This is a genomic window from Acidovorax sp. FG42 (assembly GCF_057809195.1).
In genome coordinates, this window is the sequence record NZ_JBMDJM010000017.1 from 1 (window position 1) to 113,327 (window position 113,327).

Below are 113,327 nucleotides of genomic sequence, written 5' to 3' on the forward strand. Positions count from 1 at the left end.
TTCGGCTCATCGATGGGATGAACTGTACGCCGGTGGGGTGCAGAGAAAAACCACCTAGTCGCGAACTAACTGTTCCAGTATTGTGAACAATCGGCACGGAACTTTTCAGGGTTTACCCAAGACTGACTGCCTGAGAGCGCCAAAAAATGGGCTTTTGGCGACATTGCCTCATGGAAACCCTGATTTCCATTTGGGACAATGACATTGGGGTGACAAAGGGCTTTTCCACCCCGGAAAGCCTGGGTGGAACCAGGTCTTGCACAGGGGAATATGGGCGTGCAATGCGTTCTATGCGGCCAAAACAAGTGCAGGTAGCAGGGCCTGTCACTTGATGTGCATCAAGATTGCGTGTCTGTATCGCGCCATGCGAGTCAGTGCCTTGCAAGAGAACCCCATATAGTGCGAAGTAACGATTTGTGTTGCTTGCATGACCGATATTCTTCTTTCAGCGGATGCCGAGGACGCTGACAGCCCCCATTACTTGCGTGCGCTGACCGACATGGCCGACCGGCGTACGGTGGTCGCAGGTGCTGCCATCTACACCGACAACGGCATCAAGCTGGTGGAGAAGGGGGCACGCATCGACAGCCGTCTGTACGACCGCCTGGTGCAGCACAAGCTGCGTGAACCCATTGATCGCCATCTGTCCATCGAAAACCCGGTGGACGTACCGGCCCTGCTGGCCCTGGGCCAGACGCTCATCGAGCAGGAAACCCTGCCCGCCATGCTGGCCGAGGCATTGGGCTCAGGCGCCCGGTTGTTGGCACCCCTGCGTTCCCTGCCATTGCCTTCTGCCATGGCCTGCAAGCTCACGGTGATGCGTGACCAGCGGCCCACGCTGTTCCAGCACAGTCTGGTGATGACCACCGTGGCGGTGTTTCTGGCGCTCAAAAGCGGGCTGAGTGAGCGCGACTGCAGCACGGTGGCGGCCGCTGCGTTGCTGCATGACCTGGGGGTGCTGCACATGGACCCGGCCTGGGACGACCCGGACCACAAGGTGGTGGGGGTAGGGCGCAAGCACCTGGTGGCCCATCCCATCTCGGCCATGCTCATGATCCGCGACACGCAAGCCTATCCACGCGCCGCCGAGGTCGCTGTGCTGGAGCACCACGAGCGTATGGACGGCAGTGGTTACCCGCGCGCCTTGCTGGGGGCCGACATCACGCCCATGGGCCGCATCCTGCTGTTGGCCGAGGTGGTGGCCGCCTTCTACGAAAAATACGACGACATGCCCGCACAGCGGCTGTCGCTGGTGCTGCGGCTCAACCACCGCAAGTTTCCTTCGGCCTTGGTGGCATTCATCCTGCCGCTGCTGCAGGAAGAAGTGGCCCGCGAATCGGCCCTGATGCCCCTGGGTAACGACGCCCCGCGCCAGATCGAGTTGCTGGCCGAAGCCTTTGCCTACTGGGACCAGCTCAAGGCGGCGTTGCCCCCAGACGCGGTGGCCAAGTCTCCTGCGGGCAGCGCCTTTGCGTTTGCCGATTCCCGCCTCATGGCATTGCAAAAGGCCCTGATCGAAGCGGGCTCACACCCCCGGCACCAGGGGGAATTGCTGGCGCAGCTGCAAGGCGACGCTATTGGCATGGCCGAGGTCGCCCTGGTGGGGCGCGAGGCCTTGTGGCAGCTGCAAAGCATCCTGAACGCCAGCCACCGCCGCTGGCCCCAGCTCTCGGACCGCGCCACGCCTGCCGATGCGGCAGTGGCTGACTGGTGCGACTGGGCGATGCGTACGCTGTAAACCGACTCTCGGATTGACACCACCAACCCGGGGGCTCTTTAAGAGAACTCCCTAGTTGGCGGCGTTTGCTAGCTCCCCCTCAGCGCCGCCCTGAACGCGTGGGCGGTGGGCCGACTTGCGGCGGCTTTCGCATACCGGCGTCCTGGGTGGGGCTTCGCCTTCCGGTCCACCCAAGCTGCAAAATACTGGTTATATTTACAGTATTCTTGTTGCCTGAACCCCCCTACGACCATGCCTGCGCCACGCCCTTCCTTGCGGCTTGCGTCCCCTTTGCCCGCCTCCATTGCTGGGGTGTGGCATGCCGACGCGCTGGGGGCCGGCACGCCGCGTGTGCTGCCCACAGGGTATGCCGCGCTGGATGCCGAGCTGCCGGGCGGTGGCTGGCCTGTGGGAGCCCTGAGCGAGGTGCTGCAGCCCCTGGCGGGCTTGCATGAATGGCAACTGGTGATGCCTGCGCTGGTGCAGGCCACGGCAAAACAAAGTGGTGCCATCGTGCTGGTGGCGCCGCCCTGTGAGCCTTTTGGCCCGGCCTTGCAATCGCAGGGCTTGCGCGCAGAGCGGGTGTGTGTGGTGCGCGCCGACTCCCCCGTGGCCGCCTTGTGGGCGGTCGAGCAGGCGCTGCGCTGCCAGGGCGTGCTGGCCGTCATGGCCTGGTTGCCCCAGGCGCAGCCTGCGGCACTGCGGCGGTTGCAACTGGCGGCTGCCCAGCAGCAGCAATTGTTGTGGGTGTTTCGTTCGGTGGCCGCCTCGCTGCAGGCGCTGCAAATGCCGCATGCGTCGCCCGCCCCGTTGCGGCTGCAAGTGCAGGGGCTGGCCCTGCCAGGGGATGCCGCCGCTGCCCCTGGCATGCAGGTGCAGATCCTCAAGCGCCGGGGGCCTCCGCTGGCGCAGGCACTCCACCTGCCGGGCTGTCATCCGCAGCTGGCGCAGGTGCTGGTGGCGCAGGCTGAGCGGCGCCGTGCGGCGCAAGAAGCCGCCAGGGCTCTACTGGCAGGGCGTCAGGCCGCATCCGTCCGTGTAGCCGGGGCCTTGGCGGGGGCGCTGGCGCGCCACGTGCCTCCAGTCCAGCCCCCAGGCCAGCCCGGAGAGCAGCCAGGAGGCCGACCCGGAGGCCGGCCAGAAGGGAGCAGGCATGCACTGGATCGCTCTGCCATTGCCCTGGTCCGATGAGCCTGCCGCCTTGCCAGGTACGGGTATGGGCACGGACAAAAGTGCTGGCGCACTCCAGGCCGCCGCTGGCTGGTGGGCCTTGCGTTTCACGCCGCGTGTGGCACTGGCCGATGGCGAGGCGGTGTTGCTGGAGGTGTCCACCACCGAACGCCTGTGGGGCGGGCGCGAGGCGCTGCAGGCCCTGGTGCTGCAAGCCTGGGCCGAGGCTGCTGCCCGGTGCGAAGGGGAGGGCGCTGCGCCTCCACGCGTCCGCAGCGCGGAAGGGCTTGCCCCTTCCTGTGGACAGACCCCGGCTTTGCCGCTTCATGCGCCGACGGTGTGGGGCACAGGCCCCACCGCCCTGGTGGCCCATGCCAGGCTGCGCATGGCACTGGCAGGGCGCCCCTGCCCACTGCAGGGCGGGGTAGAGAGCTTGCCCTTGCACACGCTGACAGCACTGCGCCCCCATGTGGCCAGCCTGGAGCGCATGGGCTGCCGCACCTGGGGCGCGCTGCGGGCCTTGCCGCGTGCGGGCGTTGCGCGGCGCCTGGGCGCGGGCGTGCTGCAGGTGCTGGACCAGGCCCTGGGCGATGCCCCCGAGGCCCATGCCTGGCTGCAACTGCCCGAGCAGTTTGTGTTGACCACCGAGCTGCCTGCCCTGGCCGCGTCGGCCGACGCACTGCTGTGGAGCGCCAGCCGCAGCCTGACGGCCCTGCAGGCCTGGCTGCAGGCACGCCAGCAGGGCGTGCTGGCGCTGGAGCTGGCCTGGCGCCACGACCTGCGGCGCCTGGATGGCGTGGCGCTGCCCCCCACCCAGGCGCTGCAGGTGCGCACCGCCCAGGCCACCCACGACCTGGTGCACCTGCGGCGCCTGCTGGCCGAAAACCTGGCGCGCACCTCGCTGGCCGCGCCGGTCAACCAGATCACGCTGCGGCTGCTCGAATCGGCACCGTTGCCGCACCGCAGTGCCAGCCTGCTGCCCCCGGGGGATGTGGGCGGGCGTGACCCCACAAGCCATGGCAGCACCGACCCGGCCGGTACCCCCGGCGAGGCCCTGCACCAGCTGCTGGAGCGCCTGTCGGCCCGCCTGGGGGCCGACCACGTGGTGGCCCCGGTGCTGCTGGCCGACCATCGGCCCGAACGCATGCAGCAATGGAGACCGGCCGCTGAAGTGCTGGGCATGCCCTCGGCTGCGACGCGCAATGCAGCCACGCGGACACCCACCGGTCCTGTGTCCACGCGTGCGGACGGTGCTTCGCAGGGCATCGTCCCGGATGCCCCCTTGTTGCCCACCTGGCTGCTGAACCCGCCCCGGCAGCTGGCCGTGCAGGGCAACCGCCCCTGCCACCACGGCCTGCTGCGCCTGCTGGCCGGACCCCACCGGTTGGAGGCGGGCTGGTGGTCTGCCATGGACGACGCTGTGGACCCAGCACGCCCCTGCGCAGACCTGGCCTTGCGCGACTACTTTGTGGCCCACAACGACGTTGCGGGACTGGTGTGGGTGTTTCGCGAGCGCCTGGCACCTGCGCTGGATGGCACGCCAGCGGTGGCTCGCCCACACCGCTGGTTCTTGCACGGAATCTTTGGGTGAGCGGGCAGGGTGGTTGTCCATGGGTTTGACGCACCGACATCCTCCGCAGGCTTCGGTTGTGCCTGCAGCCGCTGCATCTGCCGCAGGCATGGCCGAGCTGCCGGGCTATGCCGAGCTGCACTGCCTGTCCAACTTCAGCTTTCAGCGCGGCGCATCGCACCCGCAAGAGCTGGTCACGCGTGCTGCCCAACTCGGCTACCAGGCGCTGGCGCTGACGGACGAATGCTCCGTGGCCGGAGTGGTGCGTGCCTGGGGGGCGGCCAAGAAATGTGGCCTGCACCTCATCGTGGGCAGCGAGTTTTTGTGGGGTGACCTGCGGCTGGTAGCACTGGCACGCGATGCCGAGGGCTGGGGCAACCTGTGCGAGTTCATCACCGCCGCCCGTGCCGCTGCGCCCAAGGGGCAATACCGCGTGGGTGTGGACAGCCCCTGGCACTTGCTGCAGGGGTGCGAGCTGCTGCTGGCACCATGCCGGCAGCGCTTTGATGCTTCTGATTTTGTAGCAATCAGCGCATGTATCACTAGCGCTACCAGCCAATTGGGCTCTCAAAAGGCTCCGCATGTGTGGCTGGCGGTCGAATTGCACCAGGCGGCCGATGACAGCCTGTGGCTGGCCACGCTGCAGCGCGTGGGGGCCGCGCTGCAGCTGCCGTTGGTGGCTGCGGGCGACGTGCACATGCACGCCCGCTCGCGCAAGCCGCTGCAGGACGTGATCACCGCCGTCCAACTCGGCTGCACCGTAGCCGAGTGCGGCTTTGCGCTGCAGCCCAATGCCGAGCGCCACCTGCGCCAGCGCGTGCGGCTGGCGGGCATCTATCCGCCCGAGTTGCTGGCGGCCACGCTCACCGTGGCCGGGCGCTGCACTTTCAGCCTGAGTGAGATCCAGTACCGCTACCCGCTGGAGACCGTGCCCGAGGGCATGACACCTGCCCAGGCACTGGCCTGGCTGGTAGAGCTGGGGGTGCGAAGCCATTACCCTTTGGGCGCGCCCGAGGGCGTGCAGGCGCAGATCCGCAAAGAGCTCGATCTGATCGCGCACTGCGGGTACGAGATGTATTTCCTGACCGTGCATGACATCGTGCGGTTTGCGCGCAGCGTGGGCATCCTGTGCCAGGGGCGCGGCTCGGCGGCCAACTCAGTGGTCTGCTACGTGCTGGGCATCACGGCAGTGGCCCCCGAGCAGTCCCACCTGCTGTTCGAGCGCTTCATCAGCAAGGAGCGCAGCGAGCCGCCCGACATCGACGTGGACTTCGAACACGACCGGCGCGAAGAGGTCATCCAGTACATCTACGACAAATACGGCCGCGACCGCGCCGCCATTGCCGCCGTGGTCACCTGCTACCGCACGCGCAGCGCCCTGCGCGACGTGGGCAAAGCCCTGGGCGTGGCGCCCGCCCTGGTCGATGCGTTTGCCAAAGACCACCACTGGTTTGACGAGACCTTTGCCACCGACCGCCTCCAGGAGCTGGCCCAGGCGGTGGGCGTGTCGCTGCACCGGCATACCGCTCGGCTGTGGCTGGAGCTGGCTGCCGACCTGAAGGATTTTCCGCGCCACCTCAGCCAGCATGTGGGTGGCTTTGTGCTGACCCAGGGCAAGCTCACGCGGCTGGTGCCGGTGGAGCCCGCCAGCATGAAGGACCGCTCCGTCATCCAGTGGGACAAGGACGACCTCGATGACATGGGCCTGCTCAAGGTCGATGTGCTGGCCCTGGGCATGCTCAGCGCACTGCGCCGCTGCCTCAACCTGCGCGCAGCCCTGCGCGGCGAGCGCTGGGGTCTCAAAGACATCCCGCACGAAGACCCCGCCACCTACGACATGATCTGCGCCGCCGACACCGTGGGCGTGTTCCAGATCGAAAGCCGCGCGCAGATGAGCATGCTGCCCCGCCTGCAGCCGCGCGAGTTCTACGACCTGGTGGTCGAGGTCGCCATCGTGCGCCCCGGCCCCATCCAGGGCGGCATGGTGCACCCCTACCTGCAGGCGCGCGAGCGCAGACGCAGGGGCGAGTCGCTGGAGCTGGAAAAGCCCGAACTGGAGGCCGCCCTTGCGCGCACACTGGGTGTGCCCATCTTTCAGGAACAGGTGATGCAGATCGCCATGATCGCGGCGGGCTTCACGCCCGGCATGGCCGACGACCTGCGCCGCTCCATGGCCGCCTGGAAGCGCAAGGGCGGCGTGCACCGCTTTGAAGAGCCTCTCAAACAAGGCATGAAAGACCGGGGCTACCCCGCCGAATTTGCCGACCGCATCTTCCAGCAGATGCTGGGTTTTGGTGAATACGGCTTTCCTGAAAGCCATGCCCACAGCTTTGCGCTGCTGGCCTATGCCAGCAGCTGGCTCAAGTGCCACGAGCCCGCCTGCTTTTTGGCGGCGCTGCTCAACTCCTTGCCCATGGGTTTTTACAGCGCCTCGCAACTCGTGCAGGACGCCCGCCGCCACGGCGTGCGCGTGCTGCCCATCGACGTGACCGTGAGCGACATCGACTGCACGCTGGAGGGCAACCCCGAGCCGCTTCGCCCCGCACGCGGCCTGGGCGCGCCGCCGCTGCCCCAGCCCGCTGTACGCCTGGGCCTGCGGATGGTCAGCAGCCTGCACGGAGATGCCGCCAAGCGCCTGCTGCAAGCCCGCGCCACAGGCCCCGACTTTGCCAGCACCGAAGACCTGGCCCTGCGTGCCCAACTGAGTCAGCAAGACCTGCAGGCCCTGGCAGCTGCCGACGCCCTGGCCAGCCTGTCCGGCCACCGGCGCCAGCAGATGTGGGACGCCGCTGCCCAGCACAGCGCGCCGCCCCTGTGGCGCGACGTGCCCGTGCACGAGGTCCCGCTGCAACTGCCCGAGGCGCCCGAGGGCGAAGAAATCCTGTTCGACTACGCCGCCACCGGCCTGACGCTGCGCCGCCACCCCCTGGCCCTGCTGCGCCCCCGCCTGGCCCGCTGGCGCTTGCAAACCGCCCTGCAATTGCACAGCGTCGCCCACGGCCGCAAGGTGCGCGCCTGCGGCATCGTCACCGTGCGCCAGCGCCCCGGCACCGCCAAGGGCACCATGTTCGTCACGCTGGAAGACGAAACCGGCCCCGTCAACGTCATCGTCTGGCCCGCCCTGGTCGATGTGTGGCGCAATGCGCTGCTGCGGTCACAGCTGCTGGCGGTGGAAGGGGTGTGGCAATGCAGCCCCGGCGCGCTTGGTAGCAAGGCCATGGTGCGCCACCTGGTGGCCCAGCGCTTCAAGGACCTGACACCCCTACTGGGCCGCATGGCACAGGCGCTGCAGGGGAGCCGGGATTTCCATTGATGCAAAGTATCTGGCGTGGGGGTGTTGCCAATCACGCAACAGGACGGGTTTCGTTGCACGGGGCGGGAGCGATGTGTCATGCCCGTCATGACATACTTGGTTACATGCGACTGAATTTCTCATTTGGCAATCTGAGCGGAGTGTCCAACTACGTCCGGTTCAAGGGGTTGTTCACTGTGGTTCTGTGTTCGGCCATGCTGAGCCCCTTGGTTGCGCACAGCCTTGCCATCAATGACACCGAGGGTGTCTGGCGGGGCGTTGTCACTTGCGGTGAATTGCAAGTGGCGTCCAGCCGATCAGGCAAAGCGTTTGTCAGCCCCGTGGAGGTCGGTGTGTCCCTGGGCGCCATGACTGGCAAATATGAAAATGCCCAGGTCATCGAGCAGTTTGCTGGATCGATTGACCGGATGGGCCGCGCCAGTGTGGAAGGCAACGGCCACTGGAAGTCCGACCCCAAGCGCTCCTGGCGATACCGTCTGCAGGGCACGTTGAACGGCGCGCAGATGACGCTCAACGGGCCCATGGAGTCGCAGGACGGCAAAACCAAGCTCAGGGACTGTCAATTGAAACTGGCCTATGCAACCCCGGAGCGCAAACAACCGCCAGCCCTCCCCAAGCCGACCACTGCCCGTAGCAACACCGCCGTAAACCCTGTACCTACAACAGAGTCCACGGCCCGTACCCATGAGAAGTTGAACAAAGACAAGGAGCTGTCAGCGCTGCAAGCTGAGCAGAAGCAGTTGGAAGCGGAGCGCGCGGCTGCAACGAAGCGGCGCTCCGGCGAAGAGGCTGCCGCTGCGGCCAAAGCACACGCCGCCGAGATGAATGCGCTGCGGGCCAAGAACCTGCAATTGGAATCAGAAAGGGTGGCTGCAGAGAAGGCTGCGGCGGAAAAAGCCGCCGCTGAAAGGTCTGCAGCCGAGAAAGCGGCCACCGATAAAGCCAGCGCGCAGAAGGCCCCCGCCGACACAAAGAAGGCTCCGATCAAAGTCAGATCGGCCATGGATTTATAGCAATCGACGGGGAGAAAAAATGGCCATACAGACCAAGCAGACCGAAGAATTTTTACTGAAGATCGTCAAAATCATCGTCCTCGCAGGCATGGCGCTCGCATTGCTGATAGTCCTGATTTTGGGTGTCAACGTGGCGTATCAAAGTACCAAGACGCCCAAAGAACCCGCTCCGGCCCAGAAGGCGCCAGAGAAAGAGGTCAGCATGGAGGAACTCAAGAAATTCCTCCTGAACGGGGATAAGGCCGATGAGGCGCAATCCCCAGCCAGTTCCCCAAAGTCAATAGCCCCCTCCTTGCGCTACCTTGAAGAGGTCACCCGTCTGTATCGGTGTTCTTTCGAGTTCGGCAAAAAGGTGGGGGCTGAGATTGAACAAGAAGACAACTCTGCTGCTGCGCAACGCGTTGAGGAGTTGCGTTCCCAGATAGAGCGATTGGCGCAGGACAAGCGGCGGGGGGACCGGTGGGTCATGGCTGCGACAGAATTCACCTGTGCTGTGCTCGTAGACCCCACCATCATCGCCATGCGCAAAGAAGGCAAGGTCAAGAGCGTTTTCATTCCGGTGCTGAACTTTCACATCAAGGCCTGGGACAAAATTCAGGACGAAAAGGCTGAATTTGTGCAAGCTGAACAGGACCGGGTTGACAAGCAGCGTGCTGAAGAAGCCGTGCGCATAGCACAGGCGCAGGCCAATGCGCTGACCAGTGCCATTGCCGCAGGCGTTGCTTTTGGCGTCTTCATGCTGCTGGCCATTTACCTGCTGGGGGCCAAGATAGAGACCAACCTGCGCGATATCGACGAAGCAATTCGCTCCCTCAAGTCGTGATGGTTGCCACGGTGTGTGGCTGTCGTGGGGCGATGCGCTGCTCGTTCCTTTGATTGGAGCGAGCGGCCTTCAGGGCCTCAGCAACCCCTGCAGCAGCTCCAGCGTCGGATACCCGTCGGCCACCACGCCCAGGCTGCGCTGGTAGCCGCGCAAGCCTGCGCGGGTGACGGGGCCCATCACGCCATCGGGAGTTCCAGCGGCAAAGCCCCTGCGGTTCAGGGCCTCTTGCAGGGCTTGCAGTTGTGCGCGCGACAGCGGCTCGATGTCGCGGGGCCACGGGGTGGCCACCGGGCCGCCGCCGTCGATCTGGCGCGCGAGCAGGGCCACGCCCAGCGCGTAGTTGACCGAGTTGTTGTAGCGCAGGATGGTGCGAAAGTTGTTGCCCACCAGAAACGCCGGGCCCCGCGCGCCCGCTGGGGTGATGACGGAGGCCCCGGCCAGGTCGGGCAAAGGCGCCCCGTCGATGGACCGCACCCCTTCGGCCTCCCACTGGGCTGTGGTCTGGCGCACGGCGGGGTCGGCGCGGGCGTGGTCGAAGGTGGGGGGCAACTGCACTTCCACCCCCCATGGCTCGCCCGACTTCCAGCCGGACCGGGCGAGGAAATGCGCGGTGGACGCCGTCACATCCGGCACGCTGCCCCAGATGTCGCGGTGCCCGTCGCCGTCGGCATCTACCGCGTAGGCCAGAAACACCGAGGGCAGGAACTGGGTGTGCCCCATGGCCCCGGCCCACGATCCGATCATGCGGTCGGCGGCGATGTCGCCCTGGTCGATGATGCGCAGCGCGGCCAGCAGCTCGGTCTGCGCCCAGGCGCGGCGGCGGCCTTCGTACGCCAAGGTGGCCAGCGCGTCCACCGTGCGGAAGGTGCCAAAGTTGCTGCCGTAGTTGCTCTCCATGCCCCAGATGGCGGTGACGATGCTGGCCGGCACGCCATAGCGGGCGGCTGCGGCCTGCAGGGCGGTGCCGTGCGCTGCCAGCTGGGCCTGGCCCAGGGCAATGCGCTGGGGGGAGACGGCGCTGTCCAAGTACGCCCACGGGGTGCGGGTGAACTCGGGCTGGGCGCGGTCCAGCTCGACCACGCGGGGCAGCCACTGTGCCTTGCCGAGCACGTCGCGCACGGTGGCCGGGCGAATGCCGGCCTCCAGCGCTTGGGCCGAAAAGGTGGTCAGCCATTGGGCAAAGTCGGCGGCATGGTCGGCATAGGGGCTGGCCTGCGGCTGAGTGGCGGCTGGGGCGGGCGGCGCGTTGGGCGAAGCTGTCTGTGCTGGGGCCGCCGCCACAGGTTTGGCTGCAGGCGTAGGGGTGGCGCTGGGGGCTGACGCGCAGCCCGCAAGGGCGAGGGCGGCTGCCAGAGCCACTCCGGCAACGCCTGCAGGGGCGTGGGCGCGCTGGGCAGCGCGGGGCAGGGCGGAGGCGCGCCCCACGGGGCGAGGGTAAGCAATGAAACTGGGCATGCGCCATTGTCCCGCGTGCCAGCCTGCGTACCGGGTGCGAATGTGCATCAGTCCGTACGGTGAATATGCTTACTATGTTTTTGATAGCTGCTTGCGCATGTTCCACTAGCGCTTGCGGCCAAAAACACTGAAAAATGCGGTTACAGTGGCGGCTTGATCGCCTTGCGCCCCGCCCGCCGTGCGCAAGCCGCCGCCTGCAGCCTCCTGTTAGCCTACCGACCATGGCGCCCCACACCTTTCTCTGGCACGACTACGAAACCTTTGGCGCCAACACGCGCCGCGACCGGCCCGCGCAGTTCGCGGCCATCCGCACCGATGCCGAGCTGAACGAAATCGGCGAGCCGCTGATGCTGTACTGCCAGCCCGCCAACGACTATCTGCCCGACCCGGTGTCGTGCCTCATCACCGGCATCACGCCCCAGCAGTGCCTGGAGCAGGGCGTGCCCGAGCACCAGTTTGCCGCGCGCATCGAGTCCGAGTTTGCGCAGCCCGGCACGATTGGCGTGGGCTATAACACCATCCGGTTTGACGACGAGATCACGCGCTTCATGTTCTGGCGCAACCTCATCGACCCCTATGCGCGCGAGTGGCAAAACCAGTGCGGCCGCTGGGACCTGCTGGACGTGGTGCGCATGACCTATGCGCTGCGGCCCGACGGCATCACCTGGCCCAAAAAGGAAGACGGCGTGACCCCCAGCTTCAAGCTGGAGCACCTGTCCAAGGCCAACGGCCTGCAGCACGATGCCGCGCACGATGCGCTGTCGGACGTGCGCGCCACCATTGCGCTGGCGCGGCTGATTCGCCAGCACAACACCAAGCTGTTCGACTTTGCCCTCAGCCTTCACAAGAAAGACCGTGTGGCCGCCGAGCTGCGGCTGCCCGCCACCACGGCCACGGCGCGGGCGTTTTTGCATGTGTCGGGCATGTTCCCCACCGAACGCGGCTGCCTGGCGGTGATGTGGCCGCTGGCCAGCCACCCCACCAACAAGAACGAGCTGATCGCCTGGGACCTGGCCCATGACCCGCGCGAGCTGGCCACGCTGAATGTGGAGGACATCCGCCTGCGCATGTTCAGCAAGGCCGACGCGCTGCCCGAGGGCGTCACGCGCCTGCCCATCAAGACCATCCACCTGAACAAGTCGCCCATGGTGGTGGGCAATGTGAACACGCTCACGCCCGCGCTGGCCCAGCGCTGGGGCATCGACCTGGCACAGGCCGCACGGCACGCCGAGGTGGCGCGCGCGCTGCCCGACATGAGCGGCATCTGGCCGGCGGTGTTTGCCCGCCCGCAAGAGCCCGCGCCCGATGTGGACCAGGACCTGTACGGCGGGTTTGTGGGCAACAACGATCGGCGCCTGCTGAACGACCTGCGCACCCTGAGTGGCGACAAGCTGGCCAAGGCGCGCGCGAACTTTGACGACCCGCGTCTGGCCGAGCTGTTGTGGCGCTACCGGGCGCGCAACTTTCCGCAGACGCTGTCACCCGAGGAGCAGGAGCGCTGGGAGGCCCACCGCGCTGCCTGCCTGTTCGACGGGCAGGGCGGTGCGCGCACGGTGGAGCAGCTGTTCACCGAAATCGACGAACTCTCGGAGACGGCCGACGACGAGCGGACGCAGGATATTTTGGGCGCCTTGTACGATTACGCAGAACACATCGCACCTGAACGGTAACTCCTGAGGCGCTGCGCGCCTTCCCCCGGAGGGGGACGCACCCGGTGGCCTGGCAAAGCCAGTTCCACGGGTGCACTGGCATTAGGGCGCGCCAGTAGTGATCGCCCCGTCTTGTAAGTAGCCACGCAGAAACAGCGCAGATTTTTATGACGACACCGCAGAACCACAGTTTCACCACCCAGATCGTGCATGCCGACCGCCTGGGCGGCGCCGAGCAAGGGGCCATCCACAAGCCCATCCACACCTCGGTGCAGTACGGCTACGAGAAGGTCGAGGACCTGATCGCCGTCTTCCAGGGCACGGCCAAGGGCGGCTTCAACTACGCGCGCCAGGGCACGCCCACCACGGCGGCGCTGGAGGCCAAGATCACGCAGATGGAGCGCGGGTACGGCTCCATCGTGTTTTCCACCGGCATGGCGGGCATCTGCGCGGCGTTCCTCACGTTGCTCAAGGCGGGCGACCATCTGGTGGCCAGCCAGTTTGTGTTTGGCAACACCAACAGCGTGTTCGGCACGTTGGCCGACCTGGGCATTGAAGTGACCACGGTGGACGTGACCGACGCGGCCAATGTGGCTGCCGCGCTGCGCCCCAACACCCGCATGGTGTTTGTCGAAACCATTGCCAACCCCGGCACGCAGATCCCCGACCTGGAAGGCATTGGCGCACTGTGCCAGCAGCGGGGCGTGCTGTACGTGGTGGACAACACCGTGGCTTCGCCCTACCTGTTCCGCGCGGCCACGGTGGGCGCGGGCCTGGTGGTCAACTCGCTCACCAAGAGCATTGGCGGGCAGGGCGATGCACTGGGCGGCGCCATCACCGACACGGGCCTGTACGACTGGTCGGGCTACCCCAACATCTTTGCGGCCTACCGCAAGGGGGACGCCAAGGGCTGGGGCCTGCAGCAGCTGCGCAAAAAGGGCCTGCGCGACATGGGCGGCACGCTGTCGTCCCACGCCGCCCACCAGCTGGCCTTGGGCGCGGAGACCCTGTCACTGCGCATGGACCGCACCAGTGCCACGGCCCTGGCGTTGGCGCAGTGGCTGGAGGCGCATCCGGCCGTCTCGCGCGTGCTGTACCCCATGCTGCCCTCGCACCCGCAGCACGCGTTTGCGCGCAAGCACCTCAAGGCGGGCTCGTGGCTGCTGTCGTTCGAGCTGCGCAACCCTGACCAGTGCCTCGCCGTGTGCAACCGCCTGCAGTTGCCCATCAAGGCCACGGGGCTGGCCGACACGCGCACGCTCATCATCCCGGTGGCGCACACCATCTTCTGGGAGGCCGGCCCCGCCGTGCGGGCCACCATGGGCATTGCCGACAGCATGATCCGCCTGTCGGTGGGCCTGGAAGAGGTGGTAGACCTGCTGGCCGACTTTGAGCAGGCGCTGGCCGGAGCCTGACCCCACCTGACTTGCCCACCCTGACACGGGAGCCCCGCCATGGCCACTGCCACCTCTGCACCGCCCGCCAACATCGGCAAGTACCGCATCGAGCGTGAACTGGGGCGGGGCGCCAGTGGCATCGTGTACCTGGGGCTGGACGGCTTCCGGGGCCGCAAGGTGGCCATCAAGCAGACCCACGCGCACCTGCTGAAGGTGCCCGAGCAGGCCGAGCGCTACCGCAAGCTGCTGCGCAACGAGGCCGCGCTGTCGGGCCGCCTGCGCCACCCCAACATCGTGCGCCTGCTGGATGCGGACGAAGAGGCGCTGCCGCCGTACCTAGTGCTCGAATACGTGGACGGCCAGCCGCTGTCCGACTTTGCGACGCCCGACACCCTGCTGCCCGTGCCCCAGGTGCTGGATATTGCCTTCAAGTGCTGCAACGCGCTCGAATACGCTTACCGCGAAGGTCTGGTGCACCGCGACATCAAGCCCGCCAACCTCATGCTGGCGCGCGGCGGCGATGTGAAGCTGACCGACTTTGGCGCCGCCCTATCGCTGCGCAGCGATGCCACCCAGCTGTCTGGCCTGGTGGGGTCGCCCTCGTACATGTCGCCCGAGCAGGTGCGCGAGCAGGACCTCACCCACCACAGCGACATGTTCTCGCTGGCCGTGGTGGTGTACGAGCTGCTCACGGGCCGTCGCCCGTTTGATGGCGACACCGACTTCGCCACGCTCTACAAGATCAGCAACGAGACGCCCACGCGGCCCAGCCTGCTGCGCGCGTCGCTGCCAGCGCATGTGGACGAGGTGCTGCTGCGTGCGCTGGCCAAGCAGCCCGCCGACCGCTTTGCCACCTGGGCCGACTTTGCCCAGGCGCTGCTGGCCGCGCACCGGGGCCTGCCCCGCCAGAAGTCGCAAGACACCGAGGCCGAGCGCTTTGCGCGCCTGCGAGCACTGCCGTTTTTTGCCGACTTTCACGACGTGGCCCTGTGGGAGCTGATGCGCCTGGGCAGCTGGCGCCGGCTGGAGCAGGGCACGGTGCTGATGCGCGAGAACACGCCCGGCGACTCGTTCTGCATCCTCATCGAGGGCCAGGTGGCCGTCAGCCGCCAGGGCTGGAACCTCAGCACGCTGGGCCCCGGCGTGACCCTGGGCGAGATGACCTACTTGCGCCCCGACAACCGCATCCGCACCGCCACCGCCGTGGCCGAAACCGAGGTGCTGGTGCTCAAGGTGCGCAACCCCGCGCTGCGCGAGGCGTCGGAAGATCTGCAGTCGCGCTTTGACAAGGCCTTCATCAAGCTGCTGGTGGGGCGGCTGATCGCCACCAACGAGCAACTGGCCGAGTGGGAGCTGGTGGCTGCTCCTGGGCCGGCTGGCGGTTGATATCCTGTTTGCTATCTAATTGATAGCTGCTTGGGCATATAGCACTAGCGCTACCAGCCAAAATTACCCAAAAAACCGGTAGCACACAACAATGGCAGCCACCACGCCCGCCAGCTCAGCCAGCAGCGCGCAGCCCACGGCGTGCCGCGCGCGCTGGATGCCCACTGCGCCAAAGTACACCGCCAGCACGTAAAAGGTGGTTTCGGTGCTGCCCTGGATGGTGGCGGCGGCCAGGGCGGCAAAGCTGTCCACGCCCTGGGTCTGCATGGTCTCGATGAGCATGGCGCGCGCCGCGCTGCCCGAGAACGGCTTGACCAGAGCGGTAGGCAAAGCGTCCACAAACCGGGCATCAGCGCCCAGCGTGGTCACGCACCAGCGGATGCCGTCCAGCACATAGCCCAGCGCCCCCGAGGCGCGGAACACGCCCACCGCGCACAGCATGGCCACCAGGTAGGGCAGCAGGCCTTTGGCCACGTCAAAGCCTTCGCGCGCGCCCTCGATGAACGCCTCATACACTGGCACCTTGCGCCATGCGCCCAAGGCCACAAACAGCACCACCAGCGCGAACAGCGTGAGGTTGCCCAGCAGCGACGACAGCGAGGCCAGCGCCGCAGCGCTGAGCGTGGTCAGCAGCGCCATAAAGCCGCCCAGCACCAGCGCTACGGGCAGCAGGTAGGCCAGCACCACGGGGCTCCACAGTGGCAGGCGCTGCACCACGGCCACGCTCAGCAGGCCCACCAGGGTGGACGCGGAGGTCGCCAGCAGGATGGGCAAAAAGACCAGCGTTGGGTCGGGCGCGCCCTGCTGCATGCGGTACATGAAGATGGTGACCGGCAGCAGCGTGAGGGACGAGGCATTGAGCACCAGAAACAGGATCTGCGCGTTGGTGGCGGTGTCGGGCTGCGGGTTCAGCTCCTGCAGCGACTTCATGGCCTTCAGCCCCATGGGCGTGGCCGCGTTGTCCAGCCCCAGCGCGTTGGCCGCAAAGTTCAGCGTGATCAGCCCCAGCGAAGGGTGGCCGTGCGGCACCCCAGGCATGAGCCTGGCAAACAGCGGCGCCAGCCAGCGCGCCAGCGCGTCCACCAGGCCCGCCTTCTCGGCAATGCGCAAGAACCCCAGCCACAGCGTGAGCGTGCCAAACAGCAGCACCATCACCTCGACCGAGAGCTTGGCCATCTGGAACAGGGCCTGCACCATGGCCGAGAAGATGTCGGCATTGCCGCCCACCAGCCACTGGGCCAGCGCAGCCACCGCCGCTGTCAGGAAGAAGCCGAGCCACAGGGTGTTGAGCATGGGAGAGGGGGCGCTGAGGGGAGGGTGGTTGTTTGGCCGAGATTACACGCTGCTGAGGGCAGGGCGGGGCCGTTGGCAGCCGGTTTGGCGCCGCCACGACAGCGCCGGGGTTGTGTGCATGGGGTGATTCTGGGGTGCCGGGTAAACTATAGGGTTTTTGCCGCGCGGGGCGACCCACGGCAAATACCCCCAACCCACACACAAAGGTAACCCCCATGGGCGCGCAGTGGAAAGCAAAAGGCAAGGCTCTGGTGGCCGATGCCAAGGGCAAGCTGTTTGGCAAGCTGGTCAAGGAAATCACCGTGGCCGCACGCGGCGGCGCCGACCCGGCCAGCAACTCGCGCCTGCGCCTGGTGGTCGAGCAGGCCCGCAAGGCATCGATGCCCAAGGACACGCTGGAGCGCGCCATCAAGAAGGGCTCCGGTACCGGCGCCGACGCCGTCAGCTACGAACGCGTGATCTACGAAGGCTTTGCCCCCCACCAGGTGGCCGTGATGGTCGAATGCCTGACCGACAACGTGAACCGCACTGCCCCCGAGATGCGCGTGCTGTTCCGCAAGGGCCAGTTGGGCACATCTGGCTCGGTGGCGTGGGACTTCAACCACGTGGGCATCATCGAAGCCGAGCGTGCCAACGCCGATGCCGACCCCGAGCTGGCCGCCATCGAAGCCGGTGCGCAGGACTTTGAAGCTGGCGACGAAGAAGGCACCACCGTCTTCTGGACGGACCCCACCGACCTGGATCTGGTCAGCCGCGCGCTGCCAGCCCACGGCTTCACGGTGCTGACTGCCAAGCTGGGCTACAAGCCCAAGAATCCGGTGAACCCTGCCAACCTCACGGCCGAACAGCTGGAGGAGGTGGAGAACTTCCTGGCCGCCATCGATTCGAACGACGACGTACAAAACGTGTTTGTGAGCCTGGGAGGCTGATGCCAGCGGGCTGGTGCTGGAGCAGGTACCGCATACGGTGCCGCGCAGCATTCCGCCCACTCCATCCGTTGGCTGGCCACCTCTTGTTTTGACGGACCCATCCACTGTTTCATGACTGCTGACCACTACGCAGCCCTCGGGCTGGCGGCCAACGCGTCGCTGGCGGACATCAAGAAGGCCTTTCGCCAGAAGGCCTCGTTCTACCACCCCGACCGCAATACCGACCCCGACGCGGCCCAACGCTTTGCTGAAGTGCAAAAGGCCTACCAGGTGCTGTCGGACGACGACGCCCGCCAGGCCTACGACGACAACCGCCGCCGCAACCTGCTGGACGACCCGCTGCAGACCGCCCAGGAGATCTGGCAGGCCTACAGCGCGCGCATCCTTTCTCACCCTTCTGCCCTGTGAAACTTTCTCCCTATTTTTATGACCTGCGCTCGGCCTACCAGGCCGAGCTGGATGACCTGGTGTCGGACTCCGAGGGCAACGACGTGCTGCGCAAGCGCCTGGCCGAAAAGCGCAACGAGATGGCGTTTTTGGTGCAGATGATGGAACTGGCCCCCGAAATGGTGGCCGTGGTGTTCCACCGGGGCTTTCGCTTCACCCAACCGGCGGCGCTGGAGCACCTGCTGAGCCTGCCCGTGAATGAGTTGCCCGACTGGCACAGCCTGGGCCACGCCGTGGCGCTGGAGCCCTGGGCGCAGAGCCTGGCGCAGACGGTGCTGCGCGAGCCCCAGGGCGCACGCTTTCTGACCGTGGCTGCTGGCCTGGAATACCTGCAGCAGCACGCCCACATGGCCCCCGCTGCCGCCGCACATGGCGACAGCGATGCCGAAGAGGACAGTGAAGACGCCGCCGAGCACGACGACGACTACAGCGCCCTGAGTGCCGACGACGCGGTGGACCCACACAACAGCCGTACGCGCGAAGAGGCCAGCGCCAACTGGCTGGCCGACGTGGGCTTTGAGCGCAAGGAATGACGACCATGAGCAGCAGCAACCAACACCTGGCCCTGATCACCAAAACCACCAGCCTCATCGCAGCCGGTGACATCGTGGGCGCCGAATCGGCGCTGGCAGAGCTGGCCGATGCCGAAGGCGACAACGCCCTGATGGTAGTGCTGGACCAGCTCGCCCCCAAGGACATCCTGGCCGTGATGCGCGAGTACGACGACTCCAAGACGTCCGTGGTCAACATGCTGGTCACGCCTGAGCAGTTTGCCCGCGCCATGGTGCTGGAGAAGCAGTACAAGGACCTCACCCACACCCACCTGCGCAACATGGTCAACGCCGTGGTCTTCCGCGACGATGCCGACCCGGTGGAATTCCTCACCGCCATAGGCGACCTCGAAGGCGGCGCCGAGGCCCTGGCCAACTACTTTGCGGAAAAGTGGAGCCGCATCGAAGCCTTTGCCCGCACTGGCACGTTTGACGCGACCGAAGACTACGGTGTCACGCTGAGCGATGACGAACTGCTGGCCTCGGGCTATGTGCAGCCGCGCGTGGACCTGGACGAGGTGGCCGACCGCGACTGGATGCAGATGGCCTGGCTGCTGCGCTACGAGTGCCGCGACCTGTTCATCGAAATGCTGCTGGTGCTGCGCGCCAAAGCCCGTGCTTTTGATATGGGCCTGGAAGAGGGCGATGAGACTCCCGCCGAGGAAGACGACGGCAAGTTCGAGACCAGCGAGACGGACCGTGGCAAGGCCACGCCCGCTGCCCGCGCCTCTGACGAAGAATCCGCGATTTGATGATGTCCCAAAGCTCGGCACTGCAACTGCACGACGCCCGTCCTTTCTTTGAAAAGGCGCTGGTCTACGGCGTTCAGCATGGCATCCTCGACGCGGACCGGCTTGCGGCCATCCATACCGATGCGCCCAAGGGCATGGTGCAGATTGCGCGCTACTTTGGCAGTGAGTTTTTGCGGCCCGAGCTGGAAAAAGCGCGGGACCGCATGGTCAACCTCATCAGCCTGTACCTGCTGGAGACCACGGACGGTGATCTGGCCAAGGCGGCGGTCTCGTTGCGCGACAACTCCTTTTTGTCGCGCTCCAAGGGCGGGTCGGACATGCTCAAGCGGCTGATCGCCATGCCCGAGAGCAGCAACTTTGGCATGGCCGGTTATGCCGATGCCGAAACCCCGCTGCTGGCTGCCTGGTCGTTGCGCAGCCATGCCGACTACCGCGCGGAGCTGGCCCGCCGCAGCCAGATCGCCCAGGCCATCGCCGCCGCCGAATGGCTTGCCGCGCAGTACGACCTGGACACCGACGAGCTGGAAACCGCTGGCGCTGACGCAGAGGCTGTGATCCGCACAGGGCTGCTCATGCAGGCGCTGAACCCCAAGGCCATGGCAGCGGGTGAGTGGCCCAGCGCCCCGGCGTTTGAAAAGCTGGTGACGGCACTGCGCAAAAAGAAGGCACCCGTGCCGACGGCGCTGCGCTTGCCCGCTGGTGTGCCCGCAGAGCTGCGCGATGTGCTACAGGCCCAATGCGCTGCGGTGCTGGCGGACTTGCCCAAGCTGCTGCAGTCCACTGCGCCCCTGCGCACCCTGTTGCGCCCCATGGGCGCCTTTCGGGCGCGGTACTTCCTGCTGGACGACCCGCTGGCCGAAGTGGACAGCTTTCACCGCAGCCTGGACGCCCTGGAGGAAGACGACGAGCCTCCGCAGCCCGCCAGCAAGACCTGGACGAAGGCGACCGCAGGCAACGAGGACGAGCACTCCCTGCTCACGCTGTTCCTGTGCCTGGCCGCTGGCGCGCCCAAGAAGACGCTGCTGACCGAGAAAACCGCCGCCAGCCTGGTGCGCAAGATCCGCAAGTCCGGCCTGCAGCCCGAGCTGGCGGCCGACTTCATCCGCACCCATGCGGCGGCCGCCTTCCAGCAAGACTACCTGGCGCTGTGGTCCGGTTTTGTGCAAGACGCGCAGGCCACGCTGACCAGCGACCGTGACTACCAGATGCACGACGCTCTGGCGCTGCTGCGGCGCGAATGCCACGTGGTGGGCTGACAGGTGCGCCCATAGGCCGAGCGAGGGGGCGGCCTGAGAGGCTCCAGGCGCTAGCTCAAGCACTGCATGGATGCCCGCAAAAGAGTCGCGGGGCAGTCAAGGCTCTCGGTTACCATTGTTAACGTTGACAGTCATCGCATAGCCTGCAAGCCATAGCAGCCGGGCGTTGGGCGATGGCGTCGCGTTGTGAGCCTCATTGCCATCGCCTGTCTGTACCCTCTGTGCACAGCCCCACCCTCCTTATCGTCGCGGCCATTCTTGCAGCGCTGGTCACTGGCGTTTTGTCCGCGGTGTGGCTCTTCAACAGACGCATTCCCGGGCTTCGCTTCTGGGCGCAGGCACTGTTTTGCGCCACCGTCTTCTGCATCAACCTGCTGCTGCGCGACCATGTGCCGCTGCCGTTGTCTGTAGTGCTGGCGCAGTCTTCCGTAGCGTTGGCTGCATACCTATGCCTGCTGGGCGCACGCGAGTACATGGGACGGGCGCCCTTGGGGCACGGTGTTGCCGCACTGGCCTTGGCGCTTCTGCTGGGTACGGCCTTGTTTTTTACCCTGGTCAAGCCGAACGTACAGGTGCGCATCGTGCTGACGGGTCTGGTGCCTGGGGTGTTGTTCATTGCGGCCGCGCACACACTGGCCCGTGGCGGCGTTCACAAGGTGCCCGCACGGTACCTGTTTGCGGCCACGGTGGGCGTGCATGGAGCGTTCTTGCTGGTGCGGCCTTTGTTGTTCAAGCTGGCCGCGCCCGCCGATGGGGCGCAGCCCGAGACGGGCATGGTGGCTGCGCTGTCGCAGTTTGTGGTGCTGGAGTCCACCCTGGCGCTGGTGCTGGTGGCGTTTGGTGCGCTCATGCTCACCAATGAGTTCATCACCAACGAACTGCGTCACTTGGCCGAGGTGGACCCCCTGACCAATGTGTTCAACCGCCGCGCGTTTCTGACCCTGCTGGACAAAGCCATCAGCAACGCCCAGCGCACGCAGACGACGTTGCCCGTGCTGGTGATGGACCTGGACCATTTCAAGAAGGTCAACGACAGCTGGGGTCACCGCGCGGGTGACGATGTGCTGCGCCATTTTGTGATGCTGGCCCAGCGCTGCCTGCGCAAGGAGGACGTGATGGGTCGACTGGGGGGGGAAGAGTTCGCCATCTTCTTGCCCAACGCAGGGGCCGGTGGCGCCGTTGCAGTGGCCGAGCGGCTGCGCGCCATGGTGGAGGCCCACCCGGTGGTGACCGAGCAGCGCAGCATTGCGCTCACGGTGAGTGTCGGCGTCACCGTGTGCACGGGCAGCGAGTCTGCAGGCACGGCCCTGCAGCGTGCGGATGAGGCCATGTACCTGGCCAAGGAACGGGGGCGCAACCGGGTGGAGATGACAGTGGCCGCCGCAGCGCCCCTGGCCGCCGCTACCACCACCAACCAGCCTGCCGCGCGGACCACCCTGGCGGCATAGGAGCTGCCTTGCGTCGTGGCGGGCTGTGTCGGCTGCCCGACCCTGGCGGTGGCGGCATGGGTCCCAAAGTCGGTGTCGCCCGTCACAATCGCCTTTTTCACCCCGCCTTCGGTGATGCGAGCAGACAACCCCATGGCAGTCCCCACCCCTCCTGGCGCTCCCAGCGACGCCCACGCTGCAGCCCCCCAATCCGCTGGCACACAGCCCGCGCCCTCTTCGTCGCCCGTAGCGCCCGGCCGCAGGGCATTTCTGGCCACCGGGGCCGGGGCGGCGCTCGCAGCCGCTGGCGCTGCGGGCTATTTTCTGCACCAACCGGGCAACGACCGACGGCTGGTCTTCGCCACCCTGCACGATGCCATGGGCGAGGCCGAGCGACTGAATGCTGCCTCTGTCCACGCGCTGGAACCCGCCACGGCCTGGACCTGGGCGCAGACGCTGGTGCATTGCGCGCAGAGCATTGAATACTCGTTGCAAGGCTTTCCGTCGCCCAAGTCGGCGCTGTTTCAGAACACCCTGGGGGCCGCCGCTTTCAAGGTGTTTACTCTGCGGGGCCGCATGAGCCACAACCTGGCCGAGCCCATTCCGGGCGCCCCGGCCCTCGATGCGCAGACCACGGACGCATCGGCCGCCATCGCACGCCTGCGCCAGGCGGTGCAGGACTTTGCCATCCACACCGGTGCACTGCAGCCTCACTTTGCCTATGGCGCATTAACCCGGGCGCAGTACGAGCAGGCGCACGCCATGCACCTGGCCAACCATCTGTCGGCCTTTGATGGGCGCGGCTAGTTCAGGCGCTGAAGACTAAAGCTGCGCTCGTCTGAAGCTGCTGGACCAGCTCCGCAGCCCAGGCGTAAGACCCACGCAATTGCAGCCAAATTGATGCAAGTCAAGGGAGGCGGCCGACTGCGCGCAGCCCATGAGGGCCCTGCGCTTACGATACTTTTTGAGGTGAGGCGCCTTCGCTGATGTGACTGCCAATGCGCTCTGCCTCCGCACCAAAGAGGATCAGAGCCATGGGCAGCAAGTGGAAAATTTATGCGGCCGTCGCAGCGCTGTTGCTGCTGGGCACCGTATTGGTCGTGCGGTGGGCGCCCTGGCAGTCCAAGGGGCCAGGCCCGGGCTTTGTGAGCGGCAACGGCCGCATCGAGGCCACCGAGATCGCCGTGGCCACCAAGCTCGCGGGCCGGGTGCAGGACATACTGGTGGCCGAGGGCGATTTCGTGAAGGCGGGGCAGCCCGTGGCCCGTATGCAGATCGACGGCTTGCAAGCCCAGCGCGAAGAGGCCGTAGCCCGGCTGCAGCAGGCGCAGCTGGCCATCAGCAGCGCGCAGGTGCAGGTGGCCCAGCGCGAAAGCGACTACCAGGCTGCACTGGCGGTCGTGGCCCAGCGCGAAAGCGACCTCGACACCGCCCGCCGCCGCCTGCCACGCTCTGAGCAGCTGGCGCGCGAAGGTTTTTTCTCCAGCCAGTTGCTGGACGACGACCGCGCCAAGGTGCGCAGCCAGCAGGCCGCCGTGACCGCTGCCAAAGCCCAGGCCAAGGCCGCACAGGCGGGCATTGGCGCGTCGCGCACGCAGGTGACCAGTGCCGAGGCCAATGTGCGCGCTCTGGAGGCCACGCTGGCCCGCATCGATGTGGAGCTGACCGACAGCGAGCTCAAGGCCCCGCGCGACGGGCGGGTGCAGTTCCGCGTGGTGCAGCCCGGCGAGGTGGTGGGCGCAGGCGCGCGCGTGCTGCAGCTGGTGGACCTGACCGATGTGTACATGACCTTCTTTCTGCCCGAGACCGTGGCGGGCCGTGTGGCGCTGGGCAGCGATGTGCGCATCGTGCTCGATGCCGCGCCGGGCTTCGTGATCCCGGCCACCGTGTCGTTTGTGGCCAGCACCGCGCAGTTCACGCCCAAGACGGTGGAGACCGCCAGCGAGCGCCAGAAGCTCATGTTCCGCGTGCGCGCGCAGATTGACAAGGCGCTGCTGCTGCGCCACCAGGAGCAGGTCAAGACCGGTCTGCCTGGTGTGGCCTGGCTGCGGGTGGACCCCGCCGTGGAATGGCCCGCCAACCTTGCCATCAAGGCGGACCAGTGAGCCTCCCCGGCAGCGTGGCACCCGTGGCCCGCCTGCGTGGCGTGGGCCAGCGATATGGGCGCACGGTGGCGCTCGCAGACATCGATTTGGAAGTGGCCGCGGGCCGCATGGTGGGCCTGATCGGACCGGATGGCGTGGGCAAGTCCAGCCTGCTCGCGCTGGTGGCGGGCGCCCGTGCAGTGCAGCAGGGCACGGTGGAGGTGCTGGGCGGCGACATGGCCCAAAGCCGCCACCGCAGCCGCGTGTGCCCCCGCATCGCCTATATGCCGCAGGGTCTGGGCAAGAACCTGTATCCCACGCTGTCGGTGGAAGAGAACCTTCAGTTCTTTGGCCGCCTGTTCGGGCACGACGCGGCCGAGCGTCGCCGGCGCATCGATGAGCTCACGCGCAGCACCGGCCTGCACCCGTTCCTGGCGCGGCCTGCGGGCAAGCTCTCGGGCGGCATGAAGCAGAAGCTGGCGCTGTGCTGCGCGCTCATCCACGACCCCGACCTGCTCATCCTGGACGAGCCCACCACCGGCGTGGACCCTTTGGCGCGCGCGCAGTTCTGGGACCTGATCGGCCGCATCCGCGCCGCGCGGCCCGGCATGAGCGTCATCGTGGCCACCGCCTACATGGAAGAGGCCCAGCGTTTTGAATGGCTGGTGGCGATGGACGAGGGGCGCATCCTGGCCACGGGTACGCCTGCCGAGCTGATGGCCCGCACCGGGCACGATGCGCTGGAGCAGGCTTTTGTGGCCCTGCTGCCCGAGGCCAAGCGCCGGGGCCACCAGGCGGTGCAGATTCCGCCGCTGGACCGGTCGCAGGCAGACGACGCAGCCAACGTTGCCATCGAGGCGCGCGACCTCACCATGCGCTTTGGCGACTTTGTGGCGGTGGACCATGTGAGCTTTCGCATCCAGCGGGGCGAGATCTTTGGTTTTCTGGGCAGCAACGGCTGCGGCAAGTCCACCACCATGAAGATGCTCACCGGCCTGCTGCCCGCCAGCGACGGGCAGGCCTGGCTGTTCGGCCAGCCGGTGGACCCCAAGGACATGGCCACGCGGCGGCGCGTGGGCTACATGTCGCAGGCGTTTTCGCTGTACAGCGAGCTGTCGGTCGAGCAGAACCTGGTACTGCATGCCCGCCTGTTCCACGTGCCCGAGGCCGAGGTGCCCGCGCGCGTGACGGCCATGCTGGAGCGCTTTGACCTGCAGGCCGTGCGCAGTTCGTTGCCCATGAAGCTGCCACTGGGCATGCGCCAGCGCCTGTCGCTGGCCGTGGCCATGGTGCACCAGCCCGAGCTGCTGATTCTGGACGAGCCCACCTCGGGCGTGGACCCGATGGCACGCGACAACTTCTGGCGCCTGATGGCGGAGCTGGCGCGGCGCGACAAGGTCACCATCTTCATCTCCACCCACTTCATGAACGAGGCCGAGCGCTGCGACCGCATCTCTCTGATGCACGCGGGGCGCGTGCTGGAGAGCGCTGCGCCGCAGGACATTGTGGCCAAACGCGGCGCCACCACGCTGGAAGAAGCCTTCATCGGCTACCTGGAAGATGCTGCGGGAACGGCACCAGACCCTGTGCCTTTGCAGGCTTCGGACCCCGCTGCGCTATCGCCGGTGTCCGCATCCAGCGCTACCACCTCGCGCTCCCGTCTTCGCCAGAGCCTGGCCCGCATCCACAGCACCCAGTGGCGCGAATCGCTGGAGCTGCGCCGCGACCCGGTGCGCGGTGCCATGGCGCTGCTGGGCTCGCTGATCCTGATGTTCGTGATGGGCTATGGCATCAGCATGGACGTGGAGAACCTGCGCTTTGCCGTGCTGGACCGCGACCAGACCGCGCTGAGCCGCGCTTACACGCTGAACCTGGCGGGCTCGCGCTACTTCACCGAGCGGCCGCCCATCACCACCTACACCGAGCTGGACGCGCGCATGCGATCCGCCGAGATATCGCTGGCGCTGGAGATCCCGCCCGGCTTTGCACGCGATGTGGCACGCGGCCAGACGGTGCAGATCGGAGCGTGGGTGGACGGCGCCATGCCCCAGCGTGCCGAAACCGTCATCGGCTACGCCCAGGGCCTGCACCAGCAGTGGCTGGTGGAGCAAAGCCGCAGCCGCACGGGCACCGTGCCCCGAGGCCTGCTGGAGGTGGAGCCGCGCTACCGCTACAACCCCGATGTGCGCAGCCTGCCGTCCATGGTGCCTGCCGTGATTCCGCTGCTGCTGCTGATGCTGCCCGCCATGCTCACGGCCCTGGCGGTGGTGCGCGAGAAAGAGCTGGGCTCCATCATCAACCTGTATGTGACGCCCACCACGCGCACCGAATTCATGTTGGGCAAGCAACTGCCCTATGTGCTGCTGGCGCTGTTCAACTTTGGCCTCATGTGTCTGGCGGCCGTGACGGTGTTTGGCGTGCCCATCACCGGCAGCTTTGCCACGCTCACGCTGGGGGCTGTGCTGTTCAGCCTGTGCTCCACGGGCATGGGGCTGCTGGCCTCCACCGTCACGCGCAGCCAGATTGCCGCCATGTTTTTTGCCATGGTGGGCACGCTCATCCCGGCGGTGCAGTTTGCGGGGCTCATCAACCCGGTGTCGTCCATGACCGGATTCGCGCGCTGGGTGGGCGAGGTCTATCCGGCCAGCCACATGTTCACCATCAGCCGGGGCGTGTTCAACAAGGCCCTCACGCTGCAGGACTTGCAGGCCGAGTTCTGGCCCATGCTGGTGGCGGTGCCGGTCATCATCGGCGCGGCGATCTTGCTGTTACGCAAGCAGGAGACCTGACATGGCACTGCGTGGACGGTGGTCGAACATTTTTCGCCTCGGCATCAAGGAGCTGTGGAGCCTGTGGCGCGACCCGGCCATGCTGTTCCTCATCGTCTACACCACCACGCTGGCGGTGTACTCGGCAGGCATGGCGCAGCCCGAGACGCTCTACCACGTGCCGATTGCCATCGTGGATGAGGACGACTCGGCCTTGTCCCAGCGCATCGCCACCGCGTTCTACGCACCCCAGTTCACACGCCCGGCCATGATCAGCATGCGCGAGGTGGACCCGGGCCTGGACGCGGGCCGCTTCACGCTGGTGCTGCACATCCCCGTCCATTTCCAGCGCGATGTGCTGGCAGGCCGGGTGCCGCAGGTTCAGCTCAACATCGACGCCACCCGCATGGGGCAGGCGTTTGCGGCCAACGGGGCGGTGCAGCAGATCGTGCAGCTGGAGGCGGCAGAGTTTGTGCAGCGCGACCGCGCCGTGGCCGCGCAGCCCATCGAGCTGACGGTGCGCTCGCGCTTCAACCCGGCGCTGAGCCCTGCGTGGTTTGGTTCGCTCATGGAGCTGATCAACATCGTGACCATGCTGTCCATCATCCTCACGGGCGCCGCGCTGATCCGCGAACGCGAGCATGGCACGGTGGAGCATCTGCTGGTGATGCCTGTGACGCCCGGCGAGATCATGCTGGCCAAGGTCTGGGCCATGGCGCTGGTGGTGCTGGTCGCCACGTGGATTTCGCTCACGGCGGTGATCCGCTGGGCGATTGGCGTACCCATCGAGGGCTCGGTGCCGCTGTTTCTGCTGGGGGCCACGCTGCACCTGTTTGCCACCACGTCCATGGGCATCTTCATGGCCACGGCGGCGCGCAGCATGCCGCAGTTTGGCTTGCTGATGGTGCTGGTGATGATGCCGCTGCAGATGCTGTCGGGCGGCGTCACCCCGCGCGAGAGCATGCCGCTGTGGGTGCAGTACGGCATGGCGCTGGCGCCCACCACACACTTCACCGAGCTGGCCCAGGCCATCCTCTACCGGGGTGCGGGCTGGGCGGTGGTGTGGCCGTCGCTGGTGTGGCTGCTGGGCATTGGGGCCGTGCTGTTCAGCCTGGCGCTGGCGCGGTTTCGCAAGACGATTGCGCGCATGGCGTGATGATCTTTTTTGCTATTTAATGTATAGCTATCAAGGCATGATTCACTGGCGCTTGGGGCTATTTGGACGCAAAATCTACGCTATCGGGCCGACCGGGCAGCTGTAATTGCGCCACAGGCGCCGGGCTGCTGGCCACCCGTTGGCCGCGTCGCCACACACCCAGGCGCGTGGCCCGCAGGCGGATGGCGTCCACCGGGTTGCGCGCATGCAGCAGCACCAGGTCGGCGTGGCAGCCGGGGGCAATGCCATAGCCCTCCAGGCCCAGCAGGCGCGCTGGGTTCACCGTCACCGCATCAAAACACTGCCGCATCGCAGCCTGGCTGGTCATCTGCCCCACATGCAGGCCCATGTGCGCAGCCTCCAGCATGTCGGCGCTGCCGCCGCTGTACCACGGGTCCAGCACACAGTCATGGCCAAACGCCACCGTCAGGCCTGCGGCCATCAGCTCGGGCACGCGGGTCATGCCCCGGCGCTTGGGGTAGGTGTCGTGGCGGCCTTGCAGCGTGATGTTGATGAGTGGGTTGGCCACCACGCCAAGGTCGGCCTCTGCCATCAGGGGGATGAGCTTGCTCACGTAGTAGTTGTCCATGCTGTGCATGGAGGTGAGGTGCGAGCCCGTCACACGGCCGTGCAGACCCAGGCGCTGGGTTTCGAACGCCAGGGTTTCGACGTGGCGCGAGTGCGGGTCGTCGGATTCGTCGCAGTGCATGTCCACGCGCTTGCCGTGCTCGGCGGCCAGCTCGCAGAGGATCTTCACGCTTTCGGCCCCTTGGGCCATGGTGCGCTCGAAGTGCGGAATGCCGCCCACCACGTCCACACCCATATCCAGCGCACGTTTGATGTTGTCGAGCCCCCCGGGTGCACGCAGCACACCGTCTTGCGGAAAGGCCACCAGTTGCAAATCCAGGTAGGGCGCCACACGCTGCTTCACATCCAGCAGCGCCTCCACTGGCAGCAAGCTGGGGTGGCTGGTGTCCACATGGCTGCGGATGGCCAGCAGGCCGCGCGCCACGGCCATGTCGCAATACTGCAGGGCGCGTTCAACGATGGCGTTGTGGGTGAGCGTGGGCTTGAGCTCGCCCCACAGCGCAATGCCCTCCAGCAGCGTACCGCTCTCGTTTACGCGCGGCTGGCCGTAGCTCAGGGTCGAGTCCATGTGGAAATGCGCGTCCACAAACGGCGGGCTGACCAGCAGGCCGCCTGCATCCACCGTCTCATGTGCGGGGGCTTGCAGGCCTTCGGTCACTTCGGTGATGCGACCGCCTTGCACGGCAATCGACATGTTCTGGCGGCCGTCGGGCAGGGTGGCGTGGGTGATGAGCAGATCGAGCATGGTGGGAGAGTTTAGAGATTCGTCTGGGCGTGCAGGCACACTGCGGGTCTCAAGAACAAAGGGTCATCCGATGAACGAACATGAAAAGCTGAACTACGTCGAATTTGCCGCGCGCGACTTGCCCGCCACGAAGTCGTTCTTTGAAAAGGCCTTTGCATGGGCCTTTGTGGACTACGGCCCGGAGTACACGGCCTTCACGGGCCAGGGGCTGGACGGTGGCTTCTTTCAGGCCAGCCTGTGTTCCACCCCGGCCACTGGCGGCGCCTTGCTGGTGTTCTACAGCGCAGACCTCGAAGCCACCTTGGCCAAGGTGGAGCAGGCGGGTGGCTGCATCGTCAAGCCGGTGTTCGACTTTCCGGGCGGGCGGCGCTTTCATTTCACCGAGCCCAGCGGCAACGAGTTTGCGGTGTGGTCCGACCAGACGGTGTGAATGAATCGGGCGTGGTGGGTTCATTCGCACCTTCTCATCGCTCGCCCTTGCGGTAAGGCTTCATCAACGCCTGCGGATAAGCCGCCTTGCGCGCCACCAATACCAGCGCCAGGATGGAGAGCAGGTAGGGCAGCATCAAATACACCTGGTACGGCAGCCACGCATCACCCGCCTGCTGCAGGCGCAGTTGCAGCGCGTCAAAAAAGGCAAACAGCAGCGCACCCAGCAGCGCCTTGCCGGGCCGCCACGATGCAAAGACCACCAGCGCCACGCAGATCCAGCCGCGCCCGTTGATCATGTTGAAGAAGAAGGCGTTGAACGCTGACAGGGTGAGGAACGACCCTGCCACCCCCATGAGCGCTGAGCCCGCCACGATGGAGCCCGTGCGTGTAGCCGCCACCGAAATGCCCTGGCCCTCGGCGGCCTGCGGGTTCTCGCCAACCATGCGCACGGCCAGGCCCAGCGGCGTGCGCATCAGCAACCAGGCCATGAGCGGCACCAGCAGCAGGGCCAGCAGCGTGAGCGGCGTCTGTGCCGACAGGATAGGAATGCCCAGCCACTCCATCGGAGCAAAGGGCTCAATGGTGGGCGGCGTGTTCACTTTGGGAAAGCTCACCCGGTAGCCGTAGTAGCTCAGCGCCGTGGCCAGCAGCGTGATGCCCAGGCCCGACACGTGCTGCGACAGCGCCAGCCCCACGGTGAGCCACGCGTGCAGCAGCCCAAACACCGCACCGGTGAGCGCTGCCACCAGCACCCCGGTCCACAGTCCATGCACCGCATACACCGTGAGCCAACCTGTGAAAGCCCCGGCCACCATGATCCCTTCAATGCCCAGGTTCAGCACCCCGGCGCGCTCGCACAGCAGCACGCCCAATGTGCCCAGGATGAGCGGGGTGGCCACGCGCAGGGTGGCAATCCAGAACGCGGGGTTGGCGAGGATGTCGAGCAGTTCGGTCATGCGGCTGCTCCGTGGAAATTTGCTTTCATTTCGATAGCATCTAGCGCATGATTCACTAGCGCCAGAGGCCTATTTGGCTTGAAATTGTGGTGTGTATGGGTTGTCATGGCTGCTTCACTTCCACCGCACGCGGTACTGCGTCAGCAGCCCGGCCACCAGCACCGCAATCAGCGAAGTCGCCACGATCACATCCGCAATGTAGGTAGGCACGCCCACCGCGCGGCTCATGCTGTCAGCCCCCACCAGCACGCCCGCCACAAAGGTGCCCGCCGCAATCACGCCCAGCGGGTGCAGTCCGGCCAGCATGGCGATCACGATGCCGCTGTAGCCGTAGCCGGGCGACATGTCGAGCGTTACATAGCCAGTGCGACCGGCCACTTCGATGGCGCCAGCCAAGCCTGCGAGCCCGCCGGAGAGCAAGGCGACCAGCACCACCGTGCGGGTGATGGGCACGCCCGCAAAGGCAGCAGCGCGTGCATTGGCTCCCGCAGCACGAATGTCAAACCCCGGCACAGTGCGTGCCAGCAGCGCCCACAGCATCACGGCCAGCGACACGGCCCACAGCAGCCCCGTGTGCAGCCGCGTCTGAGGCACCAGCTTGGAGAGTTCCAGGTCGCCCTGTAATGCCACACTCTGCGGCCAGCCCATGGAGAGCGGGTCTTTCATCGGCCCATCGAGCAGGGCTGACACCAGCAGCAGCATGATGAAGTTGAGCAGGAGTGTGGTGACCACCTCGTCCACGCCCAGCCGCGCCTTCATCAGCGCCGGGCCCAGCAGCAGCGCCGCGCCCGCCAGCGCGGCCGCCAGCATCATGAGTGGGAAGAGCAGATAGGGCGACCACTCCAGCCCCGTGCCCCCATGCATGCCGCCCACGGCCACGGCGGCCAGCGCCCCGGCGTAAAGCTGCCCCTCGGCCCCGATGTTGAACAGCCGCGAGCGGAAGGCCACGGCCGCTGCCAGCCCAGTGAGGATCAGCGGCGTGGCGCGGGTGAGGGTTTCGGTCAGCGCAAACACCGAGCCGAACGCGCCTTGCAGCAGCAGGGCATAGGTTTGGCCCACGGGCGCACCGGCCCAGAGCACCAGCAGGGCGCTGACGATCAATGTGAACACCACGGCGCCCACCGGCGCCAGCACGTAGGCGGCGGGGGAGGTGTGGTTGCGTTTTTCGAGTCTCATGTGGGTTGTTCTTGTTTTTGTCGCTCAATGTGCAGCGCCTGCCATCGCCAGGCCGATGGCTTCGCGTGTCCAGTCTTCTGCGGGCCGGGCCTCGCTCAGGTGCCCGTCATGCATCACTGCCACGCGGTCGCCCAGCGCCAGCACTTCGTCCAAGTCGTCAGAAATCAGCAGCACGGCTGCCCCTGCGTCGCGCGCATTGATGAGCTGCTGCTGCACAAACATCACCGCGCCAATGTCCAGCCCCCAAGTAGGCTGGTGGGCCACGATGAGCTGGGGCGCAGGCGCGGTGAAGCCTGCTGCGTCCTTCGGCGGCATCAGCGCCCGGCCGAGGATGAGCTTTTGCATGTTGCCGCCGGACAGCGACCGGGCAGGAGTGTCCGGCCCGCCGCCGCGCACGTCAAAGGTCTCGGCCACGCGCTGTGCATGCTGGCGCGCAGCGCGGCGTTTGACCCAGAAGGCGCGGAACCACGGGTGCGCAAACCAGGGCCCGCGCAAGCGTTCGGCCACCGCGTTCTCCCACACGGGCAGGTCGCCCACCACGCCCACTGCGTGGCGGTCTTCGGGGATGCGGGCCACGCCCTGGCTGACCAGCCATGCGGGCCTGGCTTGTAGCGCCGCGCCGCGTAGCGTGACCTGGCCGGTGGTGGCGTTGCGCACGCCGCACAGCACATCGGCCAGCGCCACCTGGCCGTTGCCGCTGACGCCTGCAATGGCGAAGATCTCGCCTGCGCGCAGGGTGAGGGAGACATCGTTCAGCCGGTCGCGCCCAGCGGGTGCGGTGCTGACGTTGGTCAGGGTGCAGATGGGATCGCCCACATTCTTGGCGGGGCGGCGCTCGGCCGCCTCGATCGCATGGCCCACCATCCATTGCGCCAGCTGCCCTTGCGTGGTGCCCTGCGCAGGTGCCTCGGCCACCAGCTTGCCCTGGCGCAGTACGGCCACACGGTGCGATACGCGCAGCACCTCGCCCAGCTTGTGGCTGATGAAGATGATGGACAGGCCCTGCGCCACCATCTGCGCCAGGGTGTCGAACAGCGCCTCGCTCTCCTGCGGGGTGAGCACGGCGGTGGGTTCGTCCAGGATGAGGATGCGCGCGCCCCGGTAGAGGGCTTTCAAGATTTCAACGCGCTGGCGTTCGCCCACCGAGAGGCTGCCGACCTTCACATCGGGGCTGACGGGCAGGCCAAATTGCTGTGACACCGCCAGCAGCTTGGCGCGTGCCTCGCTGCGGCGCGAGAAGGGCTGCCACAGCGGCTCGCTGCCCAGCAGCACGTTGTCCAGCACCGTGAGGTTGTCGGCCAGCGTGAAGTGCTGGTGCACCATGCCAATGCCAGCCGCCAGCGCCGCGCGCGGCTGGCCGGGCGGCAGGGGTTTGCCGAAGACTTCGATGCTGCCTTCGTCGGCCATGTAGTGCCCGAACAGGATGGACATCAGCGTGGACTTGCCTGCGCCGTTTTCGCCCAGCAGGGCCAGCACCTCGCCGCGTGCCAGGGTCAGGCTGATGCTGTCGTTGGCGACGAGCTTGCCGAAGCGTTTGGTGATGCCCGACAGGCGCAGGACGGGTTCCATGTCAGGCCTCCGCAGTGCTGCGCGCTGGCTGCGGTGGGCTGTCACTCCCTCTCCCCTCGCGGGAGAGGGCTGGGGAGAGGGGGCTCCGCGCTAAAGCCAGGCAGAGCGCGTGCTTCCACGCGCCCCCTCTCCCCAACCCCTCCCCCGCGAGGGGGGAGGGGCTACCGGCGCATCGCGAAGGCCGTTGTGGGTTCATTGCGCTCATTTCCAGGCCGACAGAAACGCCCGCAGCACCTTGGCCGAATTGGCGGCCGCCAGGCCCATGAACGTGCCCATCTCGTTCTCGCCTTCGCCGCCACCGGCCAGGTCGCTCAGCGAGCGGAACGCGATGTAGGGAACGCCGTTGCTGTGGGCCACCATGGCGGTAGCGGCGGTTTCCATGTCGAGCACGTTGGCCTCGAAGGTCTTGAAGGCGTATTCGCGGAAGGCCTTGTTGTCTACAAACGCCTGGCCCGACACGCCATTGCCGCCCACCACCAGCTGCGGGCGCTGCTTGAGACAGGTGGCGGCCAGGCAGTGCTCCAGGCCCACGTTCTGCAGGCTGCGGGCAGTGGCCAGCATCTGGGGGTCGGCTTCAAACCAGAACTTTTTCGAGAGCTGGGGCTGGGCGGCCGAGCGCACTTCGACGGGGCGCGGGTGCATCATGCCGAAGGCGGGCATCGTCAGCTCGCTTTTCATCCAGGCGGGGGCGCTGTACTGGCCGGGCTGGTCTTCGCGCGCCATCAGCCATTCCATGTATTGGCCCCACTGTGCAGGCACCGTGACATCGCCAATGTGCAGGCTGGGGTTGACGCCGCCCGCAATGCCGCTGAACACCACATGGCTCACGTTGAAGCGGTCCAGCACCAGCTGGGTGTTCATGGCCGCGTTGGTCATGCTGATGCCGGAGAGGAACATCACCACAGGTTTGCCTTCGAGCGTGCCGGTGGTGAACTCCACGCCGTTGATGCTGTGCTTGGCAGGCTGTTGCACCTGGGGCAGCAGTACGGTCAGCTCGGGCGCAAAGGCGGAGATGACGGCGATGCGGGGCGTATCGTCCAGCCGCACTGCCGTCTTGCCGGGCGCGGGGGCAGCGCAGCCTGAGACCATGGCGGCCAGTGTCACAGCGCCCATAAGACGTGAACAACGGGTAGCCAGCGAGGCTTTTGCGGCGGAGAGTGAGGACATGAGGGCCTTGTCAGCGGTTCATTGCGGGGGGGTCTAACAAACAGGCCACCGCGTTGTGAGGGTGGCCTGCTCACGCAATAGAGAGAGGGCAAGCGGGCAGGGCGCCCGCCGCCCGCCGTGCTTACTTGGCCGTCGATTTGGGCTGGCTGTCGTCCACCTTGACGGTGAACTTGCCAGCCAGGATGTCGGCCTCCTTGGCCTTGACCTTAGCGACGATGTCGGCAGGCACCTTCTTCTCGAACGTGCCCAAGGGCGCTAGTTCAGAGCCCTTGTGCTTCATCATCGAATACGGGCCGTAGTCCTCGGCGGTGAACTTGCCTTCCTTGACCAGCTTGAGTGCGCGGTCGATGCTGGGCTCCATGTGCCACAGGGCCGATGCGACCACGGTGTCGGGGTACTGCTCTTGCGTGTTGATCACGTTGCCGATGGCGAGCTTGCCTTTTTCCTTCGCAGCGTCGCTCACGCCAAAGCGCTCGGCATATAGCACGTCGGCGCCTTTGTCGATCATGGCAAAGGTGGCTTCCTTGGCCTTGGGTGGGTCGAACCAGCTGTTGATGAAGGTGATGGTGAACTCGACCCTGGGGTTGGTCTCCTTGGCGCCCGCCATGAAGGCGTGCATCAGGCGATTGACCTCGGGGATGGGGAAGCCGCCCACCATGCCGATCTTGTTGGTCTTGGTCATGCCGCCAGCCACCATGCCGCTGAGGTACGCTGGCTCCTGGATGTAGTTGTCGAACACACTGAAGTTGGGCGCCTGCGGCTTGCCGGAGGAGCCCAGCAGGAAGGACGTCTTGGGGAAGTCCTTGGCCACCTTGCGGGCGGCGGCTTCCACCGCAAAGGCTTCGCCCACGATGAGCTGGTTGCCGCCGGTGGCGTACTCGCGCATCACGCGCTCGTAGTCAGCGTTGCTGACGTTTTCGCTGGCCTTGTATTCGATCTCGCCACGTGCCTCGGCGGCCTTGAGGGCCTTGTGGATGCGGCTGACCCATTGCTGTTCAAAAGGCACCGTGTAGATCGCCGCGACCTTGATCTTGGACTGCGCGAAGGCCAGAGAGGGCGCCATCGCCATGGCGGCCGAGAGGGCCATGGAGGTGCAGAGCAGGCGTCCGGTGAAGATGCGGCGAGTGGTCATGGTGGGGTTCCTTCAGACAAGCAAACAAGGAGGTTGGGTGTGCTGCTACCAAGCAAGGAGCGCGCCAGTCGGTGGCTGTGTAACTGCAAACCAGCGGCAAGTCTGCCAGAGGAAAGCCACCAGTTGGTAAAAAAATGGTGCATGCGTGCAGCGCATCCGGAAACCAGGCTGGGGCACCCCACCAGAGTAGGGCTCCCAATGGGCTGTTACGCAACGCAGGGAGGCCCGGTGATGAAAAAAAAGCCACCGCTGGGCGGCAGGCCCTGCGGTGGCTGGTGCACGGGCGCTGCCGTTGTGCGCTTATTTGGTGCCAAAAATGCGGTCACCCGCATCGCCCAGGCCCGGCAGGATGTAGCCGTGGTCGTTCAGTTCGCGGTCGATGGCGGCGGTGAAGATGGGCACGTCGGGGTGGGCCTTTTGCAGCGTGGCCACCCCTTCGGGGGCGGCCAGCAGGCAGACGAACTTGATGGAGCGGGGGTTGAGCTTTTTCAGGCGGTCCACGCAGGCTGCGGCCGAGTTGCCGGTGGCCAGCATCGGGTCCACCACGATGATGTCGCGCTCGTCCATCTCGGACGGCATCTTGAAGTAGTACTCCACGGGCTGCAGCGTGGCGGGGTCGCGGTACAGGCCGATGTGGCCCACGCGGGCGCCGGGCACCACGTTGAGCATGCCGTCCAGAAAGCCGTTGCCCGCCCGCAGGATGGAGACCAGCACCAGCTTCTTGCCGTCGATCATCTTGCCGGTCATGGTTTCCAGCGGGGTTTCGATCTGCACGTCCTGCAGCGGCATGTCGCGGGTCACTTCATACGCCATCAGTGTGGACAGCTCGCCCAGCAGGCGGCGAAAGCTGTTGGTGCTGGCGTCTTTCTTGCGCATCAGCGTGAGCTTGTGCTGGACGAGGGGGTGGGTGATGACGGTGACGTTGCTCATGGGGAACCTGAAAGGAGAAGGGCAGAGGCCTCGGTGCCGATGCACCGGCGCGCTCTGCCGCGCGGTGAGTAAAAAAGTGGGGGCTAGTCTGCCAGAAACCGTGCCAGTCGCGACAAATCGACGTTGCCGCCGCTGATGAGGATGCCGACGCGCGCGCCATGGATGTCCACGTTGCCGTGCTGGGCCCCAGCGAAGGCCAGGGCGCCTGTGGGCTCGACCACGATCTTCATGCGCTCGGCAAAAAAGCGCAGGGATTCCACCAACTGCTCGTCGGTGGCGGTGACCATGTCGTCGGCCAGGCGCTGGATGATGGGGAAGGTGAGCTGGCCCAGCGCCTGGGTTTGTGCGCCGTCGGCAATGGTGTGGGGCGTGGGGATCTGCACCACATGCCCGGCTTTGAACGACTGCTGGCCGTCGTTGCCCGCTGCAGGCTCTACCCCTACCACCCGGCATTGCGGCGCCAGCGCCTCGGCGGCCAGCAGGCTGCCCGCCAGCAGACCGCCGCCACCGACGCAGACGAACAGGTAGTCCAGGTCGGGCACTTCTTCAAAAAGCTCTTTGGCCGCGGTGCCCTGGCCGGCAATGACATGGGGGTGGTCGAACGGGGGCACCAGCGTCATGCCGCGCTCCAGCGCCAGGCGGCGGCTGATGGCCTCGCGGTCTTCGGTGTAGCGGTTGTAAGTGACGACCTGGGCGCCGTAGTCGCGCGTGGCGGCCATCTTGGAGGCGGGGGCATCCTCGGGCATGACGATGGCGGCGGGCATGTCCAGCAGCCGTGCCGACAGCGCAATGGCCTGCGCGTGGTTGCCCGCCGAGAAGGCGAGCACGCCGCGTTCGCGCTGCTCGTCGGTGAACTGGGCCAGGGTGTTGAATGCGCCCCGGAACTTGAAGGCGCCGGTGCGCTGCAGGTTCTCGCACTTGAAGAACAGCTGCGCGCCCAGCCGCTCGTCGGCAGTGCTGGAGCGCAGCACGGGCGTGCGGTGCGCCATGCCCTTGAGCCGGTGCGCGGCAGCGGCCACATCGTCGTAGGTGGGTGGGGGAGCAGTGTGCTCGGTCATAGCGGTGTCCTCGCTGCGGGGCGCAGCCTGCCCCTGGTGGGTACATGATAGACCGTCAAGCAGATTGTTGGCATAAGAATGGCCGCTACCGCTTGATGGTTGGGTGATATTTGCTATCAAATGCGTAGTGACGGCAGAGCTGCGCAGCCCTGCCAGCGACGGTAGGTAACGGCACGGCATGTGTGGGGCTTGGCCATCGCGCTACTTGTTGCGCCAGCTTTTGAGCATCCGGATCAGCATGGCGGGTATTTGCTCGCGCCGGTGCACCACGCCCAACGGGGGGAGGGGGCTGCTCAGCTGCACATCCAGCTGGCACAGCTGCGCGCCCGACGGCAGCACGGGCGCAATGCTCTGGGGGACCAGCGCCACGGCATCGGGCTGGTTCAGCAGGCTGGCGAACACGGGGAGCGAGACGGTCGACACCGGGAACTGCAGCGCATCGGGCAGGGCCGCCAGCACTTCACGCTCGAAGATCTCGCGCACGGCGATAGTGGCGGTGGGCAGCACCCAGCGTGAATCCTTGAGCGCCGAGAGCGCGATGCCCCGGCGCTTGGCCAGGGGATGACGGGTGCTGGCCATGATCACCGGCTCATCGGGCTGCAGCGGCTTGAAAACGTACGACGCTGGCAGCAGCACCGGCTCGCGGCAGAACACCGCGTCGAGCCCGCCGTTGAGCAAGAGCGGCAGCAGCCGTTGGCTTGAGTCCTCCTGGACGTCGATGTGCACCCGGGGCTGGGTTTTGTAGAACTCTGCGAGCAAGGGCGACAGGATGGCCTGCGTGGCCGCGGGGGTGGCGCCCAGGCGCAGTGCAGCGGCAGCGCCGCGCCGGATGGCGGCCAGCGACTCCGCCGCTTCCTCCAGCGCGGCGAGCACTCCGCGGGCTGTGTCTACCAGCGTCTGGCCCGCCAGCGTGGGCCGGATGCCCCGCGCATGGCGCTCGAAGAGGCGCACGCCCAGGATGCGCTCCATCTCTGCCAGCGCCTGCGTGGCGGCGGACTGGCTCATGTGCAGTGAAGCGGCGGCCTGCAGGACGGAGCCGCACTGCTGCAGCGCCACCAGCAGCTGCAACTGGCGCAGGCGCGCGTGGCGGGCCAGGCGGGCATAGAGCACCTGCCCTTGCGGGGGCGCGGGGTCGTCCAGGTTGTCGGAATCGGTGGGTAGGGTTGAGAGGGCCATGGGGCTCCTGTCCAGACTGGCAAATAAGGAGAAGCGATAGAGATCCGGCAGCAGCGTGATTCGCCACTGCGATGGTTGCTATCCCGTCGGAGCTATCGACAAGGCTTATACCTTTCGAAGAATACCGCGACCTGCAGAGAGTCTGAAATTCCTATAGTCGATATCAGTAGCAGGCATGCCCGGTGGCCCTGCGCACCGTGCCCTTCCCGCTGATCCAGACCCATCCATCCATTCACGAAAGCGCTACCCATGTCCACAATGACTTCGTTTCTGGCACGGCGGACCGTTGTGTCCACACTGTGCGCCGCAGCTGCCTCCGCCCTGCTGGTGGCAGCCCCGGCAGCGCAGGCTGCAGACAACTACCCGAGCAAGCCTGTGAAGCTGATCGTGCCGTTTGCCCCAGGTGGCTCCACCGACATCGTGGCCCGCGTGGTGGCCGAGGGCATGCGCGCCAGCCTGGGGCAATCGGTGGTGGTGGACAACAAGGCGGGTGCTGGCGGCCTGCTGGGCACCGAGACCATCGCCCAGTCTGCGCCCGACGGCTACACCATCGGCATGGCCACGGTGAGCACGGCCACGGTCAACCCTTCCATCTTCACCCGCGCGGCCAAGCTGGAGGGCAAGCTGGTACCGGTGGTCAAGCTCGTGACCGTGCCCTCGGTCTACATGGTGCACCCTAGCATGGGCGTCAAGGACTTCCAGGGCTTCATGGCCAAGGTTAAAGCCAAGCCCGGCGACTACAGCGTGGGCGTGCCCGGCCTCGGAACGCTGGGCCACCTCATGATGGCGTCGTTCAACGAGACCTTGAAGACCGATATCCAGATCGTTCCCTACCGTGGCAACGGCCCCGCGCTCAACGATGCCCTGGCAGGCATGGTGCAGGTGATGGCAGACCAGCTGCCCTCGGCCATGCCGCACATCAAGGGCGGCAAGCTGGTGCCCATGGTGCTGGCCGCCGACCGCCGCGTGTCCGAGCTGCCGGATGTGCCCACCTTCAAGGAGCTGGGCCACGCCGACCTCAATGAGCTGGGGATGAGCTGGTTCGGGTTGGTTGTGCCTGCGGGTACGCCTGCGCCCATCATCAAGCGGCTGCAGGACGCGGCCGTCAGCGCCTTGCGTTCGCCCGATGTGCAAGGCCGCCTCAAGACCATGGGTGCGACAGCGGTGGAGATGGACCAGAGCAAATTTGCATCGCAGATCGCCGCTGACCTCCAGCGCAACAAGGTGTTGCTGGACAAGCTGGGCGTGAAGCCTGAATAAGGGGCGGTGCGATGACTGCTGCCGTGCAATCGATTCAGGATCTGCAGGATTTTTTTGACCGTGAGAGGCCCCGGATGGCGGGGCTGGCCGACAGCGTGTGGTCCCTGGCCGAGCTGCGCTACGCCGAGCGCGGGTCTGCCCAGCTGCACATCGACGGGCTGGCCGCAGCGGGCTTTCGGATCACGCGCGACGTGGCCGGTATCTCCACCGCGTTCATGGCGGAGTGGGGCGACGAAGGCCCGGTGCTGGCCTTTCTGGGCGAGTACGACGCGCTCTCGGGCCTCAACCAGCAAAGCGGTGCGCTGGTGTGCCAGCCGTCCGTGGACAGCCCCGGCCTGGCCGGGCACGGCTGCGGCCACCATCTGCTGGGCACCTCGGCACACTTTGCCGCCATTGCGTTGCAAGAGCACCTGCGCCGCTCGGGCCAGCAGGCGCGCGTGCGGTTCTACGGCTGCCCGGCCGAAGAAGGTGGCTCGGGCAAGACCTTCATGGCACGCGCAGGGGTCTTCGATGATGTGGACACGGCGCTGACGTGGCACCCGGGCAGCTTTACCGGGGTGCTGAGCCAGGCCACGCTGGCCAATGTGCAGGCGCGTTTCGTCTTTCACGGGCGCGCCTCGCACGCGGCCCACTCGCCGCACCTGGGCCGCAGTGCCCTGGATGCAGTGGAGTTGATGAATGTCGGTGTGAACTACATGCGCGAGCACATGCCTGCGGATGCGCGGGTCCACTATGCGGTCACCGACTCGGGCGGGTTATCACCCAACGTGGTGCAGGCGCGCGCCGAGGTGCTGTACCTGATCCGCGCACGCAACAACCGCGATGCCGCCGAGCTGTATGAGCGTGTGCAGAACGTGGCGCGTGGTGCTGCCTTGATGACGGATTGCCGTGTCGAAATCGTGTTCGACAAGGCCTGCTCCAACCTGCTGCAAAACCGCACGCTGAACCAGGTGATGTACGCGCAGATGCAGGCACTGGGGCAGCTGAAGGTCGATGCCGCGCAGCACAAGCTGGCGGGGGATTTTCAGGCGACGCTGGACGCTGCCGATGTCGAGCAGGTCAGCCGCCCGCTGGCCAGTGTGCTGCGGGGCAAGATGCCGGCGATCTTCGAAGGCATCGCGCCCTACGACCCTGCCGTCGAGGAAACCCTGTTCGGCTCAACCGACGTGGCGGACGTGAGCTGGATCACCCCCACCGTGCAGGCCTGGGTGGCCTGCTACGCCTTCGGCACGCCGTTGCATTCATGGCAGATGGTGTCGCAAGGGCAGTCCGAGCTGGCACACGCGGGCATGGTGCACGCAGCGCAAATCCTGGCCGCCACGGCGATTGTGTTGCTGGAGCAGCCGGAGCTGATCGAGCAGGCCAAGGCCGAATTGCTGGAGCGCCGAGGTGGCCAGCCTTATGTCTGCCCCATCCCGGCAGATGCTCCGTTGCCGAGCCAGCCGCGCGCTGCGGGTTGATGGGACCACCGTGATTCGCCTGCGGCGGCGCCTGCCAGTGCTTGTTCAGCGCATCAACCCAGTTCGCTGAACCGCTGCAGCGGTGTGAGTGCCGGGAACTCGCCCGCGCGTTTTTGCTTCATGGCCGTGACCGATTCGCGCACATGCTGGTTGCTCCAGATGGCGCCCTGCAGCCAGCCCATCTGGCGCAGGCTGTCTTCCACGCTGTGGTCGCGCGCGTAGTTCACGGCCTGCTTGGTGCCCCAGATGGCCACCGGGGGTTTGGACGCGATCTCCTTGGCGCACTGCAGTGCGGCGGCCACGCAGGCCTCCTGTGTGTCGAACACCTCGTTGACCAGGCCGTAGTCCAAGGCCTTGGCCGCGCTCAGGCGGCGGCCGGTGTAGGCCAGCTCCTTGACCACACCCAGCGGGATGAGCTTGGGCAGGCGCTGCAGCGTGCCCACGTCGGCCACCATGCCGATGTTGATTTCCTGGATGCAGAAGAACGCATCCTGCGTGGCGTAGCGGATGCAGCCTGCCGTGACCATGTCTACCGCACCGCCGATGCAGCCGCCGTGGATGGCCATGATCACCGGGATGCGCAGGTTGTCGATGCGGGTGAAGGTGGCCTGCATGTCGGTCAGCAGGTCGAAGATGGCGGCCCGGCCCTCGGGGCTCTGGTCGTCCATGGTGATGGCGCCGCCAAAGGTCTCCAGCGCCATGCCCGCGCTGAAATGTTTGCCGGTGCTGCTGATGACCAGCGCCCGCGCCTCGCCCGCCTGGTGCAGCCGGGCCAGCACCGCGTCCAGCTCGCGCCAGAAGGTGGGGTGCATGGTGTTCATGGCCTCGGGTTTGTTCAGAACCAGATGGGCCACGTGGTCAGTGATGCTGAGGGAAAAGCAGGTGAGGGTGTTCATGGGGTGCCACTGTAGACCGGTGGGCACAGGCGCAGTCGTCGCCTGGGTGACTGGGCGTGATTTCAGGTAATTTTGGCTGTTGGCGCTAGTGCATCAAGCCTCGTTAGCTATCAAAAAGAGAGTGATTGGGGCTGGCTTTGTGCCGCCAGCGGGGGCGATTGGGTCGGGTGGAGCAGGCGCTCAGTCCCCGCCGCCGCCACAACCGCCGCCATCGCCTCCGCCATCCCCGCCGCCGTCACTGCCTGCATCCGAACTCTCGGCGCCGCCAAAGTCGCCCGAACTGCCGCTGTAGCTGCCGTCCGAAAAACTGGTGCCGCAGTAGCTGTCGCCGCCGCTGCCGCCGGCGTCGCTCTTGCGCGCGATGTCGGAGCAATCGGGCACGTAGCTGAAGCCCCCGGCAATCGCGAACTTGGCGTCCAGCGCAAACAGCAGGGGCAGGCGGCTGGGCGTCTTGGGGTCGATGGATTCTTCCTTGCACACCCAGTACCAGCAGCGGCGCAGGCCGTCGTTGTGGCGCGCCTTGTGGCCCAGCGCCTCGGCGGGTGTGTGGTGCAAAAAGAAACCCAGCGCGTTCTGGCACCACAGCTTGTACGCCTGCGTGTGCAGGATGAATTCGTGCCACAGCGCATCAACCGCCTTGGAAGGCATGGCCACAAACTGCTGGTTGCTGCGCAGGCAGGCCATGAAGAACTGGCGCAGGCCGCGTTCGACCAGCTCACAGTCGCGGGTGCTCAGGTGGGGATAGGTCTCGCGCAGCTTGCGCTGCAGAAAGCGGGGCAGGGGAGCCTCGCGGATGTAGCGCTGGCGCACCGCGTTGGTCCACTGGATCACCAGCGCCGTGAAGATCACGGTGGCAATGAAGCACAGGACCCAGGGCCAGCGCAGGCGCCAGGCACCGGCGAAGATGCCGAGGATGGCTGCCACCCACACCCCAATGGCCAGCAGCATGACCTTGCCGCCCAGCGCAGCAGAACGTTTTCGATCCGTGTCATCGTCCCTCCTTCTTTTTGTTGTTGTGTATGGCGATTTCACGGCAGCTATGTGACTGATTTGTGACGACTTGCGGGGTGTCGTCAAACCGTCACAGGCGCCATGTGATGCGCTTTTGCAAGAGAGGCAAGCCGCAGGGGGAGAGGCGCCGGTTGATGAAGCCGGGCGCCATACCAACGGAGTTAACGGCGCTTGCTGCCGCCGCCAAAGATGCCGCCCAGCACACCCCGCAAAATCTCCTTGCCAATCGTGGTGCCCATGGTGCGCACAGCGGACTTGGCCATGGTCTGCGCCAAGCCATCGCGTTTGCCGCCGCGTGGGCCGGTGCTGCCAAACAGCACATCGTTCAGCCCGCCCAGCAGGCCGCCGCCTTCTTCAGCGGGCGTGCCGGCGGTCACCTTGCCGTTGCCACCGCCCGCTGCATTGCCTGCCTGCGTGCCGGCTTCAGCTGCGCGGCCCTTGAGCTTTTCATAGGCCGACTCGCGGTCCACCATTTTTTCGTACACACCCGCCACCAGCGAGCTGGCCATCAGCGCCTGACGCTGCTGCGGCGTGATGGGGCCCAGCTGGCTGCCCGGGGGCAGCACAAACACACGCTCGGTCACACTGGGGCGGCCTTTGGCGTCCAGAAAGCTCACCAGCGCCTCGCCCACGGCCAGCTCGGTGATGGCGGTTTCGATGTCCAGCCCCGGCTTTTGCCGCATGGTGGTCGCGGTGGCTTTGACGGCCTTCTGGTCGCGCGGGGTGAAGGCGCGCAGCGCGTGCTGCACGCGGTTGCCCAGTTGGGCCAGCACGCTGTCGGGGATGTCGAGCGGATTCTGCGTGACGAAGTACACGCCCACGCCCTTGGAACGCACCAGGCGCACCACCAACTCAATGCGCTCGATGAGCACCTTGGGCGCCTCGTTGAACAGGAGGTGGGCCTCGTCGAAGAAGAACACCAGCTTGGGCTGCTCGGGGTCGCCGATCTCGGGCAGTTGCTCGAACAGCTCGGACAGCATCCACAAGAGGAATGTGGCGTACAGGCGCGGTGAGTTCATGAGCTTGTCCGCCGCCAGGATGTTGACCACGCCGTGGCCGTCCACGGTCTGCATGAAGTCCTGGATGTTGAGCATGGGCTCGCCAAAGAACTTGTCGCCGCCTTGCTGCTCGATCTGCAGCAGGCCGCGCTGGATGGCGCCCACGCTGGCGGCGCTGACGTTGCCGTACTCGGTGGTGAACTCCTTGCTGTTGTCACCCACGTACTGCAGCATGGCGCGCAGGTCTTTCAGGTCCAGCAGCAGCAGGCCGTTGTCGTCGGCTATCTTGAACACCAGATTGAGCACGCCCAGCTGCGTCTCGTTCAGGTTGAGCATGCGTCCCAGCAGCAGCGGGCCCATGTCGGACACCGTGGCGCGCACCGGGTGGCCCTGTTCGCCAAACACGTCCCACAGCGTGGTGGGGCAGGCCAGGGGCTCTGGCAGGTCCAGGCCGCGCTCCTTGAGCACCCCCGCCAGCTTGTCGCCGATCTTGCCGGGCTGGCTGGCGCCAGTCAGGTCGCCCTTCACGTCGGCCATAAACACCGGCACGCCGATGCGCGAGAAGTTTTCGGCCAGGGTTTGCAGGGTCACGGTCTTGCCGGTGCCGGTGGCGCCGGTGATAAGCCCGTGCCGGTTGGCCAGGCCGGGCAACAGGTGGCATTCGATGGTGTCGTGCTTGGCAATCAGGAGGGGTTCAGCCATTTCGGGTTTCCTCGGGGTGAGGGAACCTCTGCACGCGTCGCGCGCCGTGTGCATCTGCGGTCTAGGGCGGTCTGCTGCGTTACAAATGCTCGCAATAGCTGCGGCTATTGCTGCGCTTTGTGCCTGGCAGCCCATCCCGACCCGCAGCGCACACTTTCCGCGCGACGCTTGCAGAGGTTCCCTGGGTTCAGCAAAAAGTAAAATCTGCCAACTAGATTAAATCAATACAAAAGGACTTCTCGTGGCAGGACACAGTAAATGGGCGAATATCCAGCACCGCAAAGGGCGCCAGGATGAAAAACGCGGCAAGATCTGGACCCGCATCATTCGTGAAATCACTGTAGCCGCCCGTGCCGGTGGCGGTGACCTGTCTGCCAACCCCCGTCTGCGTCTGGCGGTGGACAAGGCCAAGGCGGCCAACATGCCCGCCGACCGCATCAAGTACAACATCGACAAAGCCACGGGCAATGCCGAAGGCCTGACCTACGAAGAAATCCGCTACGAAGGTTACGGCATTGGTGGCGCCGCCATCATGATCGACACCATGACCGACAACCGCGTCCGCACCGTGGCTGAAGTGCGCCACGCGTTCAGCAAGCATGGCGGCAACATGGGCACCGAAGGCTCGGTGGTGTTCCAGTTCAAGCACTGCGGCCAGCTGATTTTTGCCCCCGGCACCAGCGAAGACAAGGTGATGGAAGTGGCGCTGGAGGCCGGCGCCGAAGACGTGGTGACCGACGAAGACGGCGCGGTGGAGGTGCTGACTGCCCCGGCCGACTTTGAGGCCGTGAAGAACGCGCTGGAGGCCGCTGGCCTGACGGCCGAAGTGGCGGGAGTGACCATGCGGCCTGAAAACACGATCGAGCTGACCGGCGAAGACGCCGCCAAGATGCAAAAGCTGCTGGACGTACTGGAAGACCTGGACGACACCCAGGAGGTCTACCACAACGCGGCGCTGTGACTTCGCACCCGTAGATCACCGCTTTTTTCTTGCCCTGACCTGTTTTCCGACTGATATTCCCCCGAACCCCACCCAGCAGCGCAGCGCTCTGGGCCGGGTTCACCAAAGGTTCCTATGAAAGTACTTGTGATTGGTGGCGGCGGCCGTGAACACGCGATGGCGTGGAAACTGAGCCAGTCCCCCAAGGTGACCAAGGTGTATGTGGCACCCGGCAACGGTGGCACGGCCCTGAACCCCAAGCTCGAAAACGTGGCGATCTCCGACGTGCGCGAACTGCGCACCTGGGCACAGGCCGAGAAGATCGCGCTGACCGTGGTGGGCCCCGAGGCGCCCCTGGCCGCCGGTGTGGTCGATGAGTTCCGCGTCCATGGCCTGCGCATCTTCGGCCCCACCAAGGCGGCTGCGCAGCTGGAAAGCTCCAAGGCGTTCAGCAAGGCCTTCATGCGCCGCCATGGCATTCCCACGGCCGACTACGACACCTTCACCGACCCGGCAGCCGCCCACGCGTTTGTGGACCGCCTGGGCGCGCCCATCGTCATCAAGGCCGACGGCCTGGCGGCTGGCAAGGGCGTGGTCGTGGCCATGACGCTGCAGGAAGCCCACGATGCCGTGGACTTCATGCTGGTGGACAACAAATACGGCGTGACCCACAACGAAGGCGGCGCGCGCGTGGTGATCGAGGAGTTCCTGGAAGGCGAGGAAGCCTCCTTCATCGTGCTGTGCGACGGCAAGAACGTGCTGGCTCTGGCCACCAGCCAGGATCACAAGCGCCTGAAGGACGGCGACGAAGGCCCCAACACCGGCGGCATGGGCGCCTACTCCCCCGCGCCCGTGGTCACGGCCGATGTACATGCCCGCGCCATGCGCGAGATCATCCTGCCCACGATCCGCGGCATGGAAAAGGACGGCATTCCTTACACCGGCTTCCTGTACGCAGGGCTGATGATCGATGCCAAGGGCCAGCCCAAGACGCTCGAATTCAACTGCCGCATGGGCGACCCCGAAACACAGCCCATCCTGATGCGCCTGAAGAGCGACTTCAGCGACGTGATGGCCGCTGCCGCCGACGGCAAGCTCGACCAGATGGAACTGCAATGGGACCGCCGCACCGCGCTGGGCGTGGTCATGGCAGCCCATGGCTACCCGGAAAATCCGCGCAAGGGTGACCCCATCACCGGCCTGCCGGCTGAGGCGGACGATGCCGTGGTGTTCCATGCGGGTACGCAGCTGAAAGACGGCGTGGTCAGCGTGACGGGTGGCCGGGTGCTGTGCGTGACGGTGCTGGCCGACAGCGTTAAGCAGGCGCAGCAACGTGCGTACGACGTGGCACGTGGCATCCAGTTTGATGGCGCGCAGTACCGCCGCGACATCGGCTTCCGTGCCCTGAAAAGCTGATGGCAGACGCGCAAAGCCTTAACGCCGCCGACACGGTGGCCCGCGTGCGCGCTTACTTGGTGGGCCTGCAGGCGCGCATCACCGATGCGCTGGAATCCGTGGAAGGCGAGGGCGGCGCACGCTTTCTGGCCGATGCCTGGAGCAAGCCGCCCGGCGAGCCGCTGCAGGGCGACGGCATCACCAAGATCATGGAAGGCGGCCGCGTGTTCGAGCGTGCCGGTTGTGGCTTCAGCCATGTCCGCGGCCCCCAACTGCCGCCTTCGGCCACGCAGCATCGGCCCGAGCTGGCGGGTGCACCGTTCGAGGCCATGGGCGTGTCGCTGGTGTTCCACCCGCGCAACCCCTATGTGCCCACGGTGCACATGAACGTACGCATGATCGCCGCCGGTCATCCGGGGCAGGCGCCGACCTGCTGGTTTGGCGGCGGCATGGACCTCACGCCGTACTACGGGTTTGAAGAGGATGCGGTGCACTTTCACCGTACCTGCCGCGACGCGCTGGCGCCGTTTGGCGACGACAAGTACCCGCGCTTCAAACAATGGTGCGACGAATACTTTTACCTGAAGCACCGCAGCGAGCAGCGCGGCGTGGGGGGCGTGTTCTATGACGATTTCTCGGAACTGGGCTTTGAGCAGAGCCTGGCCATGACGCAGTCGGTGGGCGACGCATTCCTGAGCGCCTACCTGCCCATCGTCGAGACGCGCCAGGGCATGGCCTATGGCGAGCGCGAACGCGACTTCCAGCTGTACCGCCGGGGCCGCTATGTCGAGTTCAACCTGGTCTGGGATCGGGGCACGCACTTTGGCCTGCAGTCGGGCGGGCGCACCGAGTCCATCCTGTTGTCGATGCCGCCGCTGGTGTCGTGGTCCTACCAGCGCTCTGACGCGGCCGATTCGACTGAAGCTGAGCTCACGCGGCGTTTTTTGGTGCGGCGCGACTGGCTTGCGGAGGGCGCTGTCCCTGCGTCCTGAAAGCCTTGAAAAGCGCAAAAGCTATAATTTCAATAGCTGCCCGCGCTTTTCACATGAGCGCAAGAGGCCAAAAACACCTCACACTGCTGCAGCGCCCCAGCACAACACCCGCGCAACACCCAAGGCTCAGCCCGCTGGCTGTGCGCTGCGTTGCACGCTATATTGATTCCATTCCCTCTCAAATCACCGCCTGATGACCACCTCCACCAAATCGGAAACCGCCGCCAAGAAAGACGTCACCAAACTCCAGCGCGCCATCGTTGATGGCCTGGAAGACGTCAAGGCGCAAGACATCCAGGTTTTCAACACCGAGCATCTCTCGCCGCTGTTTGAACGGGTGATCGTGGCATCGGGCACCTCCAACCGCCAGACCAAGGCACTTGCCGCCAGCGTGCGCGATGCGGTGAAGGAAGCCGGTTTCAGCAAGCCCCGCATCGAAGGCGAGGACAACGGCGAATGGATCATTGTGGACTGCGGCCCGGCCGTGGCGCACATCATGCAGCCCGCCATCCGCCAGTACTACCGTCTGGAAGAGCTGTGGGGCGACACACCCGTGCGCCTGAAGCTGGGCGCCGCCAAGCCCCAGTCCAGCGCCGCCACCGAACTGGCCGAGAAGAAGTCGGCCCAGAAGGCTGCCAAGGCCGCAGGCAAGGCGCCCGCCAAGAAGGCCGCCACCTCCACGGTGGCCGCCCGTTCTGGCAAGGCCACCGTCAAGGCGGTCGCCAAGACCGCTGCGAAGACTGCAGCCAAAACAGCACCGAAGCCTGCAGCAAAAACTGCGCCCAAGGCCGCACCCGCAAAGTCTGCCGCCAAGACCAGCGCCACCAAGCCAGCCAGCAAGACCCCGGGCGCAGTAGCCGCCAAGAAGCCCGCCACCAAGACCCCCGTCAAGACCGTTGTGGTCAAGCCCGCTGGCGCCAAGAAGCCTGCTGCCAAGAAGTCGCCGGCAGCCAAGTCCCCTGCACGGGCAGCCGCCAAGCCAGCTTCCGCATCGGGCTCCAAGCCGGCGGCCAAGAAGGCACCTGCGCGCAGCAAGGGCTGATCCCGCTCCGCTGCCGTGCGCTCACTGTGCGCACTATGGGCGTTCTGCAGCGGCCTCTCCCTCACGCATCCAGGTTGATCCATGAAGCTGCTCATTGTGGCGGTCGGGCAGCGGGTGCCCGACTGGGCGCAGACCGCGTACGACGACTACGCCAAACGTTTCCCGCCCGAACTCAAGGTTGAACTCAAGGCCGTCAAGACCGAGCCTCGCGGCTCCAAGACGCTGGAGACGCTCTACGCCGCGGAGCGCGAGCGCATCGAGGCCGCCATTCCGCGCGGCACGCGTGTGGTGGCACTGGACGAGCGCGGCACCAACCTCACCACCAAGGCCCTGGCCGAACGGCTCAAGGGCTGGCAGCTGGGTGGCGACGATGTGGCACTGGTCATCGGCGGCCCCGACGGGCTGGACCCCGCCTTTCGGCAGGCGGCGCACGAGCGGATTCGCCTGTCGGACCTGACCCTGCCGCACGCCATGGTGCGCGTGCTGCTGATCGAGCAGCTGTACCGTGCTTGGTCGGTGAATGCCGGGCATCCCTACCATCGTGAATGAAGCAGGCCCTTTGTGATGCTGGTCTGTGTTACTCCTGTTTTCATAGCTGCTAGCGCTTGATGAATAAGCGTATGGGATGTCCTACATCACTCCCTGCGGTCTGTGATAACACGGCCTCGGGCAGTCCGCTGCGTTGCTTTTCTTGCCAATAGCGGGGCTATTGGCTGCAAAAAGACGCCTTGCGGTCTATCCCGATCCGCGCCACCACCGACTTGCGAGGGTGATGCAAGACATCCCTAGCCGATTTTTATTCAAAATCCCTTCATGCCCGACTTCATCTACCTCGCCTCCCAAAGCCCACGCCGTCGCCAGTTGCTTGAACAGCTGGGCGTGCGGCACGAGCTGCTGCTGCCCAATGTGGAGGGTGACGAGGCGGAGGACGCCGAAGCCATCGAGGTGGTGCTGCCCGGCGAGGCGCCCACGGCCTATGTGGAACGCGTGACCGCTCTCAAGCTTGACGCGGCCGTAGCCCGGCGCGCGCGGCGCCAGTTGCCCGATGCGCCCATCCTGTGCTCCGACACCACTGTGGCGCTGGGCCGTACCATCTACGGCAAGCCGGACGATGCCGCCCATGCGGCGCACATGCTGGCCGAGTTGGCGGGCCACGAGCACCGCGTGCTCACCGCCGTGGCGCTGCAGGTGGGGGCCAAGCGGCTGACGGCCCTGTCGGTGTCGCGCGTCACCTTCGCTGCCATGACCTCGGCGCAGATCGATGCGTATGTGGCCACGGGCGAGCCGCTGGGCAAGGCGGGCGCCTACGGCATCCAGGGCAGGGCGGCGGCGTATGTGGAACACCTGGCGGGCAGCTATTCGGGCATCATGGGGCTGCCGATGTACGAGACCGCACAGCTGCTCCGTGCTGCAGGCTTCCCGCTATAAGCAAGAACAACAGGTTCCAGAGCCATGCAACAAGACATCCTGATCAACTGGTCGCCCCAGGAAACCCGTGTGGCCATCGTCGAGCACGGCGCCGTGCAGGAGCTGCATGTGGAGCGTACGCTGGAGCGTGGCCTGGTGGGCAACGTCTACCTGGGCAAGGTCTCCCGCGTGCTGCCAGGCATGCAGTCCGCGTTCATCGACATCGGCCTGGAGCGAGCGGCCTTTTTGCACGTGGCCGATGTGTGGCAGCGCCAGCCCGATGGCGAGCCGCCCGCATTCGCCCGCAAGAACGAGCCGCAGGTGCCGATTGAAAAGCAGGTATTCGAAGGCCAGGCGCTCATGGTGCAGGTCATCAAGGACCCCATCGGCACCAAGGGCGCGCGGCTGTCTACGCAGATCAGCATCGCCGGCCGGCTGCTGGTGTTTTTGCCGCAGGACGACCATGTGGGCGTGTCGCAGAAGATTCCGCCCGCCGAGCGTGATGCCCTGCGCGCGCGGCTGCAGGCGCTGGTGGGCGACAAATCCACCGGTGGTGGCGGCGGCTTCATCCTGCGCACCAATGGCGAAGATTCCACCGATGCCGAGCTGGCCGAAGACATTGCCTACCTGCGCAAGACCTGGGCGCGCATCAAGGAGGCATCGCTCAAGCTGCCCGCCATGTCGCTGCTGCACCAGGACCTGGACCTGCTGCAGCGCGTGCTGCGCGACCTGGTGGGTGACCACACGCAGACCATCCGCATCGACTCGATGGAGCAGTTCCAGCGCCTGCGCGCTTTCGGGCAGGAGTTCATGCCCGCCGCCGCCGGCAAGCTGCAGCACTACAAGGGCGAGCGCCCCATTTTTGACCTGTACTCCATCGACGAAGAGGTGGCCAAGGCCCTGGGCCGCAGGGTCGATCTGAAGTCGGGCGGCTACCTCATCGTGGACCAGACCGAGGCGCTGACCACCATCGACGTAAACACCGGCGGCTACGTGGGTGCCCGCAATTTTGACGACACCATCTTCAAGACCAACCTGGAGGCCGCGCAGGCTATTGCGCGCCAGCTGCGCCTGCGCAACCTGGGCGGCATCATCATCGTGGACTTCATCGACATGGTGCGCGACGACCACCAGCAGGCCGTGCTGTCGGAGTTCAAAAAGCAACTCGCCCGCGACCGGGTCAAGACCATGTCGTCTGGCACCTTCTCGCAACTGGGCCTGGTGGAAATGACGCGCAAGCGCACCCGCGAATCATTGGCCCACATGCTGTGCGAACCCTGTGAGGTGTGCCAGGGCAAGGGCAGCGTGAAGACTGCGCGAAGCGTGTGCTACGACATCCTGCGCGAGATCCTGCGCGAAGCCCGCCAGTTCAATCCGCGTGAGTTCCGCGTGGTGGCGTCGGCCCGGGTGGTGGAGCTGTTCCTGGACGAAGAAAGCCAGCATCTGGCCGGGCTTTCCGACTTCATCAAGAAACCCATCTCGCTGCAGGCAGAAAGCGCGATGGGACAGGAGCAGTACGACATCGTGCTGCTGTAGCAGCGCTCTTGATCGACGGAGGGCGTCAGGCCTCGATCTGCATCGCCGGGCGCGCTTGCACCCGGGCCAGCCACGCTTGCACATGCGGGTGTGCGTTGACAGGGGCACCCAGGTACTGGCTGTAGCCCACCACTGAGCCCACCACCAGATCCACCAACGAGTAGTTGGCCCCCAGCATCCAGGGTTGCTGGGCCAGCCGAGCGTCCAGTAGGGCCAGCAACTCGCTCAGCTGACGCAGAACGGCCTCTGCCTGGGCGGTGTTGCGCCACACCGCTTCGCCCTGGGTGGCCACATGCAGGCGACCCACCAGCGCGCCATAGGTCACATACGACCACGTGCACCACGACAGGGCCTGCAACGCCTCGGGTGTACCGCCTGCGGGCCACAAGCCGCGCTCGACGCCAAAACGGTGTCCCAGCCACAAGTGAATGGCCAGAGCCTCAAACATCGGTGCACCGTCTACCGTCAGCGTGGGCACTTTGCCGTTCGGGTTGAGGGCGAGGTAGTCGGGGCGGCGCTGCTCGCCGGTGCGGATGTCGATCTTGATGCGCTCATGCGGCACTCCCAGTTCGGTGAGGGCGCAGGCGATGGGTGTGGCGCTGGACATGGGGTGCCAGTAAAGGACGATGGACATGAAGAACTCCTTGCAAGTGGTGGAAGAAAAGGTGGAGCCACTGTAAGAACCATTGCGGACAATTTCAGTCCTCGATTCGACGTACAGTGGCGGCATGCTCACCTCGTCCACGCGCCTGTTGCGCCTGCTGTCCCTGCTGCAAACCCGCAGCCACTGGATGGGCCCCGAGCTGGCCGAGCGGCTGGAAGTGCACCCGCGCACGCTGCGCCGCGACATCGATCGCCTGCGCCAGCTGGGCTACCCGGTGCAGGCCAGCAGTGGCGTGGCGGGCGGCTATGCGTTTCGCGCGGGGCAGGCGCTGCCCCCGCTGCTGCTGGACGATGAAGAAGCCCTGGCCGTGTCGATTGCGCTGCGCACTGCCACTGCGGGTGCCGTGGGCGGCATTGAAGAACCCGCCTTGCGCGCCTTGGTGAAACTGGAGCAGGCCATGCCCCTGCGGCTGCGCGAGCAGGTGGACGCGTTGCGCTCCACTATCTTGCCGCTGGACCGCCCCGGGCCGGTGGTAGAGGCCTCGTTGCTGGCTACGCTGGCATCTGCATGTTGCGACCAATTGCGGCTAATTTTTTCGTACGAAGATGGCAAGGGGCGTGCCACCCAGCGCTCGGTGGAGCCACAGGGCGTGATGCACACCGGCATGCGCTGGTACCTGGTGGCGTGGGACTGCGACCGGGGCGACTGGCGCACCTTCCGCATCGACCGCATGGTGGCAAAGCCCGAAGTCGGCGCGCATTTTGTGCCGCGCCCCGGGCCGGACGGCGGCGACCTCAAGGCCTACGTAACGCGCTCCATCACCGTGGCGCCGCACCCCGACCAGGCGCGGGTGGTGCTGCACGCGCCCTACGCAGAAATGGCGCGGCGCATTCCGCAGTCGGCCGGTGTGATCACAACGCTGGCCGATGGACAGCGGTGCCAGCTGCAAAGCCCCGCCAGCGATGCGCTGGTGTTCTGGCTCATGGCGCTGGATGTGGAGTTTGAGGTGCTGGCGCCCGCGTCACTGCAGCAGCGGCTGCGCGTGGCGGGGGAGCGGGCGTTGCGCTGCACTGGTGCGCGCAGTTCGTGAGTGGACCTCAGGGCACGAACCGGTACCCAATGCCCGCCTCGGTCCGAAGGTGCCGGGGCATGGAGGCGTTGTCCTCCACCTTCTTGCGCAGGTTGGCCATGTGCACGCGCACGTAGTGCGTGTCTTCTGCATGGCCAGGGCCCCACACGGCTTTGAGCAATTGGGCGTGGGTGATGACTCGGTCGGGCTGGGAGGCCAGGTAGGTGAGCAGCTTGTATTCGATGGGCGTGAGGTGCAGGGCCTCGCTGCCATTGCCTTCACCATTGCCGCCTGTGCTGCGCTCCACGGTGCGGCGGGCCAGGTCCACGGTGATGGGGCCGAACTGGATAAGGGGTGTGGCCTCGGCGCCGGATGCGCGCTGGCTGCGGCGCAACTGGGCGCGCACGCGGGCCATCAGCTCGCCGGAGCCAAAGGGCTTGACCAGGTAGTCGTCAGCTCCGGCGTCCAGCGCCGCGATCTTGCTGGCTTCGGCGCTGCGGGCTGAGAGCACGATGATGGGCATGGCAGACCAGGTGCGCAGGTCGCGGATCAAGTCCACGCCGTCTCCGTCGGGCAGGCCCAGGTCCAGCACCACCAGGTCGGGGCGGCGGGTGCCGGCCTCGATCAGGCCGCGCTGCAGGGTGGCGGCCTCGTGCACGGTATGGCCTTCGCTCTCCAGCGTCAGGCGCACAAAGCGGCGGATATCGGCTTCGTCTTCAACGATGAGGATGTGGGTGTGCAGATCGGTCATGGGGATTGCGGGGCCGCGCGGTCAAACTTCGCTGGTGGTGTCTGTATCGGTGCCCAGGTCGGTGGGCGGTGTGCCGCGTGGCAGCAGCAGCGTAAAGCGTGCGCCCGCAGGCTGGCCCTGGGCGTTGAGGATGGTATCGCCCCGGATGCTGCCACCATGCGCCTGAACGATGGCGCGGCAGATGGCCAGCCCCAGGCCCACGCCGGGCGTGGCGCTTTCGCGGGCACCGCGCTCGAATTTTTCAAACAACAGCTCTTCGCGCCCTGGGGGCAGGCCGGGGCCTTCGTCGGTGATGGTCAAGGCCACGGCGTCGCTTTGGGGTCGCGCGCTGATGTGCAGGGTGGTGTCTGCGGGGGTGTACTTGGCGGCGTTTTCCAGCAGGTTGACCAGCACGCGCTCCATCAGCACGGCGTCGATCTGCAGCAGGGGCAGGTCCTCGGGCAGGGTCACTTCGATACGGTGCGCAGCAATGGCGGGGGCGCTGGCGGCCAGGGCGCTGCCCACCACTTCTTCCAGCGGCTGCCAGGCCTTGTTGAGCTGCACGGCCCCGGCTTCCAGGCGGGCCATGTCCAGCAGGTTGTTGACCAGCGCGCTCATGCGCTGGGCCGATTGCTGGATGGCGCCGGTCAGCTCTTGTTGATGGGCAGGCAGGGGCGGCTGCACCATGGCCAGCGATTCGGCCAGGCCGACCAGCGAGGCCAGCGGCGTGCGCAGGTCGTGCGAGATGGCCGAGAGCAGCGAGTTGCGCAGCCGCTCGGACTCGATCTGCACGGTGCTCTTTTGAGCCACGTCGATGTAGTGGATGCGTTCGAGCGAAATGGCCAGCAGCGAGGCGCAGGTTTGCAACAGGCGGCGCGGTTCTACACCGGGTACCTGGCCTTGTGGCATAGCCACTACCAGCACGCCACGGATGCGCATGGGCGCCTTGAGCGGCAGCACCAGCGTGGGGCTGGAGTGCAAGGTGTCGGTGCCCCGGCCTGCGGGCTCGCCGCGCTCGAATGCCCATTGCGCCACGGCCATGTCCACGGGGGCGGTGCCTCCGGGCAGCACCTGCAGGCGGTTGTCATCGTCGGCCACCACCAGCGTGCTGCCTGCGCTGAACTCGCCCGTGATAAAGCGTGCGCCAATCTCGGCCACCTGCTCGGGCAGCAGGGCTGCAGACAGGTCACGCGCCATGTCGTACAGGCTGCGCACGCGGTGTTCGCGGTCGGTGGCGGCCTCGGCCTGCACCTTGAGCCCGGCGGTGAGCTGGCCCACCACCAGGGCCACCACCAGCATCACCGCAAAGGTGACGACGTACTGCGCGTCGCTCACCGCAAAGTTGAACCGGGGCGGCACAAAGAAGAAGTCAAAAAACCCCACGCCCAGGAACGCCGCCATGATGGCCGGGCCGCGACCAAAGCGCAGCGCCACCCCCACCACCACCAGCAAAAACAGCATGACGATGTTGGTCAGCTCCAGCACATTGGCCAGCGGTGTGGCAATGACGGCGGCAATGCAGCAGGCCAGGGCGGCGGCGATGTAGCCGGGCCAGAATGCAGCGCGGGGGGCTGCGGTGCTGGTGCGGGTGGTTTTGCGTTCGGTGGTGTCGGCGCTGCGGCTGGGCAGTGTGCCCACCTGCAGCAGGTCCAGGTCGCTGGCACTTTGTCCGATCTGCTCGGCCAGCGTGGCCTGCCACGGCCAGCGCCGGGTGCTGCGCCCCATGACCACGCGCACCAGGTTGTGCTCACGTGCATAGCGCACCAGGGCCTGGGCGGGCTGCGCAGCGGGCAGCACGGCGCAGGCGGCGGCGCCCAGTTGCTGGGCGATCTTCAGCGTGCGCTCCACCTGCGGGTGCAGGGTAGCCGACTGGCCTTGCTGCTCGGGCGTTTCCACATGCACGGCGTGCCACGGCAGGTCGAGCTGGGCGGCCAGGCGGGCGCAGCTGCGCACCACTTTTTCGGCGTTGTCGCCCGTGCCCACGCAGGCCAGCAGGGCCTCTCGGTTGGGCCACACGGCCTCGGCGCTGGTGCTGCTGGCGCGGCGGTAGGCGCGCATTTCGTCGTCCACACGGTCAGCGGTGCGGCGCAGGGCCAGCTCGCGCAGGGCCAGCAGGTTGCCTTTGCGAAAGAAGTTGGCAGCGGCGCGCTCTGCCTGCTGGGGCAGGTAGACCTTGCCGGCTTTGAGGCGCGCCAGCAGCTCGTCGGGCGGCAGGTCCACCACCACCACTTCGTCGGCAGCGTCAAAAAACTGGTCGGGCACCGTCTCCCACACGCGGATGCCGGTGATACCGCTGACGATGTCGTTCAGGCTCTCCAGGTGCTGCACGTTCATGGTGGACCACACGTCGATGCCTGCGGCCAGCAGCTCTTCGGCGTCTTGCCAGCGCTTGGGGTGGCGCGATCCGGCCACATTGCTGTGGGCCAGCTCGTCCAGCAGCACCAGGCCCTCGGGGTTCGCAGCGCCCCAGGCCAGGGCGGCGTCCAGGTCAAACTCGGGCAGGGTGCGGTCTTTGTAGGGCAGGGCGCGCAGCGGCAGGCGCGGCAGGTGTGCGGTCAGCGCCTCGGTGTCGGTGCGGCCATGCGTTTCGACCACGCCGATGGTGACGGGCAGGCCCTGCGTCTGCGCCGCCCGGGCGGCGGACAGCATGGCAAAGGTCTTGCCCACCCCCGCACAGGCGCCAAAAAACACTTTGAGCCGCCCGCGCTGCTGCTGGGCCTGCTCTTGCTGGATGCGCTGCAGCAGCGCGTCGGGGTCGGGGCGATCCTGCATGGGCACAGTGTATCCACCAATTTGATGTCGAATAGGCCTCAAGCGCTAGTATCAATTGCGCTGATAGCTATTTATTTGATAGCGAATCGAGTGCCAGATTCAAGGCCAGAACGTTCACACGCGGCTCGCCCAGCAGGCCCAGCCAGGGGGTGTCGGTGTGCTGCTGCACCAAGGCTTGCACTTGTCCCACGGGCAGGCCTCTGGCACGGGCCACGCGTTCGCTCTGGTAGGCGGCGGCTGCCGCGCTGATGTGTGGGTCCAGCCCGCTGGCCGACGCGGTGACCAGGTCGACGGGCACGGGGCGGGTGTTGCCCGGGTCGGCGGCACGCAGGGCTTCAATGCGGGCTTTGACCGCTTCGGCTAGCGCCGGGTTGGTGGGGCCCAGATTGGAGCCACCCGAGGCCGATGCGTTGTAGGGTATGGGCGCTGTGGCCGATGGGCGGCCCCAGAAGTGGCCAGGCTCGGTGAACGACTGGCCGATCAGCTCGGAGCCCACTGCCTTGCCACCCTGGGTGATGAGGCTGCCGTTGGCCTGGTGCGGGAAGGCCGTTTGTGCGACACCGGTCACGGCCAGCGGGTAGAGCAGGCCGGTGACGATGGACAGCACGACGAACAGCGTGAGGGCAGGGCGCAGCAGGCCGCCTGGGCTGGCGGGCACGTCGTCGCGGGGGATACGGATAGGCATACGATTTTCCTTGTCAGTGATTAAGGCGCTGTGTTGGCGAATGGGCAGCGATCAGGTCAACCCGGCTGCGGCCAACACCATGTCAATCAGCTTGATGCCAATGAACGGCACCACCATGCCCCCCAGCCCATAAATGGCCAGGTTGCGGCGCAGCAGCGCGGCGGCACCCACTGCGCGGTAAGCCACGCCCTTCAAGGCCAGCGGGATCAAAAAGATGATGATCAGAGCGTTGAACACCACGGCGGACAAGATGGCCGACGAAGGGCTGGCGAGGTGCATGAAGTTGAGCGCCGACAGCTGCGGGTAGGTGGTGACGAAGGCCGCAGGGATGATGGCGAAGTACTTGGCGATGTCGTTGGCAATGCTGAAGGTGGTAAGCGAGCCGCGCGTCATCAGCATCTGCTTGCCGGTCTCCACGATCTCGATGAGCTTGGTGGGGTTGCTGTCCAGGTCTACCATGTTGCCCGCCTCCTTGGCGGCCTGGGTGCCGGTGTTCATGGCCACGGCCACGTCGGCCTGGGCCAGAGCGGGCGCATCGTTGGTGCCGTCGCCGGTCATGGCCACCAGCTGGCCATTGGCCTGGTAGCTGCGGATGAGCTGCAGCTTGGCCTCGGGTGTGGCCTCGGCCAGGAAGTCGTCCACACCCGCCTCGGCCGCAATCGCGGCGGCCGTCAGGCGGTTGTCGCCCGTCACCATCACGGTCTTGATGCCCATGCGGCGCAGCTCGGCAAAGCGCTCCTTGATGCCGCCCTTGACCACGTCTTTGAGCTCCACCACGCCCAGCACATGGGCACCATCGGCCACCACCAGCGGGGTGCTGCCACGGCGCGATACATCGTCCACCGCCGTCTGCACGGCGGTAGGAAAGCGCCCGCCCAGGGCCTCCACATGCTTGCGAATGGCATCTGCCGCGCCCTTGCGCAGCAGGCGGGGGCCGGGCAAGTCCACCCCGCTCATGCGGGTTTGCGCCGTAAAGGGCACAAACACCGCCTGCAGGCTGGAAAGGTCACGTTCGCGCAGGTTGAACTTCTGCTTGGCCAGCACCACGATGCTGCGGCCTTCGGGGGTTTCGTCGGCCAGCGATGCGAGCTGGGCGGCATCGGCCAATGCGGCATCGGTCACACCTGGCGCAGACACGAACTGGCTGGCCTGGCGGTTGCCCAGGGTGATGGTGCCGGTCTTGTCCAGCAGCAGCACGTCCACATCGCCCGCAGCCTCCACCGCGCGGCCCGAGGTGGCGATCACATTGGCCTGCATCATGCGGCTCATGCCCGCCACGCCAATGGCGCTGAGCAAGCCTGCAATGGTGGTGGGGATCAGGCACACCAGCAGCGCCACCAGCACCACCAGGCTCACAGGCTCGCCCGCGCCGCTGGCCTGCACGCTGAACAGCGAGAACGGCAGCAGCGTAACCACCACACCCAGGAACACGATGGTGAGCGCCACCAGCAGGATGGTCAGCGCGATCTCGTTGGGTGTCTTGTGGCGTTTGGCGTTCTCCACCATGGCGATCATGCGGTCGACAAAGGTCTCGCCAGGGTTCACGGCCACGCGCACCACGATCCAGTCGGACAGCACGCGGGTGCCGCCGGTCACGGCCGAGAAGTCGCCGCCGGATTCGCGGATCACCGGGGCCGATTCGCCCGTGATGGCACTTTCGTCCACCGACGCCACCCCGTCGATCACCTCGCCGTCGGCGGGAATGGTGTCACCGGCTTCCACCAGCACCACGTCGCCCTTGCGCAGGTGGGCGGCCTCCAGCGGCAGCCAGGTCATGGCAGTGCGTGGGGTGGTGCGGTCAAACTGGCCGTCCAGCTTTTTGGCCCAGGTCTGCTTTTTCAGGCCGCGCAGCGAGGCCGCCTGGGCCTTGCTGCGGCCTTCGGCCATGGCCTCGGCAAAGTTGGCGAACAGGACGGTGAACCACAGCCACAGGGCGACTGCAGCCGTGAAGCCCTCGGGCTTGCTGGCCGCCAGCGCGGTGGTGAAGGCGCTGCCCACGTACACCACAAACATCACCGGGTTGCGCCATTGCACGCGCGGGTCCAGCTTCTTGAAAGCCTCCAGCAGCGCGGGGCGTACCAGGGCGGGGTCAAACAGGGTCAATGTTTTGCGAGTCATCACAATCTCCCAGCCATTTCTTAACGGGGTGTGAGCACGAGATGCTCTACCACCGGGCCCAGCGCGAGGGCGGGCACATAGTTCAGCAACCCCACCAGCAGCACCACGCCCGCCAGCAGCGCCACAAACAGCGGGCCGTGGGTGGGCAAGGTGCCATCGGTGGCGGTAGCGCGCTTCTTGGCGGCGAGGGACCCAGCCATGGCCAGCACCGGCACGATCACGCCAAAGCGGCCCAACCACATGGCCACGGCCAGCAGCACGTTGTAGAAGGGGGTGTTGGCCGACAGGCCAGCGAAGGCGCTGCCGTTGTTGTTGGCGGCGGAAGACAGCGCGTACAGCACCTGGCTGAAGCCGTGTGCGCCAGGGTTGGAGAGGCCTGCGCGGCCTGCCTCGCTCATCACCGCCACGGCCGTGCCCAGCAGCACCAGCAGGGGCGTGACCAGGATGGCGATGGAGACGAGCTTCATCTCATGCGTCTCGATTTTCTTGCCCAGGTACTCGGGCGTGCGGCCAATCATCAGTCCGGCGATGAACACCGCCATGATGGCGAACACCAGCATGCCGTACAGGCCCGAGCCGACACCGCCAAACACCACTTCTCCCATCTGCATCAGCACCATGGGCACCATGCCGCCCAGGGGCGTGAAGCTGTCGTGCATGGCAATCACCGCGCCGCAGCTGGCGGCTGTGGTGATCACTGCGAACAGGGCCGAGGTGGCGATGCCAAAGCGCGTTTCTTTGCCTTCCATGTTGCCGCCCGCCTGCAAGGCGCTGGCGGCCTGGTCCACACCCAGCGATGAAAGCAGCGGGTTGCCTTGCTGCTCGAACGCGGTGGCGGCTACCACTGCGACCACGAAGAGCAGACTCATCGTTGCCAGAATCGTCCAACCCTGGCGCTCATCGCCCACCATGCGGCCAAACACCAGGCACAGCGCGGCGGGGATGAGGTAGATCGCCAGCATCTGCAACAGGTTGCTCGCGGCCGAGGGGTTCTCGAACGGGTGGGCCGAGTTGGCGTTGAAGAAGCCGCCACCGTTGGTGCCCAGCATCTTGATGGCCAACTGCGAGGCCACGGGGCCCATGGCCAGCGTCTGCGTGGCTTGCGTGGCGGGTTCCATCACCGGGGCGCCCTGGGCGTCCAACACCGGCTGGCCCGCGCCATCGAGCTTGGGCGCGTCGTAGTGCACGGGCTCCAGCGTCTGCACCTCGGTGTAAGGCGACATGTTCTGGATCACGCCCTGGCCTGCAAACACCACGGCCAACACCAGCGACAGGGGCAGCAGCACCCACAGCGTGGCGCGGGTCAGGTCGGCCCACACATTGCCAATGGATTGTGCTGAGTGCCTTGAAAAGCCACGCACCAGCGCGATGACCACCACCAAGCCCGTGGCGGCAGACAGAAAGTTCTGCACCGTCAGCGCCAGCATCTGCGTGAGGTAGCTCATGGTGCTCTCGCCGCCATAGCCTTGCCAGTTGGTGTTGGTGACAAAGCTGATGGCGGTGTTGAAGGCCGAATCGGGTGCCACCGCAGCCATGCCCTGAGGGTTGAGCGGCAGCACGGCTTGCCAGCGCTGCAGCGCATACACCGCCAGCACGCCCAGGCCATTGAACACCAGCAGGCCCAGCGTGTAGCGCAGCCAGCCGGTTTCCTCATCGGGCCGCACGCCTGCCAGTTGGAATAGTGGGCCTTCCAGCCTCCGTCCCAGCGCAAAGCGGCCGGCCATCACGGTGTCGATGTAACGCGCCAGCGGCCAAGCCAGCGCCAGCAGCAGTGCCAAAAACACCGCCAATTGCAGCCAGGCACCGGTGCTCATGAAAAGTCCTCCGGCCGCAGCAGTACGGCGATCAGGTACACCAAAAGCGCAGCGGCGAGCACGGCCGCCAGAATCATCCAGCCGCTGGTCATGACCGTCCCCCTTGTGCTTGGCGTTGCAGCAGCGCGCAACCCTTGGCCAAGCCATAGACGGCCAGCCAGAGCAGGCCTCCCACCGCCATCAATATCCAGTCCATAGCGTCCTCCTTGAGACATGGACCGATGCTAGGAACGGCCGCATCAAGATGGGCGCAAGAGTGCGGTGTGGGGTATCAAGATCGCATCAAGATGCGCGGGCGCCAGGTCTGGTTGGCAGAAAGATGTATGACAGTTTGCTATTGAATTTATAGCTGTATGCGCATGATATTCAAGCGCTACAGACCATTTCTATTCAGAGTTTTGCCTTGAAGCGCGGGTTTACTGGTTCTCGCACCGGTTTCGGGCGTCAGCACGCCCGGCAGGTGTGGCGCACCTTGAGGTCTGTCCGTTCTCCCAACGGGTCATTAGAGAACGCTCACATTGGCCTGCAGCAAAAGCGCTCGCAAGCTGCGATCATCCCCAACCTGCATCACGCTTCTGTTCTCCATGACCCAGGCCACACCGCTCCGTCCCAGCGCTTCCAGTCCGCTCGATTCTTTCGTCCCTCTGCTGTTTGTGGCGCTCTGGAGCACCGGCTTTATCGGCGCCAAGCTGGGGCTGCCGTATGTGGAGCCGCTGACCTTTCTGGCGCTGCGGTTTGCCATCGTCATCGTGCTCATGCTCGCGGTGGTGGCCGTAGCCCGTGCACCCTGGCCGCCGTCGGGCAGGGCCTGGCTGCACATCGGGGTGTCGGGCCTGCTGGTGCACGGCGTGTACCTGGGCGGTGTGTTCATGGCCATCGGGCACGGGCTGCCGTCGGGCATCACAGCGCTGGTGGTGGGCTTGCAGCCGCTGCTGACAGCCCTGGTGGCCGGGGCTTTGCTGGGCGAGAAGGTGCGGCCTGCCCAATGGGCGGGCCTGGCCCTGGGCTTCACCGGCGTGGCGCTGGTGGTGGCCGGCAAGGTGGCTACCGTGCCGGCGGGTGCTTTGCTGGGCATGCTGCTGCCGGCGGTGGTCGCGCTGCTGGGCATCACGGCGGGCACGCTGTACCAGAAGCGGTTTTGCCCCTCGTTCGACTTGCGCACGGGCTCGGTGATCCAGTACCTGCCGTGTGCGGTGGCCATGGCTGCGGTCGCCTACGCCACCGAATCCATGGCCATATCGTGGACCGGCGAGTTTGTGTTTGCGCTGGGCTGGCTGGTGCTGGTGCTCTCACTGGGGGCCGTGAGCCTGTTGAACCTGCTCATCCGCCGGGGCGGCGCGGTCAATGTGGCCAGCCTGTTCTACCTGACCCCGCCCACCACAGCGCTGATCGCCTGGGCGATGTTTGGCGAGACGCTCAGCGGCTGGGCGCTGGCGGGGATGGCGCTGGCGGCTGCGGGGGTGTGGCTGGCGCGGCAGACGAAGTAAGAGCCCTGGAGGGCCCTGCGGATCAGAGCTTGCGCAGCCGCTCCAGCGCGGCGCGCAGCGTCTCGTCCTTCTTGGCGAAGCAGAACCGCACCACACGCTGGTCAAACCCGTCGCCATAAAACGCCGACAACGGAATCGCCGCCACGCCCACCTCGCGGGTGAGCCACTGGCAGAAATCGGCCTCGTTCAAATCGCTGATCGCCGAAATGTCCACGCACTGGAAGTAACTGCCCGTGCTGGGCAGCAGCTTGAAACGCGAGCCTGCCAAGCCCTCGCGGAACAGGTCGCGCTTGGCCTGGTAGAACGCGGGCAGCTGCAGGTAGGGCGTGGGGTCTTGCAGGTAGGCAGCCAGCCCGTGCTGCACGGGGGTGTTGACGGTGAACACGTTGAACTGGTGCACCTTGCGGAACTCGGCCGTCAGGGCCGCGGGGGCGGCCACGGTGCCGACCTTCCAGCCGGTGACATGGAAGGTCTTGCCAAAGCTCGACACGATGAAGGCACGCGCGGCGAGGCCGGGAAAGCGTGCGGCGCTCTGGTGCTCGGCACCGTCGAACACCATGTGTTCGTACACCTCGTCGCTGATGAGCAGGATGTCGGTGGGGGCGAGCAGGTCTTCCAACTGGCGCATTTCCTCGGCCGTCCAGATGGTGGCGCTGGGGTTGTGCGGGCTGTTGACGAGGATGGCGCGGGTGCGGGGCGTGATGGCCGCGCTGATCTTGGCAAAGTCAGGGCGGAAGGTGCCGGGCGTGAGCGGTACGCGTACGGCCTTGCCACCGGCCAGCTCGATGTTCGGTACATAGCTGTCGTAGCAGGGGTCGAGCACGATCACCTCGTCGCCCGCGTGCACGATGGCCAGGATGGCGGTGATGATGGCCTGCGTGGCGCCAGCCGTGATGGTGATTTCGGTGTTGGGGTTGTAGGCGCGCCCGTGCAGCGCCTCGATCTTGCGGGCCACGGCTTCGCGCAGGGCGGGCACACCGGTCATGGGCGGGTACTGGTTGTGGCCGGCTTGCATGGCGGCGGTGACGGCGTTCACCAGCTCGGGCGCGCATTCAAAGTCAGGAAAGCCCTGGCCCAGGTTCACCGCCTTGTGTTCGGTGGCCAGCGCCGACATCACGGTGAAGATGGTGGTGCCGACGTTGGGCAGCTTGCTGGGGAAGGCGGGTGTGCGGGCGGTGGTGGAGGTCATGGCGCAGCAGCGTGGAAAACGAGGAAATTCTGGAAGGGTTCAGGGTGCTTCTGGGGCTGGACGGAGGTCACAGCTCGTAGTCGTTGACATGGCCCGTCATCGCGCGGGCAATCAGCTCGCGGCTCAGGCGGTCGCTGAGCAGCTCGGCAAACTTGTAGACAAAGTTGCGCAGGTAGGCGCCGCGCTTGAAGGCCACGCGGGCCACGCTCTGCCCGAACAGGTGGCCCACGGGGCGCACGGCCAGGTCGCCCACCGGGTCATCGCGCATGGCCATCTCGGCCACGATGCCGATGCCCAGGCCCAGGCGCACATAGGTCTTGATCACGTCAGAGTCGATGGCTTCGAGCACGATGCGGGGCGTGAGCTTGCGCGCTGCGAAGGCGTGGTCGATCTTGCCGCGCCCGGTGAATGAGGGGTGGTAGGTGATCAGCGCTTCGTGCGCGAGGTCGTCCAGACCGATGCGTTCCTTTTGCGCCAGAGGGTGGTCGTTGGGCACCACCAGCACGTGCTGCCATTCGTAGCAGGGCAGGGTGACGAGTTCGGGGTAGTCGGCCAGGGATTCGGTGGCCATGCCGATCTCGGCCACCTCGTCGATGATCATGCGGGCCACTTCGTGCGGCGTGGCCTGGTGCAGGCTCACGTTGACCTTGGGGTAGGCCTCGCGCAGGCGGGCCACAGGCACCGGTAGCACATAGCGCGCCTGGGTGTGGGTGGTGGCGATGCTGAGGGTTCCGCTGTCTTGCGCGCTGAACTGCTCGCCAATGCGCTTCAGGTTACCCACCTCGCGCATTATGACTTCGATGCTTTTGAGCACATGCTGGCCGGGCTCGGTGATGCGCTTGAGGCGTTTGCCGTGCCGGGCGAAGATGTCAACGCCCAGTTCTTCTTCCAGCTCGATGATGGCTTTGGAGACGCCTGGCTGCGAGGTATGCAGGGCCTTGGCGGCCTCGGTCAGGTTGAGGTTGCGGCGCGCAGCCTCTTGAACGAAGCGGAATTGGTGCAGATTCATATCGAATATCGCCTAAAGGATTGCATCATTATGCTGCAGTCGTCTAAGCGAATGAACCGCACCCCAGAAATTTCAGAGCGGCGGGCTTTCGCAGGCGATCTCTGCCATCAAGGCCGTCATGCGTGGATCCTCCCCTATGGCGGCCTGGACGTGGAATTGCACGGCGGGGTGGGTGGTGCGCAGCTCCTGCACCAGCAGGGGCAAATCCTCCCGGGCGTGTTTGCCGGTGCCCAGAAACATCGGAACCACTGTGACGACGGTGGCCCCATCGGCCACCAATTGCCGGACGGCGTCCGGCAGGGCGGGTTCACACAGTTCCAGGTAGGCACAGATGGCCCGGCGGTCCGGACTTTGGGAGGCAATGCGCGTTGCGACTGCCTCCATGGGGGCGCGCCACAGGGTGTCTCGGGACCCGTGGGCAAACAGGACGATGGCGTGGGTCATGGGTCGGGGCGAGGTCAGGGTGTCAGCGTCTCAGCACCAGCCAGCCAAAGGCCGCCAGCGAGAGCAGGGAGTAGATCAGGCCGGGCGCCGCCGCTGTCAGCCATGGCGACCAGTTTTGCAGGTTGCCCGCATAGCCAAAGACGTTGTTGAGCAGGAAGAAGCTGATGCCCGCCATCACGCCGCCGAACACGTAGCCCGCGATGCCGCCCGAGCGGAAATGCAGGTACGCAAAAGGCAGCGCCAGCACCACCATCACCAGACAGCTCAAGGGGTAGAACACCTTGCGCCAGAACTCGATCTCGTACTTCTGGGCGGACTGGCCGTTGGCGTTCAGGTGCCGAATGAACTGAAAGAGGTCCAGGGTGGCCATGCGGTCGGGCTTGAGCAAAGAGGCTGCCACCATGTCGGCACTGATCTTGGTCGGCCACTGCAGGGAGGGGCTTTCCAGGTGCTCCACGCGGGCCTCGTTCTTGTCGCTTTGCTGTTCAAAGTGACTACGCTGCACCTTCTCCAGGGTCCACGCTCCATCCGAGCCGAACTGCCCTGACGCGGCCCGCGTCTGCGACGCCAGGCGGCCCTTGTCGTCAAACTCGAAGATGCGCACGTCCAGCATGCCGCCATTGGGGGTGAGCGCGCGCACGTTGACGGCAAAGGAGTGGTCTTCCTGCCGCTCTTTGAGCCATGCGCCCGTGGCCCCAGCTGTCAGCCGCCCCAGGTAGCGCACCTTGATGAGCTGGGCGGTGCGGTCCGTCAGGGGGGCCAGGTAGTCACCGACAGCAAAGGTCAGCAGCACGAAGACGCCACCCAGCGTGAGCAGGGTGCGCAGCGCCCGCCAGGGGCCCATGCCGCTGGTGCGCATGATGGTGAACTCCGAGCTTTGGGCCAGGCGGGCCATCACAAAGATGGTGCCGATCAGCACGGTGATGGGCAGCAGTTCATACAGATGGCTGGGAATGCTGAGCACCACAAACAGCAGCGCGTGCGATAGCTGGTAGCCATCCTCCCCCGCACGGCCCACCCAGCGGAGCTCATCCACCAGGTCAAAAAAGAAGAACAGGGCCAGAAAGCCCACAGTGACGAAGGTGACGGCGCCCAGCGCCTCACGGTGGATCAGGCGGCGGATGGTTTTCATGCGGACTGCCCTCCGGTGCGCAGGGACTGCCATAGCCGGCCCATCGTCCATTGGTTGTGTCGGACAGCAAGCACCAGCAGTGAGGCCGTCAGCATGCCGCCGTGCAGCAGCAGCATGAAACTGGTCAGGCCCAGCCGGTCCGCGCCCACCCAGCTCTGGCCCAGGGTCATGAGGTTGTAGTAAACGATGAAGGCAAACAGCGCAAACACCATGCTCGTGCTGCGCGCTGCGCGTGGGTTGACGCTGGCCACGGCCAGACCCAGCAGCACAAAGTTGAGCGCGGCCAGTGCCAGGCCGAGGCGCCAGCCCAGCTCGGCGCGGTAGGCCGGCACCGGCCGCATCACGAGGTCGTAGGTCGTGCGTGTCTTCACCGCCAGTTCTTCCGCCGCACCTGGGGCTGCACTACCGATGCGGGTGCCGTACAGGCTGAACTCGCTGATCTTCACGCCTGGCTTGTCCCGCGAGGTCTCCAGGCGCTGACCGTCGCTCAGCAGGGCCATGCGTTCACCGCCCTGGGTCTCCAGCCGGGCGCTGCGGGCGGAGGTGACGGATTCGCGTTTGCCGTCATTGGCGGCAATGAAGACGTTGTTGGCGGCCTGCGTGTCGGGGGTGTCCTTTTCGATGAAGAACACCCGGCTGCCGTTGGACGACTCCTGGAACTCGCCCGGTGCAATGCGGTCGATGTCGCTGCGCTGCTCGTAGCGGGTCTTGAGCTCCTGGATCTGGGAGTTGGCCCAGGGCCACACCAGCAGCGACAGTACGGCAATCACCACCATCACCGGCCAGGCAAAGCGCAGCAGGGGTCGCACCAGACTGATGAGGCCGCGCCCGCTGGCGAACCAGATCACCATTTCGCTGTCGCGGTACATGCGCGATAGCGTGCCGACCACCGCAATGAACAGACTGAGGCTGAGAATGGTGGGCAATTGCCCCAAGACGGTGAAGCCCATGACGAGCATCACGTCGGACGGGCTGACGCTGCCCTTGGAGGCCTGGCCCAGCGTGCGGATGAGCATCATGGTCATGACCACGGTCACCAGCACCACAAGGGTCGCGCCGAAGCTGCGCGCCAGCTCCTTGCGGATGGATGAATCGAATAACATTGGCTGGAAGGAAAACACCAATTATGAACTTTGATCTCAAGACCCTTGAACTTGCTGCGGCAGCCTCGGAGAAATGTGACCTGCTGATCGTCCTGCTTCCCGAGGGCTTCAAGCCGGGCAAGGACGCGCTGTCTGCCCTGGCAGCCCTGGCGCTCAAGAACGGAGATCTGACCACCAAAGCCGGTAAACACCTGCAGCTCTACCAGGTGCCTGCCGTCGCAGCCCGCCGCGTGGTGCTGGTGGGCTTAGGTGATGGCTCGGCGCGCGCAACGCGCCAGGCGCTGCAGTCGCTAGGCGGCGCCATCAAGGCGCCACACACCAAGCGCGTGGTGCTGTGTTTCGCGGGCGAGGCCCAGGCGGCGGCCGTCAGCGCTGCTGTTCAGGCCGTGGCAGACGTGAGCTATGTGTACACCACCACCAAGACCAAGGTGGAGGCACGCAGCCTGAGCCGCTGCGTGGTGGGCGTGCCGGATGCGGCCAGCGCGCGTGACGGGTTTGACAGCGGTGTGGCCTTGGTGGCTGGCGTGGAGTTTGCGCGGGAATGGGGCAACCGCCCGGCCAACCATGCCACCCCCAGCCTGCTGGCTGACGCGGCCAAAACCCTCGCCAAGCTGCCACGCATCCAGTGCAAGGTGCATGGCCCCGCAGAGGTGGCGCGCCTAGGCATGGGCGCTTTCATGGCGGTGGCCAAGGGCTCTGAAGAGCCGCTGCGTTTCATCGAGCTGCGCTACAACGGCGCGGCCAAGGACCAGGCGCCCATCGTTCTGGTGGGCAAAGGCATCACCTTTGACACCGGCGGTATCTCGATCAAGCCCGCGCCCGAGATGGACGAGATGAAGTTCGACATGTGCGGCGCTGCCAGCGTGCTGGGCACCTTCCGCGCGCTGGGAGAGTTGCAGCCTGCCGTCAATGTGGTGGGCCTGATCCCCGCGTGCGAAAACATGCCCGACGGGCGCGCCGTCAAGCCGGGTGATGTGGTCACCAGCATGAGCGGGCAGACCATCGAGATTTTGAACACCGATGCAGAAGGGCGCCTGGTGTTGTGCGATGCGTTGACCTACGCCGCGCGATTCAAGCCTGCCGCGGTGGTGGATATCGCCACACTGACGGGTGCCTGCGTGATCGCGTTGGGCGGCGTGCGCAGCGGCCTGTTCGCCAACAACGATGGTCTGGCGGAGTCTTTGCAGGCGGCCGGCGAAGCCGCGCAAGACCTTTGCTGGCGCATGCCCCTGGATGACGACTATGCGGACGGCCTCAAGAGCAACTTTGCCGACATGGGCAATGTGGCTGGCCGTGCGGGCGGTTCCATCACTGCAGCCAAGTTCTTGCAAAAGTTCGTGGGCGACATGCCATGGGCGCACTTGGACATTGCAGGCACCGCGTGGAAAGGCGGCGCGGCCAAGGGTTCTACCGGCCGGCCCGTGGGTCTGCTGGTGCACTATGTGCTCGAACAGTCCAGGTCGCAGGTCCGTACGGCAAAGGCCCCTAAGTCCACGTCGCGCTCTGCGACCAGCAAGGCGGCTACGGGCACTGCCCGCAAGCCTGCCGCTAAGCGGCCCGCTGGCAGCAAGTCTGCCTGACCGTGCCATGACCGATGTGGCCTTTCACTTCAATGCGCCCGACAAGCTGGCGTATGCATGCCGGTTCTCGCGCAAGGTGCAGCGCAGCGGAGCCCGCCTGGTCATCGCAGCGCCGGCGGACGCGCTCCAGACGCTGGACCGCATGCTCTGGCTGATGGCCCCCCAGGACTTTGTGGCCCATTGCCACGCCGATGCTGACGAAGAGCTGGTTCAGGCTTCGCCGGTATTGCTGGCGCAAGATGCACGCTTGGCGCCGCACCACGAAGTCTTGCTGAATCTTCATGCAGAAGTGCCCGAGGGTTTTGGCCGGTTTGACCGCCTGGTGGAAGTCGTGAGTGCCCAGGACGAAGCCGACCGTGCCCAGGCGCGCACGCGGTGGCGCCATTACGCGTCCCGCGGCTATGCCATTACCCGCCACGATCTGGTGCTGAAAGCGGGCTGATGGCGCTCCCCCCCAAGACCCCTCCGCGTTTCGTACCCACGCTCACCGAAGTGGTGCAAGTGCCCGACGCCGCATCCCCGGCGCAGGGCGCTACGAATCCAGCAGCGCGTATGACAGTTCTTTCTCCATCGCAGTCGGCTGCGCTTGCAAAGGCAGCTCCGCCCGCAGTGCGGCCTGCTCCGATGCAACAGGGCAGTGCGCCAGTCGCTGTGGCGCGTCCTGTCGCTCCGCCCTTGGTTGCGCCACCACCGGTGGTTTCTCCTCAAGCGTCTCGCGCTGCGGCTTCATCTGCCCAGCAACGCCCATCAACCTTCGCTGCGGCCACTTCCGTAGGGATGCCTCCGGTGTCCGCGCCTGTTGCAGCCCGCGCTTTGCCCGAAGGGATGGAGGAATACATGGTGCACCGCGTCATGCAGCGTGTGGATGTGGTGCTCGATCAGCGCCTTCGCGAGGCAATCGCCACAGTGGTGCAGGAGCAGACGCGTTCGGTACTGCCACGCCTGCGCGAAGAGATCGAATCAGTGGTTCGGCATGCGGTGTATGAAGCCGTGGCTGACGAGTTGGCCAGTGGTGCGCCGCCTCCGCCAAAGGGATGACAGGGTATTCCCCTGTGGTTTCTCTCGCGTTTAATCGTGTTCCCTAATGATCTGGCCCGTAAATTGCGATATGTTCGCCTGCGTTGAGACACAAGAAGATTCTCAGCGTTTATCTTTACTGGAGATTTGATATGCAATTGAAGTTGAAACTGACCGTGGTTGCTGCTATCGCGGCTGTTGCTGGTGTGGCCTCTGCACAAGAGCAGGTGGTCAAGATCGGCCACGTGGCTCCGGTTTCCGGCGCCCAAGCCCACTACGGCAAGGACAACGAAAATGGCGCCCGCATGGCCATTGAAGAGCTGAACGCTCAAGGCGTCACCATCGGCGGCAAGAAGATCAAATTCGAGCTGCAGGCTGAAGATGACGCTGCCGATCCAAAGCAGGGCACTGCTGCCGCACAAAAGCTGTGCGACTCCAAGGTCGTTGGCGTTGTCGGCCACCTCAACTCCGGTACCACGATTCCCGCCTCCAAGGTGTACAACGATTGCGGCATCCCCATGGTGACGGGCGCTGCAACCAACCCCAACCTGACCAAGCCTGGCTACAAGACCACGTTCCGTATCATCGCCAACGACAACGCCCTGGGCGCTGGTTTGGCGTTCTACGCTGTGGACACGCTGAAGCTCAAGACCGTTGCGATCATCGATGACCGTACGGCTTACGGCCAAGGCGTTGCCGACGTGTTCAAGAAGACCGCTACGGCCAAGGGCATGAAGGTGGTGGACGAGCAGTTCACGACCGACAAGGCCACCGACTTCATGGCGATCTTGACCGCCATCAAGGCCAAGAACCCCGACGCTATCTTCTACGGCGGCATGGACCCTCAAGCCGGTCCCATGCTGCGCCAGATGGAGCAACTGGGCATGGCCAACGTCAAGTACTTCGGTGGTGACGGCGTTTGCACGTCTGAAATCGCCAAGCTGGCTGCTGGCGCCAAGACCCTGGCCAACGTGATCTGCGCCGAAGGCGGCTCCTCGCTGGCCAAGATGCCTGGCGGCACCGCCTGGAAGGCCAAGTACGACGCCAAGTACCCTGGCCAGTTCCAGGTCTACAGCCCCTACACCTATGACGCCACGTTCCTGCTGGTGGACGCCATGAAGCGCGCCAACTCCGTGGACCCCAAGGTGTACGTGAACGAACTGGCTAAGGCCAACTTCAAGGGCGTGACTTCTACCATCGCCTTCGAGCCCAACGGCGAAATGAAGAACCCAGCCATCACGCTGTACGTCTACAAGGACGGCAAGAAGACACCTCTGTAATTGGAGTGTGGCTCGCTGCTGCAGGGTGCAATGCCCTGCAGCCATCAAAAAAGGCTTCCCTCGGGAAGCCTTTTTGTTGTCGCTGACTCGTCCTGAATGAGGTTGACACCTTTCTGTTCATCGGAAAGGAAAGTCAAATGGATCAATGGGTTAAGAGAACGCAGAAGGACTACACGCTGGCCTTTAAGCTGGCAGTGGTGGATCAGGTAGAAAGAGGGGAGCTGACGTACGGGCAAGCTCAGGAGCGCTACGGGATCCAGGGGGCCTCGACCGTATTGGTCTGGCTGCGCAAGCATGGCCGCTAAGACTGGAGGGCTGCATCATCGGGCTCCAAAGGAGCCGTCCCCATGCAAGAGCCCGTCAAGCCGCTGACACCCGAGCAGCGCATCAAGGATGCTGGAAGTGCAGCTGAAGCAGGTGTAGGGGAAAGCGCAGTTCTTCGAGGCGGTGGTCCATGTGCTTAAGCGCGACCATGGGGTAACCGTCACAAAAAAGCCTGCTGGCAAGTCCTCCAAGAAAAGCTTGTCTAAGGGCTGAGCGTTGTGAGGGCTTGCCAGTACATGGGTATCAGCCGGCAGGCGCACTACAAGGCCCTGGCCTGTCAGCGGCTGCGAGATGAGCAACGGGCCAGCGTGGTGGCCATGGTCGATGAGAAGCGGCGGCACCAGCCGCGCATCGGCACACGCAAGCTGCACTTCATCCTGAAGGCGCCGCTGCAGCACGCGGGCATCAAGCTCGGTCGTGATGCTTTGTTCGACATCCTGCGTCACGAACGGATGCTGGTCTTGCCCAAACGGTCGTACCACAAGAGAACTAACAGCCACCATCGCTTCCGGCGTCATCCCAACCTGCTCAAAGAGGCCGCGACCAAGGTGGCGCCTAGCGGCTGCGAACAGCTGTGGGTGGCCGATATTACGTACCTGCCTACCAAAGAAAAGCCTGCTTACCTGAGCCTGGTAACGGATACCTATTCCCGCAAGATCGTGGGCTGGCACGTACATGAAGGGCTGGAAACTGCCCAGGTCAGCCAGGCGCTGAAAATGGCCCTGCGCTACCGGCAGACCAGCCAGCGACTGGTGCACCACTCCGATCGGGGCATCCCGTACTGTTCGGCACAGTACCAGCGCATCCATGCTCTCCATGCGATCACCTGCTCGATGACCGATGGGTACGACTGCCACCAGAATGCCTTGGCAGAACGGATCAACGGCATCCTGAAGATGGAATTCCTGCTGCACCGCCCCGCAAACCTGGAGCAAGCCAGGACCATGGTGAGGGAGTCAGTGCGCATGTACAACGAGCAACGGCCCCACCTGTCCCTAGAATACAAAACGCCCGATGCGGTGCACCGGGCGTCTCTTGCAAGCCAACTACGGCTAGGGCTCAGTCCCGCATAGGTGTCAACCTATTCCAGGACGGGTCACGCGCGTAGCCAATTCCTTAATTGGAGTTGGCAGATGAGCACTAGCCGTTAGCGCCTCACCTGCAGTGAGCCCGGGTTCACGATGTTGGTGGGTGTGCCTTTGATGAAGTTCACCACGTTGTCAAAAGCTGCACCAAAGTATAGCTCATAGCTGTCCTGCTCCACGTACCCGATATGTGGCGTGCAGATGCAGTTTTCGAGACGGAGCAGGGCATGGCCTTGCAGGATGGGTTCGCTCTCGAACACATCCACCGCTGCCAGGCCTGGACGACCCCGGTTGAGGGCCGCGATCAGTGCGTCCGGCTCGATCAGTTCTGCACGTGATGTATTGACCAGCAGCGAAGTGGGCTTCATGCACGAGAGATCTTCGAGCGAGATGATGCCGCGCGTCTCGTCGTTCAGGCGCAGGTGCAAAGAGATCACGTCGCATTGCGAGAAGAACTCTTCCCGCGTGGCCGCAGCCTGATAACCGTCTGTCAGCGCCTGCGCGCGCGATGCTTCACGGCCCCAGACGCGCACGTTCATGCCAAACGCGCGTCCGTACCCAGCCACCAATTGACCAATGCGGCCATAGCCCCAGATACCCAGGGTCTTCCCCCTCAGCACGTTGCCAATCCCGAAGTTGGCAGGCATCGAGGCGGTCTTGAGACCAGACTGCTGCCAGGCGCCATGCTTGAGGTTGGAGATGTACTGGGGCAGTCGGCGCATGGAGGCCATCACCAGGGCCCAGGTCAGCTCAGCCGGTGCCACAGGGGACCCCACCCCCTCTGCCACGGCAATGCCGCGCTCGGTACATGCCGCCACATCAATGTGGCTGCCAATCTTGCCGGTTTGTGCAATGAGCTTGAGCCGAGGGAGCTTCTCGACCAATTGGCGCGTGATCTGGGTCCGTTCACGGATCAGCACGATAATGTCTGCATCTTTGAGCCGCACCGAAAGCTGCCCCAGCCCCTTGACTGTGTTGGTGTAGACCTTGGCGGTGTATGCGTCGAGCCGCGATGCGCAATGCAGCTTGCGCACTGCATCCTGGTAATCGTCGAGGATCACAATGTTCATCCCGACATTGTGCCTTGGCGGGCGCAGGGAAGAGCCACCTGAGCCCTGTGGGCAAGCCAAAGTCTCCAATTTTTGGTGACGGAGTGCTGCGCAGATACCGGAAATAGCCGCATCACTTCGCACGACCGCACGATTGGCGCAGGCTGGCGTCAGTGTTTGGTGTCGATCAAGATCTGGTAAGGCTCTGCACCAGCCTTGGGGCTGTGGGGACGGTCCTAACACCCCTCATCGGCGGTAGCTCCGTAGTCTGAAGACGAGGCCGCCACAGTGGTCGGTACGCAGGAGCGTTTGCCACCTTAGGCGCCCGCAATGTCCAGTAAATCAGGCCCTGAGAGCCTCGGATGCCGCCAAACGGTCCAGCTCTGCGCAGACGTCTGCCATGCGGCCTGCAATCACCAGGCGTCCGGTACTTGCGGCATCAGAAGTCCGGCGCAGCACTTTGGTTGTTCGTGGGCTGCAGGATGTCGTCCCCACCGCTGATAGGAAAGCTTGCCGTTTGCTGCCTGCGATGTGCGTTGGCAGAAAGGAGCGGTGTGTGTCGGGCGAACGGGCTGGACTTTCTGGCGTTCGTGCAGGTGGTTTGGCCGTAAAAGGCCAGTTCCCGCGAGGAGCGCGTGGTCCCTGGTGCTGTTCAGCACGATGAAGTGCGGCAACGTCTGCAGCCCGTCTTTGCGAAATAAAGGGCGATGCATTCCCAAATTCAGTGGGCTCTCTCGTCACTGCTTGCGCTAGCAGGACCGTCCTACCTGCGGGCGTTTGCTCCGCACTCGCAAACAGCCTTTTGAGGCGGCGAACAGGGCTCTGCAGGGCAGAAAGGGTGAACAAAGCAATTCCCATGTGAAAACTCCGAAAGTCGGGGGTTGAACATAGGCAGGATTGCAAAGTGGCTGAGTACCAGAACACCCAAAAGCAGCGCGAGACCATCCCCTGCGGTGCAGGCAGCTGCCCCGCCGATTCATCACACATAGCTTGGGAGTTGTTGGCACTCAACGGGACCCGCATCGCAGGGCTGGTGTACTGATCAGAATCTGTCCACCAAACGCCCGCCACCCACGGTGCGGCCCCTGAGCGCGTGCTACATCAGCATGGTGTTGCGGATAAGGCCCACTGCCAGGCCTTCGATCTCGAAGGGCTCACCCGGCTGCACCACGATCACGGGATAGTCTGGGTTTTCGGGCAACAATTCAATGGCGTTGGCGGTGCGGCGAAGGCGCTTGACAGTGACGTCGTCACCCAGGCGGGCGACGATGATCTGGCCGTTGCGGGCTTCGCGAGTGGACTGAACGGCCAGCAAATCGCCATCCATGATGCCCGCGTCACGCATGGACATGCCCCGCACCTTGAGCAGGTAATCGGGCTTGTGCTGGAAGAGCCTGTTTTCTACGCTGTAGGTCTGGTCTACATGTTCCTGCGCGAGAATGGGCGACCCCGCAGCCACCCGTCCCACCAAAGGCAAGACCAGTTGCGACAGGCCCGGGATGGGCAGGCTGAACTGGCTGCCGCGCGCGGCGTTGATGGAGCGCACCGTGTCGCTGCGCAGGCGGATGCCCCGCGAGGTGCCACTGACCAGCTCAATCACCCCTTTACGGGCCAGTGCCTGAAGGTGTTCTTCGGCCGCGTTGGCTGACTTGAAACCCAGCTCGGCCGCGATTTCTGCGCGGGTGGGAGGCGCGCCGGTGCGTGCGATAGCGGTCTGGATGAGATCCAGAATCTGCTGCTGGCGGGCGGTGAGTTTGGGGTTGTCGAGCATGGTGGTTTCCGGTGCGGGCGGTTACAGTGATGAATAACTGTTTTTTAATCCAGTAACTGTATTTTTCACCAGTTTTTCGGAGTATGCAAGTGAGTGGGCAAAAAATTGTGGTTTTGGGCACCGGTGGCACGATTGCGGGCACCTCGGCCCAAGCGGGGGACAACATTGGCTACACCGCCGCGCAGGTGGGCGTGGAACAACTGCTGACGGCCGTGCCCGGTCTGCAGGCTCTGGCAGGTGGCGCCTTGGTTGCAGAGCAAGTTGCGCAGATCGACAGCAAGGACATGGATGGTGAGGTGTGGCGCACGCTGGCATCGCGTTGCGCCCACCATTTGAATGACTCGGAGGTGAGGGGGGTGGTCATCACCCACGGTACGGACACCCTGGAAGAAACGGCGTGGTTCTTGCACGAAGTGCTGGATGCCGCCAAGCCCGTGGTTCTGACCTGCGCGATGCGGCCTGCCACAGCCTTGACCCCCGATGGCCCCCAGAACCTGCTGGACGCGGTGGCAACGGCATTGGCACCCGGTGCAACGGGTGTGCTGGCCGTTGCGGCGGGTGAAGTGCATGGCGCACGGCATGTGCAAAAAGTGCATCCCTACCGCGTCAATGCCTTCAGCTCGGGGGATGCTGGACCTCTGGGGTGGGTGGAAGAAAGTGTGGTCCGTTGGGCATGCAATGGCCCAGTAGTGCCGGTAAATAATGCCGTTGGTGCTATGAATAATATAGTGAGCGCTGCGACTTGGCCGTGGGTGGAAATCGTCATGAACCATGCGGGGGCATCGGGCAGGGCGGTGGATGCGCTGGTGCGAGAGGGCGTGCAGGGCCTGGTGGTGGCCTGCACCGGCAATGGCACGATCCACCACGATTTGGAGGCCGCTTTGGTGCGCGCGCAGAACGCCGGAGTGCGGGTGGTGCGCTCCACCCGCTGCGCGGAGGGGCAGGTGCTGCCCAAGCCGGGTGATGTGCTTCCCGCCTCGCAGGGCCTGTCGCCGGTGAAGGCGCGGGTTGCCCTGATGCTGGATTTGCTGCGGATGCATTGATCTAAAAAGGGCCGGCAGCCGTGTTCACCGCACTCAAGACACACGCCTGGGCGTACCCCGCGCTGGAGGTCGTCCACATCATCGGTATTGCGTTGCTGCTGGGCAATCTGCTGCTGCTGGAGGTGCGGGTCTTCGGACGTGGTGCGGCATTGCCGGTGAAAGACCTCGCGCGGCTCGGTCTCGCAGTGGCGCTGTGCGGCTTCGGATTGGCCGCAGCGTCGGGGCTGCTGATGTTTGCCACCCAGTCTGCGGAGCTGCTCAGCAACCGCGCCTTCACCTTGAAGATGCTGTTGTTAATGCTTGCGGGCTGTAACGCGGCGTGGTTTCATGCACGCGGTTCGCTTGCAAGCCTGGATGGGTTGGCACGCTTGCAGATGCTGGTGTCCACCGTGATCTGGCTGTCGGTGGTGGCCTGTGGCCGCTGGATTGCGTACCTTTGATATGACCCCTTGAACCGGGTTTTATTCCTACGGGAGTCTTTATGGGCTTGCAACGTCGTCATGTGCTGATCGCCGCGAGTGCCTTGCCTTTGGGGGCACACGCGCACCACGGCTGGAGCAGTTTTGATGCGGACCGACCGCTGTATCTGGAGGGCACAGCGCGCAAGGTGCGGTGGCAAAACCCGCATGCAGAGCTGGAGCTCGAATTGCCCGCTGCGCTCCGGTTGCCTCCAGATCTTGCCCAGCGGCCTGTGCCTGCACAGACCGCGCCGGTGGACGGACGCGCACTACTGGCCAAAACCGTGCTGCCCACCCGCAAGGACCGGGTCTGGGAGGTTGAGCTGGCTCCGTTGACCCGCATGCAGGCCTGGCTGGTGCCAGAGATCAAGCCGGGTACGGCCGTGTCGGTGGTGGGCTTTGGCCTGCGAGATGAAAAGGGTGAGGCAGTGCTGCGCGCCGAATACCTGTTTGTGGACGGCAAGGCCTACGGGTTACGGTCCAGCCCCGCCTGAGCCCAGGCACGTGCCCGCAGCGGGCGGTTGTCGCGGCCACCGCGCGGCAGGGCGGCCCATGAAAAAAGCGACGCCCTGGTGCGGTGCGTCGCTTTCAGGAGGCTTGACTGCCCAACGTGCGTCAGGCGGATCTTGGCCCTTGGTTCATTGCATCAGCTGGCCAGCGCCTGCAGCGCGCGCGCAGTGATCTCGTCCACGCTGCCCGTACCGCTGATGGCGCGGTACTTGGGCGCTGCGGCGGGTTCGGCCTTGGCCCAGTTGCTGTAGTAGTCCACCAGGGGGCGCGTCTGGTCGCTGTAGACCTGCAGGCGCTTCTTGACGGTTTCTTCCTTGTCGTCTTCGCGCTGGATCAGTTCTTCACCGGTCACGTCATCCTTGCCTTCGACCTTGGGTGGGTTGAACTTGACGTGGTAGGTCCGGCCGCTGGCCGGGTGCGAGCGGCGGCCGCTCATACGTTCGATGATGGCGTCAAAGGGCACATCGATTTCGAGCACGTAGTCGAGCTTGACGCCGGCGGCCTTCATGGCGTCGGCCTGGGGAATGGTGCGGGGGAAGCCGTCAAACAGGAAGCCGTTGGCGCAGTCTGGCTGCGTTATGCGCTCCTTGACGAGACCGATGATGATGTCGTCGCTGACCAGGGCGCCCGAGTCCATCACGGCCTTGGCCTGCAGGCCCAAGGGGGTGCCAGCCTTGACGGCGGCACGCAGCATGTCGCCGGTGGAGATCTGGGGGATGCCGTACTTCTGGCAGATGAATGTGGCTTGCGTGCCCTTTCCGGCGCCAGGCGCGCCCAACAGAATCAGTCTCATGGATGTCCTCGAAGGTTAGAAATCGGGTGGCGCCGCTGGCGGGGACGTTCGAAGGGCGCCTGTAGCCGTTCTGTGCGCCCGGGATGCGGTGCTCTCGTTACAGTTGAGGATAGCATGTGACCACCTTGCGCGGACTTACATGGGTGACCGTTTCTAGGTCGGTGCCTCCATGGGAGCGCTGCAAGGGTCATCTGTGCGACCCCGGATGCATCCAACATGCACGCCAACGCGGATCGTTGGCGGCTGAAAACTGTCAGCGAAACAGCGCGCGGACCCGCTCCAGGTCCTCCGGTGTGTCCACGCCAGGGCCCGGCGCCGCGTCTGCCAGGTGAACGGCGATGCGGTGGCCGTGCCACAGTGCACGGAGCTGTTCCAGCGCCTCGATGGCCTCGGTCGGCGCAGGCGCCAATTGTGGAAACTCCCGCAGAAACCCCGCGCGATAGCTGTAGATCCCAACGTGGCGTAGCGGTGCAAAGCCTTGCAGTGCCTTCACGCCGGGCTGGGCGGCCTGTGCTGCACCCTGCCACCAGGCCGTGCCAGTATGGTCGCGCCCAAAAGGGATGGGCGCGCGGCTGAAGTAATGGGCCAGGCCCCGCGCGTCCAGCACCACCTTCACCACGTTGGGGTTGGTGTAGTCGGCCAGGGACGCGATGGCATGGGCGGCGGTGCCCATGCTGGCTCCAGGGCGCTGGCCGTATTGACCATCTCGATCTTGCAGCAGGGCGGCCACTGCATTGATGAGCGCGGGGTCTATCAGGGGCTCGTCGCCCTGCACGTTGACAACGATATCGTCACCCTGCAGCCCCAGTTGTGTGCAGGCCTCGGCCAGCCGGTCACTGCCGCTGGCGTGGTCGGCGCGGGTCATGACGGCATCCACACCATGGACTGCGCAGGCTTGCAGGATGCGGGCGTCGTCTGCAGCCACCACCACGCGGACTGCGGCGCTCTGCGCAGCGCGCTGGGCTACGCGCACCACCATGGGCAGGCCCGCAATGTCGGCCAGGGGCTTGTCGGGCAAGCGGCTCGACGCCATGCGTGCCGGTATCAGCACGGTGAAGGGGCTGTGGGCTGCGGGGGGCACGGGGGCGCTCACTGCTCCAGTTCCTCGTCGGTCAGGGTGCGGGCTTCGTTCTCCAGCAGCACCGGGATTCCGTCGCGCACCGGGTAGGCCAGCCGCGCGCTGCGCGAGACGAGTTCCTGAGCCTCGCGGTCATACGTCAAAGGGCCTTTGGTGACGGGGCAGACCAGCAGTTCAAGCAGTTTTGGGTCCATGGGGGAGAGGCTTTCCGGGTGGGTTCGTTCAGGCAGGGGCAGATGATAGCGGCGGCTTCTTGCCTCCTGGGCTGGGATTGATCTGGTTCAGCCAGTCATCCAGGGCAACAAAAAAGCGCGGGTCCAGCTGCGTGGCCAGCGGCACAGCCAGAGCGTCCGGATGGCGCGCCCAGAGCTTCACCGCGTCCTTTTCTGTGCAAACTAGCCGTAAGCGCTGGTCGGATATGCGCTGCCAGCTATAAAAATCATAGTGATCGGGTAAGGCCTCGGTGTGCTCCAGCGTCAGGCGCTGGGTGCGCAACATGGCAAAGAACTCGGCGGGTCGGGCCACAGCGGCCACCGCATGCAGGGGCTGCCCTTGCAGTTGTGCCAGTGGCACGTGGTGGCCGTCCGATTGCACGGCATAGGGCGCCAGGCTGCGTTGGAGGGCAAATGCCAGCGCTGTGGTGCCGCGCGGCGGTGCGCTGCCTGCATGCAGCACCATGTCCACGGGGCGGGGCCAGGGCTCCCGCAGCGGGCCTGCGGGCAGCAGAAAGCCGTTGCCGATGCCTCGGTCGTTGAAAATGCAGATTTCCAGGTCACGCCGCAGTGCCAGGTGCTGCAAGCCGTCGTCGCAGACGATCACGTCGGTGTAGGGGTGGGCCGCTAGTAGCGCACGTGCGGCGGTGATGCGCCGTGGGGCCACATACACGGGCACTACGCTGGCACCTGCCACGCTGCGGGCAATCAAGGCCGGCTCGTCGCCCACCTCGCTGGCGGGGCTGTCGGGTTGCACGGCACGGCAGTCTTGTGTACTGCGACCGTAACCGCGCGAGATCACGCCCGGGCGCAGACCACGCGCCTGCAAGTGTTTGACGAGTGCGATGACCACCGGGGTCTTGCCGGCGCCTCCAGCAATCACGTTGCCCACCACGATGACAGGGCGGCCCGGGTGTTCGGAGCGAAGCCAGCTCCTGCGGTACAGCCAGCGGCGCAGGGCTACCAAGGCGCCATACATCAGGGAGACGGGCCATAACGCCCATGCCGCTGGACCCCGGGATTGCCAGATGTTTAGCAGCCGTTGTTCGGCCGTGGCAGAGGAGGGAGAGGAGGCCTGCGGGGCCGAAGCCCGGGGCGGCTGCGGCCCGGAAGCGGCCATGCCCGTCAGCGGCTGGCCGCGCGGCCCGACGCGGACGACTGCGTGGCAAACGTGATCTGCGTGAGGCCCACGCGGCGCGCGGCTTCCATCACAGTGACCACGGACTGGTGTGGCGACATGGCGTCGGCGCTGATGATGACCACGCTGTCGCGGCCTGCGGTGGCGGCACTGCGCAGAGCCTGGGCGATGGCATCCACGCTTTTGCCTTCCACGCCGGTCTTGTTGACGGCGTAGCGACCGTCTGCGGCCACCGACACGATCACTTCCTTGGGGTGGTCGCGCTGTTGCTCGGCATCGGCTACGGGCAGGGTGAGCTGCAACTCCGTGAACTTGCTGTAGGTGGTGGTGAGCATCAGAAAGATGAGGATCACCAGCAGCACGTCGATGAACGGGATCAGGTTGATCTCGGGCTCATCCTTGGCGCGGGGGCGAAAGTTCATGGCGCTTATTTGGCTTTGCGCAGGCGCAGGATGTGGCGAACGAACTGCTCCGAAGCCAGCTCCAGCGTGAGCAGGTAAGCGTCCACGCGGGCCCGGAAGTAGCGCCAGAAGATCAGCGAAGGGATCGCCACGATCAGGCCAAATGCCGTGTTGTAGAGCGCAATCGAGATGCCATGTGCCAGCTGTGCCGGGTTGCCACCGCCCATGGCCTGGCCCACACCGCCGCCGCCGGCTTGCGAACCAAAGATCTCGATCATGCCGATGACGGTGCCCAGCAGGCCCAGCAGCGGCGCGGCCGAGGCGATGGTGGCCAGGGCCGACAGGTACTTCTCCAGCCGGTGCGCTACCGCGCGGCCGGTGCCTTCCATGGCGGCGCGCAGGTCGGTTTCGCTGCACTGGGGGTTGCTGTTGAGGGTACGCAGGCCGCTGGCCAGCACTTCACCCAGGGCCGAGTTCTGGGCCAGCTGGTTCACCACATCGGGGGTGGGCAAGGCCTTGGACGACACCGTGATGGCTTCGTCGAGGAGTTTGGGGGGGGCCACGCGGGCCGTTTTCAGGGCCAGAAAACGTTCAAAAATCAGTGCCAGTCCCAGGACGGAACACGCGATCAGGGGCCAGATGGGCCAGCCTGCGGCTTGTATGATGGACAGCAAATCTCTCTCCGCGCAGATGAAAGCAATCGGCGATTATGGCCTAGCTTGCGGCGGCCACCGCGTCACAAACCGTTACGTTATCGCGAACGCCACCCATCACCGCGCTCACCCACAAAAACTGTGGATAACTTTGTGGGCAACCCACATCCGCAGCCCCGCAAAGTGGCTCCGCGCCGTGCTTGCAACAGATTGATGAAAAATTGTGCAATGAAAAACATATATAAATCAACAACTTGCACGTGTTCTCGTGTTTTGCGGCCGATTGGGGTGTCTGGGTTGAAGGCAGCGCCCGCTGGCCCGAAACTGTGGAGTACTCGCAGGGGGGGCGCCACGCCAACGCGCGCCGTTTCTCATGTTTGATCGCTCAAGCCCAGCAGCGGCGCCCCGTATCTGGGAAGTTGGCGCGCTGTGCCGCGCCATTGCTGATGCTCTGGAGGCGCGCTTCAATCCTGTTGCGGTGCGCGGGGAGATCACGGGCTTCTCGCGCGCGTCCAGCGGTCATTGTTATTTTTCGATCAAGGACGCCAACGGGCAGTTGCGCTGCGCCATGTTCCGCCGCGCAGCCACGCTGCTTGACTTTTCGCCGCGCGATGGCGAATTGGTGGAAGTGCGCGGGCGGCTTGGCGTGTACGAGGCGCGAGGCGATCTGCAGTTCATCGTGGAGAGCATGCAGCGTGCGGGGCAGGGCGCGCTGTTCGAGCAGTTCCTGCGCCTGAAGGCGCAGCTCGACGCCGAAGGCCTGTTCGACACGGCGCGCAAGCGCCCGCTGCCGCTGCAGCCGCGCGGCATTGGCCTGGTCACCTCGGCGGGTGCGGCTGCGTTGCACGATGTGGTGACGGCGTTGCGCCGCCGGGTGCCGCACATTCCGGTGGTGCTGGTGCCCGCGCAGGTGCAGGGTGTGGCCGCCCCGCCGTCGATCATTGCGGCGCTATCAAAACTGTATCTGCTGGCGCAAGCGGGGCGGGCGCAGGGGGGTGATTCGAATCCCAATCCGCCCATTGACGTGATTCTGCTGGTGCGTGGGGGCGGCTCCATCGAGGACCTGTGGGCCTTTAACGACGAGCAACTGGCCCGCACCATCGTGCAAAGCCCGGTGCCCCTGGTCAGCGGGGTGGGGCACGAGACGGATTTCACCATCGCCGACTTTTGCGCCGACCTGCGCGCTCCCACGCCCACGGCGGCGGCCGAGCTGGTGGCCCAGCCGCGCGAAGTCTGGCTGGGAGCGCTGGAGTTGCTCGCAGGCCGCCTCAGCGATGGCGTGCAGCGCCAGCTCGATACCCGTCAGCAGCGCCTGGACCAGGCCGCCGCCCGCCTGGGACGCCCCTCGGGCCTGGTGGCGCGCCAGCAGTTGCAGCTGGCGCGCCTTGCGCAGCGCATGCGCCATGGAGTGCTCCTGAAAATGCAGCGCCTGGCGCAGCGCCAACAAGCGCTGGAGGCCCAATTGCCCCAGGCTCTGCAACGCAGCGTGGCGCAGAACGCCGAGCGGCTGGAGCGTGCCGCCCTGCGGCTGGAATTGCTGGACCCGCGCCTCGTGCTGCAGCGCGGTTATGCGCTGCTGACCGACACCAGCGGCCAGGCCGTCACCAGCATCCGTCAGGCCCAGCCGGGCGACGCACTGCGGGCCACGCTGTCCGATGGGGCTGTGGATGTGACGGTGTCGCAGCCCCGGCTTTTGTAACCGGATCGTGCAGGACGGTGGGCGGCTGGCAGCCCGCCTGTAGGACATGGGCGGTTTGTGGCGCTGCGGGCGGAATCCGGGAGCCCACATGCTGCACAGGTCACCTGATGTTCCTACAATGCCCCCTTCGCGCTGTGTCCGACTGCATTGCTCAGGAAAGCCCGCGTTGCAGACGGCATCCCAGAATTTCAAACCACGAGGAAACACCACCATGGAACACACCCTTCCCCCGCTGCCCTACGCCATCGACGCCCTGGCCCCGCACTACAGCCAGGAAACCCTGGAGTACCACCACGGCAAGCACCACAACGCCTACGTGGTGAACCTCAACAACCTGCAAAAGGGCACCGAGTTCGAATCCATGACGCTCGAAGAGATCGTCAAGAAGTCGAGCGGCGGCATCTACAACAACGCTGCGCAAATCTGGAACCACACCTTCTTCTGGAACTGCATGGCTCCGCAAGGTGGCGGTGAGCCCTCGGGCGCGCTGGCCGCAGCCATCAACGCCAAGTGGGGCAGCTACGCCGCCTTCAAGGAAGCCTTTGTGAAGTCCGCCGTGGGCAACTTCGGTTCGGGCTGGACCTGGCTGGTGAAGAAGGCCGACGGCAGCGTGGACATCGTGAACACCGGCGCCGCTGGCACGCCCCTGACCACCGCCGATAAGGCCCTGCTGACGGTGGACGTGTGGGAACACGCGTACTACATCGACTACCGCAACATGCGTCCCAAGTTCGTCGAAACCTTCCTCGACAAGCTGGTGAACTGGAAGTTTGCTGAAGCCAACTTCGCTTGACCGCTCCAGGCAGTCGCGGTGTGGAGTTCTGTCCACATCGCACTGACAACAAAAAACGGCCCTCGGGCCGTTTTTTGTTGCTCCACAGAAAAGTTGAAGTCTTTTCGACCGGATGCGCTAGTGAATCATGCCTGTGCTGCTATTGAAAATATAGCGTCAGCCGCCGCTTGCTTTACTGCCGGGCAAACGGGGTCCCGCCGAGTTTCGCCCCGGCCTTGATACCCTTCTTGGCAAACCAGCCTTGGTTCATCTCCAGCACGTAGCGCACGGGCTTGGCCGAACAGTGCGAATCCAGTGTCTGGGGCTTCATGTCCTCCAGGTTCACGATGGTGCCGTCATCGGCAATGAAGGCCGCCGTGAGCGGCAGCAAGGTGTTCTTCATCCAGAAGCACTGCTGCGAGGGCTGTTCAAACACAAACAGCATGCCCTCGTGCGCGGGCATTTCCTTGCGGTACATCAGGCCCGTCTGGCGCTCCTGCGGGGTGAGGGCGACCTGGGCATCGATGCGGTGCATGCCAGCGGTCAGCTCCACGCGCCGCAGGTTCATCTGGGGACCTTCCTGCCCCTGGGCGACCCCGGCGGGCACCGCCAGTGCGCCCACCACCAGCCCAGCACACCAGGCCCCGACGGCGCGGCGGGCGCGACTAGGAACACCGGTCGCCGCGCGCAGGGCGGCGAGCGGGAAGGCTGGGAGGGCGCGTGAGGCGGTCATGGGCGGGGCTTTCTGGCAAAAAAAGACAACACGAAGTGCGGCAACTGCGCCAGGGACGGACTGCAGCGGTCGCGAAAAGTTCAGGCGGTGCGCAGGGCGTCTGCGCCACCAAAGAAAACGCCCGCAGGAGCGGGCGGTTTTGAATCAGCGAAGGCCTGAGGGCCCAGTGGCGGGTACGGCAGGCCTTGCAAAGCTGGTTCAGGCGGCCTTGTGGGCAGTTTTCTTCTTGGCGACCTTTTTGTGGGTCTTTTTCTTGGCGACCTTCTTGGTGGCCGGAGCTGCTGCCTGGGCCGTCATGGGAGCGGCTGCAGGAGTGGTGGTGGCAGGGGCGGCTGCGGGTGCCTGTGCAAAAGCACCAGCAGTGAACAGACCGGCCACGAGGACAGCGAGGAGTTTTTTCATATATGCCGTTTCCAGTGTGAACGAAGGTTGAAGGGCCGGACGAATTCCGTACGGCTCCACTCGCAACGATAGCAGCGCACGGCCCGTTGACAGGGTCTTCCACGAAATTTTTTGTCATTAGAATGGTTTGAAACCACACTGCCATGCCTGTGGCGGTGCATCTTTTCCTCGCTTTGCCCCTCATCGACCGAATCAGACTCGGCGCATACCGGAGACTCCCCACCCATGACCACCTACCAGCACATCGTGGTGCCTGCCGAAGGCCAGAAAATCACCGTCAACGCCGACATGTCCCTGAATGTGCCGGACGAGCCCATCATTCCCTTCATCGAAGGCGATGGGACGGGCATGGACATCACGCCCGTCATGATCAAGGTGGTCGATGCGGCTGTGGCCAAGGCCTACGGCGGCAAGAAAAAGATCCACTGGATGGAGGTGTACGCGGGCGAAAAGTCCACCAAGGTTTATGGCCCTGACGTGTGGCTGCCCGACGAAACTCTGCAGGTGCTGCGCGAGTACGTGGTCTCTATCAAGGGCCCGCTGACCACGCCGGTGGGTGGCGGCATCCGCTCGCTGAACGTGGCGCTGCGCCAGGAGCTGGACCTGTATGTGTGCCTGCGCCCCGTGCAGTATTTCAAGGGCGTGCCCTCGCCGCTGAAGGAACCTGAAAAGACCAACATGGTCATCTTCCGGGAGAACTCGGAAGACATCTACGCAGGCATCGAATTTGAAGCCGAGTCCGACAAGGCCAAGAAGCTCATCAAGTTCCTGCAGGACGAGATGGGTGTCAAGAAGATCCGCTTCCCCAACACGTCCGGCTTGGGCGTGAAGCCCGTTTCCATCGAGGGCACGGAGCGTCTGGTGCGCAAGGCCATCCAGTACGCCATTGACAACGACAAGCCCAGCGTGACCATCGTGCACAAGGGCAACATCATGAAATACACCGAAGGCGGCTTCCGCGACTGGGCCTATGCGCTGGCACAGAAAGAATTCGGTGCTGAACTCATCGACGGCGGCCCCTGGTGCCGCCTCAAGAACCCCAAGAACGGCAAGGAAATCACCATCAAGGACAGCATCGCCGATGCCTTCCTGCAGCAGATCCTGCTGCGTCCGGCGGAGTATTCGGTGGTGGCTACGCTGAACCTGAACGGTGACTACATCTCCGACGCGCTGGCGGCGCAGGTGGGTGGCATCGGCATTGCCCCTGGCGCCAACATGTCCGATTCGGTGGCCTGCTTTGAAGCCACCCACGGCACTGCGCCCAAGTACGCGGGCAAGGACTACGTAAACCCCGGCTCCGAGATCCTCTCGGCCGAGATGATGCTGCGCCACATGGGCTGGACCGCTGCTGCCGACCTGATCATCAGCTCGCTAGAAAAGTCGATCGCCTCCAAGAAGGTGACCTACGACTTTGCCCGCCTGATGGAAGGAGCCACCCAGGTGAGCTGCTCCGGGTTCGGACAGGTCATGATCGACAACATGTAAGACCGCACAGCGCCGCCACCCACACGGCGCGGTCGGTGACGTGTTGATGCCCCCGATCCTTGATGGGTTCGGGGGCTTTTTGTTTGGGGCGTGGCCTTTGCGCTTTGCAGTGGATCGCGATGGGTTGCAGCCTTGGCACTTCAGTGTTGGAGTTTTGCCGCGTTCCCCCCTAATATGGTTCGGCGCTCTCGCCGCATTGCGTTGTCCCCTGCTGTCTTGGAGCTGGGGCCACGCAATGCGGCGAGGGGTGGCTTGAGTACATAGCATCGTGAAAGTGCTGTGTGCCCTCACCACCCACACCAAAAACACCGACACCGGGGCCAACGCAGGGCGCACCCAGGCACAGCCAGCACTGCGATGCAGCCCCATCCGGAGCGAGAGGGCTGCATGGCGACTGAATTTTCTGCCGCGTACTGGGAGCAAAACCCCGATGCATTGTTGGTGCTGTCGCCCCAGGGCGTGGTGCTGGAGTGGAATCCGGCGGCCGAGCTGATGTTTGGCTATTCGCAGGCCGAAGTGCAGGGGCGCTCCGTCCTCGACCTCATCGTGCCCCAGGGCCGCGCGCACGAAGAAGACCTTTTCCGTGCCGAGGCCCTGCGCCTGGGCACCTCGGTGCAAGAGGCGGTGCGCCGTCGCAAGGATGGCTCGCTGGTGCATGTCAATGTATCGACCAAGGCCGTGCGCGATGCCTATGGGCAGGTGTTGTACTTCCTGTCGAGCAAGAAGGATGTCACGCAGCTCAAGGTGCAGCGCGATGCGAAGCTGCTGGAGGCACGGTTTCGCGATCTGCTCGAATCCACCCCCGATGCGATCGTGATGGTCAACGTTACCGGGCGCATCGTGCTCGTCAACTCCCAGGCCGAGCGGGTGTTTGGCTACCCCCGTGCCGAACTGCTGGGGCAGGCGGTGGAGGTGCTGCTGCCCCACCGCTACCGCGGCGCCCACCTGGGCCACCGCAGCGGCTTTTTTGGCCAGCCACGCACCCGCACCATGGGGGCGGGGCTGGAGCTGCACGGCCTGCGCAAGGATGGTGGAGAGTTTCCGGTCGAGATCAGCCTGAGCCCCATCGACACCGAAGAGGGCACCATGGTGATGAGTGCCATCCGCGACATCACCGACCGCAAGCGTGCGGACCAGAAGTTCAAGGACCTGCTGGAGGCCGCGCCGGACGCCATGGTCATCGTCAACCGCGAGGGGCACATCGTCCTCGTCAACTCGCAGGCGGTCAAACTGTTCGGCTGGAGCCGCGACGAGCTGCTGGGACAGCCCATCGAGTTGCTGGTGCCCCAGCGCTTCAGCGCCCGGCACCCGGACCACCGGCGCAATTTTTTTGCCGAGCCACGCACCCGCTCCATGGGCGCGGGGCTGGAGCTGCATGGCTTGCGTAAGGACGGCAGCGAGTTCCCGGTGGAGATCAGCCTGAGCCCGCTGGAGACAGAGGAGGGCCTGTTTGTCTCCAGCGCCATCCGTGATGTGACGGAGCGCAAGCGCATCGAGCAGGTGCTGCGCGACAAGAACCTGGAGCTGGAGAACGCGGCCCTGGTGAAAGACCGTTTTCTGGCCAGCATGTCCCACGAGCTGCGCACGCCCCTCAACGCCATCATCGGCTTTACCGGCACGTTGCTCATGCAGCTGCCCGGACCGCTGAATGCCGAGCAGGAAAAGCAGCTGCGCATCGTGCAGACAGGCGCCAAGCACCTGCTGTCGCTCATCAACGATCTGCTGGATGTGGCCAAGCTCAGCGCCAACAAGGTCACGCTGAATCTGGAGCGCGTGGATTGCAAGACCCTGATCGAAGAAGTGTCTGCGACACTGGAAATGGAGGCACGGCGCAAGGGCCTGGCTTTTGCGGTGCACACGCCGCCGGTCGATGTCTTGCTGCTCACCGACCGGCGCGCGCTCAGTCAGATTCTCATCAACCTCGTGGGTAACGCCATCAAGTTCACGCAACAGGGGCGGGTGGATGTGGTGCTGCAGGATTTGCAGCTGCCCACCGGCCGCGCGGTGCAACTGCGTGTGCAGGACACCGGCCCGGGCATACCGCTGCAGGAGCAGCCCCGGCTGTTCGAGGCGTTTTCGCGGGTAGAAAGTGCAGACCGCCGCCACCACGAGGGCACGGGCCTGGGCCTGCACCTGAGCCGCAAGCTGGCCGAGGCCCTGGGTGGCACGCTGGGTTTTGACAGCACCGAGGGCCTGGGCAGCACCTTCACCCTGCAATTGCCGGAGCATGTGGCATGACGACCACCACCACCCATCCCGCCACCGTTCTGGTCATCGAAGACGATGACGCCAGTCGCATGCTGGTCACCTATTTGCTTGAAGCTGCCGGCCACCGGGTGCTGGCCGCCGAGAACGGCGCCGTGGGGCTGGACCTGGCGCTGGCCGAGGGGCCGGACATTGTGCTGTGTGATCTGCAGATGCCCGTGATGAACGGCTACGAAGTGGCCCGGGGCCTGCGGTCCAGCCCGCGCTGGCGGGTGGTGCCTCTGGTCGCGGTGACGGCCTTCTCGATGCCGGGCGACCGTGAGAAGGCCCTCGAAGTCGGTTTTAATGAACACCTGTCCAAGCCCATCACGCCCGAAACCTTTGTGCAGCAGATCGAGGCGTTTTTGGCCAGTGCCCGGCAAACACCCCCTCAATCAGGTTGAATCCCCAGCACGTACAGCATGGCAAAGATCCTCGTCGTTGATGACCTCCCCGCCAACCGCGCGCTGGTGGTCACGCTCATCGGGCACAGCGGCCACCAGGCGCTGGAGGCGGCCGATGGCGCCGAGGCGCTGGCCCTGGTCCGTGCCGAGCGGCCGGACCTGGTGATCTCCGACATCCTGATGCCGACCATGGACGGCTTTGAGTTCGTGCGGCAACTGCGCTCCGACCATGGCCTGGCGGCCACGCAGGTGATCTTTTGCAGTGCGCACTACCAGGAGGAAGAAGCCCTGCGTCTGGCCGAGGCCTGCGGCGTGACCCAGGTGCTGTTCAAGCCCTGCGAGCCGCAAGACATTCTGGCGGCCATCGAACAGGCGCTCACGCAGATCCGCCACCAGCCCTCGGTGGCGCTGGAGCACAGCTTTCAGACCCGCCACCTGCAGCTGATGACGGACAAGCTCACCGGCAACGTGGCCGAGCTGGCAGCCATGAACCGACGCCTGTCCGCACTGACCGACCTGAACCTGCAGCTGGCCTCAGAGCGCGACCCGCAGGTGCTGCTGGCCAATGTGTGCCGTGGCGCCCGCGAGCTGGTGGGCGCGCAGTACGCTGTGCTGTGCGTGGTGCGCAAGCACAGCGACGGCGCCATCACCTGCACCAGCGGCATGGACCCTGCCCTGCAGAACGGGCCTGTTGATCTGCCCGTGGTGTCGCACGGGCTGCTGGGCCAGCTGCGGGCGGAACGCCGGCCGCACCGCCTTGTTAATGCAGGGGGTGACCCCGTGGCGCTGGGCTTGCCCGCAGGATATCCCCCGGTGCACACGGCAGTGATCGCGCCCATCGTGTCGCTGTCGTTCTCCTACGGCTGGCTGTGCCTGGCCAACAAACAGGGGGCGGACGCCTTCAGCGCCGACGATGAAAAAGTCCTGGCCATCCTGGGCGCGCAAGTGGGCCGCATCTACGAAAACGGCAGCCTGTACCAGGAGATCCAGCAGCACGCCGAGCAACTGCAGGTGCAGGTGCAAGAGCGCCAGCGGGCTGTGGATGCCCTGCGCGCCAACAAGGCCAGCCTGCGCAGGGCCCAGGCGCTGGCCAAGATATCCCACGTCATCAGCGGGCCTGACGGCGCCTTTGAGAGCTGGCTGGACACCTTGCCTGACATGCTGGGGCTGGACGAGAGCGCCATGCCCCGCTCGGCCCGCGACTGGCTGGCGCTGGTGCACCCCGATGACCGCGACATGTTCCGCCGCCACGCGCTGCAGGCGGCGCACCAGGGCGCGCGCATGGACTTTACCTACCGCGTGGTGCGTGGCGACGGCCAGCCGCTGTACCTGCGTCAGGTGATGGAGCCCCTGGAGGACGAAGCGGGCCGGGGCGAGCTGGGCCGCTGGTTCAACACCATCCAGGACATCACCAAGGAAAAGCGCGCCGAAGAAGAACTGCACGAAAGCGACCGCCGCTTCAACGACATGCTCGACAAGGTCGAGATGATCTCGCTGATGCTGGACTGCGAAGGCCGCATCACCTACTGCAACGACTACCTGCTGCGGCTGACCGGCTGGCAGCGCGACGAAGTGTTTGGCCGCAACTGGTTCGACCTGTTCGTGCCGCCCGAGATGGGCGATGTGCGCAGCGTCTTTGCTGACGTGCTGGCCGACCGGCCCTCGGCCTGGCATTACGACAACGAGATCCTGACCCGGTCTGGCGAGCGGCGCCTGGTGCACTGGAACAACACGGTGCTGCGCTCCGTGGGCGGGCAGGTGACGGGGGTGGCGGCCCTGGGTGAGGACATCACGGCACGCCGCGACGCCGAGCGGCGCATCAAGCGGCTGAACCGCGTGTATGCCGTGCTCAGCGGCATCAACACCCTGATCGTGCGGGTGCGCCAGCGCGACGAACTGTTCCGCGAGGCCTGCCGCATTGCGGTGGAGCACGGCCAGTTCAAGATCGCCTGGATCGGCCGCGTGGACCACGCCCTGCAAGAGGTGGTGCCGGTGGCGCTTGCCGGGGCAGGGGCGGAGTTCCTCATGCATGTGCGTCGCCGGTTGTGGCTGAGCGAAACCCCGAGAGAGGGCGAAAGCCTGAGCGCCAGCGTGGTGCGCACCCGGCAGTCCGTGGTGTGTGAGGACATTCAGAACGACCCGCGCATCCTCGTCCCCCAGGAGCTGGCCGCGCGCGGCGTGGCGTCGATGGCCGTGTTGCCCCTGCTGGTGGCGCACGAGGTGGTCGGCGTGATCGCCCTGTTTGCCGACGAAGCCGGGTTCTTTGACGATGACGAGATGCACCTGCTGACCGAGCTGGCGGGCGACATCGGCTTTGCCATGGACCACCTCGACAAGGAAGAGCGACTGAACTACCTGGCGTACTACGACGACATCACCGGTCTGCCCAACCGCACCCTGTTCCTGGAGCGCAGCGGCCAGCACCTGCGGCCACGCGAAGGCGCCAAGACGCTGCTCGGCATGGGGCTCATGGACATCAGCCGGTTTCGGTTCGTCAACGACACGCTGGGGCGCCAGGAGGGCGACGAACTGCTCAAGCAGGTGGCGCAGCGGCTGCAGCAGGCGGCGGGCGACGCGTACGACGTGGCGCGCATTGGCGTCAACAGCTTTGGCATCGCCGTGACTGACGCGCGGGATGCAGGCGCGGTGGCGCTGGCGCTGGATGGCCTGATGCGCGCCTGTTTTGATGCGCCCTTTGTGCTGGGCGGCACCGAGCTACGCATGGCCGCCAAGGCCGGTGTCGCGCTGTACCCCATGGATGGTGCCGATGCAGAAACCCTGCTGCGCAACGCCGAGGCCGCCCTCAACAAGGCCAAGGCCTCGGCCGACAGCCTGTTGTTCTACACCTCGGAGATGAACACCCGCGTGGCCGAAGCCCTGAGCCTGGAGGGGCGCCTGCGCGATGCGCTGGAGCAGGGCCAGTTCGTGCTGCACTATCAGCCCAAGCAGCACCTGGCCTCGGGCGCCATCGCCGGGGCCGAGGCCCTGATCCGCTGGAACGACCCGCGCCGGGGGCTGGTGCCGCCCGCGCAGTTCATCCCCATCCTGGAGGAAACCGGCCTGATCTACGAGGTGGGCCGCTGGGCGCTGCGCCAGGCCCTGGCCGACAACCTGCGCTGGCGCCAGGCAGGGCTTGCGCCCCTGCGGGTGGCCGTCAATGTGTCGTTCCTGCAGCTGCGGCACCGGGGCTTCATTGCCGAGGTGCGCGACGCCGTGGCCCACGACGCCCAGGCGGCCGCCGGGCTGGAGCTGGAGATCACCGAAAGCATGGTCATGGACGACGTGCAGCACAGCACCGCCAGCCTGCATGCACTGCGCGAGATGGGCATCACCATCGCCATCGACGACTTCGGCACGGGGTTTTCATCGCTGAGCTACCTCGCCAAACTGCCGGTGGACACGCTCAAGATCGACCGGTCCTTCATCCTGAACATGGCCTCGGGTCCGCAGGGCGTGGCGTTGGTCTCCACCATCATCAACCTGGGACATTCGCTCGGCCTGAAGGTGGTCGCCGAAGGGGTGGAGACCGAGGACCAGTCCCGCCATCTGGCACTGCTGGGCTGCGACGAGATCCAGGGGTACCTGTTGAGCAAGCCGGTGCCTGCCGAGGTGTTTGAGGAGCAGTTTCTCCAGACCCTGGTGGCGAAATAGCGGGCAAAAAAATGCCGACCTGCAGGTCGGCATGGTGGCTGCGGCGTGAGGCCCTCGGTGGACGAGGGGGCCGCAAAGATCAGCAGCGCCCCCAGCCCTGGGTCCTCAGCGTATTCGCTTTCAGCCCTTTTGCACCATCTTGATGATGCTGGAGAAATCCAGCGCGCCGTGGCCCGCCAAGCTGTGCGCCGCATACAGATTACGCGCCATACCCCCCAGCGGCGTGGCAGCCTTCACCGCCATCGCGTTCTCCTGCGCCAGGCCCAGGTCCTTGAGCATTAGGTCCGTACCAAAGCCGCCCGCATAGCCTTTGCTGGCGGGCGCAGTTTCCATCACGCCGGGGAAGGGGTTGTACTTCTCCAGCGCCCAGTTGCCGCCCGAGCTGCGGCGCATGATCTCGCTCAGCACCTTGGGGTCCAGGCCGTTGGCCACGCCCAGGGCAATGGCTTCGCTGGTGCCGGCCATCAGGATGCCCAGCAGCATGTTGTTGCAGATCTTGGCCGTCTGGCCTGCGCCGACGCTGCCTGCGTGGAAGATGTTGGCGCCCATTTTTTCGAGCACGGGGCGGGCGCGTTCCAGGTCGGCCGCATCGCCGCCCACCATGAAGGTGAGGGTGCCTGCAATGGCGCCGCCGGTGCCACCCGACACGGGGGCATCGATAAAGGCCACGCCCTTGGCCTTGGCGGCCTCGGCCACCTTGCGGGAGGTGGCGGCTGCGATGGTGGAGCAGTCGATGATCAGCGTGCCTGCAGGCAGCTGGGCCAGCAGCTCGCCCGCGCCGAGGAACAGGCCTTCGACATGCTGGCTGGCGGGCAGCATGCTGATGACGACTTCGGCGCCTGCGACTGCCGCCTTGGCGTCAGCAGCGATGGGCACGCCGTCTGCGGCCAGCTTGTCGCGGGCGGGTTGCGAGAGGTCGAAAGCGCGCACTTCGTGCCCTGCCTTGTGCAGGTTGTGTGCCATGGGGCCGCCCATGTTGCCGAGGCCGATGAATGCGATTTTCATGCTGTGTTGCTCCTGGATGTCGTTGTGATGGTGAAAGAAAAGGGTTCGGGTTTGGTATGAATTTGATAGCTACCAGCGCATATTCATCTAGCGCTTGAGCCCAAAAACATCGGAAATCAATCGGTAATGTCTGCTCCGCGGCCCGCCAGCTCAGCGCGGAGCACCGACCGGTGGCAGCGCGCTTCGTCTTCGCAGTAGCAGCCCAGCGACATGGCGCTGTGGTGCGACAGCGCGGCCAGCAAATCCAGCGTGCGGCTGGCCTCGGGCTGGGCCAGTTCTTTGCGGAACTGCTTGGCGAAGGCCTCCCATGCCTTGTCGCCTTCTTGGCCGCTGGGCACCTGCTGCCCCTGGGCCATGAGGTCGGCGCTGGGGGAGAGCAGGGGGTACCACACGTCGTAGTAGTCGCGGCTGGCGAACTCGGCCTTGGGCACGCCACGCGGCGGGCGGCGCACGGTGCCGATGCGGGTGCCTTCCCCAGCGGCGCGCGGGGTGCCAAGGCGGACGATGCGAAGGGGCATGGTGGGGCTCCGGGTGGGGTGTGGAGGGGCGAGTCAGTCGTCGGCTTCGAAAATGCTGTGCTTCTTGGCTGCGGGCTTTTTGGCAGGGGGCTTGGCGGCCTTGGCGGCCTTGGTGGTCGCGCTTGGCGCGCTTTTCGCGCGCGTGCCTGTTGCTGCGACTGTCTTGGCAGTAGCTGGCTGGGCTTTGGTGGCATCCCTTTTTTTCTTGGGCGATGCCGCCTTGGCGTGCGGGTTGTAGGCCAGTGCTTCGTCGATCCAGAAGCTCCATTGCGCCCGGGTGGAAAAGCCGTTGGCCTCCACCCAGAAGTAGCCCTTCATCCCGCCGCCCGGAGAGAGTTCGCGTGTGTTCTGCATCTCCTGCAACTCGCCATGCCGCTCCGGAGGTAACCGCACCAGCAGCTCCTCGCCCTTGACGGCGATGCACATCTTGCCGTCCACGAAGAAGGCGTGCGTTCCAAACAGGGCACGCTCTTCCACGTCGCTGCGGTGCGCGAGCGCCGTGCGCACGGCGTCGATCAGGTGCAGGGTTTCGTCAGACAGCGGGCGGGCGGGCATGGTGTGAGTAAAAAAATGCCGGTAGCGCTAGTGGAATATGCCTGAATAGCTATGAATGTTGTAGCTACCGGATGGCCTCGGTGGCATCCCCATCCAGCATGCGCCGCGCAATGATCACGCGCATGATTTCGTTGGTGCCTTCCAGAATCTGGTGCACACGTGCGTCGCGCAGCAGGCGCTCCAGCGGGTATTCGCGGATGTAGCCGTAGCCGCCGTGCAGTTGCAGGGCCTCGTTGACCACGGTAAAGCCTGCGTCGGTGGCAAAGCGCTTGGCCATGGCGCAGTAGGTGGATGCGTCGCGCGCACCGGCGTCCAGCTTGCTGGCGGCCAGGCGCACCATTTGGCGCGCTGCGACCAGTTCTGTGGCCATGTCGGCCAGCTTGAACTGCAGGGCCTGGAAGCTGGCGATGGGTTTGCCAAACTGTTTGCGGTCTTGCATGTACTGCTGCGCGGCGTTGAGCGCGCCTTGGGCTGCGCCCACCGAGCAGGTGGCGATGTTGATGCGGCCGCCGTCCAGGCCCTTCATGGCGATCTTGAAGCCTTCGCCCTCGCGGCCCAGCAGGTGGTCGGCAGGGATGCGCACGTTGTCAAAGCTGATGGTGCGCGTGGGCTGGCTGTTCCAGCCCATCTTCTGTTCCTTTTTGCCGTAGCTGATGCCGGGCGTATCGGCGGGCACGGCAAAGGCGCTGATGCCGCCCGCGCCCGATTGCGCATCGCCGGTGCGGGCCATGAGCACCAGCACATCGGTGCTGCCTGCGCCGCTGATGAAGGCCTTGGCGCCGTTGATGACGTATTCGTTGCCCACCAGCTCGGCGCGGGTCTTGAGCGACGCGGCGTCGGAGCCTGCGCCCGGTTCGGTCAGGCAGTAGCTGGCGAGCTTTTCGCCGGTGGTGAGCAGTGGGCCCCAGTGGTCGCGCACGGCGGGTGTGGCCCAGGTGCCCAGCATCCAGGTGGCCATGTTGTGGATGGTGATGAAGGCGGTGGTGGATGGGTCTACCGCCGCCATTTCTTCGAAGACCAGCGTCGCGTCGAGGCGTGGCAGGGCAAGGCCACCTGCGGCTTCGGGGGCGTACAGGCCACAAAAGCCCAGCTCGCCGGCCTTGGCAATGGCTTCTTTCGGGAAGATGCCTTCCTCGTCCCAGTGAGCGGCGTGGGGTGCGAACTCAGCTTGTGCAAAGTCGCGGGCCGTCTGGGCAAAGGCGCGTTGTTCTTCGGTGAGTTCAAAGTCCATGGTGTTCTGTCTCGTCGTCGGTTCTTGTTGTTCTGGGGGCCTTGCTCAGGGCTTGGCGGACGGGTGGTCCAGCGTCAGCCAGCGCATCAGGCCTTTGCGGCGCGCCTGGGTTTCGGCCGTGAGGCACTCGTGGTACAGACGCGGCCACTGGGGTTGCGATTCGTTGCTGCGCTGCGCCTGCTTGCAGCGCGCGGTGCGCTCGCGCTGCCAGACGGTGTGCTCCTGCCGCAGCTGGGGCCGTTCGTGGGCCGACAGGGCGCGCATCACGTCGCCATAGAGGATGGCGATCTCGGTGTCTGCCGCCTGGAAGGCTTGCACGGCGCAGGCGTTGGTTTCTTCCACCATGCCACCGGGCTTGCAGGCGGCACCGGCCTGCGCGTGGGCATCGGCACCCACCAGCATCACGCACGCAGCACCGAAGACCATGGCCCATCTCCGCATCGTTGTCTGAAAAGTTTGCATGCCCCGCTTTTACCACCGCGCGCAGTCGTTGAAACCGGCGCGGCCCAGGCCAGTGCCACCGTGCAAGGGCCGCCATCCAGCGGCTCAGGCACGGGTGGCGTCCCCCTTCCCGCGCAAAGCGCGAGAGAAGGGGGAAGGCGCGCAGCGCCTCAGGGGGATGTCACTTCAAGCTAATCGTCGTGTTCACACCATGCGAGATGGTGCTGTCATCAAACCAGCGTGCCGTCACCGTCTTGGTCTGCGTGTAGAACAGCACGACCTGCTTGCCGTAGGGGCCCAGGTCGCCCAGCTTGGAAGCGCGCGAGCCCGAGAAGGAGAACAGCGGCACTGGCACGGGGATTGGCACGTTGATGCCGACCTGGCCCACGTCGATCTCTTCCTGGAACTTGCGCGCCGCCGCACCCGACTGGGTGAAGATGGCGGTGCCGTTGCCGTTGGGGTTGCTGTTGATGAATTCGATGGCTTCGTCAATGTCGGCAGCGGCCGACAGGCACAGCACAGGGCCAAAGATTTCCTGGTCGTAGATGGCCATGCCGGGCTTGACGCCGCTGAACACCGTGGGGCCCACAAAGTTGCCTTTTTCGTAGCCGGCCACCTGGGGCTTGCGGCCGTCCAGTTCCAGCTTGGCGCCATCGGCAATGCCGCGCTCGATCAGGCCTTCCACACGCGACAGTGCAGCGCACGACACGACCGGACCCACGTCCGTACCCTTTTCCACACCAGCGCTCACCTTGAGCGTCTTGGCCTTTTCGACCAGCTCGGGAATCCACTTTTGTGCCTCGCCCACCAGCACCACCACCGACAGCGCCATGCAGCGCTGGCCTGCGGCGCCGAAGGCGGCACCGGCCAGGGCGTTCAGGGTTTGTTCCTTGTTGGCATCGGGCATCACGATGGCGTGGTTCTTGGCGCCCATCATGCATTGCACGCGCTTGCCGTTCAGGCTGGCGCGGTTGTACACGTGCGTGCCCACCTTGGTGGAGCCCACAAAGCTGATCGCCTTGATGTCCTTGTGGTCGCAGATGGCGTTCACGGCCATCTCGCCGCCATGCACCACGTTCAGCACGCCGGGCGGGATGCCGGCTTGCAGCGCCAGTTCGCACAGGCGCATGGTCACCATGGGGTCTTGCTCGGAGGGCTTGAGCACGAAGGTGTTGCCCGTGGCAATCGCCATGGGGAACATCCACAGCGGGATCATGGCGGGGAAGTTGAAGGGGGTGATGCCTGCGCACACGCCCAGGGGCTGCAGCAGGGTGTAGGTGTCCACGCCGCCGGCCACGTTGTTGGCCAGCTCGCCCAGTTGCAGGTTGCCGATGCTGGCCGCGTGTTCGACCACTTCGAGGCCACGGAACACGTCGCCTTCGGCGTCCGGCAGGGTCTTGCCTTGTTCGGCCGTCAGGATGGCAGCCAGCTCGGCCATGTTTTCACGGATGAGCTGCTGGTACTTGAGGAAGATGCGGGCGCGGGTGCCGATGGGGGTCTTCTTCCAGGTTTTGAACGCTTCCTTGGCCGAGGCCACGGCGGCATTGATTTCGTCCTGCGTGGCAAAGGGCACGCGGGCCAGCACCTCTTGCGTGGCCGGGTTCACCACGTCGCGCCATTCGGTGGTCTTGGATTCGACGAACTGGCCGCCGATCAACAGCTTGACGGTGGGGGCCAGCACGGCCTGGGAAGTGGGTGCGTTCATGGGGTGTGTCTCCTGGAAAAAATGCGTGCAGGGATGCGGCGAGGTGCCTCGAACTGCGCCATGTTATCTGTGCGAAATTGCTGGTGCAATAGAGAAAATTGCACTTTGTTTTTGCATATTTGCACATCGTTAGCCTGCTTGTGCGGCCCCCATGGCACAGCGCCCGCCTGGGGCCTTGTCCCCGCGTCCGTATGTGCGGTGCAAGGCCCCAGGCGGGCGCGAGGGTCATTCGGCAGGTTGTGCAGACGCAGGGCCCCTGGCGGTCACTCCAGGCTGATGTTGGCTTTCTGGATCAGCAGCTTGTACTGCTCGGACTTGACCCCGGCCTGGCGCTGGATTTCTTCGACCGACCACGACAGGGGCTCGAACGCAAAGGTGTTGAATTTCTCGCGCACTTCGGGCTCTTGCAGCACTCTCAGCACATCGGCGTGGATCTGGGCGCGCACCGGTGCGGGCACGCCTTTGACGGCCAGCAGGGACACGAACGAGTTCACGTCCACCTGCGCGGGGCCACCGGCCTCGGCCAGCGTGGGCACATCGGGCAGCTGCGCAATGCGGCGCGGGCCCGCCACCGCCAGGTAGCGGATCTTGCCGGCCTTGTAGATGCCATGGCTGGACGGAATGCTGGCCAGGCTCCAGGCCGGGTCGCCATTGGCGACCGAGGTGAACAGCTGGCTGACCTCGCGGAACGGCACATGGGTCATCTGTGTGCCGTCCACCAGGTCCAGCCACTCACCGCCCAGATGCCCTGGGCTGCCCACGCCCCACGAGCCGTAGCTCACCGCGCCCTGGCCCTTCTTGGCGGCCGCAATCAGGTCGCCCATGTTCTTCCAGGGCGACTGCGTGGGCACGGCGACCAGGAACGGTGTGCGGAACAGCGGCGCCACCGGGTCAAAAACCTGCAACGTCTGGAAGTTGCGTTGCTTGTACAGGTGGGGCAGGGCGGACAGGTGTTCGCTGTCCAGCTGCAGCAGGGTGTGGCCGTCCGGCGCGCCACGGCGCGCGGCTTCGATGGCGATGAAACCGCCGCCGCCGGGGCGGTTGTCCACCGTCACGCTTTGCTTCCAGGCCACCGACAGCTTGTTGGCCACCAGGCGCAGCACAGCATCGGGCCCGCTGCCGACGGCGAAGGCGGTGACCACGGTGACCGGCTTGCTGGGAAAGGCGGGCGCACTGCCCTGGGCCCAGGCCAGGCCGGTGGCGCTGGCGCCGCCCAGCAGCAGGGCTGCGGTGGCGAGGGTGCGGCGGCGCAGGCCGCGCTGCTTGAGCCTGACGGCGTTTAGGTGGGGCGCCGAAGTGGCGGATGGGAAGGTGGGCATGGTTTGTCTCCTGGTTGTAGTGATGAATGCGGGTGTGCCGGTGGTGGCTGCGGTGTCGGGGCCGCGTCAGGCGTCTGGCTGGACCGCAGGGGCGGCGCGGGCAAAGGCGGGTAGCTCGGCGCAGGCGGCATCCACTGCGCGGATGAGCGGCCAGGCGGCCATGTCCACGCCAAAGCGGCGGGCGCTTTCGACCTGCGGAATCAGGTACACGTCGGCCAGGCTGGGCGCGCCGCCATAGCAGTAGCTGCCGCGCGTGGTGTCTTGGGCCAACAGGGCTTCGATGGCGTCAAAACCGGCGGTGATCCAGGTGGCGCACCAGGCGTTGATGGCGGCCTCGTCCGCGCCGAACTGCTTGCGCAGGGTTTGCAGGATGCGGCGGTTGTTGATGGGGTGCACATCGCAGCCCACGATGGCAGCCAGTGCGCGCACCTGGGCGCGGGCCAGCGGGTCGGCAGGCAGCAGCGCGGGCGTGGGATAGCGCTCCTCCAGCCACTCGATGATGGCGGGTGACTGGATCAGCACCTGGCCGTTGTCGATCTCCAGCGCCGGCACCAGGCCCTGCGGGTTGATGGCCTTGAACGGTGCTTCGGCCTGCTCATCCACGCGCAGGTCCACGGGCACGTAGTCGGGCGTGAGGCCCTTGACGTGGAGCGCGATGCGCAGGCGGTGCGAGGTGCCGCTGCGGAAAAAGCTGTAGAGCTTCATGGGGCGGTCCTCGGTTTATGCGGGTTGGCCCACGGTCAGCGCGATTTCGCCCACTCCCTCCACGCGGCCGGTGATGTGGTCGCCGGGCACCACGGCGCCCACACCTTCGGGCGTGCCGGTGTAGATCAGGTCGCCGGGCTGCAGGTGGTAGAACAGGGAGAGGTCGGCAATGATCTCGCGGATGTTCCAGATCAGCTTGTCCACGTTGGACTGCTGCTTGACCGCGCCGTTGACCGACAGCTCGATCACTCCGGACTCGATCACCTGGCCCGGCATGGGCACGACCTCGCTCGCCACGGAGGATTGCTCCACGTCCTTGCCCAGGTCCCAGGGGCGGCCCTTGTCGCGCGCCACCAGTTGCAGGTCGCGGCGGGTCATGTCGAGGCCGCAGGCGTAGCCGTAGATGTACTCATGCGCCTGCTCGGCCGGGATGCGGAACCCGGCCTTGCCAATCGCCACGACCAGTTCCATCTCGAAGTGGTAGTTCTGCGTCTCGGGCGGGTAGGCCACGGTGGCGCCAGATTCGGTCAGCGTCTGGGGGGCCTTGGTGAAGTAGAACGGGCGCTCCACGCTTTTGTCCACGGGGCGGCCCATCTCGACAGCATGCGCGTGGTAGTTGCGGCCCACAAAGAACAGGCGGTGGATGGGCAGGCGCTGCGCGCTGCCGCGCACTGGCAACGATTGAACGGGCGGTGGGGTCCAGAGGTAAGAGGTAGCAGTCATCGGGGCTTCCGGTCGAAGAGGAGTGCAGGGCCCACCCGCGTGGACGGGCAGACGCTGCAAGGAATGAATGGGGCGGGGTTGTTGTCAGGCAGGCTCGATTTGTTCGCGCCAGGCATGCACGGCCTCAAAAATCGGTGTGTCGCTGAAGCGAAACAGATCCAGCGAGGGCTGGCCGGCATCGCACTGGGCGGTGAAGGGCTGCCAGGACGGCACCACAAACATGTCCCCACGGCGCACCTGCCACTGGTGGTCTCCCACCTTCACGGTGCCCTGGCCGTCAAACACCTGGAACACGGACGAACCCACCTCGCGGCGCGTGCGGGTAGTGGCGCCGCTGCGCACGCGGTGCATCTCGCAGCGGATGGTGGGCAGCACGTCGCGGCCATTGGTGGGGTTGGTGTAACGCACGGCAGCGTGGCCGGGGCTCAGCGTGGCGGGGTGGCCCTCGGCTTCCAGCGCCAGTTGTTCGTTGAGGGCCTTGTCGGTGTCCACCCAGCGGTAGGCCAGCATGGGGGTGACGGGTTGGTCCTGCAGTTGCGATACCGGGCGCAGGCCCGGATGCGCCCACAGGCGTTCGGAGCGTGAGTGCATCGGCGTGATGCGCTCGGCCGGGCTGATGGCGTTGCGCCCCACCTCGAAGAACTGGGACTCGGTGTAGTAGGCGAACGGAATGTCCAGCCCGTCGATCCAGGCCATCGGCTTGTCGGCGGCGTTGTGGTGGGCGTGCCAGTTCCACCCGCCCTGGGGCAGGAAGTCGCCGCGCGACATGCGCACCGAGTCGCCATTGACCACGGTCCACACCCCTTCGCCCTCCACGATGAAGCGGAACGCGTGCTGTGTGTGGCGGTGTTCGGGCGCGTCCTCGCCTGGCATCAGGTACTGGATGGCCGCCCACAGCGTGGGTGTGGCAAATGGTCTGCCGCCCAGGGACGGGTTGGCCAGGGCGATGGCCCGGCGCTCGCCCCCGCGCCCCACGGGCACGATGCGGCCGGCTTCATCGGCCAGCGGCACCAGCCGGTCCCAGCGCCACAGGTGGGCGCTGGCCTTGCTCTGCGGATGGGGGGGCATCAGGTCGCCGATCTGCGTCCACAGCGGCACCAGCATTTCCTGCTCAAAGCCGCGGTACAGCTGTTCCAGCGCGGGGGTGGGCTCGGGCTGGCCGTGGGCCGCCACTGCGGTGAGGCGAACGGGGGACGGTACGGGATCCATCGCGCTCATGGGAATTCCTTGGGTTGAATGTGGGGGAGGGGGGAAGATCGATGGGGCAGGGCGCACGGCTGGCTCAGTCGGCCAGGCAGTTGTCGACCTTCCAGGCATACAGCCACTCCATCGCGTCGTAAAAACGCTCGGGGCTGCGGCCCTTCCAGAGGTCGTTGCGTACCAGGCGCTCCACGCCCTGGGCGTGAAAGATGCGGCCCATTTCGCGGGCCGACAGCACCACGCGTGCCGTGCGGGCAATGCGCGAGCGCTCGTACAGCGACAGCGCCTGGGGGAAGTCGTGTTGGCAGCGCTTGAGAGCCTCGCCCAGCGTCACCGCGTCTTCCAGCGCCATGCAGGCGCCCTGGGCCAGGTACTGCAGGGTGGGGTGGGCGGCATCGCCTAGCAAGGTGGCACGGCCAAACGTCCACTGGCCGATGGGCTCGCGGTCGGCGGTGGCCCAGCGTTTCCAGCTCTTGGGCATGTCGATCAGCTGGTGGGCGCGCGGGCAGCAGTCGCGGTAGTAGCTCTGCACCTCTTCGCGGCTGCCCTCGCGCACGCCCCATTCCTCTTGCTCGCGGCTGTGGAAGGTCACGACCACGTTGTACTGCTCGCCGCCACGCAGCGGGTAGTGCACCAGGTGGTAGTTGGGGCCGACCCAGATGCTGGCGGCGTTCCAGCGCAGGTCTTCGGGGAAGTCGTTCTTTTCCACCACGGCGCGGTACACCACATGGCCCGACACGCGGGCGGCATCGCCGACGTATTGCTGGCGCACGACGGACTTCACGCCATCCGCACCAATCAGGGCCTGGCCCCGGTGCGCCACGCCATGCTGGTCGTACACGGTGACGGTGTCGCCGGTTTGCTCCACGCGCTCGATGCGTGTGCCGGTCAGTGTCTCGATGTTGCCGTGCGCTTTGGCCCCTTCCAGCAGCGAGGTGTGGATGTCTGCGCGGTGGATCACGGCGTACGGGTTGCCAAAGCGCTGGCGAAAAGCCTCGCCCGTGGGGATGCGGCCGACCAGGTGTTCGTCCAGCGCGTCATGCATCACCATTTCGTCGGTGTAGACCGCGCGGGCCCGCGCCAGCTCGCCAATGCCCAGGGCGTCAAACGCGGCAAAAGCGTTGGGGCCCAGCTGGATGCCCGCGCCGATCTCGCCGAGCTGCGGAGCCTGCTCCAGCACCTTGACCGCATAGCCCTGGCGCGCCAGGGCCAGGGCTGCTGCCACGCCACCGATGCCTCCGCCAGCGACCAGGACGGGTGCTGTGGGAGTGTTCAAAACTGTCATTGCCGCTGTCTCCATCCGTTGTGCCACTGACGTGGATCAATAAGCCGTGTACATATAAAAAGTACACTGATGATTAGTGTAGGGCCTAAAATGATCCGCATCAAGATCGGTAGAAACCCTAGATTCATGTCCGTAGAGATCGACAACCTTCCCGGTTTCCATATCCGCCGCCTGCAGCAGATTGCGGTGGCCGTGTTTCTGGAGGAGACGCAGGCCACGGGCATCACCCCTGTGCAATACGCCGCGCTCTATGCCGTGGGGCGCGAGCCGGGCATCGACCAGCGCACGCTGGCGCGCACCATTGGTTTTGACACCTCCACCATCGGCAGCGTGATCGACCGGCTGGAGTCGCGGGGCCTGATGCAGCGCAATGCCCACCCCGAAGACCGCCGCGTGCGGCTGCTGACCCTCACGCCCGAAGGCCAGCGTGTGCTGGAAGAGGTGGAGCCCGGCATGCTGCGCGCGCAGGAGCGCATGCTCGAACCCCTGGCGCCCGAGCAACGCGCGGTGTTCATGGACATGCTGCGCACGCTGGTGCGGGGCAACAACGCCCTCAGCCGTGCGCCCAGCGAGCCGCTGGACGGACGTGCTGCACGGCGCGCCCGGTGACGCCATGGACTGGGACAACCTGCGCTACTTTTTGGAACTGGCCCGCGCCGGCACGCTGGTGGGGGCCGCGCGCCGCCTGGCCGTAGACCACACCACGGTGGCACGCCGCCTGCAGGCGCTCGAAAAGCAGGTGGGCTCCGCCCTGTTTGCGCGCGAGGCCGGCGGCCACCGGCTGACCGAGGCCGGGCGCGCACTGTTGCCCCAGGTCGAGGCCATGGAGGCCGCCTTTCTGGCTGTGGAAAACGCCACACCCGGCGTGCGCCAGGGCCTGCACGGGCTGGTGCGCATCGGCACCACCGAGGGCTTCGGCAACCTGATCCTGGCGCCCCAGCTGGCCCGGTTTGCGCTGGACCACCCCGGCCTGGTGGTGGACCTGCTGGCGCTGCCGCGTTTGGTACACCTGTCGCGCCGCGAGGCGGACATCGTCATCTCGCTGGAACGCCCGGCGCGCGGTGCGGTGGTGGTCGTGAAGCTCACCGACTACGTGCTGCAACTGTATGGAGCGCGCAGCTACCTGCAGCGCCATGCTCCCATCCACACGCCAGACGATCTGCGGGGCCACACCTTCATCAGCTACGTGGACGATCTGCTGTTCAGCAAGGAACTGCAGATTCTGGACGAGCTGCACCGCCCCGCGCACTTCGCGCTGCGCAGCACCAGCATCCTCGCCCAGTACGAAGCCGCCCGCGTGGGGGCGGGGCTGGCAGTGCTGCCCGCCTTTGTGGCGGCGCAAGACCCGTCGCTGGTGCCCGTATTGCCAGGGGTGGCACGCTTTCAGCGCACCTTCTGGATGTCCATGCCGGGCGACAACAAACATGTGGCCCGCATGCAGGCTACCTGGGCGTTTTTGCGCGAAGCGGTGGCGGCGCAGCAAGGGTTGCTATTGCCGCCTGCGGATGGACAGTGAATTGCTTTTGCTACTGTATTAATAGCTGTTTGCGCTTTTGAGGTAAGCGCTAGAGGCCATTTTGGCTTGATATCGGAGGGCAAAGGATGGAAGTGAAGAATCAATCAGGATCTGAGTCTTGAACCCCATGCCACATCCCAGCCCGCTTCGCGTGCGCCAACGCGCAGCGGCGCTGATCCAGAGCGAGGGCCGCGTGCTGCTGCACCGGGTGGTGGGCGACGCTTTCTGGGCGTTGCCCGGCGGTGGCATCGATGCGGGGGAGACGGCGGCACAAGCCCTGGTCCGAGAACTGCAGGAAGAACTGGGCCAGCCCGTGGAGCCCGGCCCGCTGGCCTGTGTGGTGGAAAACTTCTTCACGTACGCTGGCACCGCGTACCACGAGATCGGGCTGTATTTGCACGCTATTCCGCTGCCCGGAAGCCTGTTGTTGTCGCGCCCGGGGCCCTATGCGGGCGTCGAGGGCTCGCGCGCGCTGGAGTTCGCGTGGTTCGGGCCGGACGAGCTGGAGGGCATTGATGTGCGGCCTGCATTTCTGGCGGCGCACCTGCGGCACTGGCTGGTGCACGGAAGGGCTGAGGTCGTGCACATCGTTCACCGTGACCCGGGCTTTTGAAACCGACCCGTTGCGGCGGTGGTAGCCAAGTGCTGCGCTGCACCACGTTGGACGCTGTGCGGCGTTTTGATAGGGTCAGCGCTTGGCACTTTTTAGTGGGAAATCCTGTGACTCCTTCAGAACTGCAAACCTACCTGCACCAACACATCCCCCTGTCCCAAGCCATGCAGATCACCGTGGTGGAGGCATCGTTGCAGCAAGTGGTGCTGACGGCGCCCCTGGCGCCCAACATTAACCACCGCGAAACGGTGTTTGGGGGCAGCGCATCCGCTGTGGCCATTCTGGCGGCCTGGTCGATGCTGCACCTGGGGCTCACCGCTGAGGGGCTGGGCAGCCGGCTGGTGATCCAGCGCAACACCATGGACTACCTCATGCCCATGGACGGTACCTTCACAGCCGTGGCGCTGGCGCCCGCGCGGCCGGCCTGGGAGTCGTTCACCCGCATGATCCGCCGCAAGGGGCTGGGCCGGATCACGCAGGCCGCAGCGCTGCACTACCAGGGGCAGGTGGCGGGGTCGCTCGCTGGCGAGTTTGTGGCCTTTGGCCCAGGCTATGCGTGAAGCGTGAGCAGTGGGGCGCTCTTGCATGAGGGGCCAAACTCGCCCCTTTAGCCCCCGCTGATCCCGCCATTGCCTGGGCGGCAGGCGCGTAACCTTGTGGCCCTGGGCGATGCGGCGGACTCCGGATGGATGGGGTCGCCAATGCGGTCGCCACACAGGAGTTCATGGCGATGTCCCCTCTCATTTCCGGCCTCGCATCGGTGGCGTCGATGATTTTCAATGCAGCCGCCAGCGGCGCGGGCAAGGCGTCTGCGCGGCGTGGGGGCGAGGCGGCAGCGCCCGAGCCCTCGGCCGTGGTCACGCTCAGCCCCGAGGCGCAGACGCTGGCGGGCATGGCGGGGCAGGGCGTGTTGGCTACTCAAGGGACATCTGCGGAAACGGTAGCCGCCGTGGGTCGTTCATCGGGTCAGACCACAGCGGCACTGCCCGGTGGCCGTGCAGCGGGTGCGGTGTCCAAGGACGATTTCCAGGCGCTGCTGACGCGGTTTGGCGCTACCGACGACCAGAAGCAGCAGATCACCGCAGGCTTTGATGCCGACAAGGACGGCGTCATCACCCACGATGAATTCCTCAAGGGTCTTGCGCGCACCAAGGGCCAGCAGGCAACTACCGACCCCTTTGCGCAGGCCGTGCTGCAGGTGATGGACCGTGCGGGCAACGCCGATGGCACCGTGGGCAAGGACGAGTTTGCTGCCCTGTCGTCAGCGTTTGGCCTGGCCGAGCGGCGCACGCACACGGTTTGACTGGACCCTCTGCACTGCAGGGTTCTGGCTCGCTCAGGTCACTTTGGGCAGCGGCAGCAACACCCAGAAGCTGCTGCCCTTGCCCGGCTCGCTCTCCACACCCAGGCTGCCGCCCATGCCCTCGACCAGGCGTTTGCACAGCGCCAACCCCAGCCCGGCGCCCTCGAAGCTGCGGGTGGTCGATCCGTCCACCTGCTCGAACAAGGTGAAGATGCGATGCTGGTCGCCCGCCGCAATCCCGATGCCCTCGTCGGTGACGCGCAGACGCCATACGGTGGAGTCCGGCGTGTCTTGCTCGGTGTGCAGGGCCAGGCGGATAGCGCCTGAGCGGCTGAACTTCACGGCGTTATCCAGCAGGCTGACCAGCACTTGCTGAATGCGCTCGGCATCTCCCACGTGGTGGGCCGTGCTGCCCTCGCCGTCGATGGTCATGAACATTTGCAGCCCCTTTTGGCGCGCCTGCGGCTCCAGCAGCTGCAAGGCATCGGCTGCCAGCTCGGGCAGCGACAGGGGCGCGAACTGAAACGCCACCTGGCGTGTTTCCAGCGCGGCCAGGTCGATGAGGTCGTTGAGCATGCGCGTGAGGCCCGTGGCCGCGTCCATCACGTTGTTCAGGATGGGCTTGAGGCGTTCGTCCTGCGTGCGGTTGCGCACCAGCTCGGTCATGCCCAGGATCAGGGTCATGGGCGTGCGCAACTCGTGCCCGATGTTCGCCAGAAAGATCCGCTTGGTATTGAGCGCGGCCTCGGCCGCCTCTTTGGCGACGGACAGCGCCGCCGTTCGCTCCTTGACCCGGGCCTCCAGGTGCTCGCGCTCGGCGTGCAATGCCTGCTCCAACTCCCGCCGGGCGGTCACGTCGCGCCCGATGCTGTGGTAACCGGCGGGCTGGCCCGAGGCGTCGCGGTACAGGCGGCTGGACATCTCGAACCAGCGCACACTGCCATTGGCACAGCGCATGGGCAGCGTCAGCAGTTGCTGCCGCTCGCGCACAGCCTGTCTCAGTGCTTCGGCACCCTCGGGCGTCAGGGCTTTGAAGATGGACTTTCCGATGACGTCGCGGGCGGGCACGCCGCGCGCCCGTTCGTCGGCGGGGCTTACGTACGCCACCGTCATGTCGGGGTTGATCCGCCAGATGACTTCTGCGGCGCCTTCGGTCAGCAAGGTGTACTGCTGGTCCCGCTCGGAAAGGTGCTGGTACAGGCGCAGCGCCTCACTGACGAACAGGTAAAAACACAGGCTGCTCAGCGACAGGGCTAGCGTGAAGATGATGAGCGCGTGCAGCGAATACGGCGCGCTTTGCATGCCGTTGCTGCCCAGCACGATGGCCAAGGTCGCGGCGGTGTAGCCCACACCCGCCGCGCGCCCCAGCAGCAGGTAGGCCGCACCCACCCCGATCAGGAACCACACGGCGCGCAGCTCGTGCCCCAGGGGCTGCCACAGGGCGTAGGTAAAAAGTGCCATCCCGATCAGGGTCTGGATGAGTGCCACTGGAACATAGACCTGGGGCCAGCGGCGCAGGGCCCACCACAGCGCTGCCATGAATGCGGTACCAGCGCCCAGGGTGAGGCTCCACGACCCGGGTGTGGCGACCAGCCCGGCCACACCCGCTGCCAGCAACAGCAGCTCAAAAGCCACATTGGCCAGCAGGATGCCCCGCAGCAGGCGGATCTGAAACTGCCGCATGTTGCCAATGGCGGAGGGGGAAAAGGGCATGGTGGGGGGGCGGCGATTCTTTGAATTTATCGTTTATATCAAATAAATGATTGAAATGCCAATATTTTCAATTTAATTGTATTTTTTATGCAAATTGATCATTTAGACGTTTGTGGCCGAGGCCGGGTAGCCGCCCTACCGCGCGCGCCCCTGCGAAGCGCCCAAAACAAAGGGCCCTCGAAAGGGCCCTGTGTGCATTTGAAAACTTCCCCTGGGCAGACGCTGTGTGGCCTGCACCGGGAGTTCAACTACCGGTCATATCCGTCCCATCAGCAGCAGGATCACCAGGATCAGCACCACCAGGCCAATCCCGCCGCTGGGCCCGTAGCCCCACGAGCGGCTGTGGCCCCAAGTGGGCAGCGCGCCGACCAGGATGAGGATCAGAACGATCAGGAGAATCAGCGAGAGTGACATGGCAGTTCCTTGTTGGAGTGGTTTGCGGTGAGTGCATTGTTGGGTGCACCCCGCGAACTGCCCGCAGGTGCCGCGCCCGCCGCGCGGTCAGGGATTTCCGACATCGGCTGTGGGAGGCGCGGACTGCAGCGGGGCGGGGCCCCGCTGGCTCACTGCGCCGCCATGTCAAAAATGATAGCTACCAGCGCATGATCCACTAGCGCTTGCGGCCGTTTTGGCCTGAAGTGTCCGCCGCGAGGCCCTGCCACGCGGCGGACGGGCTCAGTGGGCGCCTGCAGCGTCTGCCGCGCCCGCGCCGCCGGTGCGTGCCGGGCGTTTGGTCAGCCAGATCAGCCCGATGAGGAGCAGGAACAGACCTGCCGAGCCCAGGAAGATATCGTTGGCCGCGCGGGTGAAGGCCTGCTGGTCGATCAGCCGGTTGATCTGCGCCAGTGCCTGCATCTGCGTGAGGCCTGAGGCCATCAAGCCATCCAGCGTCTGCGCAAACACGCCCTGGCCTTGCACCAGCCCCTCGGTGAGGTGGGCGTGGTGCATGGCGGCGCGGCTCTCCCACAGCGTGGTGGCAATCGATGTGCCCATGGCCCCGGCGGTGATGCGCACAAAGTTCGACAAGCCTGCTGCCGCCGGGATGCGGTCTGGCGACACGCCAGCCAGCGTCAGCGTGGTCAGCGGGATGAAGAAGAACGCCATGGCCGCGCCCTGTAGCAGGGTGGGGATCAGGATGTGGATGAAGTCCGTCTGCACCGTGAACTGCGAGCGCATCCACAGCACCGTGCTGAACACGATGAACGCGCCAGTGGCCATGCGGCGCGGGTCCCAATGGCCGACCTTTTTGCCCACCAGCGGCGTGAGCAGGATGGCGAAGATGCCCACCGGCGCCAGCGCCATGCCGGCCGACGTCGCGGTGTAGCCCATCCACTGCTGCAGCCACAGCGGCAGCAGCACCACGTTGCCGAAGAAGAGGGCATAGGCCACCGACAGCGCCAGCGCACCAAAGGTGAAGTTGCGGCCCTTGAAGAGTTTCAGGTCCACCACCGGGTGCTTTTCCGTCAGCTCCCACACCAGGAACACGGCAAACGCCACCACAGCCACCACACACAGGGTGATGATCTCGCCCGAGGCAAACCAGTCCAGCTCCTTGCCCTTGTCGAGCATGAGCTGCAGCGCGCCCACCCACAGCACCAGCAGGCTCAGGCCCACGGTGTCAATCGGCAGCTTGCGGATGGGGGTTTCGCGCTTGCGGTAGATGCCCCAGGTCAGCACCCCGGCCAACAGGCCCACGGGCACGTTGATGTAGAAGATCCACGGCCACGAGATGTTGTCGGTGATCCACCCGCCCAAGAGCGGCCCCACCACCGGCGCGACCAGAGTGGTCACGCCCCACAGCGCCAGCGCCGTGCCCGCCAAGGCACGCGGGTAGCTGGCCAGCAGCAGCGTCTGGCTGAGTGGAATCATCGGCCCGGCCACCAGGCCCTGCAGCACGCGGAAGAAGACCAGCATCTCCAGCGAGGACGCAAAGCCGCACAGCCAGGACGTGAGCACGAACAGCAGCACGCTCATGGTGAACAGGCGCACCGCGCCAAAGCGCTGCGTGAGCCAGCCGGTGAGCGGCACCGAGATCGCGTTGGCCACCCCAAAGCTGGTGATGACCCAGGTGCCCTGGCCGGGGCTCACGCCCAGGTCACCGGCAATGGCGGGGATGGAGACGTTGGCGATGGACGAGTCCAGCACGTTCATGAACGTGGCCAGCGACAGCGACAGCGTGCCCAGCAGCAGGGCGGTGCCCTGCAGTGGCGGATAGGCAGCGGGCGGGCCGGGTGGCGCCGCAGGGGGCGACACCGCAGCAGGCGCCGCCGGAGCGGGGGCCTGGCCTGCGGCGTCAGCAGTGGGGTTGGCGGCAGTCATGCTCGGTCAACCCCGCTCACTGCACCACGGGGGCTTGCACTGCAGGTTGCACGGGGGCTGATGCGTGCTTCTGGGCTTGCACGGCCTGCACAGCCTGCTGGCTACCCACCTTGGGCGATGCCACCGCCACGGCGGACTTGCCACTGCGGCCCAGGTTGGCGGCAATGATGTGCGCCACTTCGTCGTCGGCGGCCTTGAACTGCTCGTCAAACACGGCGGTGGCGGCCACGGGCGTGGTGCGTTGGGTGTCGGCCAAGGTCTTGCCGCTCTGGTCGGCGGTGTCCACCTTCACTTCCATCGACAGGCCCACGCGCAGCGGGTGCTCGGCGACTTCCTTGGGGTCGAGCGCAATGCGCACCGGCACGCGTTGCACCACCTTGATCCAATTGCCGGTGGCGTTCTGTGCGGGCAGCAGGGCAAAGGCCGCGCCGGTGCCGGCGCCCAGGCCCGTCACGGTGCCGTGGTAGACCACCTTGGTGCCGTACACGTCGGCTTCCAGTTCGGCGGGCTGGCC

The 113,327-nt window shown here is 65.6% G+C and carries 99 protein-coding genes and 2 pseudogenes (1 of these 101 running past the window's edge); 50 read left to right on the forward strand and 51 right to left on the reverse strand.

The window, feature by feature from the left end; all coding sequences use genetic code 11:
- Positions 1–427 precede the first annotated feature (427 nt).
- From ACODSM_RS16915 to ACODSM_RS16940, 6 genes are all read left to right on the forward strand, one after another.
- Entirely contained in the window at positions 428–1,738 is a 1,311-nt protein-coding gene (locus ACODSM_RS16915; protein WP_488806264.1) for an HD-GYP domain-containing protein, read from the forward strand.
- 231 nt (positions 1,739–1,969) lie between these two features.
- Positions 1,970–2,908 carry a translesion DNA synthesis-associated protein ImuA gene (gene imuA, locus ACODSM_RS16920; RefSeq protein ID WP_488806265.1) on the forward strand — a complete coding sequence of 313 codons (939 nt, stop codon included), beginning with the start codon at positions 1,970–1,972 and terminating at the stop codon, positions 2,906–2,908.
- Positions 2,871–4,478, forward strand: coding sequence for a DNA polymerase Y subunit UmuC family protein (locus ACODSM_RS16925; protein ID WP_488806266.1), 1,608 nt, complete (start codon positions 2,871–2,873; stop codon positions 4,476–4,478). The genes imuA and ACODSM_RS16925 overlap by 38 nt, the downstream gene beginning before the upstream one ends.
- Positions 4,479–4,566: 88 nt before the next feature.
- Positions 4,567–7,770 carry an error-prone DNA polymerase gene (locus ACODSM_RS16930; protein WP_488806351.1) on the forward strand — a complete coding sequence of 1,068 codons (3,204 nt, stop codon included), beginning with the start codon at positions 4,567–4,569 and terminating at the stop codon, positions 7,768–7,770.
- A gap of 104 nt (positions 7,771–7,874) precedes the next feature.
- Entirely contained in the window at positions 7,875–8,783 is a 909-nt protein-coding gene (locus ACODSM_RS16935; protein WP_488806267.1) for a hypothetical protein, read from the forward strand.
- A gap of 19 nt (positions 8,784–8,802) precedes the next feature.
- Entirely contained in the window at positions 8,803–9,606 is an 804-nt protein-coding gene (locus ACODSM_RS16940) for a hypothetical protein (RefSeq protein WP_488806268.1), read from the forward strand.
- A 69-nt stretch (positions 9,607–9,675) separates the two neighbouring features.
- On the opposite strand, the gene ACODSM_RS16945 is transcribed toward ACODSM_RS16940, so the two are convergent.
- A complete protein-coding gene (locus ACODSM_RS16945; RefSeq protein ID WP_488806269.1) occupies positions 9,676–11,061 on the reverse strand; it encodes a lytic murein transglycosylase in 1,386 nt (461 codons plus the stop codon).
- 221 nt (positions 11,062–11,282) lie between these two features.
- Here ACODSM_RS16945 and sbcB point away from each other — a divergent pair, with 221 nt between their 5' ends.
- The 3 genes from sbcB (at position 11,283) to ACODSM_RS16960 (ending at position 15,493) form a co-directional block, all read left to right on the forward strand.
- Positions 11,283–12,731: an exodeoxyribonuclease I gene (gene sbcB / locus ACODSM_RS16950; RefSeq protein WP_488806270.1), complete on the forward strand. Its 1,449-nt coding sequence runs from the start codon at positions 11,283–11,285 to the stop codon at positions 12,729–12,731.
- Positions 12,732–12,877: 146 nt separating this feature from the next.
- Positions 12,878–14,125: a cystathionine gamma-synthase family protein gene (locus ACODSM_RS16955; protein ID WP_488806271.1), complete on the forward strand. Its 1,248-nt coding sequence runs from the start codon at positions 12,878–12,880 to the stop codon at positions 14,123–14,125.
- 39 nt (positions 14,126–14,164) lie between these two features.
- Positions 14,165–15,493 (forward strand): protein kinase domain-containing protein, encoded by a 1,329-nt coding sequence (locus ACODSM_RS16960; protein ID WP_056746086.1) that lies wholly within the window; start codon positions 14,165–14,167, stop codon positions 15,491–15,493.
- A gap of 63 nt (positions 15,494–15,556) precedes the next feature.
- Here ACODSM_RS16960 and ACODSM_RS16965 read toward each other — a convergent pair whose 3' ends face one another.
- The gene (locus ACODSM_RS16965) at positions 15,557–16,786 is read right to left on the reverse strand and encodes a nucleoside recognition domain-containing protein (RefSeq protein ID WP_488806272.1); all 1,230 of its coding nucleotides are present in this window, start codon (positions 16,784–16,786) and stop codon (positions 15,557–15,559) included.
- 215 nt (positions 16,787–17,001) lie between these two features.
- On the opposite strand from ACODSM_RS16965, the gene ACODSM_RS16970 reads away from it, so the two are divergent.
- The 10 genes from ACODSM_RS16970 to ACODSM_RS17015 all read left to right on the forward strand — a co-directional run bounded on the left by ACODSM_RS16970 (position 17,002) and on the right by ACODSM_RS17015 (position 28,156).
- Positions 17,002–17,715 carry a YebC/PmpR family DNA-binding transcriptional regulator gene (locus ACODSM_RS16970; RefSeq protein WP_060984321.1) on the forward strand — a complete coding sequence of 238 codons (714 nt, stop codon included), beginning with the start codon at positions 17,002–17,004 and terminating at the stop codon, positions 17,713–17,715.
- 111 nt (positions 17,716–17,826) lie between these two features.
- Positions 17,827–18,123, forward strand: a complete 297-nt coding sequence (locus tag ACODSM_RS16975; RefSeq protein WP_488806273.1) for a DnaJ domain-containing protein — start codon at positions 17,827–17,829, stop codon at positions 18,121–18,123.
- Positions 18,120–18,695, forward strand: coding sequence for a hypothetical protein (locus ACODSM_RS16980; protein WP_015014300.1), 576 nt, complete (start codon positions 18,120–18,122; stop codon positions 18,693–18,695). The genes ACODSM_RS16975 and ACODSM_RS16980 overlap by 4 nt, the downstream gene beginning before the upstream one ends.
- A 5-nt stretch (positions 18,696–18,700) precedes the next feature.
- Entirely contained in the window at positions 18,701–19,465 is a 765-nt protein-coding gene (locus tag ACODSM_RS16985; protein ID WP_488806274.1) for a hypothetical protein, read from the forward strand.
- Positions 19,465–20,721 carry a hypothetical protein gene (locus tag ACODSM_RS16990; protein WP_082753150.1) on the forward strand — a complete coding sequence of 419 codons (1,257 nt, stop codon included), beginning with the start codon at positions 19,465–19,467 and terminating at the stop codon, positions 20,719–20,721. The genes ACODSM_RS16985 and ACODSM_RS16990 overlap by 1 nt, the downstream gene beginning before the upstream one ends.
- Positions 20,722–20,942: 221 nt before the next feature.
- Positions 20,943–22,169: a GGDEF domain-containing protein gene (locus ACODSM_RS16995; RefSeq protein WP_488806275.1), complete on the forward strand. Its 1,227-nt coding sequence runs from the start codon at positions 20,943–20,945 to the stop codon at positions 22,167–22,169.
- Between the two features lie 132 nt (positions 22,170–22,301).
- A complete protein-coding gene (locus ACODSM_RS17000; RefSeq protein ID WP_488806276.1) occupies positions 22,302–22,955 on the forward strand; it encodes a DUF1569 domain-containing protein in 654 nt (217 codons plus the stop codon).
- 227 nt (positions 22,956–23,182) lie between these two features.
- Complete coding sequence (locus ACODSM_RS17005; protein ID WP_488806277.1) at positions 23,183–24,253, forward strand: HlyD family secretion protein; 1,071 nt, start codon at positions 23,183–23,185, stop codon at positions 24,251–24,253.
- Positions 24,217–27,021 carry a ribosome-associated ATPase/putative transporter RbbA gene (gene rbbA, locus ACODSM_RS17010; RefSeq protein ID WP_488806278.1) on the forward strand — a complete coding sequence of 935 codons (2,805 nt, stop codon included), beginning with the start codon at positions 24,217–24,219 and terminating at the stop codon, positions 27,019–27,021. The genes ACODSM_RS17005 and rbbA overlap by 37 nt, the downstream gene beginning before the upstream one ends.
- A 1-nt stretch (position 27,022) precedes the next feature.
- A complete protein-coding gene (locus ACODSM_RS17015; protein WP_488806279.1) occupies positions 27,023–28,156 on the forward strand; it encodes an ABC transporter permease in 1,134 nt (377 codons plus the stop codon).
- 58 nt (positions 28,157–28,214) lie between these two features.
- Here ACODSM_RS17015 and ACODSM_RS17020 read toward each other — a convergent pair whose 3' ends face one another.
- Entirely contained in the window at positions 28,215–29,489 is a 1,275-nt protein-coding gene (locus ACODSM_RS17020) for an amidohydrolase family protein (RefSeq protein WP_343735803.1), read from the reverse strand.
- Between the two features lie 70 nt (positions 29,490–29,559).
- On the opposite strand from ACODSM_RS17020, the gene ACODSM_RS17025 reads away from it, so the two are divergent.
- Positions 29,560–29,919 (forward strand): VOC family protein, encoded by a 360-nt coding sequence (locus ACODSM_RS17025; RefSeq protein WP_488806280.1) that lies wholly within the window; start codon positions 29,560–29,562, stop codon positions 29,917–29,919.
- A gap of 34 nt (positions 29,920–29,953) precedes the next feature.
- Here ACODSM_RS17025 and ACODSM_RS17030 read toward each other — a convergent pair whose 3' ends face one another.
- The 8 genes from ACODSM_RS17030 to ACODSM_RS17065 all read right to left on the reverse strand — a co-directional run bounded on the left by ACODSM_RS17030 (position 29,954) and on the right by ACODSM_RS17065 (position 39,085).
- The gene (locus ACODSM_RS17030; protein WP_488806281.1) at positions 29,954–30,877 is read right to left on the reverse strand and encodes an ABC transporter permease; all 924 of its coding nucleotides are present in this window, start codon (positions 30,875–30,877) and stop codon (positions 29,954–29,956) included.
- Between the two features lie 114 nt (positions 30,878–30,991).
- Positions 30,992–32,053: an ABC transporter permease gene (locus tag ACODSM_RS17035; protein ID WP_488806282.1), complete on the reverse strand. Its 1,062-nt coding sequence runs from the start codon at positions 32,051–32,053 to the stop codon at positions 30,992–30,994.
- 24 nt (positions 32,054–32,077) lie between these two features.
- Complete coding sequence (locus ACODSM_RS17040) at positions 32,078–33,622, reverse strand: ABC transporter ATP-binding protein (RefSeq protein ID WP_488806283.1); 1,545 nt, start codon at positions 33,620–33,622, stop codon at positions 32,078–32,080.
- Between the two features lie 201 nt (positions 33,623–33,823).
- A complete protein-coding gene (locus ACODSM_RS17045; RefSeq protein WP_488806352.1) occupies positions 33,824–34,735 on the reverse strand; it encodes a 5'-methylthioadenosine/S-adenosylhomocysteine nucleosidase in 912 nt (303 codons plus the stop codon).
- A gap of 175 nt (positions 34,736–34,910) precedes the next feature.
- Positions 34,911–35,921 carry a BMP family protein gene (locus ACODSM_RS17050; protein WP_488806284.1) on the reverse strand — a complete coding sequence of 337 codons (1,011 nt, stop codon included), beginning with the start codon at positions 35,919–35,921 and terminating at the stop codon, positions 34,911–34,913.
- Positions 35,922–36,221: 300 nt separating this feature from the next.
- A complete protein-coding gene (gene upp, locus ACODSM_RS17055; protein ID WP_056062295.1) occupies positions 36,222–36,851 on the reverse strand; it encodes a uracil phosphoribosyltransferase in 630 nt (209 codons plus the stop codon).
- Positions 36,852–36,934: 83 nt separating this feature from the next.
- Positions 36,935–37,909 (reverse strand): threo-3-hydroxy-L-aspartate ammonia-lyase, encoded by a 975-nt coding sequence (locus ACODSM_RS17060; protein WP_060986986.1) that lies wholly within the window; start codon positions 37,907–37,909, stop codon positions 36,935–36,937.
- Between the two features lie 201 nt (positions 37,910–38,110).
- Complete coding sequence (locus tag ACODSM_RS17065) at positions 38,111–39,085, reverse strand: LysR family transcriptional regulator (RefSeq protein ID WP_488806285.1); 975 nt, start codon at positions 39,083–39,085, stop codon at positions 38,111–38,113.
- 258 nt (positions 39,086–39,343) lie between these two features.
- Here ACODSM_RS17065 and ACODSM_RS17070 point away from each other — a divergent pair, with 258 nt between their 5' ends.
- On the forward strand, positions 39,344–40,345 hold the full coding sequence (locus ACODSM_RS17070; RefSeq protein WP_488806353.1) for a tripartite tricarboxylate transporter substrate binding protein BugE: 1,002 nt from the start codon (positions 39,344–39,346) through the stop codon (positions 40,343–40,345).
- Positions 40,346–40,356: 11 nt separating this feature from the next.
- Complete coding sequence (locus tag ACODSM_RS17075; protein WP_488806286.1) at positions 40,357–41,805, forward strand: M20 family metallopeptidase; 1,449 nt, start codon at positions 40,357–40,359, stop codon at positions 41,803–41,805.
- A 53-nt stretch (positions 41,806–41,858) separates the two neighbouring features.
- Here ACODSM_RS17075 and ACODSM_RS17080 read toward each other — a convergent pair whose 3' ends face one another.
- From ACODSM_RS17080 to ACODSM_RS17090, 3 genes are all read right to left on the reverse strand, one after another.
- Positions 41,859–42,701, reverse strand: a complete 843-nt coding sequence (locus tag ACODSM_RS17080) for an enoyl-CoA hydratase-related protein (protein ID WP_488806287.1) — start codon at positions 42,699–42,701, stop codon at positions 41,859–41,861.
- Positions 42,702–42,881: 180 nt separating this feature from the next.
- Complete coding sequence (locus ACODSM_RS17085; RefSeq protein ID WP_488806288.1) at positions 42,882–43,649, reverse strand: glycine-rich domain-containing protein; 768 nt, start codon at positions 43,647–43,649, stop codon at positions 42,882–42,884.
- Positions 43,650–43,873: 224 nt separating this feature from the next.
- Positions 43,874–45,412 carry a helicase HerA-like domain-containing protein gene (locus tag ACODSM_RS17090; protein WP_488806289.1) on the reverse strand — a complete coding sequence of 513 codons (1,539 nt, stop codon included), beginning with the start codon at positions 45,410–45,412 and terminating at the stop codon, positions 43,874–43,876.
- A gap of 241 nt (positions 45,413–45,653) precedes the next feature.
- Between ACODSM_RS17090 and ACODSM_RS17095 the strand changes: the two genes are divergently transcribed.
- The 7 genes from ACODSM_RS17095 to rng all read left to right on the forward strand — a co-directional run bounded on the left by ACODSM_RS17095 (position 45,654) and on the right by rng (position 52,724).
- A complete protein-coding gene (locus tag ACODSM_RS17095; protein WP_015014275.1) occupies positions 45,654–46,373 on the forward strand; it encodes a YebC/PmpR family DNA-binding transcriptional regulator in 720 nt (239 codons plus the stop codon).
- 114 nt (positions 46,374–46,487) lie between these two features.
- Positions 46,488–47,768 (forward strand): phosphoribosylamine--glycine ligase, encoded by a 1,281-nt coding sequence (gene purD, locus ACODSM_RS17100; RefSeq protein ID WP_488806290.1) that lies wholly within the window; start codon positions 46,488–46,490, stop codon positions 47,766–47,768.
- A complete protein-coding gene (gene hemF / locus ACODSM_RS17105; protein ID WP_488806291.1) occupies positions 47,768–48,739 on the forward strand; it encodes an oxygen-dependent coproporphyrinogen oxidase in 972 nt (323 codons plus the stop codon). Before purD ends, hemF begins: the two co-directional genes overlap by 1 nt.
- Before the next feature lie 193 nt (positions 48,740–48,932).
- Entirely contained in the window at positions 48,933–49,781 is an 849-nt protein-coding gene (rsfS, locus tag ACODSM_RS17110; RefSeq protein ID WP_488806292.1) for a ribosome silencing factor, read from the forward strand.
- Positions 49,782–49,862: 81 nt separating this feature from the next.
- Positions 49,863–50,330: a 23S rRNA (pseudouridine(1915)-N(3))-methyltransferase RlmH gene (rlmH, locus tag ACODSM_RS17115; protein ID WP_007858784.1), complete on the forward strand. Its 468-nt coding sequence runs from the start codon at positions 49,863–49,865 to the stop codon at positions 50,328–50,330.
- A gap of 264 nt (positions 50,331–50,594) precedes the next feature.
- Complete coding sequence (locus tag ACODSM_RS17120) at positions 50,595–51,209, forward strand: Maf family protein (RefSeq protein WP_488806293.1); 615 nt, start codon at positions 50,595–50,597, stop codon at positions 51,207–51,209.
- A 24-nt stretch (positions 51,210–51,233) separates the two neighbouring features.
- Positions 51,234–52,724 (forward strand): ribonuclease G, encoded by a 1,491-nt coding sequence (gene rng, locus ACODSM_RS17125; protein ID WP_015014270.1) that lies wholly within the window; start codon positions 51,234–51,236, stop codon positions 52,722–52,724.
- A gap of 25 nt (positions 52,725–52,749) precedes the next feature.
- Here rng and ACODSM_RS17130 read toward each other — a convergent pair whose 3' ends face one another.
- Entirely contained in the window at positions 52,750–53,358 is a 609-nt protein-coding gene (locus tag ACODSM_RS17130; protein ID WP_488806294.1) for a glutathione S-transferase family protein, read from the reverse strand.
- Between the two features lie 94 nt (positions 53,359–53,452).
- Between ACODSM_RS17130 and ACODSM_RS17135 the strand changes: the two genes are divergently transcribed.
- Positions 53,453–54,418, forward strand: coding sequence for a helix-turn-helix transcriptional regulator (locus ACODSM_RS17135; RefSeq protein ID WP_488806295.1), 966 nt, complete (start codon positions 53,453–53,455; stop codon positions 54,416–54,418).
- A gap of 7 nt (positions 54,419–54,425) precedes the next feature.
- Here ACODSM_RS17135 and ACODSM_RS17140 read toward each other — a convergent pair whose 3' ends face one another.
- The 6 genes from ACODSM_RS17140 to kdpF form a co-directional block, all read right to left on the reverse strand.
- Complete coding sequence (locus ACODSM_RS17140; protein WP_488806296.1) at positions 54,426–55,148, reverse strand: response regulator; 723 nt, start codon at positions 55,146–55,148, stop codon at positions 54,426–54,428.
- A gap of 21 nt (positions 55,149–55,169) precedes the next feature.
- Positions 55,170–57,899 (reverse strand): DUF4118 domain-containing protein, encoded by a 2,730-nt coding sequence (locus ACODSM_RS17145; RefSeq protein ID WP_488806297.1) that lies wholly within the window; start codon positions 57,897–57,899, stop codon positions 55,170–55,172.
- Between the two features lie 67 nt (positions 57,900–57,966).
- A complete protein-coding gene (gene kdpC / locus ACODSM_RS17150) occupies positions 57,967–58,584 on the reverse strand; it encodes a potassium-transporting ATPase subunit KdpC (protein WP_488806298.1) in 618 nt (205 codons plus the stop codon).
- Between the two features lie 51 nt (positions 58,585–58,635).
- Positions 58,636–60,702, reverse strand: a complete 2,067-nt coding sequence (gene kdpB, locus ACODSM_RS17155; protein ID WP_488806299.1) for a potassium-transporting ATPase subunit KdpB — start codon at positions 60,700–60,702, stop codon at positions 58,636–58,638.
- Positions 60,703–60,722: 20 nt separating this feature from the next.
- Positions 60,723–62,516 carry a potassium-transporting ATPase subunit KdpA gene (gene kdpA, locus ACODSM_RS17160; protein WP_488806300.1) on the reverse strand — a complete coding sequence of 598 codons (1,794 nt, stop codon included), beginning with the start codon at positions 62,514–62,516 and terminating at the stop codon, positions 60,723–60,725.
- Entirely contained in the window at positions 62,513–62,608 is a 96-nt protein-coding gene (kdpF, locus tag ACODSM_RS17165) for a K(+)-transporting ATPase subunit F (protein WP_056062349.1), read from the reverse strand. Before kdpF ends, kdpA begins: the two co-directional genes overlap by 4 nt.
- A gap of 492 nt (positions 62,609–63,100) precedes the next feature.
- On the opposite strand from kdpF, the gene ACODSM_RS17170 reads away from it, so the two are divergent.
- Positions 63,101–64,003 carry a DMT family transporter gene (locus ACODSM_RS17170; protein WP_056062351.1) on the forward strand — a complete coding sequence of 301 codons (903 nt, stop codon included), beginning with the start codon at positions 63,101–63,103 and terminating at the stop codon, positions 64,001–64,003.
- A 22-nt stretch (positions 64,004–64,025) separates the two neighbouring features.
- On the opposite strand, the gene ACODSM_RS17175 is transcribed toward ACODSM_RS17170, so the two are convergent.
- The 5 genes from ACODSM_RS17175 to lptF all read right to left on the reverse strand — a co-directional run bounded on the left by ACODSM_RS17175 (position 64,026) and on the right by lptF (position 68,880).
- Positions 64,026–65,192 carry a pyridoxal phosphate-dependent aminotransferase gene (locus ACODSM_RS17175; protein ID WP_488806303.1) on the reverse strand — a complete coding sequence of 389 codons (1,167 nt, stop codon included), beginning with the start codon at positions 65,190–65,192 and terminating at the stop codon, positions 64,026–64,028.
- A gap of 67 nt (positions 65,193–65,259) precedes the next feature.
- On the reverse strand, positions 65,260–66,201 hold the full coding sequence (locus tag ACODSM_RS17180) for a CysB family HTH-type transcriptional regulator (RefSeq protein WP_056062356.1): 942 nt from the start codon (positions 66,199–66,201) through the stop codon (positions 65,260–65,262).
- Positions 66,202–66,273: 72 nt separating this feature from the next.
- Positions 66,274–66,645 carry a sirohydrochlorin chelatase gene (locus ACODSM_RS17185; RefSeq protein ID WP_488806305.1) on the reverse strand — a complete coding sequence of 124 codons (372 nt, stop codon included), beginning with the start codon at positions 66,643–66,645 and terminating at the stop codon, positions 66,274–66,276.
- Positions 66,646–66,667: 22 nt separating this feature from the next.
- Complete coding sequence (gene lptG, locus ACODSM_RS17190) at positions 66,668–67,777, reverse strand: LPS export ABC transporter permease LptG (protein WP_056062363.1); 1,110 nt, start codon at positions 67,775–67,777, stop codon at positions 66,668–66,670.
- Positions 67,774–68,880 carry an LPS export ABC transporter permease LptF gene (gene lptF, locus ACODSM_RS17195; protein ID WP_488806307.1) on the reverse strand — a complete coding sequence of 369 codons (1,107 nt, stop codon included), beginning with the start codon at positions 68,878–68,880 and terminating at the stop codon, positions 67,774–67,776. The genes lptG and lptF overlap by 4 nt, the downstream gene beginning before the upstream one ends.
- 23 nt (positions 68,881–68,903) lie before the next feature.
- Here lptF and ACODSM_RS17200 point away from each other — a divergent pair, with 23 nt between their 5' ends.
- The 5 genes and pseudogenes from ACODSM_RS17200 (at position 68,904) to ACODSM_RS17220 (ending at position 74,154) form a co-directional block, all read left to right on the forward strand.
- Entirely contained in the window at positions 68,904–70,460 is a 1,557-nt protein-coding gene (locus ACODSM_RS17200; RefSeq protein WP_488806309.1) for a leucyl aminopeptidase, read from the forward strand.
- A 7-nt stretch (positions 70,461–70,467) separates the two neighbouring features.
- Positions 70,468–70,902 (forward strand): DNA polymerase III subunit chi, encoded by a 435-nt coding sequence (locus ACODSM_RS17205; RefSeq protein WP_488806311.1) that lies wholly within the window; start codon positions 70,468–70,470, stop codon positions 70,900–70,902.
- A gap of 344 nt (positions 70,903–71,246) precedes the next feature.
- Positions 71,247–71,498 (forward strand): hypothetical protein, encoded by a 252-nt coding sequence (locus tag ACODSM_RS17210; RefSeq protein ID WP_295941249.1) that lies wholly within the window; start codon positions 71,247–71,249, stop codon positions 71,496–71,498.
- Between the two features lie 131 nt (positions 71,499–71,629).
- Positions 71,630–72,757 carry a branched-chain amino acid ABC transporter substrate-binding protein gene (locus ACODSM_RS17215; protein WP_060984712.1) on the forward strand — a complete coding sequence of 376 codons (1,128 nt, stop codon included), beginning with the start codon at positions 71,630–71,632 and terminating at the stop codon, positions 72,755–72,757.
- Positions 72,758–72,894: 137 nt separating this feature from the next.
- Positions 72,895–74,154, forward strand: a pseudogene (locus ACODSM_RS17220) (IS3 family transposase).
- Positions 74,155–74,228: 74 nt separating this feature from the next.
- Here the strand turns inward: ACODSM_RS17220 and ACODSM_RS17225 are convergent.
- The gene (locus ACODSM_RS17225; protein ID WP_015014252.1) at positions 74,229–75,236 is read right to left on the reverse strand and encodes a D-2-hydroxyacid dehydrogenase family protein; all 1,008 of its coding nucleotides are present in this window, start codon (positions 75,234–75,236) and stop codon (positions 74,229–74,231) included.
- A 1,075-nt stretch (positions 75,237–76,311) separates the two neighbouring features.
- Positions 76,312–76,986 (reverse strand): transcriptional repressor LexA, encoded by a 675-nt coding sequence (lexA, locus tag ACODSM_RS17230; protein WP_488806314.1) that lies wholly within the window; start codon positions 76,984–76,986, stop codon positions 76,312–76,314.
- Positions 76,987–77,069: 83 nt separating this feature from the next.
- Here lexA and ACODSM_RS17235 point away from each other — a divergent pair, with 83 nt between their 5' ends.
- From ACODSM_RS17235 to ACODSM_RS17245, 3 genes are read left to right on the forward strand one after another with little or no spacing between them, the layout of a single operon-like run.
- Positions 77,070–78,029 (forward strand): asparaginase, encoded by a 960-nt coding sequence (locus tag ACODSM_RS17235; protein ID WP_488806315.1) that lies wholly within the window; start codon positions 77,070–77,072, stop codon positions 78,027–78,029.
- A gap of 20 nt (positions 78,030–78,049) precedes the next feature.
- Entirely contained in the window at positions 78,050–78,469 is a 420-nt protein-coding gene (locus tag ACODSM_RS17240) for a hypothetical protein (RefSeq protein WP_488806316.1), read from the forward strand.
- 41 nt (positions 78,470–78,510) lie between these two features.
- Positions 78,511–78,981, forward strand: coding sequence for a DUF6152 family protein (locus ACODSM_RS17245; RefSeq protein WP_488806317.1), 471 nt, complete (start codon positions 78,511–78,513; stop codon positions 78,979–78,981).
- Positions 78,982–79,133: 152 nt separating this feature from the next.
- Here ACODSM_RS17245 and adk read toward each other — a convergent pair whose 3' ends face one another.
- From adk to ACODSM_RS17275, 6 genes are all read right to left on the reverse strand, one after another.
- Positions 79,134–79,790, reverse strand: a complete 657-nt coding sequence (adk, locus tag ACODSM_RS17250) for an adenylate kinase (protein WP_015014247.1) — start codon at positions 79,788–79,790, stop codon at positions 79,134–79,136.
- 253 nt (positions 79,791–80,043) lie between these two features.
- Positions 80,044–80,883 (reverse strand): 3-deoxy-manno-octulosonate cytidylyltransferase, encoded by an 840-nt coding sequence (gene kdsB, locus ACODSM_RS17255; protein ID WP_488806319.1) that lies wholly within the window; start codon positions 80,881–80,883, stop codon positions 80,044–80,046.
- Positions 80,880–81,062: a Trm112 family protein gene (locus tag ACODSM_RS17260; RefSeq protein ID WP_056062396.1), complete on the reverse strand. Its 183-nt coding sequence runs from the start codon at positions 81,060–81,062 to the stop codon at positions 80,880–80,882. Before ACODSM_RS17260 ends, kdsB begins: the two co-directional genes overlap by 4 nt.
- 28 nt (positions 81,063–81,090) lie before the next feature.
- The gene (gene lpxK, locus ACODSM_RS17265; protein ID WP_488806321.1) at positions 81,091–82,200 is read right to left on the reverse strand and encodes a tetraacyldisaccharide 4'-kinase; all 1,110 of its coding nucleotides are present in this window, start codon (positions 82,198–82,200) and stop codon (positions 81,091–81,093) included.
- Positions 82,201–82,205: 5 nt separating this feature from the next.
- A complete protein-coding gene (locus ACODSM_RS17270; RefSeq protein WP_056062402.1) occupies positions 82,206–82,640 on the reverse strand; it encodes an ExbD/TolR family protein in 435 nt (144 codons plus the stop codon).
- 5 nt (positions 82,641–82,645) lie between these two features.
- Entirely contained in the window at positions 82,646–83,293 is a 648-nt protein-coding gene (locus ACODSM_RS17275; RefSeq protein WP_056062406.1) for a MotA/TolQ/ExbB proton channel family protein, read from the reverse strand.
- A gap of 352 nt (positions 83,294–83,645) precedes the next feature.
- Here ACODSM_RS17275 and xseA point away from each other — a divergent pair, with 352 nt between their 5' ends.
- Together xseA and ACODSM_RS17285 are read left to right on the forward strand one after the other, a co-directional pair.
- Positions 83,646–84,971 (forward strand): exodeoxyribonuclease VII large subunit, encoded by a 1,326-nt coding sequence (xseA, locus tag ACODSM_RS17280; protein ID WP_488806323.1) that lies wholly within the window; start codon positions 83,646–83,648, stop codon positions 84,969–84,971.
- A gap of 211 nt (positions 84,972–85,182) precedes the next feature.
- Positions 85,183–85,764 (forward strand): superoxide dismutase, encoded by a 582-nt coding sequence (locus tag ACODSM_RS17285; RefSeq protein WP_015014240.1) that lies wholly within the window; start codon positions 85,183–85,185, stop codon positions 85,762–85,764.
- A 172-nt stretch (positions 85,765–85,936) separates the two neighbouring features.
- On the opposite strand, the gene ACODSM_RS17290 is transcribed toward ACODSM_RS17285, so the two are convergent.
- Both ACODSM_RS17290 and ACODSM_RS17295 read right to left on the reverse strand, forming a co-directional pair.
- The gene (locus ACODSM_RS17290) at positions 85,937–86,476 is read right to left on the reverse strand and encodes a DUF192 domain-containing protein (RefSeq protein WP_488806325.1); all 540 of its coding nucleotides are present in this window, start codon (positions 86,474–86,476) and stop codon (positions 85,937–85,939) included.
- 198 nt (positions 86,477–86,674) lie between these two features.
- A complete protein-coding gene (locus tag ACODSM_RS17295; RefSeq protein ID WP_015014238.1) occupies positions 86,675–86,878 on the reverse strand; it encodes a hypothetical protein in 204 nt (67 codons plus the stop codon).
- A gap of 225 nt (positions 86,879–87,103) precedes the next feature.
- On the opposite strand from ACODSM_RS17295, the gene icd reads away from it, so the two are divergent.
- From icd to ACODSM_RS17315, 4 genes are all read left to right on the forward strand, one after another.
- Entirely contained in the window at positions 87,104–88,363 is a 1,260-nt protein-coding gene (gene icd, locus ACODSM_RS17300) for an NADP-dependent isocitrate dehydrogenase (protein ID WP_488806326.1), read from the forward strand.
- A gap of 387 nt (positions 88,364–88,750) precedes the next feature.
- A complete protein-coding gene (locus ACODSM_RS17305; RefSeq protein ID WP_488806327.1) occupies positions 88,751–90,601 on the forward strand; it encodes a PAS domain S-box protein in 1,851 nt (616 codons plus the stop codon).
- Positions 90,598–91,011, forward strand: a complete 414-nt coding sequence (locus ACODSM_RS17310) for a response regulator (protein ID WP_015014235.1) — start codon at positions 90,598–90,600, stop codon at positions 91,009–91,011. The genes ACODSM_RS17305 and ACODSM_RS17310 overlap by 4 nt, the downstream gene beginning before the upstream one ends.
- An 18-nt stretch (positions 91,012–91,029) precedes the next feature.
- Positions 91,030–94,662, forward strand: coding sequence for an EAL domain-containing protein (locus tag ACODSM_RS17315; protein WP_488806328.1), 3,633 nt, complete (start codon positions 91,030–91,032; stop codon positions 94,660–94,662).
- Between the two features lie 120 nt (positions 94,663–94,782).
- Here ACODSM_RS17315 and mmsB read toward each other — a convergent pair.
- From mmsB to ACODSM_RS17370, 11 genes and pseudogenes are all read right to left on the reverse strand, one after another.
- Positions 94,783–95,688: pseudogene (mmsB, locus tag ACODSM_RS17320) on the reverse strand (3-hydroxyisobutyrate dehydrogenase); the annotation flags it as partial.
- A 95-nt stretch (positions 95,689–95,783) separates the two neighbouring features.
- Complete coding sequence (locus ACODSM_RS17325; RefSeq protein ID WP_476018702.1) at positions 95,784–96,185, reverse strand: DUF488 domain-containing protein; 402 nt, start codon at positions 96,183–96,185, stop codon at positions 95,784–95,786.
- Between the two features lie 33 nt (positions 96,186–96,218).
- The gene (locus ACODSM_RS17330) at positions 96,219–96,740 is read right to left on the reverse strand and encodes a TfoX/Sxy family protein (protein WP_488806329.1); all 522 of its coding nucleotides are present in this window, start codon (positions 96,738–96,740) and stop codon (positions 96,219–96,221) included.
- A gap of 64 nt (positions 96,741–96,804) precedes the next feature.
- Entirely contained in the window at positions 96,805–97,971 is a 1,167-nt protein-coding gene (locus ACODSM_RS17335) for an acyl-CoA dehydrogenase family protein (protein WP_488806330.1), read from the reverse strand.
- Positions 97,972–98,016: 45 nt separating this feature from the next.
- Complete coding sequence (locus ACODSM_RS17340; RefSeq protein WP_488806331.1) at positions 98,017–98,397, reverse strand: lysozyme inhibitor LprI family protein; 381 nt, start codon at positions 98,395–98,397, stop codon at positions 98,017–98,019.
- Between the two features lie 196 nt (positions 98,398–98,593).
- Positions 98,594–100,117 (reverse strand): CoA-acylating methylmalonate-semialdehyde dehydrogenase, encoded by a 1,524-nt coding sequence (locus ACODSM_RS17345; protein WP_291444726.1) that lies wholly within the window; start codon positions 100,115–100,117, stop codon positions 98,594–98,596.
- A 263-nt stretch (positions 100,118–100,380) separates the two neighbouring features.
- The gene (locus ACODSM_RS17350; RefSeq protein ID WP_488806332.1) at positions 100,381–101,436 is read right to left on the reverse strand and encodes a Bug family tripartite tricarboxylate transporter substrate binding protein; all 1,056 of its coding nucleotides are present in this window, start codon (positions 101,434–101,436) and stop codon (positions 100,381–100,383) included.
- A 66-nt stretch (positions 101,437–101,502) separates the two neighbouring features.
- On the reverse strand, positions 101,503–102,141 hold the full coding sequence (gene maiA, locus ACODSM_RS17355) for a maleylacetoacetate isomerase (protein WP_488806333.1): 639 nt from the start codon (positions 102,139–102,141) through the stop codon (positions 101,503–101,505).
- A gap of 15 nt (positions 102,142–102,156) precedes the next feature.
- A complete protein-coding gene (locus ACODSM_RS17360; protein WP_476018697.1) occupies positions 102,157–102,864 on the reverse strand; it encodes a fumarylacetoacetate hydrolase family protein in 708 nt (235 codons plus the stop codon).
- An 84-nt stretch (positions 102,865–102,948) separates the two neighbouring features.
- Entirely contained in the window at positions 102,949–104,082 is a 1,134-nt protein-coding gene (locus ACODSM_RS17365; RefSeq protein ID WP_488806334.1) for a cupin domain-containing protein, read from the reverse strand.
- A gap of 64 nt (positions 104,083–104,146) precedes the next feature.
- Entirely contained in the window at positions 104,147–105,349 is a 1,203-nt protein-coding gene (locus tag ACODSM_RS17370) for a 3-hydroxybenzoate 6-monooxygenase (protein WP_488806335.1), read from the reverse strand.
- A 126-nt stretch (positions 105,350–105,475) separates the two neighbouring features.
- Between ACODSM_RS17370 and ACODSM_RS17375 the strand changes: the two genes are divergently transcribed.
- From ACODSM_RS17375 to ACODSM_RS17395, 5 genes are all read left to right on the forward strand, one after another.
- A complete protein-coding gene (locus ACODSM_RS17375; protein WP_110958762.1) occupies positions 105,476–105,958 on the forward strand; it encodes a MarR family winged helix-turn-helix transcriptional regulator in 483 nt (160 codons plus the stop codon).
- Between the two features lie 4 nt (positions 105,959–105,962).
- Positions 105,963–106,865 (forward strand): LysR family transcriptional regulator, encoded by a 903-nt coding sequence (locus tag ACODSM_RS17380; protein ID WP_015014221.1) that lies wholly within the window; start codon positions 105,963–105,965, stop codon positions 106,863–106,865.
- Positions 106,866–106,992: 127 nt separating this feature from the next.
- Complete coding sequence (locus ACODSM_RS17385; protein ID WP_422849510.1) at positions 106,993–107,478, forward strand: NUDIX hydrolase; 486 nt, start codon at positions 106,993–106,995, stop codon at positions 107,476–107,478.
- Positions 107,479–107,585: 107 nt separating this feature from the next.
- A complete protein-coding gene (locus ACODSM_RS17390; protein WP_488806336.1) occupies positions 107,586–108,038 on the forward strand; it encodes a YiiD C-terminal domain-containing protein in 453 nt (150 codons plus the stop codon).
- 170 nt (positions 108,039–108,208) lie between these two features.
- Positions 108,209–108,781: an EF-hand domain-containing protein gene (locus ACODSM_RS17395; RefSeq protein ID WP_060986384.1), complete on the forward strand. Its 573-nt coding sequence runs from the start codon at positions 108,209–108,211 to the stop codon at positions 108,779–108,781.
- A 33-nt stretch (positions 108,782–108,814) separates the two neighbouring features.
- Here ACODSM_RS17395 and ACODSM_RS17400 read toward each other — a convergent pair whose 3' ends face one another.
- From ACODSM_RS17400 to ACODSM_RS17415, 4 genes are all read right to left on the reverse strand, one after another.
- Positions 108,815–110,494: a sensor histidine kinase gene (locus ACODSM_RS17400; protein ID WP_488806337.1), complete on the reverse strand. Its 1,680-nt coding sequence runs from the start codon at positions 110,492–110,494 to the stop codon at positions 108,815–108,817.
- Between the two features lie 255 nt (positions 110,495–110,749).
- Positions 110,750–110,908 carry a DUF3309 family protein gene (locus tag ACODSM_RS17405; RefSeq protein WP_007856361.1) on the reverse strand — a complete coding sequence of 53 codons (159 nt, stop codon included), beginning with the start codon at positions 110,906–110,908 and terminating at the stop codon, positions 110,750–110,752.
- Positions 110,909–111,169: 261 nt separating this feature from the next.
- Positions 111,170–112,813, reverse strand: coding sequence for a DHA2 family efflux MFS transporter permease subunit (locus ACODSM_RS17410; protein ID WP_488806338.1), 1,644 nt, complete (start codon positions 112,811–112,813; stop codon positions 111,170–111,172).
- Between the two features lie 16 nt (positions 112,814–112,829).
- Positions 112,830–113,327: the 3' portion of an EmrA/EmrK family multidrug efflux transporter periplasmic adaptor subunit gene (locus ACODSM_RS17415; RefSeq protein ID WP_488806339.1), read on the reverse strand. It continues 837 nt past the right edge of the window; the window shows 498 of its 1,335 coding nt (coding positions 838–1,335); the start codon falls outside the window, past its right edge; it ends in the stop codon at positions 112,830–112,832.

Bases quoted from the DNA above. Each gene is read 5' to 3' on its own strand.
- ACODSM_RS17310 (WP_015014235.1), top strand. From the start codon at position 90,598: ATGACGACCACCACCACCCATCCCGCCACCGTTCTGGTCATCGAAGAC.
- hemF (WP_488806291.1), top strand. From the start codon at position 47,768: ATGGCAGACGCGCAAAGCCTTAACGCCGCCGACACGGTGGCCCGCGTG.
- purD (WP_488806290.1), top strand. From the start codon at position 46,488: ATGAAAGTACTTGTGATTGGTGGCGGCGGCCGTGAACACGCGATGGCG.
- ACODSM_RS17360 (WP_476018697.1), bottom strand. From the start codon at position 102,864: ATGACTGCTACCTCTTACCTCTGGACCCCACCGCCCGTTCAATCGTTG.
- ACODSM_RS17405 (WP_007856361.1), bottom strand. From the start codon at position 110,908: ATGTCACTCTCGCTGATTCTCCTGATCGTTCTGATCCTCATCCTGGTC.
- ACODSM_RS17135 (WP_488806295.1), top strand. From the start codon at position 53,453: ATGCTCACCTCGTCCACGCGCCTGTTGCGCCTGCTGTCCCTGCTGCAA.
- ACODSM_RS17015 (WP_488806279.1), top strand. From the start codon at position 27,023: ATGGCACTGCGTGGACGGTGGTCGAACATTTTTCGCCTCGGCATCAAG.
- ACODSM_RS17085 (WP_488806288.1), bottom strand. From the start codon at position 43,649: ATGCTGCTGGCCATTGGGGTGTGGGTGGCAGCCATCCTCGGCATCTTC.
- rbbA (WP_488806278.1), top strand. From the start codon at position 24,217: ATGGCCCGCCAACCTTGCCATCAAGGCGGACCAGTGAGCCTCCCCGGC.
- ACODSM_RS17030 (WP_488806281.1), bottom strand. From the start codon at position 30,877: ATGACCGAACTGCTCGACATCCTCGCCAACCCCGCGTTCTGGATTGCC.
- ACODSM_RS17005 (WP_488806277.1), top strand. From the start codon at position 23,183: ATGGGCAGCAAGTGGAAAATTTATGCGGCCGTCGCAGCGCTGTTGCTG.
- ACODSM_RS17290 (WP_488806325.1), bottom strand. From the start codon at position 86,476: ATGACCGCCTCACGCGCCCTCCCAGCCTTCCCGCTCGCCGCCCTGCGC.
- ACODSM_RS17245 (WP_488806317.1), top strand. From the start codon at position 78,511: ATGGGCTTGCAACGTCGTCATGTGCTGATCGCCGCGAGTGCCTTGCCT.
- lpxK (WP_488806321.1), bottom strand. From the start codon at position 82,200: ATGGCCGCTTCCGGGCCGCAGCCGCCCCGGGCTTCGGCCCCGCAGGCC.
- ACODSM_RS17270 (WP_056062402.1), bottom strand. From the start codon at position 82,640: ATGAACTTTCGCCCCCGCGCCAAGGATGAGCCCGAGATCAACCTGATC.
- ACODSM_RS16925 (WP_488806266.1), top strand. From the start codon at position 2,871: ATGCACTGGATCGCTCTGCCATTGCCCTGGTCCGATGAGCCTGCCGCC.
- xseA (WP_488806323.1), top strand. From the start codon at position 83,646: ATGTTTGATCGCTCAAGCCCAGCAGCGGCGCCCCGTATCTGGGAAGTT.
- ACODSM_RS16965 (WP_488806272.1), bottom strand. From the start codon at position 16,786: ATGCTCAACACCCTGTGGCTCGGCTTCTTCCTGACAGCGGCGGTGGCT.
- ACODSM_RS17070 (WP_488806353.1), top strand. From the start codon at position 39,344: ATGACTTCGTTTCTGGCACGGCGGACCGTTGTGTCCACACTGTGCGCC.
- ACODSM_RS17370 (WP_488806335.1), bottom strand. From the start codon at position 105,349: ATGACAGTTTTGAACACTCCCACAGCACCCGTCCTGGTCGCTGGCGGA.
- ACODSM_RS17340 (WP_488806331.1), bottom strand. From the start codon at position 98,397: ATGGTCTTCGGTGCTGCGTGCGTGATGCTGGTGGGTGCCGATGCCCAC.
- ACODSM_RS17000 (WP_488806276.1), top strand. From the start codon at position 22,302: ATGGCAGTCCCCACCCCTCCTGGCGCTCCCAGCGACGCCCACGCTGCA.
- ACODSM_RS17345 (WP_291444726.1), bottom strand. From the start codon at position 100,117: ATGAACGCACCCACTTCCCAGGCCGTGCTGGCCCCCACCGTCAAGCTG.
- ACODSM_RS17120 (WP_488806293.1), top strand. From the start codon at position 50,595: ATGCCCGACTTCATCTACCTCGCCTCCCAAAGCCCACGCCGTCGCCAG.
- ACODSM_RS17185 (WP_488806305.1), bottom strand. From the start codon at position 66,645: ATGACCCACGCCATCGTCCTGTTTGCCCACGGGTCCCGAGACACCCTG.
- ACODSM_RS17080 (WP_488806287.1), bottom strand. From the start codon at position 42,701: ATGAACACCCTCACCTGCTTTTCCCTCAGCATCACTGACCACGTGGCC.
- lexA (WP_488806314.1), bottom strand. From the start codon at position 76,986: ATGCTCGACAACCCCAAACTCACCGCCCGCCAGCAGCAGATTCTGGAT.
- ACODSM_RS16970 (WP_060984321.1), top strand. From the start codon at position 17,002: ATGGGCGCGCAGTGGAAAGCAAAAGGCAAGGCTCTGGTGGCCGATGCC.
- ACODSM_RS16945 (WP_488806269.1), bottom strand. From the start codon at position 11,061: ATGCCCAGTTTCATTGCTTACCCTCGCCCCGTGGGGCGCGCCTCCGCC.
- ACODSM_RS16955 (WP_488806271.1), top strand. From the start codon at position 12,878: ATGACGACACCGCAGAACCACAGTTTCACCACCCAGATCGTGCATGCC.
- adk (WP_015014247.1), bottom strand. From the start codon at position 79,790: ATGAGACTGATTCTGTTGGGCGCGCCTGGCGCCGGAAAGGGCACGCAA.
- icd (WP_488806326.1), top strand. From the start codon at position 87,104: ATGACCACCTACCAGCACATCGTGGTGCCTGCCGAAGGCCAGAAAATC.
- ACODSM_RS17025 (WP_488806280.1), top strand. From the start codon at position 29,560: ATGAACGAACATGAAAAGCTGAACTACGTCGAATTTGCCGCGCGCGAC.
- ACODSM_RS17215 (WP_060984712.1), top strand. From the start codon at position 71,630: ATGCAATTGAAGTTGAAACTGACCGTGGTTGCTGCTATCGCGGCTGTT.
- ACODSM_RS17400 (WP_488806337.1), bottom strand. From the start codon at position 110,494: ATGCCCTTTTCCCCCTCCGCCATTGGCAACATGCGGCAGTTTCAGATC.
- ACODSM_RS17365 (WP_488806334.1), bottom strand. From the start codon at position 104,082: ATGAGCGCGATGGATCCCGTACCGTCCCCCGTTCGCCTCACCGCAGTG.
- ACODSM_RS17200 (WP_488806309.1), top strand. From the start codon at position 68,904: ATGAACTTTGATCTCAAGACCCTTGAACTTGCTGCGGCAGCCTCGGAG.
- ACODSM_RS17295 (WP_015014238.1), bottom strand. From the start codon at position 86,878: ATGAAAAAACTCCTCGCTGTCCTCGTGGCCGGTCTGTTCACTGCTGGT.
- ACODSM_RS17205 (WP_488806311.1), top strand. From the start codon at position 70,468: ATGACCGATGTGGCCTTTCACTTCAATGCGCCCGACAAGCTGGCGTAT.
- ACODSM_RS17065 (WP_488806285.1), bottom strand. From the start codon at position 39,085: ATGGCCCTCTCAACCCTACCCACCGATTCCGACAACCTGGACGACCCC.
- ACODSM_RS17140 (WP_488806296.1), bottom strand. From the start codon at position 55,148: ATGACCGATCTGCACACCCACATCCTCATCGTTGAAGACGAAGCCGAT.
- ACODSM_RS17130 (WP_488806294.1), bottom strand. From the start codon at position 53,358: ATGTCCATCGTCCTTTACTGGCACCCCATGTCCAGCGCCACACCCATC.
- ACODSM_RS17330 (WP_488806329.1), bottom strand. From the start codon at position 96,740: ATGCCCGCCCGCCCGCTGTCTGACGAAACCCTGCACCTGATCGACGCC.
- ACODSM_RS17090 (WP_488806289.1), bottom strand. From the start codon at position 45,412: ATGGCTGAACCCCTCCTGATTGCCAAGCACGACACCATCGAATGCCAC.
- ACODSM_RS16940 (WP_488806268.1), top strand. From the start codon at position 8,803: ATGGCCATACAGACCAAGCAGACCGAAGAATTTTTACTGAAGATCGTC.
- ACODSM_RS17225 (WP_015014252.1), bottom strand. From the start codon at position 75,236: ATGAACATTGTGATCCTCGACGATTACCAGGATGCAGTGCGCAAGCTG.
- ACODSM_RS17170 (WP_056062351.1), top strand. From the start codon at position 63,101: ATGACCCAGGCCACACCGCTCCGTCCCAGCGCTTCCAGTCCGCTCGAT.
- ACODSM_RS17075 (WP_488806286.1), top strand. From the start codon at position 40,357: ATGACTGCTGCCGTGCAATCGATTCAGGATCTGCAGGATTTTTTTGAC.
- ACODSM_RS17395 (WP_060986384.1), top strand. From the start codon at position 108,209: ATGTCCCCTCTCATTTCCGGCCTCGCATCGGTGGCGTCGATGATTTTC.
- ACODSM_RS17335 (WP_488806330.1), bottom strand. From the start codon at position 97,971: ATGGACTTTGAACTCACCGAAGAACAACGCGCCTTTGCCCAGACGGCC.
- ACODSM_RS17385 (WP_422849510.1), top strand. From the start codon at position 106,993: ATGCCACATCCCAGCCCGCTTCGCGTGCGCCAACGCGCAGCGGCGCTG.
- ACODSM_RS17050 (WP_488806284.1), bottom strand. From the start codon at position 35,921: ATGACCACTCGCCGCATCTTCACCGGACGCCTGCTCTGCACCTCCATG.
- rsfS (WP_488806292.1), top strand. From the start codon at position 48,933: ATGACCACCTCCACCAAATCGGAAACCGCCGCCAAGAAAGACGTCACC.
- ACODSM_RS17145 (WP_488806297.1), bottom strand. From the start codon at position 57,899: ATGCAGGATCGCCCCGACCCCGACGCGCTGCTGCAGCGCATCCAGCAA.
- ACODSM_RS17045 (WP_488806352.1), bottom strand. From the start codon at position 34,735: ATGGGCGCTGTGACACTGGCCGCCATGGTCTCAGGCTGCGCTGCCCCC.
- ACODSM_RS17350 (WP_488806332.1), bottom strand. From the start codon at position 101,436: ATGCCCACCTTCCCATCCGCCACTTCGGCGCCCCACCTAAACGCCGTC.
- ACODSM_RS17305 (WP_488806327.1), top strand. From the start codon at position 88,751: ATGGCGACTGAATTTTCTGCCGCGTACTGGGAGCAAAACCCCGATGCA.
- ACODSM_RS16960 (WP_056746086.1), top strand. From the start codon at position 14,165: ATGGCCACTGCCACCTCTGCACCGCCCGCCAACATCGGCAAGTACCGC.
- ACODSM_RS17380 (WP_015014221.1), top strand. From the start codon at position 105,963: ATGGACTGGGACAACCTGCGCTACTTTTTGGAACTGGCCCGCGCCGGC.
- ACODSM_RS17175 (WP_488806303.1), bottom strand. From the start codon at position 65,192: ATGACCTCCACCACCGCCCGCACACCCGCCTTCCCCAGCAAGCTGCCC.
- ACODSM_RS17375 (WP_110958762.1), top strand. From the start codon at position 105,476: ATGTCCGTAGAGATCGACAACCTTCCCGGTTTCCATATCCGCCGCCTG.
- lptG (WP_056062363.1), bottom strand. From the start codon at position 67,777: ATGAAAACCATCCGCCGCCTGATCCACCGTGAGGCGCTGGGCGCCGTC.
- ACODSM_RS17260 (WP_056062396.1), bottom strand. From the start codon at position 81,062: ATGGACCCAAAACTGCTTGAACTGCTGGTCTGCCCCGTCACCAAAGGC.
- maiA (WP_488806333.1), bottom strand. From the start codon at position 102,141: ATGAAGCTCTACAGCTTTTTCCGCAGCGGCACCTCGCACCGCCTGCGC.
- sbcB (WP_488806270.1), top strand. From the start codon at position 11,283: ATGGCGCCCCACACCTTTCTCTGGCACGACTACGAAACCTTTGGCGCC.
- lptF (WP_488806307.1), bottom strand. From the start codon at position 68,880: ATGTTATTCGATTCATCCATCCGCAAGGAGCTGGCGCGCAGCTTCGGC.
- upp (WP_056062295.1), bottom strand. From the start codon at position 36,851: ATGAGCAACGTCACCGTCATCACCCACCCCCTCGTCCAGCACAAGCTC.
- ACODSM_RS17285 (WP_015014240.1), top strand. From the start codon at position 85,183: ATGGAACACACCCTTCCCCCGCTGCCCTACGCCATCGACGCCCTGGCC.
- imuA (WP_488806265.1), top strand. From the start codon at position 1,970: ATGCCTGCGCCACGCCCTTCCTTGCGGCTTGCGTCCCCTTTGCCCGCC.
- kdpF (WP_056062349.1), bottom strand. From the start codon at position 62,608: ATGACCAGCGGCTGGATGATTCTGGCGGCCGTGCTCGCCGCTGCGCTT.
- kdpA (WP_488806300.1), bottom strand. From the start codon at position 62,516: ATGAGCACCGGTGCCTGGCTGCAATTGGCGGTGTTTTTGGCACTGCTG.
- ACODSM_RS17040 (WP_488806283.1), bottom strand. From the start codon at position 33,622: ATGGAACCCGTCCTGCGCCTGTCGGGCATCACCAAACGCTTCGGCAAG.
- ACODSM_RS16990 (WP_082753150.1), top strand. From the start codon at position 19,465: ATGATGTCCCAAAGCTCGGCACTGCAACTGCACGACGCCCGTCCTTTC.
- kdpC (WP_488806298.1), bottom strand. From the start codon at position 58,584: ATGCCTATCCGTATCCCCCGCGACGACGTGCCCGCCAGCCCAGGCGGC.
- ACODSM_RS16915 (WP_488806264.1), top strand. From the start codon at position 428: ATGACCGATATTCTTCTTTCAGCGGATGCCGAGGACGCTGACAGCCCC.
- ACODSM_RS17410 (WP_488806338.1), bottom strand. From the start codon at position 112,813: ATGACTGCCGCCAACCCCACTGCTGACGCCGCAGGCCAGGCCCCCGCT.
- ACODSM_RS16930 (WP_488806351.1), top strand. From the start codon at position 4,567: ATGGCCGAGCTGCCGGGCTATGCCGAGCTGCACTGCCTGTCCAACTTC.
- ACODSM_RS17180 (WP_056062356.1), bottom strand. From the start codon at position 66,201: ATGAATCTGCACCAATTCCGCTTCGTTCAAGAGGCTGCGCGCCGCAAC.
- rng (WP_015014270.1), top strand. From the start codon at position 51,234: ATGCAACAAGACATCCTGATCAACTGGTCGCCCCAGGAAACCCGTGTG.
- ACODSM_RS17315 (WP_488806328.1), top strand. From the start codon at position 91,030: ATGGCAAAGATCCTCGTCGTTGATGACCTCCCCGCCAACCGCGCGCTG.
- ACODSM_RS17060 (WP_060986986.1), bottom strand. From the start codon at position 37,909: ATGACCGAGCACACTGCTCCCCCACCCACCTACGACGATGTGGCCGCT.
- rlmH (WP_007858784.1), top strand. From the start codon at position 49,863: ATGAAGCTGCTCATTGTGGCGGTCGGGCAGCGGGTGCCCGACTGGGCG.
- ACODSM_RS16985 (WP_488806274.1), top strand. From the start codon at position 18,701: ATGAGCAGCAGCAACCAACACCTGGCCCTGATCACCAAAACCACCAGC.
- ACODSM_RS17035 (WP_488806282.1), bottom strand. From the start codon at position 32,053: ATGAGACTCGAAAAACGCAACCACACCTCCCCCGCCGCCTACGTGCTG.
- ACODSM_RS16975 (WP_488806273.1), top strand. From the start codon at position 17,827: ATGACTGCTGACCACTACGCAGCCCTCGGGCTGGCGGCCAACGCGTCG.
- ACODSM_RS17235 (WP_488806315.1), top strand. From the start codon at position 77,070: ATGCAAGTGAGTGGGCAAAAAATTGTGGTTTTGGGCACCGGTGGCACG.
- ACODSM_RS17325 (WP_476018702.1), bottom strand. From the start codon at position 96,185: ATGCCCCTTCGCATCGTCCGCCTTGGCACCCCGCGCGCCGCTGGGGAA.
- kdpB (WP_488806299.1), bottom strand. From the start codon at position 60,702: ATGACTCGCAAAACATTGACCCTGTTTGACCCCGCCCTGGTACGCCCC.
- ACODSM_RS17020 (WP_343735803.1), bottom strand. From the start codon at position 29,489: ATGCTCGATCTGCTCATCACCCACGCCACCCTGCCCGACGGCCGCCAG.
- ACODSM_RS16935 (WP_488806267.1), top strand. From the start codon at position 7,875: ATGCGACTGAATTTCTCATTTGGCAATCTGAGCGGAGTGTCCAACTAC.